Origin of the sequence: Thalassotalea hakodatensis (assembly GCF_030295995.1) — a bacterium.
Lineage (GTDB): Bacteria > Pseudomonadota > Gammaproteobacteria > Enterobacterales > Alteromonadaceae > Thalassotalea_C > Thalassotalea_C hakodatensis.
In genome coordinates, this window is record NZ_AP027365.1 from 3,402,618 (window position 1) to 3,517,960 (window position 115,343).

The window sequence follows — 115,343 nt, forward strand, 5'->3', positions numbered from 1 at the left end:
CCTAATGACGCGCGTATACTTGCGTTAACACCCAATGTTTGATGTAACGGTTGCGCGCAGTGATGGCCTGCACGAATTGCAATGCCATCATTATCAAGTAAGCTGGCAATATCATGGCAATGTACTTTTTTAACTTGAAAACTTACCAAAGTAGGAATTTTCTCCTCGACATCGGTGGCACATCGCTTTATCAGCGGTTGATAAAAGGGTAATTTTTCAAGCTCTGAATGCAAATATCCTGCTAAGTTATCAATATATTGATTAACATCATGCCATGAAATGTCCGCCATGTAATCAATCGCTTCAATTAAGCCAACAATCGCAGCAACATTATGAGATCCCGGTTCAAATTTGAGCGGACCAGCAATAAAACGACTTTGTTGATAACTTACTGACTCAATTACCCCGCCTCCTAATTGATACGGGCGCATGTTATCAAAAAGGTTTCCTTTTGCGTATAAAACGCCACAGCCTGTTGGACCATAAATTTTATGGGCTGAGAATACATAAAAATCACAATCGATTTCACTGACATTGACTGACCCTTTACAAATGGCTTGTGCACCATCAATTAACGTTGGTATACCTTTATTACGAGCAATACGACAAATATTAGATACCGGATTCATCAACCCAAGTACATTAGAGCAATGTGTAATTGCCAATAATTTTGTATCGCTATCAAGCAATGCGGATAAGTTTGCTTGATTGATTGTGCCATCTTTGTTCAAAGGCGCAATTCGCAACTCAACATTGTATTGTTGAGCTAAACGTTGCCAAGGCAGTAAATTAGCATGATGTTCAGCTGCACTGATCACTATATTAGCTTGGTCGCCATCTTGTTTTTCGATAAGCAAAGGTTCAACAAAGCTATATGCCACCATATTAATAGCATCAGTGGTACCATGATTAAACGAGATATTCTCGCCACTTTGTGCTCCAATAAAATGTGCGACTTTCTCGCGAGCTTGTTCGACTCTTTCAGTCACACTGGCACTCAGCTGATATAAGCCTTTATGACTATTTGCATGGGCATAACATTGATAGTGAAACACCGCATCAGCGACATGTTTTGGAGTTAAGCATGTGGCGGCAGAATCTAAATAACAAAGATTAGGGTGTGCGTGTGATAGATAAACTGGAAAGTCGTGCTTCCATGGACTAACAATAGACATGAGTTTTCATTCATTAACGAGCGTAATTTAACGTTACCAACGCTACGCTAAGATAGCAATTCGCTATTTGTAAGTTTTAATGACATGCGTTTCAGTTGTGAAACAACCTTCACACTACACGAAAATGGTTACGATATTATTTGACCAAACGCATAGGTACAACATCAGGCTTGACTTCTTCTTGAGGGTTTTTCTTGACAGTTTTTGAAGCCGTTACTTGTTTCTCTGGTGCAACAAGTATTTCTTTATGAACCGATTCGCCATTTTGGAAGCGGTGATATGAAATTTCATCTAAGCCAATTTTTTGAGCAAATTGATAAAAGCTTTTAAAGTCATGCTTAGAAAACTCATCATCATCTTTATTCAATAAACCATCAATGTACATTTTATTGCCATTAATATTACAATTTGCAATAGCTTGATATGGCTCACCATACTCATCAACTTTCAATGCACGAACGGCTTTGATTTCAAAATACCAATCGCCAACTTGGATATAACGTGAATGTGTTTGTGACATTTTTATTCTCTACTAAAATACGCCCACACATCAATCTAGATGTGTTGCACTATAAACAAACATGGTCAAGCAAAAACATCTTGTTTGATAAACGATTGAACAACTGACCGAAAAAAGAATTGCGATTGGCGAAATGCCATGTCCTTGCACTATCTATGATTATTACATTGTTTTTAGCTTTCGGCTAACACTTTTTTTACAAAGACAATCGCTCGTTTTTACAGCGTTCTATAATCTCACGATCTAACCGCTGTATTTAACCTGAACTCGGGATAAGAAATTAGCCAATCAACTGAAACGGTAAGCTTTTTTATTTATCAAACTGTTATATCACGGAGTTTTTTCTTATTACTGCGCACTTCCATCAACAACTCAGCCCAGTTAAGGCGAAGTAAGTATCGTACATTGTTCCTTTCTCACATTTCAGGTACTCTAAATTTATAAGACATTTACCTTTATTTACCTACTGATGAATCGCGTAAAAAAATCTCTCGCTGCCGGCTTACTTCTACTGTTATTAATCATTTCGATGGCAGCAACATGGCTATACAGCCAAATAGATGGCTCATTACCACAACTTGAAGGTAAAACAACATTATTTGGCTTAGAAAAAAGCGTTATGATAGAGCGCGACAGTAACGGTGTGGCAACCATCACAGCAGATAATAGGCAAGATCTAGCGCTTGCTACCGGCTTTTTACATGCCCAAGAGCGCTTCTTTCAAATGGACACTTTACGAAGAAACGCCGCGGGTGAATTATCAAGTTTATTTGGTGCCACTGCACTTTCCTATGACAAATCAGTTCGGATCCATCGGTTTCGTCAACGTGCAGAAGATATCGTTCAACAGCTTTCACCTTACGAAAAGATAATACTTGATGCCTACACTACAGGTGTAAACGAAGGTTTAAGACGTTTAAAAGCTTACCCATTCGAATATTTATTGTTACAACAGCGACCAGTTGAGTGGCGCCCAGAAGACAGTATTTTAGCGGTCTTTTCTATGTATTTAGATTTACAACATAAAGATGGAAAGCGAGAAAGAACACTAGGATTATTGCAAACGTTGTTAAATGACAAGGTATATCAATTTTTAAACCCCAAAGGCAGTGTTTGGGACGCCGCATTAGATGGCACTTCATATCAACCAGCACCACTACCAGACACACCTTGGCCTAGTGCAACATCTTCAACAACTCCATCAAAGAACACCCATTCTTTAGTATTAACGTTAGTTGATGCTTTTAATACACACAAACACACCGAAGCATTACCTGGCTCTAATAATTGGGCAGTTTCAGGCGCTTTATCTCAAACAGGTAGTGCTATTGTCGCTAACGACATGCATTTAACGTTACGTATTCCTAACACTTGGTATCGTGCCCGGTTTATATATCAAGACAATAATGCTACAACCGATATAACTGGCATTACACTGCCCGGCACCCCTACCATGGTTTCAGGCAGTAACGGTCATATTTCATGGGGTTTCACCAATAGTTATGGCGACTTTAGTGATGTGATCGTATTAGAAACCAATGAGCAAAACACTGAGTACCTCACACCAGAAGGTTTTAAACCTTTTATCAACACCACACAAATGGTAGCAATTAAGCAACAACTTTCAGAAGAAGTACAACTTCAAGAAACTATTTGGGGACCTGTTATTGGTAAAAACCATTTAGGTCAATTACTTGCTTATCGCTGGACAGCACACGACTCGACGGCAGTGAATTTAGGCTTATTGAAATTAGAATCGGCTGCAACGGTAAAACAAGCATTTACCGTTGCAGCAAATACCGGTATTCCAGCACAAAATATGGTTATTGGGGATAAAAACGGTAACATTGGCTGGACAATAATAGGAAAGATCCCTAAACGAAATAAACCCTTTGGTGAAACACCTGTATCGTGGGCGAAGGGTAAGTATCAATGGAATGGATATTTGCCAGCCACAGATTACCCCAGCATTTATAACCCAAAAACACAACGATTATGGACGGCAAATGCCCGTGTTGTTGGCGGAGATATGCTGAAAAAACTAGGCAACGGCGGTTACGCACTAGGTGCACGTGCGAAACAAATTTCACAACGCTTATTTGCAGAAAACTCTTTCGATGAAACAACACTACTGGATATTGCACTTGATGATAACGCTGTATTTTTAGATCGTTGGCATGAATTTATTATCGATCAGGTATTAACCACCGATATCATTGAGCAATACCCTGATTGGCAAGAAGCAAAAACCTTATTACTCGCAGAAACCGAACTATCGGCAAGTGTCGATTCAGTAAGCTATCGTTTGATCAGAAACTTTCGTTTAGCGCTCCGTGATCGCGTATTTAGTCAATTAGCAGCTAACATGGAAAACATTGATAAGTCTTTTGACATTCGTTCCATCCGCCATCAATTAGAAATACCGCTATGGCAATTAGTCACCCAACAACCGAATAACTTCTTATGGTTGCCAGATGAAGAGTGGCAGCAAACTTTTATCTTGGCATTTGAGCTAACCTTTCAAACGCTAACGAAAGATCAAGACCTTACTAGCGCAACGTGGGGGCAACAAAATACAGCTGCGATACAACACCCGTTAGCGAAAGGCTTACCACTGCTCTCGAGTTGGTTATCAATGCCAACAACACCCATGCCGGGTGATAGTTATATGCCAAGAGTACAAAGTGCTCACTTTGGAGCTTCTCAGCGTATGGTAGTATCACCAGGCTATGAAGAGCATGGTATTTTTCATATGCCCACGAGTCAAGCAAGCCATCCTTGGAGCCCTTATTTTGCAGTAGGACATCAAGATTGGCTGGACGGTAAGACATCCCCATTTTTACCTGGAAAAACTAAATATACACTAACCTTGCTAAGTTATTAGGAACCAACATGACTCTTCTCATCAGCTGTTTACTCATTGCCCTATTGTTGCCGTATATTGCTAAATTACCTGTTGCAATTGCGATGCACAAACTTGGAGGCTACAACAACAAGGCCCCAAGAAGCCAACAAGCAAAATTAACCGGGTTTGGTGCTCGCGCATTAGCAGCTCACCAAAATGCCTTCGAGTCTGTCATTATTTTTGCGCCTGCGGTTATTTTAGCGATCGCAACTAACCATACTGGCGAACTCATTCAGCAACTTGCTATAGCCCATATTGTTGCGCGCATCTTTTATCACATTCTCTATTTGGCTAATATTAGTACGTTGCGTAGTATTATTTGGGGTATTAGTTTATTGTGCGCGTTAACCATTGTGTGGCAGTGTTTACCGTAATGCATGCCAAAAGCTGGCTTATATAGCAAAGTACAAACGGTTGATGTCAAATAGGTATAAATAAATTGTTGAAAAACACCGGCGTGCTAGCTAAAGTAAACCGATGAACAATATAACACTCTCTTTTATCTTTATCTTTTTTAGAACCCAGCACTAGGGAGAGTTGTTGTCGTACAGAATTAGCGATAAACCTCCCAAGCGGAGGTTTTTTTATGCCAAGAAGAATCTTTATTATTAGTAACGTTGGAAACACCCCTTATGTCCGTAAGCGAAGAATTAGATCTTAATAAAATCAGAGAACACATAACGCAACTTGATCAAGAATTACTTGCGTTATTTGCAAAACGCCGTTCACTTACGCTAAATGTTGCTAAAAGCAAAGCGCATCAAATTAGACCTGTCCGTGACCAACAACGCGAGCAAGATTTGCTCGTTCGCCTAATTAAGCAAGGTAGAGAATATGGCCTTGATGCCCACTATGTTACCAGCGTTTTTCAAACCATCATTGAAGATTCAGTGTTAAATCAACAGGCTTATTTACAAACACTTGCTAACCCTAACATTGAAATGCCAGCAGTGAGTGTGGCTTTTTTAGGCAACAAAGGTTCGTATAGCTATTTAGCCAGTCACCGTTACTTTTCGAGAAGAGCAGAAAAAATTATCGAACATGGTTGCCAAAGCTTTAGTGAAATTTTACAACAGGTTGAATCAGGACACGCAGACTACGGAATGCTGCCAATCGAAAATACAAGTTCAGGCGGTATCAATCAAGTTTACGACTTATTGCAACACACTAACCTTTCAATTGTTGGTGAAATTACCCAGCCAATTGAACATTGTTTACTTACTGCAGTTAATACCAGCCTTAGCAATATCAAAACGATTTACGCCCACGGCCAACCTTTCGCACAATGTAGTAACTTTCTTGATAAACAAAGTGGCATGCGCATTGAATATTGCGAAAGCACTGCAGAAGCCATGGCAAAAGCAAATGAATTACAAGATCCAACTGTTGCTGTTATAGGCAGTGAAGAAGGTGGTAAACTGTACAATTTGCATGCACTAGAAAAAGCAATCGCTAATCAATCAGAAAACCATAGTCGCTTTATTTTAGTCGCAAGAAAGCCAATAGAAGTTGCGGAGCAAATTCCTGCAAAAACCACTTTTATTCTTGCTACAGGACAAAAACCTGGCGCATTAGTTGAGTGTTTAGTGATCCTCAAAAATGCCGGTATTAACATGTGTAAACTAGAGTCAAGGCCGATTCAAGGTCGCCCTTGGGAAGAAATGTTTTATATTGATGTAGAAGCAAACCTAAAGCAAATTACCATGCAAGAGGCGATAAGATCGTTAACGTCAATCACAAATTTTATCAAAGTACTCGGTTGTTACCCTATCGAACATATTAATCCAACCAGTGTACCTAGCAGTGCGCTAAACACCAGTTCATAGATATTCTCGTAGGTAATGTTACATGTTAGCGTGTGAATTTCACGTTAACATGTCACGTAAAAACGACTATTCAAGCCGCTAAACATATCGCAATAAATACTCAATAGTCTTCATACGTAATAAATTTATGAAGAAATTTCAGAGAAGTGCAAACATTTAGTAAAATTCCCGATATACTAAGAAAAACCATATCACGAAACTAACAGGATGGATTAAGTGAAAGTTATTTCTTCAATTATTGTAGTAATTCTACTTCTTTGCGGCGGAGCATTATGGTTTATTGCTGGTGGCTCACTAAATGAATATGTCAAAACACAAATTGAAACTGTTGGGCATCAGGTAACAGAACAAAATGTGACCGTTAATCAAGTCGACATTCAATTAGCCAAAGGTGCAGGCAGCATTTATGGTTTAAATCTACCTAACCCTAGCCAATACAACTACCCAAATGCATTCACTTTAGACGAAATCACTCTCGATATTAATATTGAAAGTCTGATTGAAGAACCTATTGTTTTAGATGCTATCGTTATTCAAAAACCTGAAGCATTTGTAGAGTTCACCAAGGAAGGAAATGCTAACATCAAAGAGTTAATCGATACTATCGGAAAAAACTTACCTAAATCACAAGCAGAAGAAGCGCCAAGCACGAAAGCTGAGCCCAAAATAGCGATTAAAAAGGTTATTTTAGCAGGCACTGCGTTATCAATGGATTTATCAGCATTAGGTAATAAAGAACATCAAGCAACATTACCAGATATTACCTTAACCAATATTGGTGGTGAACAAGGGTTGCCTGCGAGCCAATTAGGGAGTGTTATTATTAAAGAAGCGTTGTCTGAAATTTGGCGTCACACCAAAAAAGTACAAAAAGAGAAACTCAAAGACAAAGCAAAAGAAAAAATCAAAGAAAAAGCGAAAGAAAAATTATCTGAATTATTTAATTAACAACGTTACTGAGAGATTGCTGCAATGAAACACAGTATTTTAATAATGATAATCATTGTTTCTTTGATAATGGTGAACAATTCCGTTAAGGCTTCAGAGTGGGAATTTAGTGCTCATGTGGGTCAATCTTGGGCGCCCGATTTGAACGGCTTCAACAATAGCGAAACTATTACCATTGATGACGGTATCAATTATGGTTTAGGAATCGCTTGGTTTGATTCACCAACCGGTATGGGGCAAGTACTTTTTAACCACGTTAAACATGACTTCATTAGCGAGTATGATCAAAGCCAGCAATCACTCGACATTTTATATGGTCACTTCAATGGTATTGCGCTTTTTAAGCAAGAAAACTACACAACAACCGTATCTCTTGGTTTAGGTGGCGCAGCATTTGAAACTGAACAAAACAATGAGCTCTATCCTTCAGCAACACTTGCTTTAGGTACTCGCTACGAGTTTTCAGATAATCTATCGTTTTTTACTGAGCTTAGAGGTTATGCAAGCTTAGTTGATGAAGACGATAATATATTTTGCCAAGCTGAAAGCTGCCATGCACAATTTGAAGATAACCTTTGGTTTGAAGCAAATGTCGTCATCGGCATTGCTTTTCGATTTTAAACATTATTTATTTCTATTGGTATAAAAGGACAAACTAAATGACTAAAGTAATTGCTGTAATATGCACTTCAATATTACTAGTTGCTTGTGCCCCTGAAGTGGGCTCTAAAGCATGGTGTGAAGCGATGAAAGAAAAACCCAAAGGAGATTGGACAGCTAACGAAGCTGCCGATTATACCAAGCATTGTTTGTTTAAATCAGACGACGAAGAGTAACAAAAAACACAACGCCTAGGCGTTGTGTTTTTTTATCATCTTATCTATATCATCCACTAATGATTTTCTTGAACGCTCAATAATTCTACCGATTTCTTGGTCATCTACATAAATAACAATCGTTGGTGTAAACTGCACTCCCGCTTTTTTAGCTCGTCCTTTTGCTTCTGTTTTTTGATAATTTAACGCGATCAACTGATACGAAAACGCTTTATTTACGTCCATAATTTTCAATAACTTCGGCACTTCGCGTTCACTATCATGGCACCATGTACCAAAATAAACATCAAAGTGAGTACTATCGGGCCATTCCCGTATTAATGCCGTTTCTTCCTCACTAAGGTGAAATTGGTGGTAACCATTAGAAAATTGCACTTGAGAAGACAGTAACTGTTGGCGTGATATATCGCCCTCTGCCATCTGCTCTGTATCATTTAAGGCACAACCTGCTAACAAACCAATGCTTAAACAACAGCTCAAAAATTGTTTTTTCATGTTATATCAATGTTTTTTTAATTCGTTTGCTTTTAATAACATGGCTTTACTTTCATGTAAAAAGGTTTCTGCATAATCACCAAACCAATCAGAAACCTGATTAAACATGCTGACAAAAGCGGTTTTATCGCCCATTTCTACATCTTCTAATAATTCAAGAAAACGATAAGCAAAACGCTTCATCATGGCAACATTTTCACGGTTTGAAAAAATAATATCCGTATATAAAATAGGATTTTGCGCAAACAATCGCCCTACCATAATCAACTCTAGACGGTAAATAGGTGAACTCATCTCTACCAATTGAGATATTTCAGCGCCTTCAGCCATTAAATGATAGCCATAAGCAATAGTAGAAAAATGTCTCATTACTTGTACCATCGACATGGCATCATCGTGTTGATGGGCACTAACGGCATGAATTTTAGCTCCCCAAACAGTGAACTGTTCTAATAACCATTGATATTTATCTGGTGAACGACCTTCACATGCAATAATAGTTTGTTTAATCAAACCAGAAACATCTGGACCAAACATAGGATGTAAACCAACCACAGGCCCATTATGCACCTTCATCATTTCAAACAATGGCGATGCTTTTACACTGGTAAAATCCGCTAAAATACAATCATCAGGCAGTTGGGATAACTGTCCAATAATGTTGGTGGTTAACCTTATTGGCACTGAAACTATCACTAAACTAGCGTCAGCAAGTATCTCTTTACTTCTAGGCCAATCGTCATGCTCCAGTATTTCCACCGCGTAATGAGAGCGAGTGAACAAATCAACAAATACTGCACCAAGTTGTCCAGCCCCACCAATGACGACTACTTTTCTGCAATCAAGGTTTACACAGCGGTAACCACTGGCATCTTGGCTTCGATAAGAATCTCGCATTAATCGACGAAGAATATCTTCTATAAGCTCAGGACAAACGCCCGCTTGCTCAGCTTGCTCTCGACGTTTCATCAACAGCTGAGTTTCTCGATCAGGCGCATAAATTGGCATGCCTACTTGGCTTTTCAGCGCACCAACCTTACTGGTAATCGTACGACGCTTTGCAAGAAGCTCAACTAATTGGCTATCTACCTCGTCTATTTGGTCTCGTAAAGCCGTAAGCTCAACAGTGATGTCTGGTTTATCCATAACTATACTTTATTGAATTCTCGTTTTTAAAACAGTGGCTAATTGATCAACACTTCGCATAAGCAATGCTTTTGTCGTACTAAAATCAATACATGCATCAGTCACTGAAACACCATATTGTAGTTCCGTTTTTGGTAAATTTGCGCTTTGATTACCTTCATTTAAATGACTTTCAAGCATAATACCAATAATAGATTTATTGCCATTAACAATTTGTTCAACCACATCATCAGCGACAATAGGTTGACGACGATAATCTTTGTTTGAATTACCGTGAGAACAGTCTACAACGATACCTGGTTCTAAGTGATGTTTTGCTAATTGCTGTTCACAAAGCGCTATATCATCTGCTTGATAATTCGGTTTCTTACCACCTCGTAAAATAACATGACCATCAGGGTTACCCGATGTTGTAATTAAGGCAACTTGCCCTTGCTGGTTTATTCCCATGAAACGATGTGCTGATGCAGCAGATTGCATCGCATTAATTGCCACATCTAAACTACCATTTGTACCGTTTTTAAAGCCTATTGGCATTGATAAACCGCTTGCCATTTCGCGATGTGTTTGCGATTCAGTCGTTCTAGCACCAATGGCAGACCAGCTAAAAAGTTCCGCTAAATACTGGGGGCTTATTGGATCTAGTGCTTCAGTTGCCAAAGGTAAACCTAAATCCGTTAGATATAACAATAGTTCACGTGCTTTTCTTAAGCCATTTTCTACATCGAATGAACCATTCATATGTGGATCATTAATCAGGCCTTTCCAACCTACCGTTGTCCTTGGTTTTTCAAAGTAAACACGCATCACAATATATAAGGTATCTTTATATTGATCATGCAGTGTTTTTAGCTGTTGAGCATATTCTTTAGCAGCTTCAACGTCATGGATAGAGCAAGGACCACTGATCACGAGAAAACGATGATCTTTTTTATGAATGATATTAGAAATATCTTGTCGTGCATTAATGATAAATTCTCGGCCCTTTGTTGACAGCGGCAATTCTTCGCGAAGCTGCTCAGGCGTTAATAACACTTCTTCGGCATTGACATGTATATTGTTTAGAGACCCTTGTGGGCTTATCGCATTCGATTTTAGTTCAGACATTTTATGTTCCAGATAATTTTAACAGCGAGTTTTATAAGAATAATACATATGTGCTAAACAGAGTGTTTAGCAATAGAAAGACCAAGAATAATAAAGGCAAATTATATTCAAAATCATTACATGTACAACTGTAAAGTTTTATTTACTCAATTTGTAATGATATTCTTACACGTTATTTTTTATCTGGCAATCTATTTCTCATTTTCAAACTTAATTTTAAGCAAAAAAAAGCGCCCTTAAGACGCTTTAGTTCATACGATACACAATTAACCATGAACAATACGATTATCTATTAGATTATCAACAACAGCTGGATCAGCCAATGTTGAAGTATCGCCTAACGTTCCAATATCATTTTCGGCAATTTTACGTAAGATACGACGCATAATTTTGCCGGAACGGGTTTTAGGTAAACCCGGTGCCCACTGAATATAATCTGGTTTAGCAAAACGACCTAACTCATTAGCAACAAATTCAATAAGCTCTTTGTTAAGTTCAGGAGTTTCAGTAGCACTGGCCATAAGTGTTACATAGGCATATACCCCTTGCCCTTTCACTTCATGTGGATAACCAACAACCGCCGCTTCGGCTACTGCAGGATGAAGTACTAATGCACTTTCAATTTCTGCTGTGCCTAAACGGTGCCCAGAAACATTCAAAACATCATCAACACGACCTGTTATCCAATAAAAGCCATCTTCATCACGTTTGGCACCATCACCGGTAAAATAGTTACCTGGATACTGACTCAAATAGGTATCAATGAAGCGTTCATGATTGCCATAAACACTACGTAATTGCCCCGGCCAGCTGCCCGTCATCACTAATAAGCCTTGGTTTTCACCTTCAAGGGTATTACCGTCTTTATCAAATAGTGCAGGTTTTACACCAAAGAATGGTTTTCCTGCAGCACCTGGTTTCATATCAACCGCGCCAGGTAATGAAGTGATCAATATCCCGCCAGTTTCAGTTTGCCACCAGGTGTCAACAATGGGACAATTAGATTTTCCAACCACTTCATAATACCAATGCCAAGCTTCTGGGTTAATTGGTTCACCTACGGTGCCCAATAGACGCAAATCAGATAAATCATATTTAGTCACATAATCATCACCTACACTCATTAAGGCGCGAATTGCCGTTGGTGCGGTATAAAAAATATTTACCTTGTGTTTTTCACATACTTGCCAAAATCTTCCAGCATCTGGGTAGGTTGGTACACCTTCAAAGACAAGAGTAGTTGCACCATTTGCTAAAGGTCCGTAGAAAATATATGAATGGCCAGTGATCCAGCCAGCATCAGCTGTACACCAATAAATTTCACCATCTTTATAATCAAACACATATTTATGTGTCATTGCTGCGTACAATGAATACCCGCCGCAGGTATGTAATACCCCTTTTGGCGTACCTGTTGAACCCGAAGTGTAAAGAATAAACAGCGGATCTTCGGCATCCATTTCTTCTGGCTCACATACTGCTGCTAGATCAGCTACGGCAGCCTGATACTTAACATCAATTGCATCATTGTAAGCAACATCACCGCCCGTACGTTCAACAACAATGACTGAATGTACGTTAGGGCAATCTGCAATGGCTGCATCGACATTAGCTTTTAATGGAATAACACGGCCACCGCGTAAGCTTTCATCTGCAGTTACCACAACTTTACAATCAGCATCATCAATACGAGCGCGAATAGATTCAGTTGAAAAACCACCAAACACAACAGAGTGAACAGCACCAATGCGTGCACAAGCAAGCATTGCGTAGCCAACTTCAGGGATCATTGGCATATAAATGCACACACGATCACCTTTTTCGACACCGCGTGCTTTTAATAAATTTGCAAAACGACAGACATGATCATGCAATTCTTGATAGGTAACTTTTAAATCTTCTTCGGGGTTATCCCCTTCCCATATAATCGCCACATCATTTGCCTTTGTGGCAAGGTGTCTATCGATACAGTTATAGCTGACATTCAGCTTGCCACCTTCAAACCATGTTATATCGCCCGATTTCAAGTCAACTTTGCTTACCGTATCAAACGGTTTTGACCAATCAAGGAATTGATTAGCTTGCTCTGCCCAAAATTCATCTGGTTGGTCGATTGATTGTTGATACATTCTCTCGTAGGTTTCTGTATCAATATGCGTATGTGCCTTGGCACTGGCAGATACAGGATAACGACTCTTTAGTTCTTGCATGATAAGTCCTTCGTAAATATAACTTGAGATATTCTTGCTTTCTACTAACCGCCTTCGCCATTAGTAACAATTGTATTTTTTATAAGTGGCAACATCATATAGCATGTAAATCGTTTCGCATACTCAACTAAAGTCGAATAGCGCTGAATACACGATAAACAAAATAGGTCGCCCTATGCTTACATTATCACCGTTGAGCACAATTGACAACGCTGTCATTTGTTGTGTGAATGAACCTATTTAAATGAGGTAAAATCGAAGAGTCAAGTTGTAGGGGTTAATGTTTTAAGGAGGAAGCGCTTTATGGCTTTATCATAAAGCGCCTAATTAACAATTACTGACAACTAACTGCTTGATCTGTTTCTTTTATCGAACGGTAATCAATATTGCTAATTGATAGACTATTACTACCAGCGACTAACAGAGCAAAAGGGGAAACAATCTGGCTAAATTTAACCCCTTGTTCTGCAAAACATTCTAAAGGAATAGCTATATTCTTCCATGTATTTAACGGTAAATGATTAAGCGTTTTATCGATCTTGACGTTGCCAGAGCAACTACCTCGCTCGTCGCCAATGCTTTCACAACTTAATTGAACCTTAGCGCTCTTTATCTCTCCGCTATTTCGGCGCATTGATATCACAAGGTAATTACCGGCTTCATGTGCGGCGGTTAAATCTTCTCGAAAACCATTACCGGTTGTCATTGAAAGACCTGCAGATGTAGCGTCGCTACTCGTTAAGGTAAAAGCATCTTCTTGCACGTTACGATCAATAGTACGGTAGGTAACATGAGTCAATGACGCAGTACTAGAGTTAATAACTTTCTGATCATCACCATCTATTAAGTTTAATTGCCATAACTTAGATACTTGTCCATTAAATAAATTAACATAGCTTTGATCAGCGCTGACCTTAGCCGATTGTTCATTTAAGTTATCTGAAAGTAAGCTTTCTTCACCATAGCGTAAGCCAAATCCATAAGGTAGTAGTGGTTCGTTATCCTCATCAAAACGATTAACTAGCTGATCAGCTGATTTCGGCCAAGAGAACGAAAGCTTGCCCTTAAAATCATACTGAACTTGTCCTTTATCGTCGGTGAGCAACACATCAGCAACAGCTTTACCTTCTGAGCCTGGTAACCATACGGCGACAAAAGCATCACTTGCATTAAGCTCTGCATTTACCCACATCGGACGCCCACTAATAAACAAAGAGACGACCGGAATATTTTGTGCTTTTAGCTTTTTCAGTAACGCTAAATCACTTTTTATGCCGCGCTGATAGTCTAAATTTGAACGATCGCCATGTCCTTCTGCATAAGGTTCTTCGCCGAAAACAACAACGGCAACATCCGGCTTTTGACTAAATTCACCTTGCACATTTAGCTCAACGCTTCCACCGGCTTTTGTTACCTGCGATTTAATTCCTTGATAAATCGAACTTCCGCCGGGAAAATCTTCATTGGTGTTGTTTGTTCCTTGCCAAGTGATCGTCCAACCACCTGATTGCTTACCTATGTTATCTGCGCCATCGCCTGCAACTAAAATATGTTGGCTAGGTTTAAGTGGTAAAATATTGCCTTTATTTTTAAGTAGTACCAATGACTCTCTTACTGCTTGCTGAGCAACAAGGCGATGTGACTGCTGACCAATTAATGCTGTTTTACCAGAAAATAAACGATTTTTAGGACTAGGTTTATCAAATAAACCCGCTCTAAATTTTACCCGCAAAATTCTACGTACCGCATCATCAACTCTTGAATGCGCTATCACACCTTCTTTAACTTGTTTAATGGTGTTTTCCAATAACGGCTTCCAAGCATCGGTAGGCACCATATAAATATCTAAGCCAGCATTAACCGCTTGAGGGCAATTATCATTGGTACAGCCTTCAATTTGGCCATGGCCATTCCAATCTCCAACCACAAAACCATCGAAGCCCATTTGCTCTTTTAACACATTGGTGAGTAAGTATTTATGACCATGCAGTTTTTTCCCATGCCAGCTGTTGAATGACGCCATGACTGATTGAGCACCAGCCGTAAGGCCACCAACATAGCCTTGGCCATGAATATCAAACAGCTCTTGTTCAGTGGCAATATTATTACCTTGATCATCACCACCAACCGTACCACCATCACCAATAAAATGCTTAACCGTACTGATCACGCGATCATCACCTAAGAAATCTTTTCCAGCATGACCTTGCAGCCCTTTAACAATGGCATATGCGTATTTTTTAACGATATCAGGATCTTCAGAGTAGCCTTCATAAGTTCTTCCCCATCGATCATCCCTCACCGTTGCTACGGTAGGCGCAAATACCCAATCAATCCCTGTTACCATCACTTCAGTCGCGGTTATTTGTGCAATTTTCTCGATCAATGCAGGGTTATTCGCTGCACCCAAGCCGATATTATGAGGAAATAACGTCGCGCCTATTACGTTGTTGTGCCCATGTACGGCATCAGTACCCCACATTGTTGGAATAGCAATTCCATCAATGCTGTCATCAATCGATGCTTGGTACATTTTTTCTGCTAATACGATCCAATCTTGCGGAGTTGAGTGTTTTTCATTATTGGGAAAAGAGCCACCACCATTTAAATATGAACCAAAGCCATAACGACGCATATCTTCAACACTGATATCTCTTATTTCCGGCTGGATCATTTGCGCGACTTTTTGTTCGAGCGTCATTTTTGACAATAGTGCTTCAACTTTTTTTTCTATAATAGGGTTTTGTTTAACGTCAGAAACAATTTCAGGCCAAACTTCAGCAGCTTTACCTTTATCAACATATTGTTGTTGCTCAGTTTTATACGCTTGTTGGCAAGCACCAAGCAAACTAATGCATGACAGCGCCACACAAGATTTTAATAACACATTCATCATTATTCCTTAACTCCTTCAACTTGAGTAGGCACTGAGCCCTTAACACCATAAAAAGCAATGTAGATATAACAAAGCAATGGTAAGAAGAATGCTAACTGTAAACCTATAGCATCAGCCATCACTCCTTGCAGTAACGGTACAATGGCGCCTCCAACAATAGCGAGACATAACACGCCAGAACCTCGGCTTGCATGCTGTCCTAATCCGCTAATAGCAAGACTAAAAATGGTTGGAAACATAATGGAATTAAACAGCCCAATGGCCAGCACTGACCATTTTGCGATGTCTCCAGAAGAAAAAATAGTTAACAATAAGAGTACAATGGCAGCAACAGCATTAAAGGCAAGTACTTTACCCGCGCTAATGTGTTGCATCACAATGGCACCAACAAAGCGGCCAATCATGGCGCCACCCCAGTAATAGGCAATTAAACGCGAGGCTTCAGCTTCCGTTAAACCAGCAATAGTTGGATCGTTTAAATAACTCACAAGAAAACTGCCAATCGCCACTTCAGCACCGACATAAAGGAAAATAGCAATGGCACCTAGTTTGAGGTGCGAAAATTTAAGGGCATCAGCATAATTTGCAGTGTTTTGTTTAACCGTTCCTAAATTCGGCAAAGTTAATTTTGCAAAAATTCCCGCCAGTAAAAGCAACGCAGCCGCAAGTAATAAGTAAGGCAACTGTACAGCAGAAGATCCAGACTCTGGGGTTATCTCTGCGCCAGAAAAAATAAGGTATGCGCCAAAAAATGGGGCTAATGTCGTGCCTAACGAATTAAACGCTTGGGTCATGGTTAACCGCGACGGTGCGGTTTTAACCGGCCCTAATACGCTAACAAAAGGATTTGCTGATACTTGTAATATAGTGATCCCTGCGGCCAACACAAACAACGCAATTAAAAATAATAAATACACTTCCATTGACGCTGCGGGATAAAATAATAAACAACCACATGCAGCTATACTTAATCCGGTAACAATCCCTTTTTGATAACCAATTCTTGCCACTAAATTTCCCGCAGGAATCGACACAATGAAATAGGCACTAAAAAAGCAAAACTGGATCAGCATAGCTTGAGTGTAAGACAGTTCAAATGCGCCCTTTAAATAAGGAATTAAAATATCATTTAAACAAGTTATAAAACCCCACATAAAAAATAATGTAGTAAGAGAACACAATGCCCAAGTGTTGTTACTCGTATCTTGTGGTGGTAATTGCTCTGTTACAGGCTTTGCTGATACCGAAAACTCAGCCATAAAGCACTCCTTCATCTGTTGTTATCAAAGAATTTTCAAAAATTCACGAGGACTTCTCGTACAATAAAAAAGTTCGGCGGAGGCCCTCCACCGAACAACCACCCCCCTATTGAAAGCTATATCGAACACCGACTACATAACGAGGGCCATACTGACGAGCAAATAAGAACTGCTCTTCATAACGGCCAAAACCTTGTTCCGTTTCGTTATTAATATTAATGCCTTCAAAAAAGACGGTTGTTTGCTCATCGATGTCATAATTGACGCTTAAGTCCCATTGGCCAAAAGCTTTTGCAAACTGTGGAGGGTTATCGGAAGAGCCTTCATTTTGCCCAACACCAATTAAGTACTCGTCTCGCCAAGCATACGTTGCTTTAACAGACAAGCCATGTTTCTCGTAGAAAGCCTGAAAATTTGCCGAATCGCTTAGACCTGTTAACGGGGTTTGCTGGGCTAAACTATTCACGTCAAACTCAACATCACCATCGACAATTGTGCCATTGATGCCCAAGCCAAAGCCGCTTTCACCAAATAAATGCTGGAAAGCAAGTTCAACGCCATCTACCGTTTTCGTATCAGGCGCATTAAAAGGTCGACGAATATCCCAAGAAATTAGCGGATCCTCTGATGAAGGTGTTAAATAACCTTGGTCATTTAATGGCGAACCATTGGCTTGTATTTCAGCAAAAATAGCGTCATTCGTTGCTTGCTCGCCACGCGATTCAATATCAGCTACCGCTTGATTCCAGCGTGGGCCTAAATAAATGTCGTGAAAACCTTCAATGGTTGTTGAGACGATTTGGCTACCAATAAAGTTTTCCACCTCTTTACGGAAGTAACCCACAGAGGCATAACTGGCCTCACCGTAATAATACTCAAGGCTTAGATCAAAGTTAGTTGACTCAAATGGCATTAAATTGGTATTTCCTTCGCCACCATTTCGCGAGCCAATTTTTGGACTGCCAGATAAACTTCTACCGCCGGCTAAATCGCCTAAAGGTGCGCGTGTAATGGTTTTACCCCATGACACACGACCGACTAGTTCGTCAGTCAAATCAACTTTTACATCGATCATAGGTAAGAACACATCATGTTCACCAGTTTGCTCTAAAAAATTTGAATCGCCCGGTAGGTATTGCGTATGCCATTCACTCCCTCCCTTCCACCAGACAGTGGTTGGTACAGGCTGTAACACATGGCTAGTCACTTCGGTTTCTTCATAACGAACGCCAATATTTACTTGTACCGGAAATTCAGCAACATCAAATTCCCATTGAGACTGTAAATAAATACTTTGGGTTTCTTCTTTTACCGAGCCTTGAGTAATCGTACCCATATCATGGTAAGCAGTCGTGGCAAAGTAATCATCGCCACCAAGCACTTCATTGGTTAGGAATGCTTCTGAGCGAGCAACCACTTCGTCAAAATCAAAGGTGTAATAATAGTTAGGCGTTAAATTAGCGCCGCCACTACTAAACGCATCCAGAAAGTTATCCGTGCTATTGCGTACAAACATGCCATCAGGAAACATTTCAGGCCAAGATGGGTTAAACAAGAAGCCTCCAATCAATCCACTCCATGCATTAGAGCCACCCATGGTTTGATCGGTATACGCGCCACCAAATTTCACTTGTACGAGTGGAATATCAAATACGTCATTTTCCCATGTACCATGTAACTGCACTTGTTCAATTTCAGACTTACCTGGCGCATGGATAAATTGGCTAAAGTGTGAATCTATTTCACCTGGCGCGAGTTCTGTTGTACCGTTATTCCAATAGATTTGTGCAAGCGGGATATCACCATTGCGATAATCATAGGTTTTCGTGGTTAACTGATCTGAGCCCAACACTAGGGAGCCAAAACTACCTAACCCTTCATCACCGCCATTATCTATATCGCTAGATGAGTCATGGTAATCAAGCACCAAATTGAGCGTGTCAGTGATTTGCCAATCAAAATTTACCCCAATTGACTCCTCTTCTACATCAGTGGTGCCTCGTGATGCGGTATAAGAGCCATCATTACCGCTAATGTCGGCATAGACAACGGTACCGTTGTCATCAATTTCGTAAGCATTAATATTACCGCCGTAATCATTCCATAACCCCCAGCCGATTGAGTTAGTACCCGTTGTCGCTTCGGTGCGTGTATAATCTAAAGAGACAATCAATACATCGATTGGCATATATTGCACAACGACATGACTGTTGGTTCTATCGCGTTCTACGTTTTCAATACCGTAGTTCATATCGCGCGGAAAGAAGTGATTTCCAATGCGATTTCCTTCATCATCAATCGCACGTGGATCGACCACCTTGTCGTCATCTAAATTTGTTGGTAATGCAACATTTGCTTGCCACCCTTGAATGTTAGCCAGTTGTTTTTGAAAGTCACGTTCATGATGTGTAAAGGAAAATGCGACCCCTAATGTGTCATCTAAAAACGTATTGGAATATAAGGCTGAAAATTCTGGTGTAACATCACTGCCTTCTTCGTTTGAACTATCGTGAATTGCTTTCGCTGAAAGACTATAACGCTCTCCAGGACTTGCCAACGGCTTACGGGTGACAATATTTACCGTTGCACCTAAACCACCACTGGGATTTTCAGCCCGTGCTGTTTTGTAAACTTCAAGTGCTGACACACCGTCTGAGGCAAGGTTTTCTAAACTATAAGAACGAGTATTACCCGTACCCGGCATTTGACGACCATTTAAGGTGATCAAGTTAAAGTCAGGACCAAAACCCCGTACCGTAATTTGACTACCTTCACCATTACTTCGACTAACAGATACCCCCGTTATACGTTGTAATGATTCGGCTAAATTAGTGTCTGGAAATTTACCCATTTCTTCTGCTGAAATAGCGTCCACAACGCCCGACATATCACGTTTAACATTCATTGCACGTGTTAAGCTGCCTTTAATACCTTTAACTTCAATAATTTCTACTTCATTGCTTTTTGAAGCAGCATCTTGCGCGAACACTATTGGACTAGTTGTTGTCGTTAACATAGCGGTTAGTGCAAGTGCGATTGGTGACTTTGTAAAATTTGTAATGTTCATTTTTACCTACTTATTCAATAATTTTTATTGATTTGATTATGCTTAAACAATCAAATCGTTAATGTCCAAGCGTTACGACGTTTTTACAGCTCGTTGCAAGTGCTGCTTATCACTTGTTGTTATCGCTAGATCTAGCGATAACAACATTGTGTGATTAGCGAAAACAACTGGGGTTGCGCTAATAACGTCAAGTAACTCAAAGGTAAATGAAGGCAACAAATCATGTTCATTTGTTGCACGGTAATAAAGCGAATTTGATGTCAATGATATTGTTTGTGTTTGTGCTTGCGGGACACTGCTAGGGTCATAAATCATGACATTATCCAAACGATATACTGCACCTTCACCACTGCCCCATGCAGGGAAAACCATGATCACGTCAATTTGACTAATATCAAGCCCTGCATCGAATAAATCTTGAAGTGAAAACGTATAGGTTTGCCATTGACCAACAACGGGTGCGACACCCTCTTGGCTTGCTGTCAGTTCAAGTTCAACAGCCGTTGTAGTATCTCCTGCTTCTATTTTAAACAGCCACGCCGCGCTACTATCGTTAGGCGCGGACTCTACTTTCATTTCAAATTGCACCACACCGTTTAGCAACAAACTTGACGCATCTAAGTACACATCGTCGTCAGCCATAATGCCCATAACAGTCGGTGTTGAACCAATAACAAATTCTGCCGTTAAGCCATGTTCAGTATCATCATTTTCAACGGTTGGTGTTGTACCGCCACAGCAGTCCCAAATTGACCACTGCTCTAAAGCTTGATCAGCGAAAAGTACATGGCCACTAAAGCCAGATGTCGCATTAGGATCGTACATTTTCACATTATCGACACGATATATCGCGCCTTCACCACTCCCCCAGGCAGGAAAAATCATCAACACATCAATTGCGCTAACATCTAACCCTGCATTGGCTAAGTCCGCCAAGTTAAAAGTATATGTTTGCCATTGACCTGTTGTAGGTACCACACCTTCAACGCTGGTAGATAATTCGACTTCTGCCGCAGTTGATGCGTTATCACTTTCTACTTTGAAAATCCACGCAGCATCAGCTACATTTGGTGCAGAAGTCACTTTCATATCAAATTGAATAACGCCGTTAGATAAAATAGCACTGGCATCAAACGGTTCAGGTTCAACATCAGGTGTCGTTATAAACTCAGCACGCGACGCAAAACCCATTACGGTCGGCGTAGCACCGATAGAAAATTCAGCGACAGCACCATGAGCATCATCTTCATCAATCACGACCAAAGGCGTTGAACCACCGCAGCAATCCCATAACGGCCAACTTGCTTTTGCTTCATCACTAAACACTGTGAATGATGGCGCTGAGATTTCTGCACCGATAGTTAAATTTGAGACACGGTACACCGCTCCTTCGCCACTTCCCCAGGCAGGAAAAATCATAACAACATCAATTGCACTTACATCTAGGCCAGCATCAGCAAGTGTTTTTAACGAAAAGGTATACGTTTGCCATTGTCCTGCAGCAGGTGCTACGCCTTCTTCACTTTCTGAAAGAGAAATTTCAGCAGCAGTACTAGCGCCTTGGCTTTCAACTTTCAACAACCAAGGTGCATCAGCAGTATTTGGTAATGATACGGCTTTCATCATAAAGCTAAGTGTGCCGTTTTCTACAATAGGGCTGGCATCAAAGGGTGATGGTTTACCAGCAGGATCGGTAATAAATTCTTCACGTGAAGTAAAGCCATTTACTGTTGGTGTTGCCCCTACCATAAATTCCATCACATCACCTTGATCAGCATCTTCAACAATCATAGGTGTTGAACCACCACAGCAATCCCATGCGGGCCAATTTACATTCGCAGTGCCATCAAAAATAGTTAAATTTTGCGGTACTCCTGTAGAAGGCGGCGACGGAATTGGCGCCTCACCCTCCTCAAGTGCATCATCTAAACTGTCATAACCACCACGAACCGTTTCACAACCTTTGCCAGTGTCTGGGTTTTGTTGACATTGAAACACACGTACATAATCAATCTCAAAATGTTGACCATCCGCAAACGCTGACGCATCAATACCTAAATTATTGACATTCTCTGGCCAATCACCACCAACAGCTAAGTTGAGTAATAAGTGAAATTCTTGATCAAACGGCGAATTATCCCAATGTGTTGTTAACTCACCACTACCTTGATCAAAAAACTCAGTAAACCAACCCCGATGAGATAAACCAACTGGCTCATCTTTACTATTATACCTTACCGTTGAACGTCGCTGTGTTTGATATAAGTAATCATCAACATACCAACGAATTTCACCTTCTTGCCATTCTATCGCATAGGTATGAAAGTCATCAGCAGGATTTACACCCGCAGGTAATTGATACGCCCTACCGCTAGAGCTATTGTCTGGCCAATCTTTACCATAATGAAGTGTGCCATGCACATTGTTTTCTACTTCACCATCAGCATTAGTTACTTTTAAATTAACCGCTTCCATAATGTCTATTTCACCGGATTTTGGCCAACCACCATAAAATTCATCTGTGGGTAACATCCAAAACGCTGGCCAACTACCTTGCCCGCTCGGTAGCTTTGCTCGAACTTCAAAACGACCGTATTTAAAATCACCTTTATACTTAGTATTTAACCGTGCTGATGTATATGGTAAGTCAGCACTTTCTTCAGCAGGTAAAGCGACGATATGTAAAATACCGTCTTCAATGTAAGAGTTTTCTGGATTGTCGGTATAACATTGCTTCTCGTTATTACCACCACCAACACAGTTAACTTCATGGTTCCACTTTTGACTATCAATGGCACCAGTATCAAATTCATCATTCCAGACCATTTCCCAATCTGAAACGGGTTGTGTCGGTTCAACACTGGTTGAAGTGGTGCTTGTTTCTGCACCACCACCGCAACCTATTAAGGCTGCTGCAGCTGTACTTGCAAGCAATGTTTTTAATGTTCTTATCGTTGTAATCATATTGTCATTTCCACGTTAGACAAAGCAGGCTTTTCATTCGTGTATCTATTTAGCATAGTAAACCGAACGTCTCCCCCACCAATTTAGTGACTTTGTTTTTATTTATCTTGCAGTCACATGACTTTGCTAATTTAGGCTGTTGATTAGTACGCACTAATCAACACTAATAGTGGAATAGGCAAGAAATAGCCACAATAGAAATGCGCTATCATGGGATTAATTTGCGAGTTAATTAGGTTGTTGCGATGAAAGGAGATATTTTTACGACAACATGGGACAGTATTACAACATGTATTGAACAGCGTAATATTAATCAAAAGGAATTAATCGGTTAAGATGAAATACGCTTATCAAAAATGGAAGTATCCTAGTCATTGAAAGCGTAAACACGGCGACCACAGAGAGCTGTAACACTCCCTTAAGGCAAAAATTTCAAACAAGGCTGCAAAGGCAGCCAATGAAGGTGATGTTGTAATTGATAATTTTAGAGCGTGTTGAACTTTGCTGTTTAAGTTTTGTTCAAATTAAACGCCTTCTGATCGCGGCACTTGGATTATTGCATAGTCATTCTATGGTTAATTCAAGTAACAAAGAGCAGGAGGCGTTTAGTTGAACCCTTCCGGCTGTATCTGTTTGGCATTTCTACTGTGTTAACCCTTGACTGGAGTAGAATAACTACACGGCGCAAGTGTTGCCTTGTATAAATACCAAACAAATTGCGGCAAAAGTAAACATGAAAGATCAACACGCTCTAATAAACAAGGCGTTATATAGAATAAAAAACGTCTTATATGACCTAACACCAGTGCTGGTAAAGTAAAGTCATTTCCAACGACAACGACTTGGCGTAAGCATATTAAACAAATAAGAGGAGCAGGTTACCGACCCTTTTTCACTCTTTTCTTATCTTATTTACCTTTTATTTCTTTTTCGAAATTTTTCAGGGCAATGGGCATTATAGCCAGCAAACTCAGCGATAAACTGTGCTGTGGTAACATTCGTTTGCTTAATCACATTGGTAGATGCAACAACATTAAACGGTCTACCGAAACAATAGTTTTTTCTTGACACTTTCAACCCTGAATCAATTTCTTTATATGCCATCTTCGATGAAGTGTCTTGTGTTTTCAATACTTCTACCTGAGCTTGATCAATACTTGCACCATAAGCGGCTTTGAGCTGGGCAGGTTGCTTTTGCCACTCATCAAGACTAACCACATCGAATACGCGATCTTCAAACGATAGATGATAAATCGTATTACCAACAGCTTTAACGACAAATCTCTGTGATTGCATAAGGTTAGATGGGTTCTGATAAGTACATGTTCTTTCCCAACGAGCAAAGGTAGTTGAGTGTCCCCTTGTATTTTTAGGTATATCCAATCGCTGACATTGCCAGTTTTTACCTTTAGTGGCGATCATGTTATCGATGTCACTTTTAGTGCTCATCATCGACACGCCCATAATGTTAGAAAGTTTTGCTAAATCAGGCTGTGAAAGTACATTACCATTTTTATCAACAAGTTCACCTAGCGCGGTGAAAGGCAATGACGTAACTAGAGCGAACAAAATCGTGTTTATTTTCATGATTATCCCTCATCAATATTAAAGTAGTGAGTAACGTAACGTCCCTAAAATTAACTGAGGCTGAATGCCACAGACGGAATTCAATATTTTGCTAGAGAATTCCGTCTTTTTCAAATTTTTCAATTCTACTTATAAAGAGTACTACGACCATAGTGCGAAGTTGACATCAATATAATCAAACTGATGTTATTGCGTTAAAAAATGTATCGCATTTACAATTTCATCTGGGCGCTGAAACACCGCCATATGATCACTATTAGTGAGAGGAATATATTGCCCTAATGATTGTTCACTCAACTGCTGACTCCATTGACTACCTTCACTTTGCTATTTTATTAGGCCATCAATATACTCAGGTTCAGCATTATCAATTTCATTTTGTTCAAAGTCAGTATCAATAACACTAATAGGAACAGCTGTTGACATATTGCTTTGTCTAACCAGCTCAAGACCATCATGGTAATTCATAATCTCTTTAGCGCGCGTTAGCTGCTTATTAATATTCAAACGATTTTGGCTAATTAATTCAAAATATTCTAATTTCTCAAAACTTAATTAGCTCGCGTATATAAAAATAAAAACTTTGTCAAATGTCCTTGACAAAGTTTTTATTTTTATATACGTTTTTTTGTTTTTTATAAATTTAAGGATAAATTATGAAAAAAACATTTCTAGCAATATCAATACTACTTTTTTCTGCTAATACGATCGCTATGGCTCAAACATGTAAATGTTCTAGTGGAAGTATGGTCGTAGAAATAGAAGGTGATATGGTTTACATGTCATGCACTGAAGGTGGTCGACTACATTGTGTTATAGATTAATAGTTTAGCATTTCAGGGAGAGATTGTTTTACTCCCTTATTTTAAGGAGATTCATTAATGTATAAAGGATCGTATACAGCTATATTTATATGTCTTGTAATTTTATTTATTGGTACTTTTTATTATTACAGTCAAAAAGTCAATAATGATGTAACTATTGCTAACGAGAATAATATCAGCACTGACACACCAGCGTTAAAATCAAGTACTCCCCCTGATTTATTGAATCCTTCGAAACATCCTTCACTGAAAGAGAAAAAAGCTACACAAAAAAAAGAAACGCTTGTCAAAAATACTGTAGCAGAAACAGATGCCCACGAGGGTGATAAGTCTTATAAAAAGTTTCTTAATCAGGAAAAGTTCAGGTCAAACATTACAGTGGATTCGGTTTATTTAGATGATTCTGAAGTAGTTCAACAGAAAGCTATATTTAAATCATTAATAAATAATGACTTTTCATTGCTTGTGGAAAAATTGGACTCTATAAAGGAGTCTAAACAAGCATTCGAGCGTGAAATGAAAATTCAGCACTACTTGACTAACTCGCTAGATTTTACTCATTATAATGAAAAGTATTCATGTGCAGGTAAAGTTTGCGCTGTAACCTTTATTTTTGAAAATAAATCAAATAAAAAACAACTTGAATCATTCGGTGATTTTGACTCTAACTTTTCTTTCGGTAACTTTTCAATTAATGAAAGTGGCGAAAATGTATACAAAGGCGTATTTATAAAAACTGACGACCCATCAAAACTCGCAGTTTCTACAAAATAGTCCAAAAGAATGCTTAATTACTGAAACTGAAAAATACAATAATAAAAGGAGCCGGTGACAAGTGAGCGCTAAACTTGCCCGATGCTCCTTAACATCGAGCAGAGTGCGAAGTTGACATCAATATAATCAAACTGCTTTTATTGGATTAAAAAATTTATCGCATTTACAATTTCATCTGGGCGCTGAAACACCGCCATGTGGTCACTATTAGTGAGAGGAATATATTGCCCTAATGATTGTTCACTCAACTGCTGACTCCATTGACTACCTTCACTTTGCCATTTTATTAGGCCATCAATATACTCAGGTTCAGCATTATCAATTTCATTTTGTTCAAAGTCAGTATCAATAACACTAATAGGAACAGCTGTTGATATATTGCTTTGTCTAACCAGCTCAAGATCATCATGGTAATTCATAATTTCTTTCGCTCGTGTTATTTGTTTATTAATCTTTAAACGATTTTGGCTAATTAAATCAAAATATTGCCAATCCATTAGCTCACTGTACTTCGCGGGTATCAATGTCTCAACCGTCAGCCTTTCTTTACTGAGCTTGTCTGCTGAACTCGCCGTCATTTTTCCTGCACTAATATAGTTGAGCAATTCATCACCCAAGCCACGATACCAAGTGACAGGCCAATCCTGATAAAAGCTGATTGAATGTGGCAGTAAAATATCTGGATCTACCCATAACATTCCCATTAGCTCGCTTTGGCTGGTTTTATCCGGCATTTGTTGCCACAAGTGAGCAAGAATATTACTGCTAGAAAAGCTCAACATCACAATGCGCTCTTCATTTAACGCGAGCAACGTTTTATCCAGCGCACCAACAAATGACGAATAAGAAGGTTGTGCTATATCACTACTAAAACCATTACCAAAACGCTCGATAACGTGCACTCGATGTGTTTTAGCAATTAATGGTTGCAATAATGCAAACCACGCACTGTCACTATGATAATTTTTATTAAACCCTGACAGTAAAATAACGGCGGGACCGGTATGTTCTAATCCCATGCTACGTACATGAACTAATTCTTCTTGCTGTGATTGCTCAACACGATATACGCTTGAAAAACTATCTAACTGTTTGTCACTGACTGAATCAAAAAAATCAATCACTTCAATCGAAGTATCAAAATCGCTGAACTGCCATGAATGTTGTCCTGACTGTATAGCGACCAGTTTATTAATATTGGTGTCATTCTGGTATACGTGTTCTTGAATACCCTCTTGCTCAACGATTTCTCTCTCTGTATCAATACCATTCTGCTTAGCAATCAAATCGATTGCTAGTTCACTTCCGATAAGTCCAAAATTACTATGTACTAAACCTTGATATGGCAGCGTTTTGTCAGCCGTTCCATGAACCATCATGTAATTAGTAGAATGTTGAACCTGGCACGATAATGATAATTGCTCTGACATAGGTGAAGCAACAGAAACGAGGCCTTTAAACTGTAGGTTACTGTTACACATTAAATTTTGCGTAAACAAGCCACCTTGAGAATAACCAACGGCATATAATTCTTCGTTAATAATATTAAATTTTTGTTTCACATCAGTGACAACATCTTCGACAAAAGCCAGATCATTAATACCCAAGCGATGTGGTTTATTACAGTCACAACCTTCGTTCCATTCTTCAACTTTTGATTGCGGATATACAACAATATAATCTTTGGAAAATGTTGCCAACTTGGTCATTGCTTGCATACCCTTAGCACTACCACCTGAACCATGAAATGCTAACAGTAATTTATAGGCTTTATTTGGCTCTATCCCCTCATTAGGCGGTGATAAGTAATAATCTCGCCCATTAATCGATGATTTAACGACCCCATTATTATCAGTTGGTGGTAAAGGGTCATTATCATTGTTGGTTCCATTACAGCCAATCATTATTAAGCTAATGAAAATTATACTGAGTGGTAATACAAATTTAGATTGCATTGTTTTTCTCCTCGTTAATGTTGCCCATAGCTAACCATTGAAGAAAAAACAACAACACATAAGTTGCTTATGTTTTTATTACTTTTATGTTATGTTTAAAAATATATCGTTATTTCAAGATGATAGAGAATGAAGGTTAGAATTGCTGACGTTATCTTTGACGCTAAACAACGTACACTTTCACACGTAAATGGCAGCCGAAAATTAGAACCAAAGGTGTTTACTTTACTCACTACGTTATTAGATGCACCTGGTGAGATAGTTACCCGAGATCAATTAATCGCTCTTGTGTGGAATAATCGCGTAGTAGGTGATGGTGCGATCAATCGTACGGTTTCATTATTAAGAAATCATTTTTTAGCGCTCACCACAGAAAGTGTTATTGAAACGGTACCAACTCAGGGTTATCGTCTAGTCGCTCAAACCGAACTAATTGAAAACACAAGGTACCACAGCATTAATAATGCTATCAGCGATGACCGCCAGCCATCTGAAAAAAATCAGATAAACAAAACGTTACTACCATCAACATTAGTGATAACTATTCTTGCTAGTATAATAATCGCGTTATTAAGCTGGTTTTTCTATCCTAAATATCAACAACAAAGCGCTTTGGTTACCACCTTGCTCAACGACCCTTTAATAGGTTTAAAAGGGTGGGAATATGATATTTCTACAACAGCCACCGGTAATAAAATTCTCTTTCATCACCAAGCGGAAGATGACCCTCAACAGGTTTATATATACGATACCAATACTCATAAAAAGCAAGCAATTCTTAACAATGCACGGGCGGCAATAAACGCTAAAGGTGATGCCGTTCTTTTTGCTCAAAAAAATGATCTGACATGCTCATTTAATGTTTTTAATATAGAAAACCAGAAAGTTGAACACCTTTTTAATTGTGATGACGTACCCAGTAAATTGGCATGGAAAGACAGCTCGCACTTTTATTTTAATAAGCGATTAAGTAAATCTCATCCTTATCAAATTTTTAATTACGATGTAGCAACACATAGATTAATGCAGGTTAGTAATCCAAAAAGTAACAACAATCTAAAAGGTGATTTTAATTTTGCTCATAATCCTGATACTCAACAATTGGCAATACTAAGATATTTAAATGAAAATCAAACTGAATTAATTGTGCATCACACTGATTCATCAGAAGAAAAACACACGATCAATAAACGAATAACAAGCTTAGCTTGGTCGCCGCAAACTAACAGCATCATTCTGGCAGATAGATCAACGCTTTATCATTACTTACTCGATACTCAAGAACTTAACGTAATCAAACAGCTCGAAATCGACATAAATTCATTAGCTGTTGCTACTATAGATCAAAATCACTATTTATTACTCAGCAGTAAACAAGTCACTAGCGACATAATGCGCTACAACATTGATGATAACACTCAACACATTTGGCAACAAAGTGCCGGAGTAGAGTTGCTACCAAGAAGCGCAAACGGTAATGAGTTAATATTATCAACACGTTACAAAAACCACCATTTTTGGCAAATAGAAAACAACGAACCAACATTGCTCGATATTGAACTTCCCTTTGAGTTGCAGTTTACTCGCTACGAGTTATCGCCTGATGGCGACAATATTTTATTAACTAATTTAGGCGCTAGCTATGAAATAGACCTTAATAAAAAATCAATAAGCCAATTATTTACCAAGCAACACAATAGCTATGTCAGCAATTATTACGCAAATCAAACAGACAAGATTATTTATAGCAGTAATAAGTCAGGCCAGTGGCAACTATGGCTATTTGATCGTATTAATAAAGAGCATCGGCAAATGACACACAGTGGTGGTTATAGTGGCCGTGTTTTAAATAATACACTCTACTTCAGTAAATATTCTCTCGATGGCTTGTGGTCAAAAAGTATTGATAGCCAAGAAGAACAACTGCTGATCAAAGATTTTAGTTTATTAAATTGGTTAAACTGGCAACTCATTGACGATGATATTTATTTTTATCGTGCAAACTCTGGTATTTGGCAGTACTCAATCACCGATAAACAGGCAACTTTATTAATGGCGCTACCCGATAACTTTATCCACCAATATGCCGTGATCCCTGACGAAAAAGTTATCTTATGGGTGAAACTCAGACCCGTTGAAGGCGACATTTACCAGTACCAACTAACAACTACTCCGACAAACTAAAACTTAACGAGAAAAGCCTAACGTTTACTCATTATCTTCTGCCATAAATGAATTCTATCTATTTTAATGGTGGGTATTGCTTAGTATTACTGCTTAGCCCTCGCGTTAATAATATTATTCACAGCCTCACTAAAGTTGCGACTTACTTTTAATTTCACCTCATCACCCAAGTCTAGTAGGCTTTCATTATTCTTGAGGGTTTGAATACTTTTTACACAGTTAATGTTAACTAACGTGGATTTATGAATGCGTTGAAACATATTGCTGTCTAATTCATTCTCAAGCTTTTTCATGGTAATGCGTACAATAAAATTTTCCTGAGAAGTATGAATACACATGTAATCACCAGCAGCGTCTATCCACCGAATATTCTTTACAGGCACAAACACTTTTTCGTTTTTATCATTTTTAATCACTAACTCTTGTCGATAATGATAAGGCAATTTCTGATTACCAGCTTCAAGCCACTCTTCTAGCTCTGTAATTTGTAAACCTGAACTTTCACCTAGCGCCTTTAATAGTCTAAATTTCTCTAGGTCACGCTGTTGCGGCGTAAGGCGCTCACGGATCCGTTCTACTGTTTTTTTCAGCCTACCTACATTGGCAGGCTTTAAAATGTAATCAATCGCATTTAGTTCAAAAGCATCAAGCGCATACTCACTGTAAGCACTTACAAACACTACAAGTGGCATAATATCGGCTTGTATAAGTTGTACAACTTCTAATCCATTAATGCCTGGAAGCTTCAAGTCAATAAACAGTACGTCAGGTTGGCAACGTTGACACAGCTTTATCGCTTCATCCCCATCGGTTGCCTCACCAATGACGTTGATATCTTCAATCGCTTCTAAACGTAATTTCAACCCTTCTATCGCCAAGGGCTCATCATCAACGATGACTGCAGTAATTTTCTTATTCGTCATTTACAGTTACTTTTTGAAAGGGCATGACAATTTTTACACTCGTCCCTGCAGAGCTTTGTTTAATTGAAATTTGGCTTTCTTCATTAAACATTGTCGCTAATCGCTCTTTTGTATTCGGTAAACCGATACCAAAGCCAGGGGTTGCTTCACGCGTATCACCACAACCTTGATCTTCAACACTGACAATAAGTTTGTCATCTGCTGCTTTTGCATTAATGGTAATTATGCCATGTTTTTTCTGACTTTCTATTCCATACTTTATCGCGTTCTCAACAATCGGTTGCAAAAATAAAGCGGGTACTCTGGCACAGTTTGCACCGTTATCAACATCAAAAATCACGCTTAAGCGCTCACCAAAGCGTACTTTTTCAATCGAAAGATATAATGCCAATAATTCAACCTCTTTTACTAAAGTACTTTCTACTTGCGTTTTTTGATCAAGAGAGTACCGAAAGAAAGTGCAAAGTTTATCTAACATTTCACCTGCGGTATCGTTATCTTTTTTGTATATCAACGTAGAAATAGCATTCATGGTATTAAACATAAAATGCGGGTTTAGCTGATAGCGTAACATTTGTAATTGTGACTCTTTTGCTGAGGTTTGTGCGCGTAACAACATTTCATGCTCTTTTTGTAGCTTATTGTTGTACAGCATAATGAAAAATATTGCCGTCCAAATAAACATCGTAGAAAGTGAAAATAAAAACCAGCCACCAAATTCAAGCATATTCCATTTTTCATACCACACTTGGTGGTATACCACCGTTTTATAAGAAGCGAGTTTTATCACGTTATAAATAATGCCTAGTAACGCTGCCGTGCCAAAACTAATGGTTAGGGTTTTCTTTAAAGGAAGATGTACTGTTCTTTGGATAACAAGCCAGGAGACATAACTCAGTACGAAACCACTGAGAATTTCGATACCTAAGTTTAATATCTGCCCTGATAAATTAAAGTGCGGATCATCAAATTGCGGCCGAATAATAGCGATAAAAACCACAATAGCATAGCCTATCCAACCGCTAAGCTGTAACATCCAAAACTGCTGATTTTGTTTTGAAAACCCTTGAGGTTCAATTTGTAGAGTCGCATCTTGCATGACTGTTTGCATAAGGTACCTAGCGCTACTTTTTACTTAGTGTGTAATTAAAGGCTATCAATAATCAAGTTTTTCATTCACATAATGGCATGACGACGTTATAAGAACACTGTTATTAACATAAGTTATACCAATTCGCTGTACACAGAAGATATTTTTAAACAACTTTATACATTCAGACATATCTTTTAACACTTTTCCTCAGGTAGCTTTTGCAACAGTCAGTAATTTTCGCCAAACTATTGTGGCAGTGTTTATCGGTTTAAAACCTATATACACATGACTTATTCCACAAGGACAATAACAATGAATAACAATATAATCGCTTTTCTTGCAGGTAGTATTATGCTCCCTTTAGCAACATCGCCGTTAGCAGATGATGGTTACCAAATACCTTCAAAGCCAATTGCTTCAATCGTTGATGCTAAGCTAGCGCCTAGTACAAGGTTGTCTCCTGATAAGCAATGGATGGCATTTTTTGAAAGACAACGAATCGCTTCTTTGGATGAGCTAGCCAAACCAGAATTAAAATTGGCCGGTATTAAACTAAACCCTGATAACTTCTCACGCGCTCGCCCTCGCTCAAAGTATCTGTCTATAGCATTTCAGCATTTAAAAACCGATAAAAAAATATCAATAGACAACCTGCCTAAGGGTAGAATTTTATCACCGTCATGGTCACCGAATAGCGAACACCTTGCTTTTTTTATTGAACAAGCGAAAGAAGCAAACTTATTTATTTACTCAATAAATACTGACACCTTACAAAAAGTAGATAACTTAGCGTTAAACTCAGTGATCACCTCGAGACCATACCGTTGGTTACCTGATAGCTCAGCTATTATCGCCAATAAAGCGATCAACATTAATGTTGATGCGCCTCAAGACAGTGCTGCTAGCGCAATCCCTATTGTGTCTCAAACCACAGGAGAAAAAGCGCCAGCCCGGACTTACCAAAATTTATTGGCAACACCGCATGACAAAGCACTGTTTAAATATTATGGGTTAGGGCAGTTAGTCAAAGTCTCACTAAAAGGTGATATGACTAAGGTAGGTAAACCGGCCTTAATTCGAGGGTTTAGAGCATCGCCTGATGCGAAGCATTTACTTGTTGGACATATTCAGCAACCGTTTTCTTATTTAGTACCTTATTCACGCTTCGCGACTTCTTGGCAAGTTATTGACACTAACGGTATGTTAATTAAAGAAATTGTTCGCCAACCGCTTGCTGAAAATATTCCTCAAGGCTTTGATAGTGTTCGCACTGGTAAACGCTCGCTTTCATGGCGTGATGATAAACCAGCAACCTTAGTATGGGCTGAAGCACAAGACAAAGGCTCAATGAAAGCAGATGTTGAATTTCATGACTTCATCTATACTCAAGCAGCACCATTTACTGAAAGCCCTGCTTTATTTGCAAAATTAGATCGCCGATACAGCGGTATTACTTGGGGTAATGATAAAATAGCTATGCTTTCTGATTGGCGTTTCAGTGATCGTAAAGTACGTACATTCATCGTGAACCCAAATAATGCCGATAAAGATCGCATTACCTTTGAAGATCGTTCTTATAATGACGCTTATAATGACCCAGGTAACGTAGTTCAAAAACAAAACGCCTTTGGTAGATACACTTTGTCTATTCAAGATAGCCGTTATTTATTTCTTACTGGTATTGGCGCTTCAGAGCAAGGTAACATTCCTTTTCTAGATAGATACGATATCAATACCCAGAAAAAAGAACGTTTATGGCACAGTGAAGCACCTTATTATGAACGTGTTCGTGGTGTATTGGACGACGCTGGCACAAAGCTGATCACCATCAGAGAATCTAAAACTGAGCAGCCTAACTTCTTTATTCGCGATCTAACGAAACAATCTATTACGCAATTTTCTGATTTTCCGCACCCCTACCCGACTTTTACCAATGTCAAAAAAGAACTCGTTAAATATACCCGCGACGATGGTGTTGAACTTAGTGGTACGTTATACCTTCCACCGGGTTATAAAAAATCTGACGGTACATTACCTGTTTTAATGTGGGCATATCCTCTTGAATATAAAGATAAAAGTGTAGCGTCACAAGTACGAGAATCTCCCTACGAATTTACCTACATTGGTTATTGGGGCCCAATGCCTTATTTAGCAAAAGGTATCGCCATATTTGACGATCCGAAAATGCCGATTGTTGGTATAGAGGGCAAAGAACCAAACGATACGTTCCGTAAGCAGTTGGTTTCAAGTGCAAAAGCTGCAGTTGATGTATTAGTTAAAAAAGGCGTTGCAGACAAAAATAACATTGCCATTGCAGGTCACTCATATGGTGCATTTATGGTCGCTAACTTATTAGCCCACAGCGATTTATTTAAAACAGGCATTGCACGCAGTGGCGCATACAACCGTTCACTCACACCGTTTGGTTTCCAAGGTGAAGAACGTAATTTCTGGGAAGGACAACATGTTTACGCCACGATGTCGCCGTTTTTTCATGCTGAAAAAATTAACGAACCTATGCTCATGATCCACGGAAAAGAAGATCCAAACTCAGGTACTTTCCCGATGCAATCTGAACGTATGTACAATGCGTTAACAGGTTTAGGTAAGGATGCTAGATTAGTGATGTTGCCATATGAAGGACACGGCTACAGAGCACGTGAAAGTATTTTACATGTACTTTGGGAGCAGGAACGCTGGTTAGAAAACTATCTGATCGCCAAGTAGCAACTAAAACCTACGTTGATTTTCTTCAACGTAGGTTTATATTGAAAAAGCATGTAATAACACCATCGACTTTATTAAATTTTAAAATCTCGACTACGATTGACAGTTCATGCTGTTATATAAATTAAGTATGGTTTTCGTTAAAAATCATTGATAAGTAAAAGTTAACTATAAACTAAGAATGCTTTTCATCCAGCTAATTGAAGATGAGGCAATTTTTTGATTAAACTTTCCAACATCTGTGACTTCTCTCCGAGTAAACTTCATTAAATCAGAGCTGTTAATAAACTTTAGCATGGAATGATCTGTGCGTTCAAAAGTCAGCTCTTGCCCTGTCACACCTTCATTTTGGTTGAGGAGTGAAACAATATTTTTAGCCCATTTACCATCAATCGCCTGAATATCATACATTCCGTGTAACATTAATCCATGTGATTTAGATTTTTGCCAAAGAGCAGCAAAGTTAAAGCGGTTGATACTGCGAAAAAAGTTATAATGGCGATTCATAATAAGCTCTTTGTTAATAGCAATCAATTCTGCATCTATAACTCGTTTGGCAACTTTACTCGCGATTACTTCTTGCCAAGAAAGATCTGAGTCTAGCCATTTTGTCAAAAAAGGAGACATTAGTTTAACATTTTTTTTAGCCTGCTCTTTAGTTACCCCCCAATACAAGACTGATTGCTTTTCATAAATATCATGTAAGTATTCTATCCAAGGTTTAAAGACGCCTCCATATCCAATCACTCCTTTCGCTAAACCTTGTTCTGCAATAATGGCGGAATGCAATACGCCTAACGAGTGACCAAACACAAATACATTTTTCGCGCTAACTCCATTCTTTGTCTTTAAGTGCGATAACCCTGCTAAGAAAGCTTTATTTTCAGTAACGAAGTCATATAACTGACAGTCCAGTTGGCCTTCACTATCACCTACCCCAGGTTTTTCCATTTTCATCACAGTAAACCCTGATTGGGCAAATTGACCAAGCAATTGATTTAAGCTCATATCTGGCAACATGCCATAATCAATAGAGCTACATGTATAACCTTGTATAAACAAAACTGCAGCACCATCTTGCCTTGGCTTTTCTGGTAAATATGTGATTGTACGGATAGTTTCATGTTGCCAAGAAAATTCTCCATAATTAACTTGATAGCCTTTGCCTTTCTCCTTTGGTTTTCCTTGAGCCTTTGCCTCTAGTATTAAAGAGGATGTATCACGCGAAATTGAGAGCGTTATTGTATCGCCTTCATAAATTTTCCCAAGCTCAGTAAGCAAATTTGAAAAGTCACTTATAACATTACCATTAATACTTATTAATTTATCACCCACTCTTAGTCCCAACGCATGTGCTGTTCCTTGAGGATGGAGTTGATGAACAACAACTTCTCCAGATTGTGTACTTTCAGGTACAAAGCCTAAAAAGCTTGTTCTTTTCAAGATATTTTCCGCTAGTGTAAATTGGCTAAATACAATAAAGAATAATAACCATAACTTCATATTTAAGTTCCCAATGTAAGTTAATAAGTGGCTTCCTCTTGAGCATATTTTTATTTAAAGTAATATCCGTTACGACTTACCATTACCCTAAATTAGGTTGTTCGCTTTGTGACTGGTGATATAAATTGTTCGCATAATATGACTCTAATTTAAGCAATAACTTCTCTAACCTTAAGTTATCAATCGGCTTTAATAAGTAATCCTCTACTTCCGCGTTATAGCCATCAATTGCAAACTCACTGTGAGCAGACATGATGACCCATTTACACATCACTGCATATTTTAATTCTTTGATCAGTGATATTCCGTTACCACCAATAATATTAACGTCAACAAAACAAACATTAGGTTGGCGATCTAAAAACAGTGATTTAGCGTCATCGTAAACTGCCGCTTGACCGATAACTTGCCAGCCAAACCTGTGTTCGATGACTCGGCGTATTCTCTCTCTTGCATGAGGTTCATCATCAATAATAAAACAAGTTATCATTTACCTCTCCCACTTTAGCTTAACTTATATATTGAACTTTACCTTCAATTAGTGACAATTCGCGGTTTAATGGATAAATGAATCTATATAAGGGTGGCATTTAACATTTTCGGGGATGAAACTGATTAGCGCTAATCAAAAAAAGTTCGTTGCGTATAGCAAGCACTTAAAATAAAGGTCTATGAAAAAGAAAAGGCCTGTGAATACAACACAGACCTTTTAACTCGTTCGTTTAATGTTTATTAAACAATCAATAGCTTTGCTTAAAATTCAGCATTAACGCTAAAACGCACATAGCGTGGTCTTTGGAAGTCAGTTGCTAAACCGTAAGTTGGGTTAGGTTCACCACGATAGCCACCGAATTCATAATCAGTGTAACCATAACGTTCGTTAGATTCATTTAACTGGGTTGCTTTGTCATTATTAGTGACATTAAAAATATCAGCACGGAATGTAACTTTGTTATCATCAAAATACATGTCATAACTTGCTGATAAATCTAAACTCCAGATATTAGGCGTACGACCTTGTGAACCACGAGAAACTAACTGTCCATCTTTAACGAATGACTCATCTTGATACTGTGATGCAAAAGCATCCGTTGGATGAAAGCCAAACGAATTTAATGGGCGGCCTTGAGACCAATTAAAGTTAAAACCAACGTTTAGATCTTCAATGACATTATAAGCACCGGTCATTTTAACCACATGTCGTCTATCGTTGGGTAAATTACCACTTGCACCGTCTACTAAGCCTGGTTGGTCGTAGTTAGTTGTTAAGCCAGAGTCGTCTTGGTCATTATCTGAACGAACAAAACCTTCATTATTACCCCAAGAATGAGACCACGTATAAGTAAAGCTATACATCCACTTATCGTCCCACGCTCGATTTAAAGTAAAATCAACCGCAGCATATTGGCGTTCGGCCTTCGGATAACCGAGCACATCTGAAGGAATCGTAAAAGTTTCTTCGCTATAAAAGCTACCACTGCCATCTGGATCTGTTGTAATCGTTACATCATTTCCTGGATTGGTTAATACATAATATCCAAAACCTGCACAACGAGTACAACCCGGCCCATCAGGATCTTGAGCAAGTAGAAAATCGTTAAACCCTTTATCAATGGCTATATCTTCTAGTGAACTGGCTAAATCGCGATATGTGCCTTTAATACCAAAGCTCCATGAATCGTCAATCACACGTTGATAACCCAATATAAATTCATTTTGATACATAGGATCTAAATCGGCATTGACTGTTTCCGCGGTATTCATCAAATTACCATCACTAAATGTAGTGACAGGCCCACCAGAACCTTCAACTAAGTTAGGCGTAAAGTCAGCATTAATACTTTCTACTTCAAAGTATTGTCGAACATAGAGTTCATCACCAGCTAAACGTACGTTAGTATTGGTAGCAACGGGTAAATAGTACTGTCCATAGTTTGCAAACAGTTTACTGTTGCCATCACCCTCGACATCCCAACTAATACCTACACGCGGTGCCCACTGATTAGTAACATCAACAAACTTAAGGCCTGCTTTGTTATAGTTTTCAAATGACTCATTACGCAAACCTATGGTTGCCACTAAGTCATCATTAATTTGCCACTTATCTTCGATATAAAAGGCAGCTGATTTTGTTTCAAAATCACCGACATTGACGTAAAACTCTCTTCGTACATCTGTACAGTCTAGCTGCCCTTGCGAAAGCAAATCGGTATCACAACCTTCATAACGCCAAGCTACCCCTCCCGCACGTTGAGTGTTTTCTTCAGCTTCCATATTTTCATAGTCAATACCGAAGCGCAGTGTATGATCATCATGAATATACCAATCAAAGTCTAAACGGTAAGCTGTACGTTTGTCTTTTTGTACTGAAGGATTGAATAAACCGTATGAGCCAAATTCACGACCACTATAACGTTCATAAATGGCAGGCTTATCCCCTAATGGGCTATCACCAGCATTTAAGTTTGAATAGCTTGCTTCATTGATTGAATATTGCGCAGTTACGGTAAAATCATCCGATAAAATACCGGTGTATTTTAAACCCCAGGTTTTTCCACCGCGTTCTAAAATATAATCGCCATACCATTCACCGGTAGTATCCGTATCTGGGTTATATAAATTCTTAGTACTTTCTAAGTCAGAACTATTATCCCAGCCAGTAAACTCAACAATATGGTCATCGGTGATATACCAATCTAACTTCAAGGCGTAAAGCGTGTCGTTCGCTTCGCGATCATAAATAGAACCACTAGTGGCATAATCAGAATCTCTTCTTTCTTGATTAATTAAGCCAAAGAAGAAAAGTTTATCTTTAATAATTGCACCACTCGCCCATAAATTAACGTTTGTCGAGCCAATGTTATCCTTCTTATTAACAATATAGTATTCTGAGCCAACAGCCTCAATGTCGTCGGGGTCAGTTCGAAACACGTCCGGTTGAGTTTCCCGTAAACTAGCGGGTTCATAGAAGGCACTAGCTCCAAATTTAAATTCATTGCTACCAGATTTGGTTACCGCATTTACCACACCACCAGTAGAACGGCCAAATTCGGCTGAATATCCGCCCGTTTTTACTTCAAATGATTCATACATTTCAAATGGCAGTTCAGAACCGCCTAAACCATTACGGAAGTTCGTTGTATTAATACCATTAACGTAATACACGTTTTCACCAACAGATGAACCACCAAATGATGCTAAGTTACCAAAATCATCATCACCTGAAATAGTTCCTGGTGCTAATAATGCAACAGAAGTGACATCACGCGCGACAGGCACTTTATTTAAATATTCAATATCTACTATCAGTTGAGATTCACTGGATGCCACATCAATTGCTGATACCGCAGCGCCAGATACAGTGATTTTTTCGATATCACCGCTTTCTAGCGTAAGGTTGACCGTTCTTGAGCCTGCTGCCGCAACGCGTAAATTATCTTGCTGTAACACTATAAAACCATCTTTTTTCGCTTCTAAACTATACGTTCCGGAAGGCAAAAGTGGAAAACGGTAGTTCCCCTGACTATCAGTTGTGACGGTACGTGTAAGGCCTGTTGTTAAGTTTTTAATCGTTACCGTTACGTTCGATAAAACATTACCCGCTTGGTTTAATGATGTACCCCGAATACTGCCTTCATTTGCCATTGCTGGCATTGTCACTCCAAGTGACATCGCAACAGCTAATGCTGTAATAGAGCGATTAAACGACTTTGAAATAATATATTTCATTTAGAACTCCCTTGACTGTTATTCTATTTTTATAAAAGCAGTACAAAACTGCCACACTCAAAGGTAACAACTGTGACTATCCTTAAGTGTAGAAAGGGATAAAAGCGTAAATCGGCGTGATAAAGTTTATTTATGTAACCTTAAATGGCTATCGACATTAAAAGTTCATCATTGTACTTTTTTGATTAACAATAGAAAAATAACGAGGTGTATAGCAATTCTCTATTACGAAACCTTCAATAAAAAAACACCTAACGTTGTTTTTGTCATCAATTATGTGTAATTCATACCAACAGAAGAGATATTATTTTTTTATCACATTATTATGTTAACAGATTAAGTAATTAGGTAGGCCTCATGATTAGTTGTATTGTTGTTGATGATGAAGAAATGGCGCTTGAGCGTTTAACCAGAGAGATTGAAAAACGTCCAGGTTGGCAAGTCCTTAGTCGTTGCAGCGAATATGAGGAAGCAAAACAAGCATTAATAGAGCACGAACCTGATGTTTGTTTTATGGATATCAATATCATTGCTGGTAGCGGTATGGAGCTCGCAAAAGCATTATCTAGTCTTATTGCTACCCAATGGATATTTTCAACCGCTTACTCTGAATACGCAGTGGATGCATTCGATATTAATGCCTTTGGTTACCTTCTTAAACCCTATGAAAATGACAAATTAAAGCGATTAATGCATAAGTTTGAAAATCACCTTAGTAGCGATACAAAACAAGACGTCCATTCAAGTAAATTGGCGATTAAGTCGATTGGAGAAGTAAAAATAGTCGATGTGAACGACATTATATGGATTAAAGGCGCATCTAATTACCTCGAACTCTATTTTGCCGACCGCATGCTATTGCATCGAGAAACATTAACAAGCATTGAAAAAAAGCTCTCGAAAAAAAATTTTTTCCGAGTTCATCGCTCAGCTATCGTCAATATCGATTATATAAGTAAAGTAGACAGCGAGCTTGGTCGGTATTCCAGTTTGATCATGAAGAATGGCGATGAAGTAAAAATTAGTAGTAACTTTAAACATGAATTATTTAAAGCACTAGGAATACACTAATGACTTTAAATAACGTCGAATATTTATATCGTAATTATAGTAAAACTCAGCTGTATTGGATTTTTCAAGCGTGCGGTTGGTTTGTCTATTCAACCACTTTCATTTGGGACAACGTTTTTTTTAATCATGAAGATTTTACCGCTACATTAGATACGGCAATTACTTTTACCTTGTTTGGCTTTACCGGTTTTTTACTTTCTCTGGTACTCAGAGCAATCTATCAAAAGTTAGAACAAAAAAATTTCTTTGCATTTCTAACAATCGCTTTTATTTCATGTAACGTGTTAGCATTACTTTGGACCGTTAGTAAAAAATTATATATTTGGTACTTTTTATATCCAGATGTGTACACGAAGTGGATTAATAATGACATCCCTTTTAGTGCAATTTTTCTCTATTACTCGAGCTCATTACTAGTATTCTTAGTTTGGTCTGCATTTTATAGTGGTGTCAATTTCCATATTAAATCCATTGAACAAAACAAACGGATATTGAAAATCCAAGCAGATCATGACAAAGCAAAATTAGAACTACTTAGGTATCAACTCAATCCTCATTTTTTGTTTAATTCACTTAATGCAGCTTCCAACCTTGCAATGAGAGGGGACGGTGAAAAAACTAGTGATATGTTGGCCAAACTAGCCACGTTTTTACGATTTTCTTTAGATAATTCACCAACCGATCGTGTTACTTTGCAACAAGATCTCAGTGTCATGGAAAAATACTTAGAAATTGAAAGCATAAGGTTTGGCGATCGTTTAAAAGTCGTTTGGCAGGTTGATCCAAACAGCCTGCAAACTCTAGTACCAAACTTTTTAATTCAACCGTTAATAGAAAATGTTATCAAACACGCATTAAACACCTCAAAAAGCCAATCGGTATTAACGATAACAGCACAGCTCAACAACAGTCATTTATACTTATCGGTAAGTGACAATGGCCCATTAACCTCTTTAGATGCTATACACTCTAGTAAAGGCATAGGCCTATCCAACATAAAGCAACGTCTTGAATTATTTTACTGCCATGATTATCAACTCAATATGAACATTAATGAGCCTCATGGTTTAAACGTTGAAATAGTCATCCCTACAGACATAAAAAAACCATAGAAGCTAGTTCCTAACTTCTATGGTCAAGTAATCATCTTCCAGGGAATGGATATGATTTCAGATACCATAACCTATCCTTTGTTGAACGCGTGTCTTTTGTGACGAATGTAACAATCGCTTTTGTGAACGAATCAATATGAGCGTTACCTGTTACAATAAGGTTTCATCAAAAGTTCTCACAGTAATTACTACTAAGCTAACAGCCTATCTGACAGTTACCTAATATTGTTCGAGAATCAAACAATCAAATATCAGCCCTATTAGCCTCATTCTTTCACATTTACATCGCCTATTCTGCCAGAGTTTAACCCTCTGGTTTTTAACGAAGCAACTGTACCGTCTTCATTAAATTGAAATAATATTTGCATATTAGATTGGCCGTCGTCACTTTCGATTAAGAAAAGATTGTTTTCATATGGCCACAGTTTAAGCGGCTTATCCCAATAATTTGAAAACAAAAATAAACTGCCATTTTCTCGATAGATTTTTCGAAAACGCTGTTCATCAACAATATACTTTCCAATGTATTTATCAAGTTCTTCATCCGGTATGAATCGTTGTTTATAAACCAAGTAATCAATACCCAATGCCGTTAACGCATCGATACTCGCCTGGTGAGTTGGATGGTCTTTCAATGCTGATTGATAGTGTGTTACTGCTTGTTTTTTCATACCTTTTTGTAGCATCAAGTCTGCTAACATGACGTGAGTCTGATACCAATGAGGAAAGGCTTCAAGTGATAATTCAAGTGTTGAAATCGCTTCATCAACACGCCCACGTTGTACTAACTCCCGTGCGGTAGTATTGAGATTACGCCAACTTAAACGCCCAATATAATCAGGCATATAGCTTTTGATATCCTGCAGGATAGGCCTGACATATTGGTAGCCCTTCTTTATGATCAAACCCGTAATAGATTCCGGCAACAACGGCTGCTTGTTAGCTTTTACCTGTTCAAAACTATGCTTAATAGCCTGTTGTTCATGCGCAACTACATCTCCCTTACCTAAAAGCGAAAAATCTAAAAACTCCAAGACGTAACGACTCATATCAGCGTAAAAATCAATAATCGCTTTCTTATCGTCAGCTGAGAATTGATCAAACTGCATTCTTAACAGTAGTTGCTCTGAAGAAAAGTAATAATGAGTATTATGATCATAGCGTATCAGCCACTTATCAGCGAAAATGACTTGTTGATAAAAATCGGCAGGGTTTATCGATGGTTGATGCATGTTTTTACTGATCATTAACAGTTTAGCAGTAAGCTCAGACGGCTGGTAATATGAAGTGGTTTGCACATCTTCCAACCATCCTTGAGACATTATTGAGCTATCTAAAGAGACAACCGCATCAACGTCTTTATTTTTGTTAGCAAATATGAGATTTGACAGCCCACCTAAACTATAGCCAATTACCGCGACTTTTTTATTACGCGTAAATCGTTGAGAAAACTCCCACAGATAAGCTAAATCTAACGCTTGTACTTGTGCAGCATTCACTAACTGTTGCTGTAAACGCGTGAATTCACCTTTTGCAGCAACAGAAACAACAATATAACCATGACTTGCCAAGTATTCACACAACAAAGCATTATCATGCACTGATGAATTCATTGGAGGTGCATACAACACCACAGGAAAGTTATCTCCCGCAACTTCTATATTAAAATAACTTCTAGTGAGTTGTTGCCAAAACTTGATATATCCAGCCTTTGCTCTGTCAGGTAATGAGTTCAACAGGCTATTAATGTGTTGCTCTCGTTCACCTTTAGCTTGCCTAGCAAAGTCCACTTCTGAGGAAGTAAAAGCAGTGAAGTCTCGATATTTTAGCGGCTTTTTATCAGCAATACTTTTCCCTGGATACCACATCGCCACTTGCATTGGTCGACCAATGGGAGAAAAAGTTTCTTCGCCAAAATAGTCATATTTGGGTGCAAAAGAGCGACGTTTATCATATTCATGAAACAGCTTAAACCCTACTTTATATTGACCAAGTGGCAACGCCTGGTGAAATGAGGCAATTGAAATTTGGCTATAAAACAAAGCTATTGAAACAATTATTAACGGAAGAAACTTTTTATTATTCTGCATCACGGTGTCTGTGTATTTTTGTTCTCTATGTAATAGTCGCTGCCGATTGAAATAAAGTTCACTTGCAGAGTACTTTTGGTCACTTTATTGGTTGGTCAATGGACTTCCTCTTACAATCAAACTTCGTCTATTTAACTCGGCTACATAATCTTTTGAGTTTTTATACAGCTCATCTTCTCTAACAAAGTTAATATGAGCTTTGTTTCCCCAATAGATAATAAAGTCGGCAGTGTCTTTAAGCTTAGCTTCTCTAAACCCATTAAACGAAGAACCATCTCTGTTTTTTAAAGACGAAAATTGGTTAGCGGGAAGCTGGCCTATTGGTGACGCTTGCAGATCAACTATGGCTGGAAAAGCCCTGTTTTCCGTATACTGTTTTGCAAGTTTTGTTTTAGCAATTGAGCGGATGACATAAACCGACTCTGGGTACTTTTGCATCAACCGTGATGTAACACTGAGTTCCGCAATATCAAAGCCGTACTCACTTTTACGAACAATATTTTTCTTTGTCGTATGCAGGCCACCAGCAAGAAATAACACTTTCTTTCCTTGATCATAACCATATTTTTCAATCATTTTTGCCATATGAGCGGAACGTTCGTAAAATGGTTTCAATTGATTTTTGTTTTGAATTCGGCTCCAATCAACAGGAGTATCTCCTAATACAATGCGGTATTGATGTGACTTTGACTGTTGATTAATGTCTCTGATTTTCTTAAAAAATGCCAGATAAACTGGTGATTCCCAAAGTCTATTCGGTGAGATAATTGTATTTCTCAAAGCCTCGTAAACTGGAGTTATATCATTTGACTCGCCAGATAAATAACGATCAACCTGCTTTTGATATCGTTGGTTACCAAATTCAACGACAATTACTCGTACTGAATTCATCACTATTGGAGATGCTAATGATTTTAATAGGAGCTGATGCAACTCTTGATGCCTATGATTTTCACCAATGGCTACAACCCAGTGCGATTTAAACCCTGACACAATCGACTGAGTTAAAAGCTGTGATGGTTCTTTGGCGTGGGTTCTTTGTACGTTAGAACAGATAAAGATCACACAAATCAAAACGCCTATACAATATCGATTCATATTTTTTCGCCTTGAACTAAATAGCTGTATTGAGAACATTTAAAATAGCTCCTCACGAAGAAAACGGTAGTAAGTTGATAAAGTATTCTCCATGCTAACCTATCACATTAACCGCTTCATTGTGACATGTGGTACTAACGCCTCATTTATAGGTGTGAAAGTCACATACCGCGTGACAATTTCAAGCGTAACATTTCAATGTATGATTTTATGTTTGCAAAAGCTCGTCTGTCTCTATTTATCCATTACTTCAGATTAGTGTAAATATTGCGTTCTTATTTTTTTCGCTTCTTTAGGCTTGTTATTTGCCGTTAATGCCTCAGCATAACTATCCCAACCATTTTTATAGTCAGGATAGACTTGCGTTAAAAAAGAAAACAATGCTTCGGCTTCCGCCAGCCGACCATGGGTCAGATATAAATAACCACTTTGATTCAATTGTACTGCACTTGGCAGATCCCACCGTTGAGCACTTTGTGCTGCACGAAACACTGCTAATGCATTGCTCATCTCTTTAGAGATGACTTGTTGTGTGAATTGTTTAAGTAAATTTTCATAAGGCAACGGCTCATCCATACCTAAAACTGCATTAGCAAGCTGATTATACAAAGCACTAACATAAGCGGGTTTTTCATTAGACAATATAACGACAATGAGCTCATGATTTAGATACGTCGAAACATTCGCAACAAATCCTTCATTAGAGCCACCATGGGTTATCGCTCGTCCATTAGCCCCTTTGTTACTCGGCCAGTTATATGAGTATTTAAATAAACCATGATTGTGCTCTATCATTTGCGCAAAACTTTTCTTTGACACTATTTCGCCCTTGATTAACGCTCGTTGCCACTGGTATAAATCAAAAACCGATGAATACATAGCACCATGGCCAATTGCATAGTTTTGCGGTGCAGACGGCAATATTACTAATTGGTCATTAAGCCGGTTGGTACCTTGCACTAACGACCTTAAATTTTGCCTTGAAATAACACCGGTATCAGATAAGGCTAAAGGCTTTGTAATTTTACTTTCAAGCACCTGAGCAAAGGGTTTCTGAGCCACCGCTTCAATAACAAGTGAAAGAAGTGCAAATCCAGCATTGGAATAACGTTTTGTTTTAGTTTGCGAGACAGATATATGCTTTAGTCGCTTTAACCTTTGTAAACTTGTCAAATCACGCGTTATATCTCGTTCAGCTAACGTTACAAAATCTCTTGGCAATCCACTTCTATGCTCTAGCAACTCTTGTATTGTTACGCTACCAACGGGATAATCTGAAAACTCTTTGATGTAACCACTGATCGGTTGGTTGAAATCAACAAGTCGCTTCTCTTTCAAAAGATACATTAGCGCTGTTGTAAATTGTTTTGCTATAGAGCCAATTTCAAACCTTGCCGACTGAGGTAATTTGGCGGAACTTACAAATGCAACAACTTGCTGATCAATTGCCACTAAGACATTTCCTTGAAACATGTCCTGTTCTATATAAGCATTGGTAATTTTTGTCAGTTTATCGTGCAGTTCACTAGCTTTACTGGGTGAAACACTGCCAATAAGAAACAAAAACAAAAAATAGTATTTCATTAAGCTCATTACTTTCCTTTTGTTATTTTTATATTATTTAGTAACTAAAGTTTCGTGAAAGGTTTAACGATGACTAAACTTAATGATTCATTTCGCAACAGGAATAAACCAGAACTTAGTTTAAACAAAGTTTTTTATACCTTTGAGTTGAGGCTAAATAAAGTGCGCTATATCGATATATCAGTTATTGTTACGACTCTGTAACCCAGTCAACTCAATTCTATTCTTACTACCAATGTTGCCACCCCAAGTTTGCTGCTCCTTTGAAAGAAAGACCAAGCCTATTGAAGTGACTAAAAGCATGCCATCAGGTACTCGATATACGGGCCATTTATTAGCGTTCTGAGCGCTTTTTCTACTATTAACATGGTTATATTTATTTAACCAATTTGAAAGTAACCCAGAATTATCTTCAAAAACGCACTTTGATCCTGTACAGGATATTTCGCCATTCATTTCTTTGCCATTAAACGTCCCTTTCAACTGCTGTTTTTCAAAAGGTTCAACACCTGATTTAAGGTAAGTGTTCGCACGAATAAGCTTAGCTAAAGCAAAGCCATTAGTTTCCATTTGAGAAACCCAGCTAGTGTTTGATAAAAAAGCGAGTGTTAGGTTTTGTTCGGGATATACAACTAAAAAAGAACGCGCTCCGAGTGTAACTCCTGCATGGTGATAGACTGTATGTCCATCAAAATCTTTTCCAACTCGCCATCCAAAACCGACATTATACATCTTATTTTTAGGTGAAACGTCGTGATAGTTTGGCTGAAACATAAGTGACTTTATTTCATCAGAAAAATAGTTACCATTAACAATTCTATCGGCCAACAGTGCTAAGTCTGTTGCTGTTGATGAAAGCCCTCCCCCAAGCGCAGTATACGTTTTATCATCAAAAGGTGTCGATGCAGGTTTTCCGCGTGTTAAAGTAAACAAATTTGAACGGTGCGGATCTCGTTTTGTTATATCTTCAACTATTGGTGTTACCCGACCAGACACTCGATTTATAAAGCCCTCAATACCATCAACTAAAGTAGTTCCGGTTACTTTTTCAAAAACAGCACCTAAAATTGTGTAACCAAAACTCGAATAATGGTACTGACTGCCTGGATCAAACAGCAGATCTCTATTTTTTAATACCGCTAAACTTTCAGTCGCTGAAATATAATGTGTTTCCCAACAACAAGCATCTACCGCCTGGTAATGTGGTATGCCAGAGGTGTGTCTCATCAATTGCTCAATCGTTATTTTATGATATTTTTCAGGCAATTGAGGCAAGAGTGTTTTTAATGAGTCGGATTTTTTTATTAATTGTTGTTGTATTAAATCAGCAAACAAAGACGCTGCAACTAATTTTGAAACGCTTGCCAGTCGAAATCTTGTATTTGAATTTACAGGTCGTGATAACGCCTTATCCCAATACCCCGAATTAACGGAATAAACTACTTCACTATCTTTAATTGCCGCCATAGAAAACCCAGCTACGCCAGATAATGTTCGCAATTGTTCAAGAGACAAACCAACTGTGTGCTCTATCTTGTTGACAAAGCTAAAACTGGAACAAGAAAAACATACCGAAAATACCAAGACAAAAATAACAACAAACTTACTCATATCACTCTCCTATTTTTGTTTTAACGTATGCTAAAAAGGAGAATCTAACGAGTTAATAAACGTTAACTTAGGTAAATTTTAGTTAATTATTCTTGGAAGCGATTTGAACAAGCTCCCCCCAAATGGGGTGATCTGCATTTACTAGCATATCTTTAGTCAGCACTAGCTTTCCTGAGTTAAATAAAGACAATACAGCCTCAATCAGTTGCTCTTGTCCATTGAGTTCTTGAGTAACACGATCTATTTGTATTTGATAGCTTGATAAAATAGTTGCAGTTTTAGGTTCGAGAATGCGCGCATTAACAGTAGTGTTATCTTCCAACGCTAAAAACACTAACAATCCGATCCTGTGAGTTCTTGCTTGTTGAGGGATGCTTAATGCTTGATCAAACTCACTTAATACAATCTGAATATCATATTTTTGCGACTTCACTACCCTATCAGTTAACAATCTCCTAACTTTAACTAAACTATCCTTAGTTGCTTGATTATCAGTATAAAGCCAAAGAGCTAATCGATTATTTTGGCCTGTTTGTGTTTCAAGTTTTTTCTGCCAAATAAATACGCTAATAAAAATAGCGAAACAGGTAAAAAGTAAAATCAATCGTGGTGATAAGATGTTAATACCAACTTTTGGCACATCCATTTGCTCGGTATTGGGGCGATTTTCTAAAGAATCTGGAGCGCTATAATGAGTTATCAGTTTATAACCTTCTCCTCTGATTGATTTTATTTCAAAATCGCAAATTCCCTCTGCTTGTATAACTTTGCGTAACAGAAATACCCTTTGCTTAATAGTATCCGAACTAACACTCCTTGAGCCCCATACAGCTTCAAGTATCTCGTTCACACCAACGACTTGGTTAGCATTATCCCATAGTAATCTTAGCAATTTAAAATTTAATGGCTGCAATTCAACGGAAGTATCCTCGTAATGAATACGATAGGAAACGTGATCAAAACTAACCATAACCAAGATTAACCTTTATTAACTCTAATTAACTGGCGAGTTTACCAACTTTCATTATCGTTGTAATGTTTCAATTGACCTACAGGAATTAACATGAATTTTAGAAAGTTATTAATATCGACGATGATTACATTGGCATCACTGCAATCATTTGCGAACGATTTTAAATTAAATGAGACTTATCAAAAAAGGTACAGTCAACTTCCATTTAGAGAAACACCGTTCGCAGATTTAAAGGGAATTTTTCCTATCTCTGAAAAGCTCGCTACAGGGAGAAAACATTACTTATTAACATACGATAGTTTAGATAGAGTTATTGAAGTTAAATTTTTACAACACGGTAAAACGGTTCCTTTAAACATTAACAAAAATGTTGTTACTCATGCCCCCCATATAAAAATTCAGTTTAAAGAAGGTAAAGAAATAAGAACATTTTTTGATGAACTTGGTAAACCAGCCTTGAGTAACGGCGCCTATAAAGAAGTTTTTGAGTTGAATAACAAAGGTGAACGTACCTCACTATATTTTGAAGATAAAAATGGCAATAGAACCTCAAGTAATTGGAATATTTATGAGTATCAGTGGACTATAGATGCTAAAGGAACAGTTATTGAACAACGATTCAATGAACAGGGATTACCAGCGGAGATAAGACCAGGCTTTCCATTCTATTGCCTTAAACTTCATTATGATCAGAGAGGGTATTTAGCCATGATGGAAAACTATGGCAAAGATTGTAAAACATTAACGCAAAACAACATGAATGCAGCGCAAGATAAACTTACATATAACAAATATGGCTTCATGTATTCTTGGAATGTCTATGACGCAAAAGAAAATAGAGCTAAAGGCAATGGACCGAATGTTGCCACTGGAGTGATGGAACATGACCAGTACGGCAATACAACACGAGAATACTACTTAGATGAGCTTGGCAATCAAATTCACAATGCTTACGGTTGGTTAAATAGTATTGCAACATATGATGATCATGGCAACATGACGTCTCGATTTAACCACGATCACTCAGGCTTTAAAAAAATCATCCAAAACTTAGGGTACTCAGGCTATGTACTAACATATGATGCTCATGGAAGAAACAGGACGTCATTGTCTTATTATGATGACAATAAAAAGCCAGTAAAACATAAAAGAAGAGGTTACCATTCCGTAAAACACTATTACAACGATAACAATAAAGTAATCAAAATAGAATTCCTCGATACACAAGGTAAACTCACCAATAGAGTCGACAATGGTATAGCATATATAGAGTATGATTACTCTGGCTCTTCTGTTAAACGATTAAATTACGACAAAGAGCGAGTAATAATAAAATAGAAGCTCCTGTTTAATTTTTTGAATACCCAATACGCTGACAGATCTCTGTTTTTAGTGTGATTAAAGTAGGTATTTGTCGAGGTAGTTTTTGCTGTTGTTCTACTTTTTAAATCAGAATAATACCAACTCAATTAAATATTTGGTCACTTAGCGAGAAATAAAAGGGTTAGAGGCAAGGCATTGATTGCAAAGAATGGTTATTCAGAAGAGCGTGCTCCTGCGTTCTCTAATAAGCTACATCCTTGTAGCGTCCTTGTTAAAATCAATAACGCAGTCTATAACCCTTTTAAACTCGCCCTTGGGAACTCATTAGCGTCCTGATAACTTCCCTAAATAATCGAACCATAGAGCGACTATGCTTAAATTATTTAGTTTGTTCTAAGCGCGCTAATGAAGTGCTAAGTTGGCTAAATATTTAATAGAATTGGTATAACAATAAAGAACACAAAGTATGTAAAGAAATGGATAATCAAAAAATACAAAAAAACCCGCTTGGTTTACCAAGCGGGTTTTCTTTATTTCAGTCAAGCTGAAGAATGAATTGCTTACGCAATCATTATTTCTTCGCCAACTTCTCTTTGATACGCGCAGAACGACCTGAACGCTCACGTAAGTAGTAAAGTTTAGCTTGACGAACATCACCGCGACGTTTAACTTCGATTGAATCGATTAACGGGCTATGTGTCTGGAATACACGCTCAACACCTACACCGCTAGAGATTTTACGCACGGTGAAGGCAGAATGTAAGCCACGGTTTTTAACAGCAATAACAACACCTTCAAACGCTTGAAGACGCTCTTTATCACCTTCTTTAACTTTTACTTGTACTACAACAGTATCGCCTGGTGCGTATGCTGGTACATCTTGCTTCATTTGCTCTTGTTCAAGAGCTTTAATAATATTGCTCATAATCATACCTTTTCCTAGGATTCACGATCTTCAACAGAGGTTTGCTTAATTTTCTCAAGCAATTTCTTCTGTTCAGCCGTCAGAGCTAGGTCAGTTAAAAGTTCAGGTCGTCTGTGCCAAGTTCTCTCTAAAGACATTAATTGACGCCACTGTCTTATGTGTTCGTGATTACCACTAAGCAATACTTTAGGTACCGACTTACCATCTAATACCTCTGGCCTTGTGTAATGTGGACAATCAAGTAAGCCATCTGAAAACGAATCTTGTTCTGCAGATTGCTGATGTCCTAATACACCCGGCACAAAGCGAGCTATGGCATCGATCATGTTCATCGCGGGTAATTCTCCGCCACTTAATACATAATCTCCAACCGACCATTCTTCATCAACATGTGATTCAATCAGTCGTTCATCTATGCCTTCATAACGTCCTGCAATAAAAATCAGTCGGTCATGTTGTGCTAATTCACTTACACCAGTTTGATCAAGTTTACGTCCTTGTGGTGACAAATAAATAACCTTTGCACGGCTTCCACCACTTGCTGAGACAGAGTTATCTGCTTCAACTTTTGCAGCTTCTATAGCTTCACGCAATGGTTCAACCATCATTAACATCCCTGGACCACCGCCATAAGGTCGGTCATCTACAGTACGGTGTTTATCATGGGTAAAGTCTCTTGGATTCCACGTATGAAATTCAATTAACCCATTACGTATCGCGCGGCCTGTCACCCCATACTCGGTTATTGCTTCAAACATTTCTGGAAAAAGGCTAATGACCCCTATCCATAATTTGCTATCACTCACGAGTTAAAAACCTGGATCCCAGTCAACACAAATTTGTTTATTTTCAATACATACCGACTTAACTACCTGATCTTCAAGATACGGAATTAACCGCTCTTTCTTACCAAAGCCATCATTTCGGTTTGCTTTTACAACCAGTACATCGTTAGAGCCTGTTTCCAATAAATCAGAAACTTCGCCTAAATCATAACCTTTGTCAGTCACAACGGTCATGCCGATTAGGTCACGCCAATAAAACTCCCCATCGGGTAGCTCAGGTAACATGGTCTTATCAACAAATATTTCTGAACTCACTAATGTTTGTGCAACATCGCGATCATCAATATTGTCAATTTTAACCACTAACCCTTTATTGTGCTTTCGCCAATCAGTCACTTCGACTGTTTGTACTTTATTTCCTAATTTTAACGACCAAGGAAAATAGTCGAGGATAGCTTCTTGCTCTTCGGTAAAAGAATGAACTTTCAACCAGCCCTTGACACCATAGACTGCGCCTATCTTGCCAACAACGATTTGTTCATTACTTGTTACTTCAGTCATGTCTATCCACTTATCTTATGCTGCAGCTTGAGCATCTTTTACAAGCTTTGCCACACGATCAGATAAACCAGCGCCTTGACCAACCCAGTGGTTGATACGATCAAGATCTAAGCGCAATTTTTCCGCTTGACCTTGTGCTGAAGGGTTGAAGAAACCAATCTTCTCGATGAAACGACCATCGCGAGAGTTACGGCTATCTGCAACAACTATCTGATAGAATGGACGCTTTTTTGCGCCGCCACGGGCTAAACGAATGGTAACCATATCGTCCTCTATATATTAATGTTAAAACGAATTTCCAGACACTTTCCGCCACAAAATGAGGCAGAAAAGCTCGCGTATTCTACGCTTTTTCAGCTAGAAAGCAAGTTTATAGCTATTTAAAAACAAATGGCTGATTAATCAGAACTACATCTTTTCTTAACAAGTTAAAAATGATGCTCAAATTAATAGATAAATCGCTCTGAAACAGGAATTTACAAGACACTTTGAATAAAGCAAAAAAAGGATTAAAAATAAGAAAAGCAGGCAAAAATTACTATGTAATGTTAAATCACATACAGTAGCACTGTCCAAACACTTTTAAGATACAAATGAGGACGGTGCTCCGTACATTTCTACGGTTAAATACTAAATGATAGTTAAACGTTCGATACTCTCTGCTTCAATGTATCCGACCGTTACAGCAAATGGCCGTTCGCCTTTCGCACCTTTTATTTTACAACCTTTCGCCACAATACAGACGGTATAAGGCTCCACCATACCCTTAATTTTAATTAGCCTTCCTTCTAAGCTAGCAAGATTATCTACTTGGTATTCATCTTTTAATTGCTTTACCAAGGAAGGATTAATAGCAACAGTGAGTCGGGAGTTAGTCCCGTTATTAGACATCAGATGCCAATAGCCTTTTTTCTGACTAACACCACGACTTGTCGAATGAATAGAAAATTCTGTCTCTACCCAAAAAAACAGTTCTTTTTGCTGAGCTTTTTCAACGACATTATCCACAGGCATCGTTTGATAAGCGATATTTTTATTCGCACAGCCAGTGAAAATGAGCAACACAAATAATGATAAAAACAAAATACTTTTACAATACATACTGACACGTCCATTTGTTATTTAGTTCTTTAAGTTTACTCAAAAAAGTAAAAAAAACAAGAGACCGCTAAATGGTTAGTATGTAAAAAGTAGCTCTGCTTTGTCAGATAGGGCCTTAACGGCCAAAACCACCGAAACCGCCCATACCACCGCCGCCACCCGGCGGCATCATACCTTTCATTGAACGCATCATTTTTTGCATGCCACCTTTGCCTGACATTTTTTTCATCATTTTTTGCATTTGGGTAAACTGTTTAAGCAATTTATTCACGTCTTGAATTTGCGTGCCCGAACCTGCTGCTATACGACGTTTTCGAGAACCTTTAATAATCTCAGGACGTTCGCGTTCTTTCGGTGTCATGGAATTTATAATGGCTTCCATTCGCACCGTGACTTTATCGTCCATTTGTCCTTTCATTTGATCGGAAATGTTCCCCATTCCAGGCAACTTATCTACTAAGCCCATCATGCCGCCCATGCTTTTCATTTGTACTAACTGGTCACGGAAGTCTTCTAATGAAAACCCTTTACCTGATTTAACCTTTTTAGCCAATTTTTCGGCTTGTTTACGATCAACTTTTTGCTCTACTTCTTCAATAAGTGATAAAACATCCCCCATACCCAAAATTCGTGAAGCAATACGATCTGGATGAAAGGGCTCTAGGGCTTCAATTTTTTCACCAACACCCATGAACTTGATAGGTTTACCAGTAATATGCCTAATTGATAAGGCAGCACCACCGCGAGCATCACCGTCAGTTTTAGTGAGTATCACACCGGTTAATGCTAATGCATCATTAAATGCTTTGGCGGTGTTCGCAGCATCTTGACCTGTCATTGCATCAACAGTAAACAGAGTTTCAACCGGTGAAATTGCCGCATGTAATGCTTTTATTTCATCCATCATGTCACTGTCAATATGCAATCGACCTGCGGTATCAACAATTAATACATCAAAATAATGTTTTTTGGCATGGTTTATCGCAGCGTTTGCTATGTCAACCGGCTTCTGTTTGATATCACTTGGAAAGAACTCAACCCCTACTTCGCCAGCAAGCGTTTCTAATTGTTTTATTGCAGCAGGTCGATAAACATCAGCGCTGACAACAAGCACCTTTTTCTTTTCTCTTTCTTTCAAATATTTCGACAATTTAGCAACAGAGGTTGTTTTACCCGCACCTTGTAAACCAGCCATTAATACAACAGCAGGCGGTGTAGCTTTTAAATTGAGAGTTTCATTGACTTCACCCATCGCACTTTCAAGTTCTTTTTGAACAATTTTTACGAATACTTGCCCTGGGGTTAAACTTTTAGAAACATCTTGTCCTACTGCGCTCTCTTTCACTTTAGCAATAAAGTCACGTACTACGGGTAAAGCAACATCAGCCTCTAAAAGCGCCATACGTACTTCTCGTAAGGTGTCTTTGATGTTGTCTTCAGTAAGTCTGCCACGACCACTAATGTTCTTAAGGGATTTCGTTAAGCGATCTGATAAATTCTCAAACATGTATTACTCTGACCAATTGCGATAAAGAGAAAACTTACCCACATTATACCTGTGAGGTTAAGAAGCGAAAGTATAAAATGGAGGCAAGGATTTATTTTTCAATATTAACCTGAGATTCTCTAGCGCCTACTAATACCAATTCGCATAAATATTCGGTCATTCAGCGAGAATTAAACGCTTTAGAGGCACGGCGTTGATTGCAGAGAATGGTTATTCAGGAGAACGTGCTCCTACGTTCTCTAATACCAACTCAATTAAGTATTTAGCCACTTAGCGAGAAATAAAAGGGTTAGAGGCAAGGCATTGATTGCAAAGAATGGTTATTCAGGAGAACGTGCTCCTGCGTTCTCTAATAAGCTACATCCTTGTAGCGTCCTTGTTAAAATCAATAACACAGTCTATAACCCTTTTAAACTCGCCCTTGGGAACTCATTAGCGCCCTGATAACTTCCCTAAATAATCGAACCATAGAGCGACTATGCTTAAATTATTTAGCTTGTTCTAAGCGCGCTAATGAAGTGCTAAGTTGGCTAAATATTTAATAGAGTTGGTATAATAAGCTACATCCTTGTAGCGTCCTTTTCAAAATCAACAACACAGGCTATGAAGCGTTTAAACTCGTCCTTTGGGAGCGTGTTAGAGACGCGATAATTGCGCAAAACGTGTTTGATGTAGAACAACTATACCTGCACACGTTTCACTTATTCTCCCACCTCTGACATCGCTCTGAACTGACTTAATCTTTATGCGAATTGGTATAAGGTCTGTTGACGACACAAATAATCGACATAATTGGCTGAATAAAGCAAACGATTTAGCAGGTTAAGATAAGACTTAGATAAACGTAGCATGCTAAGGTTAATTTGATTATGATGGCTTCGTTGACTATTTATAGGCTAAATCAACAATACCGGTTACATCAATAACGTGTACACTTTGCAGCAAAATGCCTAAAGTCAGTTGAACTTTAAGCTATTTTTTGCAACAGTTTATTGCTGATGATTCAGTGTTAGATTAAAAAAATAAAGACTACATTAATTAACTTGTGTTTTATTCATCGTAAGGTTTATTCACTCGTATTCACGTGTTATTTTTAAAGGAATAGATATTTGGATTTTTCATCAATTTTCAGCTTAATCGCTTTTGTTTGCTATATCATGGCATCTATAGCAGTCGTTGTTCGTTTATTTCATCCAAAAGGACCAAACATTGTTAAAGTATTGTTTATTGGTTCTATCGCGATTATTAGTCATACGTTATCTACCGGGCATTTTTTGTTTTCAGAACAAAGTGTAAATTTTGCGCTGCCGAACGTTATTTCATTAGTAACACTGATTATTTGCTTGTCGATCACTGCGCTAGCACTTAAATATAAAGTAAATTTACTTTTACCTGTTGTCTATGTATTCGCTGGCTTATGGCAATTAACCTCATTGTTTATTCCGCATAAAAGCAATATACCTTTAATCACAACAGATTTTGCAGTTGCTAGCCATGTTATTTTAGCGTTAATCGCATACTGTATTTTAATTATTGCGATGTTATTTGCCTTCCAAGTCACCTATATCAATATGAAATTAAAAGATAAAAATTTATTAGCGGTAAACCACTTACCACCGTTAATGCAAGTTGAGGGACAATTATTTGCAATTTTAGCGATTGGCACACTAGGATTAGTAGTAAGTCAGCTTGTCGGCGTTATCTTTTTACAAGACTTTTTGGCAAATAATGCGCATAAAACAGTATTGTCATTGCTTGCGTTACTCCTCTACTGTTTTACTTTGTGGGGTCATTTCAAACAGGGCTGGCGAGGACACCGCGTACTTATGTTAATTATTTCAGCGACGACGCTACTCACTCTCGCGTATTTTGGTAGTCGTTTTGTGAAAGAATTTCTATTATCTTAGTATTTAAGGTATAACTAGCATTCGGCTTGATAAAGCACATGTTTTTGGCAATTTAGGACCCATAATTGGATACCATCTCAACCAGTACGCTCTTTCTCATTTTAGGCTTACTTATTCTTATATCTGCATATTTTTCTGGCTCAGAAACCGGCATGATGTCGTTAAACAGATATAAGCTTAAGCATTTAGAAAAACAGAAACATAAAGGCGCTAAACGCGTAGGTAAGCTATTAAAACGCCCCGATCAACTGATTGGTCTAATTTTAATTGGTAACAACTTAGTCAACATAGCTGCCTCTGCTATAGCCACCATTATAGGGATTCGCTTTTTAGGTGATGTTGCTGGTGTTCTAGCAGCGACTATTATCTTAACACTTGTGGTATTAATTTTTGCAGAAGTTACGCCAAAAACACTTGCCGCTCTTTATCCTGAAAAAGTAGCATTTCCTAGTTCCGTTATCTTATCCTTTTTATTGAAAGTCTTTTACCCAATCGTAGTCGCTGTAAATTGGATCACCAATGGCATTCTTACCTTATTAGGTGTGAGTCGTGAAGAACGAGAATTACATAGCTTAAGTTCAGAAGAACTCCGCACTGTAGTGAATGAATCTGGTGCCTTGTTAGCTGAACGCGATCAAAGCATGTTGGTGAGCATTTTAGATTTAGAAAAAGTAACTGTTGAAGACATTATGATCCCACGCAGTGAACTCGTTGGCATTGACATAAATGAAGATTGGAAAAAAATTCAAAAACAATTAACCCAAGCCACACACACTCGTGTTTTACTATATAGAGATACCATCGACGATGTGGTGGGCTACATTCACATGCGCGATGCATTAAAGCTACTATCAAAAAACCAGTTTACTAAAGCCACTTTACTTAGGGCAGTTAGAGAACTTTACTTTATTCCTGAAGGTACCACATTAAGTGTGCAAATTTTAAAATTTCAACATGCCAAAGAAAGACTTGGATTGGTTGTAGATGAATATGGTGACATTCAAGGATTAGTCACTTTAGAAGATATTCTTGAAGAAATTGTAGGTGATTTTACCACAACTAAAGAACCAGCACCTTCAGAAGAAGTGCATATTCAACCTGATGGTAGTTATTTAGTCGACGGTAGCGCTACGGTACGTGATATAAATAAAGAAATGAATTGGCACTTCCCAACCGATGGCCCTAAAACCTTAAACGGTTTAGTGTTAGAGTATTTAGAAGACATTCCTGAAGCAAAACTCAGTGTAAGAATTTCAGGCTATCCACTTGAGATTGTTGATGTTACCGATAATATGATCAAAACAGTTCGTATTATGCCAGAGTTCTACCAGCAAAAACCTGAGCACAGAAACTAGGGTCTATTGGTTTTTCGAGATTAAATTTTGTTCGAACTAAACCCGAAAAATTAACAGTCTCTAATCATCATCAGTGTGTTACCGATTAGCTTTTTTTAAGCTGAATGAAATAGAATTGTTAACCTAAACGGACTAGTTCATAACGCTACACAGACAACAAACCTCATTGGTTTTAGGTTTTAGGTTTTAGGTTTTAGTTAAGGACTCTTGAATAACTCTACTGAAAGCAAAAAACCGCTTAAACTATTTTTGTTGATGCTCGCACATTTGAATAAATTTAGTCGATATAATTAACCTTCAGTTATATTACTTTCTATCATCTGAAAGAAACCGCTCATAAAGTTAAACACAAAGTTATCCACAGACATTTACGGTAATTAACATTTCCACAATTTCTGTGGAAAACAAATGCAAAGCCATAGGGAATGAGGACTTCGTTTTTGCAATATTTATTTATGAAAAAAATGAAGTTTTTTTAACATTTTTTTTAAAACCATACCCGACGAGCACTTGCAGCAATTTTCAATAAAAATAACGCCTTTGGCAAGAAAAATGCTACAGTCATTACAGTTTTAGGTAAGTGATAAGATTGTTAAATATTTGTACGTTTCTACGAAATACTCGGTATTAAATCTTGTAAATTTTACCTATTTATAACAAGAGAAAACCTTAATATGTTTACGTCCAAAACACTTATTTTTCGATAAATAAAACGGTAGATGGCGAGAAAACAAACCCTTCGTCTAAAAGTTATCCAAAGGGCGGTGAAACGTTGAGCTATGCCATCTTGTTAACCAAACAACCAACGCCATAAACTGCTTTCATTTAGCTCGGCTTCGCATGATTTTAATTGTCCACTGTAACGTCGAGCACGGTTATCAACCTTTCTTGCTACTTTCACTAGCCACTGCTTTTTTACATAAGATTTTCTTTGAAAACCACCCCAGCCTTCATGGTAATTTAAATACTGGTTATAACCATCCCACTTTGACACACGATTAATTTTATTTGTTTTAAAAATAAACCACGCCATAAAGTCAACAGCGTCGTCAAAATCATCACGATCAGCACCTGAGTTACCAGTCTCTCTAATATAGTCTTTCCAAGTCATCGTTTTGGCCTGTGAATAGCCGTAAGCAGTACTTACTCTGCCCCAAGGTATAAAACCGAGTAAATAATCTCTTGGTGGCAAGGCATCATTTCTAAACGAACTTTCTTGATACATCATGCTCATAGGAACATGAATAGGAGTTCCCCATCGATCACGAGCGTCTTTAGCAGCAAAGTACCAATCACGATGCTCTCTAAATATCTCGCACAAATTCTCTGGGTTTTTGGGGGGTGGTGTAGCGCAGCTACTTAATAACAACGTTGAAAGTATAACAAAAATTAAAACAGGTATTTTATTCATAAGGCCACATAACTACGTTTTTCACGCTTTTATAATGCCAGAAAAACATTACATTACCAAAATGAAAAAAAATTTATTTTTCTTTGAACTTTTTTAAAACACACCACTCTTATATTACAAGACTTTCATATTGTGTTTCCCTTGAACATCTTACAAGCGCATTTTTTAATGCGCTTTTTTTTATCTAAATTTTGAACTTTATTATTTTTTTCCACTCCAATCTTTTAAGAAGTGATATTCCCTTAGTGTTTCATGTTTAGTTTGCGCATTTATATTAATGCGCTTTTTTTTGTTTGTTTTTTGAACTTAATCGTTATTTAGTACTCCTACAAAATGAAGGTGTTATTCCCTTATGTTTCATGAACGATTCGCGCGTTAATTTTTTATTAACGCGTTTTTTTATGTTTATTAAAGACTTATACAACTTTTAATCGCATCAATAGATATTTATTAATACTAATTGAATAAAAATTGAACTTTAAAAGAACGAGCATGTCTCATGTTATGAGAGCAAAACACCTCCCTGGACTGCTTTCTTTGTATTTAAGGCGCGTTACCTTAACGCGCTTTTTTTTTGCCCAAAAAAAGGAGCATTGAAGCTCCTTTAAATCTCTGTACCAAAAATTATTGTGCAAAATATTGTGTTAAAAATTCATCGAATGTTAATGTATCACTTTGTTCAATACTTTTTTGTTGAGCAATTGATTTATCAGCTTGTTCATTAAAATAAGCTTCATCATAATATTGATAATCTCGTTTTAACGCATCTTCACGATAACTGATTGCTTGCTGTAGGGTAAACTCCGTTAAACTTTGCTGATTATCTTGCACAATTTTCAGTAATTTAGCCGAAGGCGTTTTTTCAGGATCATTAATCTTATCGAACTCAATCGCTAACGCTTGTTGATACTTAGCAGTATTGTGGGCATCATCAAGTAACGCTGCAACTTGCTGCATTTCAGCAAAAAGTTCCCTCCCCCATGCCTTCAACGATACTTTTTCGCCGCTATTGTCGAGTAACAGCGCAGGATCTCTACCACGCATCACGACATCATCCATGTTGTTATCACAGACTTTTTGCATTTCACAAAGTGGCACAGGGCTTTCTTTAAGCGCACAAAAGGTAAGAAATATATCAAGAAAATAAATTTGCTGTTCACTGATGCCAGTATCGACAAATGGATTTACATCAAGCGCCCGAACTTCCACGTATTCAACCCCACGACGACTTAACGCTTGAGAAGGTTTTTCGCCAGATTGGGCAACTTGTTTTGGCCGCACAGGCGCATACAACTCGTTTTCAATTTGCAATACATTGGCATTTAACTGCTGATAATTGCCATCAACTTTTATGCCTATTTCTGCAAATTTATCTGAGCTTAAACTTATCGCTTCTTGCACGCCTGAAATATAATCATCAATATTGTTGTAACAAATCCTTAATGCCGACTGTTCACTATTGGTATAACCAAGATCACTCATGCGTAAACTGGTTGCATGTTCTAGATAGATGTAACCACTCTCGGATTTTTTAAAGGGCAACGTTGTTTTTTTGCCTTGTAAAAAAGACGGACATATTGCCGGAGAACTTCCGTACAGATAAGGGATCAACCAACAATAGCGTTTATAGTTTCTTAATAAAGCAAAATAACCCGCTGAAATATAATCTTGCTCATTCATTGACGAGCTTTCTGTCGTTTTAAATAATTGCCAAAACGATTTAGGAAATGAAAAATTAAAATGTATGCCTGCAATAACTTGCATCATGCTGCCATACCTGTTTTTTAAGCCTTGTCGATATACGGTTTTCATTTTACCGATGTTAGACTGGCCAAAATACGCTAAGGCGATATTTTCTTCGTCGTCAACAAAGCAAGGCATACTCGTCGGCCAAATAAGCTCACCATTAATATTTGAAAACGTATATTTCTGAATATCTTTTAATTGCGCAATTGTTTGTTCTACAGAGTGACTTACTGGGGTAATAAACTCCAATAAGCTTTCTGCATAGTCGGTGGTGATATTTGGATGAGTAAGGGCGGAGCCTAATGCTTGATAATGACCATGCTGCGAGAGCTTGCCTTCAGCGAGTACCCTTAATCCTTCGCGTTCGATGCCCCGCCCAATGTCTGTTAGCGCAGCTTTATTCCGTTCCTCGCTAAGAACGTTTATTTTCTGTTGAAAAGATAGTGTCAAAATGGGTCCTGTTGCATCGAGCGATTTCTGCATAAAGATGTATGGCTAAAAGATTGCTTTTCAATGCTTATTTAGTAATTGTTAAATAAAATAATCCGTTTGTTATATTCTGCTGTGATAGCTTTTGTAAAAACGTTTATACCAAAGTCGTTATTCAAGCTAGATACCATGACCGCATGTTTACTCATTAAATTCCAATTGGCGGCAAACTTCTGGCAAATATTCCTTCTACTGTTTCTAATAATAGCAACATAAGGTAAAGTTGGTCGCAAAATAATAATCGTTGTAATCTCATGCAAGACAGTCCACTTAGCTTACTTCCCCCCATTGTCGCCATTATTATCGCTATCTGGCGTAAAAATGCCTTATTAGCATTATTCTGCGGTATTGCTTTATGCTTTATCATGATTGAAAACTGGCACCCAATCAATGGCGTAACAAGTACAGCGTACGGTTTAGCTGGCGTGTTTGATTCAATTGGCAACATATATATCATAAGTTTTAGTTTGCTTATTGGTGCACTGGTTACATTAATGAACCAATCAGGTGCCGTTAATGGCTTTATTGATTCTTTAGCAAAAGTGAATTTAGTCAAAAATTCAAAACAAGCTGCATTACTGCCTACCTTTGTTGGCACGAGTATTTTTACTGATACTAATTTAAGTATTTTTACTGCTGGAATGGCAAGCCAAACTTTGTTTGATAAATACAAACTGAGCCGTGCTAGGTTAGCTTACTTAATCGATTCAACTTGTGCCCCTATCAGTATCCTCTTTTTAATAAATGGTTGGGGGGCATATGTTCTTGGTCTACTTGATGGCCACCAACTCAACGATCCTGTTGGTATACTCGTCGGTACGATTAGTTATAACTTTTACGCGATCATTGCCGTATTATTTGCCTATTATACGGCAGCAAGCGGCAGAACTTTCGGACCACTTAAATACGCTAAATCACGCATCATTGATCAACAAACAGTAGAAAAACAGAAAATATCTCCTGCCATCATTATGTGGTTGCCATTGTTATCTTTATTAACCATTACTCTATCTTTGCTTTGGTTTACCGGTAACGGTGATATGCGTCAAGGTTCAGGTTCCTTTTCTGTTTTTTGGGCGATCGTAAGTGCGGTGATTATTTTAATTACCATGATCAAAATCTACGGTGTAATGTCTTGGAAAAATATCGCTAAACATGCCTTACTAGGCATCAAACATATGGCTCCTGCCGTAGCAATTTTGATACTTTCTTTCGCCTTTGGCGATGCAATAAAATCGCTAGGCACGGGTATATATGTCAGCCAATTGCTTAACGTTGAAGTTCCGCTATATTTTATTGCGCCAATTCTATTCCTCGCTGCCGGGTTTATGGCGTTTGCTACAGGTACTTCGTGGGGTACATTTGCTATTTTAGTGCCGATCGCAGTTCCGTTAGCGCAACAAACTGGCTTACCTATCGAGTTTCTTGTCGCGGCAGTTTTAGGCGGTGGTATTTTTGGAGATCACGCCTCACCAATATCAGACACCACCGTTGTTGCTTCTATTGCAAGTGGTTGTGATCACTACGAGCATGTAAAAACACAATTACCTTATGCCCTAACGGCAGGTAGCCTTACTTTGATTATCTATACACTGATAGGCTTAAATTTCTAATGAAGCCATTTACGATTGTCGATGAGCAACAAGACTTTATTATCATTAATAAAGCTGCAAATGTTAGTTTTCATGATGAAGGCAATGAATTAGGCTTACACAGTCTTGTAAAACAGCATGTAAAATTAGAACATCTTTATCCTGTGCATAGGTTAGATAAAATAACTTCAGGTTTACTTATTTTTGCAAAAAACAAATTAACTGCGCAGACGTTCCAACAACTGTTTGAGCGTAAAGAGGTTATTAAATTTTATCTTGCGATTTCCGATAAAAAGCCCAAGAAAAAACAAGGGTTAATCGCTGGTGATATGGAGAAAAGCCGTCGTGGCATGTGGAAATTAACTCGCTCAATGCATAATCCTGCCAAATCACAATTTTTCAGTTATTCACTGACACCTCAGTCGAGATTATTTTTGATAAAACCATTAACAGGAAAAACGCATCAAATTCGGGTAGCACTTTCAAGCATTGGTAGCCCTATTCTAGGAGACACGTATTACGCTAAATCTACAGCCGATAGGGGGTATCTTCATGCTTTTGGTTTATCGTTTACTCTCAATGAGCAACAGTATCGATATCAAGTAGCACCAGATTCAGGTGAGCATTTTTTAACAGATCATTGTTTATCTGCTATCGATGCTATTAGCGATCCTTGGCAACTTCCATGGCCTAAAAAATATTAACGGTGCTATTTTAACTGCTGGGCAAAAAAGCGCTTCGTATTCTTGTACTCTCTCAAAAGGTGCCATTTTCGATATATTTTCTCTGCTTTATTACTTTGTATAAAGTCGATAAAATGTTTATCCCAGAGCGCCTTTAGTTTTTGTCCACGAGCGGTGTTGGCAAAGGCAACATGGATTTGTAAAACACCGACTGGTTTAGTAACAAAATTAATCGCAGAGGCATTTTCAGTCATTTCAGTAAGATATGAACCTTCAGAATCGATCATGTAATCAGTACGGGAATGCCTTAGTTTATTAATTGCCTGTTCACGAGTCCCCACTTCTGACATATCAAATTCAACCTCTGGAAGGTAAGCCTTAAAAGGTTTAGACAAACCAGCAATCATGGTGACACTTTTACCTTTCAAGCTTGAAATACCTTGCCAATTATCAAAATTATTTTCTTTAAATATAGCTATTAATATATCAACATCATGGGGGTATGCCGAATAACTCAATTGATAATTATCATCTTTTAACATACCAATCATCATATCAGCATCGCCGCGCTCAACTAAAGCAACAGCCCGCTTATATGGATACACTTCAATTGCAACTGACAAATTTAATGGTTCAAAAATAGCGCGAACCACATCAAATTGCTGCCCAGAGCCATCAGGCAAAGTAAACGGCGGTAAGTTTTCACCGACTACGTTAACAACAGATAAAGCTGTTTGCTGACTTTGCGCAGAAAAGTGAGCAGTGATACAGATGAATAAAGCTATTTTAAAAACGTTTTTCAAGCAGTCGTCCTTGGTTGTTTGAATTATTCAAAGTACAGAGAAATAGAGTCTAAATGTTAATCACAAGTATATCATAAATAACAAAAGTGAAGATAATTTCAAATGTATTTAAACAATAGTTTCAATTGTTATTAGGGTCTGTTGATCTTTCGAGATTCAATGTTGTTCGAACTAAACGCTTTATAATCAAGGCGTGAGCAATGTCTTGTCTAAATACCCATAAACTGTTGCAAACTAAAGCGAAAGATCAACAGACCCTAATCATAGTCATGAAGAAAGACAGCCAATTTTACTTTGGAAAAAATCTAAAAAAATGCGTGTTTTAAGGGGAATATTCCTACTGTGATAGAGTACTGATAATTGTTGAGCAACAATTGGCACAGGGTAGTTCAACGTTTTAATACCTGTTATTCGTTTACCAATGTAGTCAGGCAGCTTGATGACACCAATCCCCTGTTCACATGCTTTTGCCCGCATTTCAGGACTCGCTAGCATCATGACAGGTTTCGGATTTAATTCAGTCACTTTTCCATGTTCTCGAAGTAACCATGTTTCTGAACCGTCAGCAAGAATAGCATCAATATTATTAAGTTGTGCTATCTCATTCACCGATACAGAATTATCCCGTTCACTGACATAGATGGATTGAGAAAAACTTAATAAACTTTTGCTGATCCAATTTGAGTTTGGTAGGGAGTCTTCATGCAAAACAAACACTAAATCAAATTGATGATCATACGGTGGAGTTATCCCCGTATAATGCTGACATTGAATTTGTAGTTCAGAATATTGCGTTGCAAATGTTGTCATTAATTCACCAATAACTTGGTTGAAAAATTCTAACGGGAGTAATAACTTTAATACGCCTTTTATCTGATGATGACTATCATAAATAAACTGTTCTACATCAGTTAGCGCTGCCACATGCGGTTGGCACTGTTGATATAATAAATGACCAGATTCTGTGAGTGTTATTGTACGAGTAGTTCGAATCAACAATTGGCTACCCAACTGCTGCTCTAATTGAGCCAACCGTCGACTTAATTTTGATTTTGGGATACCAAGTTCAGCAGACGCTTTCGTTAACGAACCAGCTTCAACAATCGCGACAAAAAAACGATAATTATCTAGCTCTAGTGAATTCCGTTTATTTTGCACTTTTATCTCATAAATAGAACAATTAATTCTATTAAAGCCAACTAATAAAACAATATCAAGTGAAATATACTCTTTCCTTCATTTATCGCTATATAAACAGGAAAGAGCATGAGCAGTGTGAAAGAAATCACATCCGAAGATTTTCAACAACAAGTGTTAACATTCAAAGGTAAAGTGCTAGTAGATTTTTATGCCCCATGGTGTGGTCCTTGTAAAATGATTGCACCAGTACTTGAGCAGGTTGCTAATGAAAATTCAGCGTTAAAAATAGTTAAAGTAAATGCTGATGAAGCACCCGAGTTAATGGCGCAATATGGCGTACGAGGTATACCTACTTTACTTTTATTAAATGATGGAGAGCTTGTTGATCGAAAAGTAGGTGCAGCTTCTGTTCAGCAAGTGACTGAATTTGTTTATGGATAAAATAAAAGGCGCATAGCGCCTTTTATTAACGTAGAGAATGTATAAATACGATTGCAATCGCCGTAGGACAAACAAACTTAGTATACCAAGGCCAAATTTTCCAAAAAATTGAGTGCTCAACTTTTTCATTACCTGATTGAATTTCTTTCAGTATGTCATTTCGGTGCCAAATCCAACCGACAAATACACAACAAAGCATCGCGATAATAGGCTGACCGTACTCTGTGGCAAGAGTTGCAACAAAATCTAGCATTACGTTTAATTGGCTAATAATACCAACACTCATTAAGAAAATCAGAATACCAATAAACGTTGTCGCTTTTTTACGTTCAATGTTATGTCGCTCAACAACGTATGATACTGGCCCCTCTAGCATTGAAATGCTCGATGTTAATGCAGCAACTGACATCAGTACAAAAAAAGCAAAACCAACCATTAACCCCATACTTCCCATGGTATCAAAAAGTGCCGGCAACACAGCAAACACCAATCCTGAACCTGATATTAGGCTGCCATCATCAGCAAAAATAGCAACACCTTGTGCTTGTGCAACATACATCGCTGGAATAATTAATAATCCTGCTAAGAACGCAATACTCACATCTATTAACGTTACCTGTGCGCCTAACGAAACTAAATTTTCTTTCTTAGAAATATATGAACCATATATCACCATCACACTGGTACCAAGTGATAACGAGAAAAAGGCTTGCCCCATTGCACTGATCAAAAGCCCTGGATCTAACACACGACTAAAATCAGGGTTTAAATACGCATTGAGTCCTTCACTAGCGCCTTCTAAGGTAAAAACATAGCCTATCAGTAAAACCAGTAAACCGATTAATAATGGCATCAGGCGCTTTGACCATTTCTCTATGCCATCTTCAACGCCGCGCCTAATAACAAAAATGGTTAAAAACATGAAGCAAGCTGTAAACAGAATGTTCCGTGTCAAAGATTGCGAGACCACCCATTCAGCACTGTTTCCTGCACCAATAAAATGAGCGACTGGCTCTATTGCATAAGACATCATCCAGCCGGCAATAATGCCATAAAAGCTTAAAATAAGCGCTGCACAAACCACCCCACCAAAACCAACAATAAAGGCAAACTGTTTGTGACCTTTCGTACGCGACATTTTTTGCAATGAAGTGACTGCATTCGCTTGGCCATAACGGCCAATTAACAATTCCGCCATAAACGCAGGGTAAGCTAAACAAAATGCTAAAATCAGATACACAAAAACAAAAGCTGCGCCGCCGTTACTTGCTGTTTGAGTTGGAAATCCCCAAATATTCCCTAATCCTACTGCTGAGCCAGCAGCAGCCATAATAAAACCAATACGAGAGCTGAACTCTCCTCGAGACGTAGCCATGAAAACCTTTCTTTATTGTTATTTATATATTCATAATTAGGGCGTATTAACTATTGATGATATTAATTTACAACCATTAAATATGCAGTTTGCGTAATAAAACTTGCATACTTAATCTTAAGAACGAAACAGTAGAGTGCATTAAGTTAAACATGCAAACTGATCGTTTATGTTCTTATAATCTAATCTGTACTTTAGTTCACAATTTCTACTTAAAATGTCAGTGACAAAATAAAATCATACAAAGATTGTTTCGGTAAAAAAACACACTAAAAACTAATAAGCCCTAGACTTCGGATTAATTTACTTAATCTCAGCCAATAAAAACAGCTTTTTAAGTTCAATATTAAGGATTATTTATTCAGAATCTCTGAACAGCTGTAAAGTAGACGATACCAAATAGATTATTTTTTCAACAGCGGCAGATAATTAGCGCTTATTTATACTGATTTAAAATAAGCGCTATTAGATAACCCGAGCTCAGGTTAGATAGAAATTTCTGGATTAATCGCGAAAGTTGGTAAATTGAAAAGATTGTTCTAATTCTTGTTCTCTTACTAACTTCATTACAGCTTGTAAGTCATCACGTTTCTTACCGGTAACACGTACCTGCTCACCTTGAATTGCAGCCTGCACTTTTAGCTTACTATCTTTTATCGCTTTAACGATTTTTTTCGCTGTAGGTTGATCAATGCCTTCTTTGAAGCTACAGGTCGCCGAGCATTTTTTCCCTGAAAACTCAGGAGTTCCCACAGACATTGATTGTGGGTCAACGTTACGTTTCGTTAATTGATTACGTAACATATCAACTAATTGTTTAATTTGAAAATCACCTTCTGCAGTTACCACCACATTTGGGCTTTTCCATTCAAAGCTCGCTTCAACGTCTCTAAAATCAAAACGTGTGCTTAACTCTCTTGTAGCATTTTCAGAGGCATTACGTACTTCTTCTATATTAATCTCAGATACAATATCCATTGATGGCATAATATTTTCTCATTTAATCATCGTTAATGGCATCATAACAAAATCTATAATTGCTAAAAACCAATATCCATGGCATTTTTTTATTCACCTCTCATGATATGATGTAATTTTCGCACGACAAATCATAATCATACAAAATGAACAGCCAAAAGCTTTTGCTTATTTTATTTGTTTTTATCTTTATAATCGCTAGTGTAAGCCTACTCGCCAAAGATTTAGAGGCTATTATTAACCGGGGAACTGATATCGACTCTATTGGTCATATGCTAGGATTTTTTCTATTAACTTGGTTTCTAAATAGTGCTTGCCGTTTTCCTTTGATCACATTATCTATCGCATTAATTTGTTATGCTGCACTTACAGAAATTGGGCAATGGTATTTAGGTTTCAGAAACCCTGAGCTAAGTGATTTTATTGCCGACACCGTCGGTATTTTAACCTTTGTCGCATTAAAGTGGATCAAGTTAATGTATTTCCAGCGAGTACGTTGATGAAAATAGTCGTAATAGGACAAGGTGCAATCGGTTTATTATGGTATTCACACTTAGTTATCACTAAGCATTCCCCAGCATTATTATGTTCACAACGTGCAGTTATTACTGACACTAATATGTCACTGACCACCTACGATAATCAGTTATCGGTGATACCACTTAACATCATAAATAAAGAACAACTTCAACTTGCAGATATCGTACTCTTGTGTTTAAAGGCTTATGATATTTTACCTGCATTAAAGCAGTATCAAGCTTACTTAAATGAAAAAGCAACGGTCATTTTATGCCATAACGGCATTATTGCACCAAGCGATATTCATGCTGTACTAGCTAAGCAAACTGTCCTTACCTTGCTTACTACCCATGGCAGCAAAAAAACGGATAACTTTGCTATCACCCATACAGGTAAAGGTCAAAGCCAACTAGGTAAGTTGCAACAGGTAACAAAAGCAGAACATCAAACACCAACAACTATATTGAATCAAGCCTTACCGAGTGTAATTTGGCAGGATAATATTGCTTATCATCAATGGATAAAATTAGCCATCAATTGCGTAATAAACCCCATTACTGCACTCAATAATATTGATAACGGTGAATTACTCAAGCCACAGTACCAAGCGTTAATAAATAAAATTTGTTATGAAATTACGCAAGTCGCTGCGGCGGAAAATATCAAACTAGAATTGCAGCAATTGATCAACAATGTGCTTAAGGTTGCATCAATTACTGCTAACAATTGTTCCTCAATGCGAGCGGATTTTCAACAAAATAAAGCCACTGAAATTGAACATATCAATGGCTATATTGTAGAGTTGGCAAAGCAACATCAACTAGAAGTACCAAATAACTTGTCACTGTATCAACAAGTCAGCCAAGCATACTAATTGATAGTTTTACTTGTTAAGGCCGGTAAACCTTAACGTTTTCAAAGCCAATATCAATCAAGTATAGAGCCTGTAACTTGCTCATTACTCCTTGTTCACAATACAAATAATATTGTTTGGTTTGATCTAAGTCACCAAATTGGGTGGCTAATTTAAAAAACGGTAAATGTTGCACGGTTACATGCTCTATTTCAAGCGGGCGCTCGTCTTCTTCTTCTGGGCTTCGAATATCTAATACAATAGCACCGTCACCTAGCTCAGATACTTCTTCAACGGCATGAATTTCTTGCTCGGTTTGCTCACCTATGTCTTTTATGTCAAAAATTCGAGTTTCTTCAACAACCCGATCAAGAATGGAAAAATCAAAATTTTCTTCTTCCGCTTCTATTTTCGATAGTACCGCTTTAACTGTTGGCTTTTTAGAAATCACACCACAATATTCAGGAATAGTTTTAGCAAAATCTTCGGTGCCAATTGCGCGTGCAATATCGATAATATCTTGTTTATCATAAGCAGCTAACGGACGTAATATTAATGTGTCAGTCACACGATCAATGACATTTAAATTAGTCAAGGTTTGACTAGAAACTTGCCCTAATGCTTCACCGGTAACAAGCGCTTGTATACCACGTTTTTCAGCAATTTTTGCAGCCGCGCGCATCATCATACGCTTTAAAATTACGCCCATTTGACCGTTTTCAATGTTTTCTAAAATTTCGGCAACAACAGGTTCAAAATCAACTGCAAAAAACTTTACTCGATGTGATGCTCCGAATTTATTCCACAGAAAATGGCTTACTTCTTTCACACCTACTTCGTGCGCCGAGCCACCTAGATTAAAAAAGCAGTAATGGGTACGTGCGCCTTTTTTGATCATTTGATAACTTGAAACACCTGAATCAAATCCACCAGACATTAACGAAAGAACATCTTCTTGAGTTGCAATTGGAAACCCGCCCAAGCCTTTATGACGTTCAGTGACAATAAACAAATCTTTATGCTTGATTTCTAACCGAACGGTTACATCAGGTTTTTTCAGTTGTACTTTTGCAGAGTCAACTGCTTGATTAAGCCCGCCGCCAACATATTGCTCAGCTTGTAGTGAAGAAAAATCATGTTCTCCGGTACGTTTTACACGTACACAAAAAGTTTTGTTTTCAATATGTTTGCCGTGTACTTCAAGTGTTTTTTCAAAGATGTCATGTAAATCGGTAAATTCACGTTGTTGCACTTCAATGATCATCGCAACCCCAGGAATACACGTTAATGCGTTCACTAATTTTTCGCGATTTTCTACAGAGTTATTTTTACTATTTACTTCAATACTGTCCCAATTAATTTTTGACGTAACCTGCTCATCTACGCGACGTAAAACGTTTTTTATATTTGATTCTAAAATCTTAGTGAAACGTTTACGTACAGGTCTACTTTTAATCGCAATTTCAGCCTGAAGCTTAATAATAAATCTCATAACAACTTATCCGGAATTTTGGTGGCGCGGATTATACATCAAGCAAGATAAATGTGCGAAAAAAAAGGATCGCTAAGCGATCCTTTTGAATTGGGGTGTTGAGCTAGTACTTTGACTATTGTGACTCACTAGAAATAATCGACACTGGCTCTGTTTCTTTTGCTTTGCCTTGATTAATCGCAATTTCAACCCGGCGATTACGGCGACGATTAAGCGCGTTGTTATTAGGCACTAACGGTTTCGCATCAGCATGCCCTGCGACAATCATTCTTGAAGGATCAAAGCCATCAACGTTAACTAGCTCATGCGCAATGGCTACTGCTCGCTTGCTTGATAAATCCCAATTTGAGCTGAATAACTCAGAACTAATACCGCGATTATCCGTATGACCAGATACCATAATTTCACCTGGCACTGTATTTAATAACTCGCCAATCTCTTGAATAATAGGACGAAACTGAGGCTGTAAAAAAGCAGAACCAGAGGGGAAAGAACCGTTTTCTCTGATACGAATAATAATCTGTTGTCCTAACTGCTCTAACTCAATAGCGCCGTCTTGTATTTGCTGCTCAAGTTGATCTGCAATTTTTTTAACCAGTTCATTTACTTGTTCTTGTGATGCCTGTTCTAACTCATCACTGGCTTTTTGTCGCGCCTGCGCTGACATTTCATCAGCCGTACTTTGTGATTGCCCGCCCCGTTCAGTACCACGCTGTTCTTGGCGACCACCAGCAGAAGTTTCATCACCCGCCTGAAATTCTAACATTTGTTGGGTCATTTCGACTGTTTGTTGTTGGATCACCTCAATAGGCGTGGGCTCAGGTTTACCAGGCCTAAATTCTTGCGCAATAATACTGGTGCCTTTGGGAATATCTTTTACTTCAATTTTATTTTGTACCCCAAAAGCAAATTTCATTGACCCTGCAATTTGCTTAAACTTCAGCACGTCCATTTCAGAAAAAGATAATAATAAAACAAAGAAGCACATCAATAATGACATAAGATCGGCAAAGGTACCCATCCATGGCGGTAGGCCAGGTGGTGGACATTTACACTCAGGAGGATTTGCCATATGCTAGCTCCCTACTCTTCTGTTGTATTAACGGCTCGTTTACTTTCAGCAAGGTAGTTTTTCAACAACCCTTCAATTACGCGCGGATTTTGCCCGTCTTGAATGCCAAGCACAGCGTCTAAAATAAGTTCTTGGTTGAGTTTTTCTTCTGCCATACGTAGCTTTAATTTATTCGCGATAGGTATAGCAATGACATTAGCCAAAAAAGCACCATAAAGAGTAGTTAATAATGCAACCGCCATTGCTGGGCCAATCGCTTTAGGATCATCCATATTTGAAAGCATCGCAACCAGACCAATTAAGGTACCAATCATACCCATTGCTGGTGCAATTTCGGCTAATGCCGACAGCATTCCTATACCGGTTTCATGTCGCTCTGTTGTTAAGTTAATATCTTTTTGCAGTGTACCTCTAACCACATCAGCGTCGTGGCCATCAACCAGCATATCAACACCTTTTTGCATAAAGGCATTGGATATTTCAGCTTCTTCTAAAGCTAAAAAGCCACCTTTTCGAGCAGCATCAGCCATTTCAACCGACTTTTCGATTAACTCATCAGGCTTTTCAATCTTAAACATAAAGGCCTTGCCCATAATCTTGCCAATACCAAAGAATTGGCCAAGGTTATAATTCGCAAGTACAACAAAAGTAGAGCCACAAAATACGATAAGTATGGATTGGGTATCAATAAACATATTGATGTCGCCGCCCAATACCATGGCCATGACCACGAACCCAATGGCACCTAAAATTCCTAGTAGCGTAGCTAAATCCACACAAGCCTCCGAAAAAATGTTGCTAAATTGCTAGCCCGATAATGATAATAACCTAAGGCGTATTAATTCGCGACTGCATTATAATCTATCACGAGAATACTTATATTATCGCCCATATTGTCAATAACTTAACAAATATTTTCACTTTATTTCATTGAAAGTAATTTAGTTGCTCAGTTGAACAAAGCGCACAGCTAAGGTATCTTGCGCGTTACTTATAAAAAGGCGCGGTTTGAGCGAGATCATGGCACGTAAAAAAATTGAGAACTTAAGTTTTGAAGAAGCGTTAAAAGAGCTTGAAACAATTGTCGATCAACTTGAAAAAGGCGAATTGAATCTAGAAGACTCAATGACCTTATTTGAACGCGGCTTAGCATTAAGCCAAGTTAGCCAAGAAAAACTGAAAGACGCTGAACAAAAAGTGCAAATTTTGATGCAACGACAAGAAAAGTCAGCATTAGAAACATTTGAATCAAACGAGCTATAGCCAGTGCAACACTTGTTAGGATTACCCCAATACCAACAACGTATTGATCAATACCTTATAAACGCATTAGACAATATTGCCGTTAATGACCAACAATTACATGATGCCATGCGCTACGGTTTACTCATTGGCGGTAAGCGTATGCGGCCATTTCTTGCTTACATTACAGGTGAGTCTCTTGGCGCATCAATAGAAGATATTGATGGAGTTGCTGCAGCAATTGAGTGCATTCACGCCTATTCATTATTACATGATGACTTACCTGCCATGGATGACGATGATTTACGTCGCGGTAAACCAACATGTCATAAAGCTTTCGATGAGGCTACCGCGATTCTTGCCGGCGATAGTCTACAAACACTTGCGTTTGATATTTTAGTAAACCACCCTTTTTCAGAACAAGTAAAAAGAAAACAATTAACCTTAATGAAATTACTGGTTGATGCGGCTGGCTATCAAGGCATGTGCGGTGGCCAAGCTTTAGATCTTTCAGCAACTGATAGCTGTATTACGTTGGCCGCACTTGAACAACTACATCATTTAAAAACCGGCGCTTTATTGCAAGCTGCCGTGTTAATGGCAGCGGAATGTGCACCTAATGTTACAACCGATGAAAAACAGGCACTAAAAGAATATGCACAGCATGTTGGCTTAGCTTATCAAGTACGCGATGATATTATTGATATTACCTCTAGTGAAGAAGAGCTTGGAAAGCCAACAGGATCTGACCTAGAAGCAAACAAGAGTACCTACCCTTCATTATTGGGTTTACAAGGTGCGCAACAAAAAGCAGACGACTTGTTTCAACAATCACTTCAAGCTTTGCGTAGATTGCCTTACAATACTCAAAATTTGTCAGACTTTGCGACATTTATAATTCAACGAACGAGCTAGGTTCTATTAAAACGAACAACTATGACGATAAATCTAAACGATTACCCGCTACTCTCAAAAATTGATACGCCCGATAATTTGCGTAAGTTATCGCCCGATCAATTACCAAATGCCAGTGATGAGTTACGTCGCTATTTGCTTAACTCTGTCAGCAAAAGTAGTGGTCATTTTGCATCTGGCCTCGGCACAATAGAATTAACGGTTGCTTTGCACTATGTTTACAATACGCCTTTTGATCATTTAATTTGGGATGTAGGCCATCAAGCATATCCTCATAAAATTCTTACTGGCAGGCGTGATCAGCTCCATACTATTCGTCAAAAAGATGGTCTTCACCCTTTTCCTTGGCGTGAAGAAAGTGAATATGATGTGCTTAGTGTTGGTCATTCAAGTACTTCAATTTCAGCCGCACTAGGATTAGCCGTTGCCGCAGAAAAAGAAGGAAAAAATAGAAAAGTTGTGGCTGTCATAGGTGATGGTGCCATGACGGCAGGAATGGCCTTTGAAGCATTAAACCATGCTGGTGATATTCACAAAGATATGTTGGTGATTTTAAACGACAATGAAATGTCGATTTCTGAAAATGTTGGCGCGTTAAATAATCATTTAGCGAAAATGTTATCGGGTAGCTTTTACACGGGATTTAGAGAAGGCAGTAAACGCTTATTAAATAATATTCCCCCCATTAAAGAACTCGCAAGTCGCGCTGAAGAGCACTTAAAAGGTATGGTCGTGCCCAGCACTTTTTTTGAAGAGTTAGGGTTTAATTATATTGGCCCAATTGACGGTCATGACGTTACCGGCTTAGTGAATACTATTAGTAACATGCGCAACCTTAAAGGGCCGCAAATACTACATATTGCCACTAAAAAAGGTAAAGGCTTCCAAGCAGCAGAGCAAGATCCAATAAAGTATCATGCTGTACCAAAATTTAATCCATCTGAAACAGGGTTACCAAAAAGTCCGCCAAGCTTACCTACTTATTCGAAAATTTTTGGCGATTGGCTATGCAGAATGGCAGAAGTGGATGAAAAACTAGCAGCTATAACGCCAGCTATGCGTGAAGGTTCAGGTATGGTTGAGTTTAGCCAGCGTTTTCCTGAAAAGTATTACGATGTTGCCATTGCAGAGCAGCATGCTGTCACGTTTGCTGCTGGGCTTGCCATTGGTGGTAATAACGCGATTGTAGCCATTTATTCCAGTTTTCTTCAACGTGGTTATGATCAATTGATCCACGATATCGCAATACAAAATTTGCCAGTATTATTTGCCATAGATAGAGCTGGTATTGTTGGCGCAGATGGTCCTACACACCAAGGAGCATTTGATCTTAGTTTTATGCGCTGTATTCCTAATTTAATCATCATGACACCATCAGATGAACGTGAATGCCAATTAATGCTAACAACCGGTCATAAAGCCAATCAACCAGCGGCAGTTCGTTACCCTAGAGGTAACGCTATTGGTGTTGAATTACCTGCATTAACCGAAACCATTGAGATAGGTAAAGCGAAACTTATCAGCCAAGGTGATAAAGTCGCTTTTCTTAATTTTGGTACCATGCTGACAGAAGCTAACGTTGCAGCAACACATTTTAATGCAACACTTGTTGATATGCGTTTTGTAAAACCATTAGATGAAACACTGCTCGAAACAATTGCACAACAACATGATGTAATAGTCACGATAGAAGACAACGCCATTTCGGGTGGTGCTGGTTCAGCAGTTAATGAGTACTTACTCAGCAAAAAAGTTCAAGTGAGTATTTTAAATATTGGCTTACCTGATCAGTTTATTAAACACGGTACGCAAAACGAAATTCATCAAGAACTTGGCTTAGACTCAAAAGGAATAATCGCTAAAGTTAATGCTTTTCTCGATTAACAAGTTTAAAACGTTGTGCTCAAATCATCCGATATAACAGTAAAGCACAACGTTTTTTTGTAACCCTTGCTGCACAGTTGCCACTTTTTTCGTTTACTTAATTTTTCAATTTTCTGGACAATAAGTTCTGCGCTACGTTATAAAAACAAAAAATAATAATTAAGGATCACTATGCGCATACTCACTATCATGCTGTTTTTGCTTGGTCAGATATTATCTACGCAAGCAAATACGAATACCCTACCTACCACAGAGACAAAAATTACCACCATTCACCAACAGTTTAAACAAGGAACACTTACTAGCGAGCAATTGGTTAAGCATTATTTAGCACGTATCAAACAACACGATAAACAAGGCGCAGCCCTTAATGCCGTTTCTCAAATTAACCCACACGCCCTTACCCGTGCAAAAGTTTTAGATGAGCAATTTAAACAACATGGATTAACCGGCCCTCTTCACGGTATTCCTGTGTTATTAAAAGATAATATTGATACCACAGACGATATGTCAAATAGCGCAGGGTCATTAGCACTTAAAGAAAATTTTCCAGCCAATAATGCATTTTTAGTCAAGCAATTGCTCAAGGCTGGCGCGATTATTCTTGGTAAAACTAACCTTAGCGAATGGGCAAACTTCCGCTCTACGTCTTCATCTAGTGGCTGGAGCAGTATGTATGGTCAGACTAAAAATGCTCACGATATAACACGTAGTCCATGTGGCTCAAGTTCAGGATCAGGTGTCGCTATTGCCGCAGATTTTGCTGTGTTAGCCGTTGGTACTGAAACCGATGGTTCTGTCACCTGCCCAGCTGCAATTAACGGTATTGTCGGCATCAAACCTACACTTGGTACGGTGAGCCGCAGTGGCATAATTCCTATTGCACATAGCCAAGATACCGCTGGCCCAATGGCACAAACAGTAAGCGATGCCGTTATTATGCTAAGCGCTATGACGGCTATTGATAAACACGACCCTGCACCCGTTGCATCGACTGTCGATTATGTACAGCATCTTAAAAAAGACGGTTTGGCTGGCAAACGAATAGGTGTAGTTAGAAATTTAATGGGGTATCACAATCAATTAGATAGTACCTTCGAACAAGCAATAAAAGATCTTCGTGCCCAAGGCGCAATTATCATCGATGATATTACTTTTGAAACTAAAGATACATGGGGTGGCAATGAATTTGAAGTGTTACTCTATGAGTTTAAGGCAGATCTAAACACATACTTAGCAAATACAGCAGAAGGATTACCCAAATCACTGGAGGCGATCATTGAGTTTAACCAAAAAAATGCTGAAAAAGTGATGCCACATTTTGCTCAAGAAATAATGCAAATGGCCCAATCAAAAGCGGCATTAACTGCACAAGATTATCTCACGGCATTAAAAAGTGCTAAACAAGCGACACAAAAAGATGGCATAGACAAGTTGTTAAACGATCACAAATTAGATCTTTTAGTTGCTCCAACAACAGGTCCTGCTTGGAAAATTGATCATGTAAACGGAGACCATTATCTTGGTGCTGCTTCAAGCGCTCCTGCAATAGCTGGTTATCCACATATTACCGTTCCTATGGGCTTTGTTAAGCATTTACCGGTGGGTATATCGTTCATTGGAGGATTTTTACAAGAAGGTACATTAATAGAAGCAGCATACAGTTACGAACAAGCAACACAACACAGACGAGATCCGGTTCAATTAAAATAAAACCTCATTTTGTTAATCAAATGTTGAATGTAACCAAACGCTCTGATAGCGTATGGTTACATCATTTACGATAGTATATAAAAAATAAGTTGTTGTATTGCTTAATAAACTTTTTCTTACCGGCATCGTATTAACGTTTTTTCATGCTTGTGCGCAAGCCAAAGAAACCATTACATGGCGAATAGTCGATTGGCCACCTTTTTATATTTTACAAGGGCCCGATAAAGGCCAAGGAATTTACGATAGTTTGCTTGATCAAATAATCTTGCAAATGCCATCGTACCACCATAAAAAAGTGGTGATGAATACACAACGCTTGCGCCGAGAATTTACCAAAAAAACCAAAGTATGCTCACCTTCTGCACTGTCTAATACCCCCGCATTACTATCAAACACAAACAGCTTTTTATTACCCCATCAACTTATTTATCATCAAGATGACTTTCCCAGTTTAAAGTATCAACCTTCTGTTTCTTTAGTCTCTATACTCAAAGCTAGTGATACAAGGATAGGTGTCGCCACGCAACGCTACCCAGGGGTCATTAATGATATTCTAGCTGTACATTTATCAGATAACCGTGTTGTTTGGCAAAATAACTATAACAGTCTAATACGTATGTTTTTTCGTCGCCGTTTCGACATGTTAATAGAGTACCCGCCCGTGATAAATTACGCTAAACATATGCTTAGGCTTTCAAGTAATTATTCAACGATCTCATTAGATGAACTCTCATCAAGTAACTATTTACCTGTACACTTTGCATGTTCAGATAATGATTGGGGAAAACAAGTTACTCATCGCATTAACCAGTTGTTATCACAAGAAGCTAAACAACCTAATTATTTAGCACCGCGTTTACGTTGGTACGAAGGGGAAGAAAAAATACGCTTAAAGCAATATTACCACGCACATTATCTTGACGATAAAAAAACGCCTTTTGTTAGCCGCTGAGCAACAAAAGGCGTCCATATAGTACGCGTTAACAATCAGAATCAATAACGCTATTCTTCATTAATATATTCCACAACTTCTAAACCAAAACCTGATAGTGAATGATATTTTACTTGTGAGCTTAATAAGCGCATTTTACCTACACCTAAGTTAGCCAAAATTTGTGAACCAACACCAACATTTCGTGATCCAATATGACGCTGCACTTCTTTTACTTCTTCGCCAGCATCAAGCTTAGCGTATTTTTTTACTTGCGTGATTAGCTCGTCAGGCGACTCGTGCTTACCCAGCAACACTAATACGCCACCTTCTTTACCTATTCGGGCTAATGCATCACCAATCGGCCACTTAGCAACACTTTCACGTTGACTAAACAATAAGTCTCTAAAGGTATTTTCTAAGTGTACACGCACTAAAGTGGGGGTTTCGTGCTCGATTGCACCTTTAGTTAATGCAAAATGCGCTTGGCCGTCAATAGTATCTTTAAAAACAGTAAGTTCGAACTCGCCGAAAGCGGTAGGCAGTTTACATTGTGACACGCGCTCAATCGTTGTTTCGTTAGCATTACGATATTCAATAAGGTCGGCAATTGTTCCCATTTTAATGCCATGGCGTTCAGCAATTACTTCTAAATCAGGGCGGCGGGCCATTGTGCCATCTTCATTAAGGATTTCCACAATCACAGAAGCAGGTTCTAATCCTGCTAACCTTGCCAAATCAACACCAGCTTCTGTATGTCCTGCTCGATTAAGCACTCCGCCATCTTTCGCCATCAAAGGGAAAATATGTCCCGGCTGTACGATAGAGTGCTGATTTGCTTCTTTAGAAACTGCAGCTAATACAGTCTTAGCACGGTCTGCGGCTGAAATTCCCGTTGTAACTCCTTCTGCCGCTTCAATTGAAACCGTAAAATTCGTTGAAAACTGTGCATCATTTTTACTGACCATTAAAGGCAGGTTTAATTTTTTACAGCGTTCGATGGTCATTGGCATACAAATTAAACCACGACCGTGTGTTGCCATAAAATTAATGGCTTCAGGCGTAACAAGTTCCGCTGCCATGATGAAGTCACCTTCATTTTCGCGATCTTCGTCATCCATTAGGATGACCATTTTTCCCTGTTTAATATCGTCAATTAGCTCCTGCGGAGTATGTAAATTCATGACAGCCTCTTAATTTTTAATAAAACCACTTTGACGTAACAACGATTCTGTCACGCCAAGTGTTTGTGTGTTGTTGTCTTGTTTTTTTAACAATAAACGTTCGATGTAACGTGCCATTACATCTACTTCAATATTTACCTGACTACCTATCTGATAGCTTGGCATAATAGTTTGGTTCGACGTGTGTGGAACAATAGTCAATCTAAAGGATGTTGTATCTACTGAGTTGACCGTTAAGCTTACACCATCGATAGTAATTGAACCTTTTTCCGCAATATAGGGTGCTATATCATCAGTCATTTCTAACCAATAATCGATACTGTTTCCAACTCTATTGATTTGTGTGATACAAACAACAGCATCAACATGTCCAGAAACAATATGGCCGCCAAACCGTGTTGTAGGTAACATGGCTTTTTCTAAATTTACCTGTTGGTTCACTTTATAATGAGCAAATCCGGTACGTGAGAGTGTTTCTGTAGAGACATCGGCACTAAAACTTGTGCTATCAAAAGCAATCACAGTTAGACAAATACCATTGGTTGCTATTGAGTCGCCAAGCTTTACATCTGACATATCTAATACGCCTGTCGCGATAACAATTCGAGCACCATGCGACCCTACTTGTATTTGCTTGATCGTGCCGACAGCTTCAATAATTCCAGTAAACATGCTAGTTCTCTACTTTTACCTTGTCATGAGTAAAGTGTGCAACAATCTTTATATCGCCACCTACTCGAGTAACATCTTGAATGTGTAATGATTTTGCTTGTGTTAACCTATCAATATGAGAAAAATTCACCAAACCTTTCCCAGCATGGCCAAGTAACTTGGGCGCTTGATATAGAATTAATTCATCAACTAAGTTTTGTTCAATGAATGCGCCCGCTAATTCCATACCCGACTCGATTAACACGTCATTTAAGCCTTTATCCGCTAATACTTTCAACGCTGCGGTTAAATCAATATAGTGACCACATTGTGATTGCTTAACACAAATATGTTCTACGAAATGTGGCCATTGATGCGTATTTTCAAGTCGAGCCGTTAATATCAACACGGGTGATGTAGTTTCAAAAAGTGCAAGATCTGGGGTTAAGCGGTTTTGCGAGTCGATGACCACGCGAACAGGTTGTCGAACTTCTTGTTCTGCATAATGTTGTTTAATATCGCCCAGTTCTGACCAACGTACGGTCATGCGTGCGTTATCATGCAAGATAGAATCGGCACCACTAATTACCGCACAACTTTGTGCTCTAAGCTGTTGTACATCGCAGCGAGCTTCACGAGAGGTGATCCATTTACTTTCACCCGAAGACATCGCTGTTTTCCCATCTAAACTGGCTGCAAGCTTACAACGAACATAAGGCTTTTGTTGAGTCATCAACGCAATAAAGCCCACGTTAAGTGCTTGAGCATCAGCTTCAAGTAACCCAGAAGCTGTTTCAATGCCTGCTTGCGTTAACATTGATAAACCATTACCAGATACTTGTGGGTTTGGATCAACCATAGCAGCAATTACTTTGACAACACCAGCGTCTATTAACCCCTTAGCACAAGGTGGTGTTTTACCGTAATGTGAGCAAGGCTCTAAAGTAACATACGCTGTTGCGCCTTTTGCCTGTTCTTCGGCCTGCGCCAATGCGTTAACTTCAGCATGTGCAGAACCTGCTTGTTGATGCCAACCTTCACCAACCACCTTGCCATCTTTCACCAACACACAACCTACGCGTGGATTAGGTGAAACGGTATATAACCCTTTTTTAGCAAGTGCTATCGCTCTTGCCATGTAACGGTGATCATCAAGGGTAAAAGTGTTACAGCTCATCTTAGTTATCACCACCTAACCGAGCAATTTCTTCGCCAAATTCGCGAATATCTTCAAAAGAACGGTACACAGATGCAAAGCGAACATAAGCAACCTTATCAAGCTTTTTCAACTGCTCCATAATTAGATTACCCAACATTTCACTTGAAACTTCACGTTCACCCGTTGCGCGAAGTTTGGATTTTAGTCGATTAATTGCTTTTTCAGTTTGTTCGACACTGACAGGACGCTTTTCTAAAGCACGCATTAAACCAGAGCGGAGCTTTTCCTCATGATACGGCTCTCTTGAACCATCTCGCTTGATTATACGAGGCATAACAAGTTCAGCCATTTCAAACGTAGTAAAGCGTTCTAAGCAAGCAATACATTCTCTACGTCGCCTGATTTGGTGGCCATCTGCCACTAGACGAGAATCTATCACTTTAGTTTCAGTCGCCGTACAAAATGGGCAATACATGCCTGTTCCTACTATTTACAAAGATGAGGTTATTTTAAAGGAATTTATGCGTGAAGTAACTGACAAATACTAAAAAGCCCAAAGTTTCCTTTGGGCTTTAATCTACTTAGGCGTACAGAGTTTTATCTGTCCACCGATCTTAAACAGAGGTTAGCTAGGCATAAACCGGCAAACGAGCACAAAGCTCTTTCACTTTTTCCTGTACCGTAGTTATCGTTGCTTCATTATTGATATCATCAAGAATGTCACAGATCCAGCCTGTTAATGCTTTAGTTTCTTCTACACCAAAGCCACGACGAGTAATTGCCGGTGTGCCTAAGCGTAAGCCTGAAGTAACAAAAGGAGAACGTGGATCATTGGGTACCGAGTTTTTATTCACAGTAATGTGTGCACGACCTAACGCCGCATCAGCATCTTTACCGGTGATATCTTTATCAATTAAATCTAATAATAATAAATGGTTTTCAGTACCATTCGAAACAACTTTGTAACCGCGTTCCTGTAACACTGCTACCATCGCTTTAGCGTTATCAAGCACTTGTTGTTGATACACTTTAAATTCAGGCTCTAATGCTTCTTTAAAGGCAACTGCTTTAGCTGCAATAACATGCATTAATGGGCCACCTTGACCACCAGGAAATACGGCTGAATTTAATTTCTTATAAATAGCTTCGTCGCCACAACCAGCAACAATTAAACCACCGCGAGGACCAGCCAATGTTTTATGCGTTGTCGTTGTTACAACGTGAGCATGTGGAACAGGGTTTGGATAAAGGCCTGCAGCCACTAAGCCTGCAACGTGCGCCATATCAACCATAAAGTAAGCACCGATGCTATCAGCGATTTTACGCATACGCGCCCAATCAACCACTCCAGAGAATGCAGAAAAACCTCCGATGATCATTTCCGGCTTATGTTCTTGTGCTAAACGTTCCATTTCGGCGTAGTCAATATCACCGGTTTCAGGGTCTAAACCATATTGAATCGCTTCATAAGATTTACCAGAAAAGTTTACGTGTGCACCATGTGTTAAATGACCACCATGCGCCAAGCTCATACCAAGAACTTTCCCGCCAGGCGTTACAAGTGCTTGAAATACAGCAGCATTTGCTTGAGAGCCAGCGTGCGGTTGCACATTGGCATAATCAGCACCAAATAATGCTTTCGCACGTTCAATAGCAAGTGCTTCAGCTTTATCTACAAATTCACAGCCACCGTAGTAACGTTTACCCGGGTAGCCTTCAGCATATTTATTAGTTAACTGAGAACCTTGTGCCTCAAGTACACGAGGGCTACAGTAGTTTTCAGAAGCAATGAGTTCGATGTGCTCTTCTTGACGAGTCGTTTCGTCAGTCATTGATTGCCATAGTTCAGCATCAAAGTCAGCAATATTCATATCACGAGTAAGCATGTTTTTACCTCAAGTTCTCAGCATCATGGCCTTGCACTATACGAGGCATTTGCTGGAGGGTTGTCTAAATTAATTGCCGCATATTTTGCCTGAATCAGGCGCTAAAGTATACGCAAAAACCCGATGCAGTTATTTCATTTTTTAATGAAATATATCGATTGCTCTTTGTGCTATATGCGGTAAAAGTTTTCTTTTGCGAGATCATATTCGCTATTGAAGTAATATATCGAATAAAAAACCAAAGAACAACATATTAAATTCAGGATTAAAGAATTAAAACCGAATTTAATATGGCCTAACCAACAAAAGCGGTTAATTATTCTTTGTTTTGGCAATCATTGCTTTAAGCTCTTTTTGGCGTTTTAGTCCAAACCAATGAGTAATAGCAAACATAAGAATTATAAGTATATTAATAGTAATTAAACCGTTCGTTGCCGGTTTTTCCGCATTAATTGCCGTTTCATAAACAAAAAAGTTAGCTAATAGCCCAAAGGGTATACAAGACCACTTCGTTAAACGAATATAGCTTAATGAGGACTCAATACCTTTTATCGCATTATTAATCGCATTTTCTGGGCTATCATTGATTTGTTGCCAGGCTGTTTGTCTGATCTTATATTCGTAATAACAGAAAACAACCGAAAGTACGAAGCTGCCCCACATGTAACTCAGAAATGATCTTTCCCAAGAGTCTTCAATCAATGTGCCATACATTGCGCCAAATAAAAGCCCTATGGTTGCAACCACATTTCCCCAGAATAAGCATTTCGCTTTACGTGTTCTTCGTTTTGTTTCTTTAAGTAGCTTTTTAATATCAGCTTTTTCTGTTGGTTGCTGCTGCCAATCTTTCGCCAATTCCTGCCATTGTTCATCAATAAATGAAGTGTCAGTATCGTTATCTTGATTCATGTTGTTATCAGGTTCATTGTTATTTGCAGTCATTATGAGTGTGCTCCGAGTATCTTACTCAATGATGCTTTAGCGCGTTGTAGCCTAACTCCCACTAAATTTGTACTAACAGATAGTACGTCTGCAATCTCTTGGTAACTCATCCCTTCTAAAGCAAGCGTTATTACCTGCTGTTGATCCAATTTTAATTGACGAATAGCCTGCGCTAATTTTTGCTGACGCTGTTGTTGATCTAAAGACTGAAAGGGTGTTGGTTGTTGATGATCTTTTTCTATCTCTTGCGGCATATCACTAAGATCGTGATCAGCCTTTACCGTACGAACGGCTTTAGCAACATGTGTTGCTAATACATTATGTGCAATTCGTGCAACAAAGGTTTTAACGGCCGAGTCATGCCTAAACGAGGGTAATGCTCGCCATATATTTAAAGCAATTTCTTGAAAAAGTTCATCTTGTAAAGCCGGCTTAGCTTCAAAACCCGTGATAATATGACGAAGCAACTTTTCGTGCTCCGTCATCCACTGCGTAAAAGTTTGTTGATGATCCAAAACGTAAGAATTCCCATCTGTTGCTGTTAAAAAGCAATCTTGTTTTAATGCGGGCAATTTTAACGTTTTATTCACAGATCACCAACTACCATTTAACTTAAAGACATAATTACTTTTTCAGACTTCAAGCGTATCGACATTCCTACCACTAATGCAGCAGTCAAGGCGAGTGTTGCAGCAGTGCTAACCAAAAGCGCACTCCAATCCACAGGTAAACCTTTAAACAAATCTTCCATCAGTATAGATTGTGCGGAAATTGGTGCCCATTCAACCCATGCCGGTTTGTTGTCCATCATCATCATCGCTAACGGAACCATAGCAGGAACCATAATAAGCATTGCTACGGTTGATTGCGCTTCTTTAAAAGATTTTGCTTGAAAAGCAAAAAACAACTGTAATGATGATGCTAAGAAACATAAGGGAATCAGTAGCATAAGTAACGCTATAAATGTTGAAACATCTAAGCTGAACGTTGCTCCGATTTTTGCTAAATCAACAAAGCTTACTGATACCGTGGTTAAGCTCAACATTAGGGTCACAGAAATTGTGGCGATTAAACTTGAACAAATCAATTTAGCTAACACTATTTTATATGTTTCAACGGGTTGACATAATAATAGCTCTAGCACATTTCGTTCACGCTCACCGGCACTTGAATCAACAGAAATTGATTGACCAGAGACAAATGCCCCCATCATTAGATATAAACCTAACATTAGGGTAATAATCACCGCATTACTTGTTGGTGCCGAGGTATCTTGCTCTTGTAAATTAATAGGTCGCAATAATTTTACGTCGATACCACGGACTAATAAACGTTTATAACCGATGCTTAATGAATGTTGACGTACTTCATCCTTAATACGACGTATTGGTGCATTCAACGATTTTTCACTATAGTCAGCGCGTAGAATTAAATCTATTGGGTGACCTTCACGCAAGTTGTCAGCGAAGTTATCAGGGATGATCAATTCAACATTATATTCATCCCACTGGCGTTTTTTATCCTCGGGTACTTCTGCAAAAGGAAGAATATTATTATCGGTAAACGATTTCATCAATTTTGGTGCATATTCAGCCCCAGTAATTTTCACATATATTGGCGGATTATCAACCGCCTCATTGATGGCAAACTTTGAAAAAACCATAATAAACACAGGCATAAGTAAACCCATACTTAATGCAACCATTAAAGCACGTTTGTCACGAAATGCTTCTTTTAATTCTTTTATTAATAATGCTTTAAACTGGATCATGCTGCTACCCCTTCGTCTGAGCCGATTAATTTTACAAAGGCTTCTTCTAATAGCGTTTCACCCGCTAAATCACATAACTCTTGAGGCGTACCTTGGGCGGCTAATTTGCCATTCGCAACAATAACCACGCGATCACATAGCGCTGCAACTTCTTGCATCACATGAGATGAAAACAAAATACAATGACCTTTTTCTTTAAACTTATTAAGATAAGTGCGTAGCACACGTGTACTCATTACATCTAGTCCACGGGTGGGCTCATCTAATACAAAGTTCTGCGGCTGATGCACTAGCGCCTGAGCAAGGGTTACTTTCATCCGCTGACCTTGAGAGAATCCCGCCGATTTACGATGTGCCAGTTCTTGCATATCAAGATCTGTTAGAATTTTCTCTATCGCCAGCTTTTTTTGCTCACCGTGCATACCATGTAAACTCGCGAAGTAATCAATTTGTTCATAAGCAGTTAAACGTTCATACAAACCAAATTTATCAGGAAATATGCCAAGCTTTGCTCTAGCTTGTAACGGGTTTTCCGTCACTGTTACTCCATCAATTTTTGCATAACCCTGATCTGCAGCAAGCAAACCATACAATGTACGTAAACAAGTCGTTTTACCTGCGCCATTAGGACCTAAAATACCCGTAATTTCACCATCATTTGCCTGGAATGATAAACCATCTAACGCGGTAACAGACTGCTTTTTAGATTTAAAAGTTTTATGTAGTTCATGTACTTCTATCATAATATTTCCTTACACTCCGCCGTTTAAGCTGGTCATAAATGATTCTGCTGGAATATCTGTAAGACAAGAGTCATCAAGATCATTTGGGTTTTGGGTTGTTAAAAATTCACTGATCATTCCCATAGCGCAAGGTTGAACCCCTGGTGTATGTGAGCTGTTTGGTATGATAATGTGTTTACTGTTTGGCAAAGTTTTATCTGAATATTCAGCATTACTTGGCGGAGTAACAGGATCTAAATCTCCAGAAATAATTAACGTAGGAATATCAGCATTTACAGGTAATGAAAAGTCTGTTGATACTTGATACGTTGGCCACAATGGACACGCAAGCTTTAACCCGTATTGTCCAATATTGCCATTAAAGGTATTCTCGGCATCCGCTTGCCACATCGAGTCAGTAACTCTGGGCACATCTTCATTACAAAGAATATTAAACGTTAAGCCAAGAAACATCCCTTCGCCAATATCACCAGCAGCAGTTAGACCAGCTAGAGGTGCATAATTACCGAGCGATGCCTGATGTATAATCAACGGAACTAATGAACGCATTTCGACAGAATAAAGTTGAGAAAAAATAGTAGACACAAACTTTTGTTCATCAACCTTCATCGACATTGGCGTACCTAATCTTGGATGAGGTAGCGAAACAGTAACTGGCTGTTTAGCAAGCTCTGCTTTCACTTGTTCAAATTCTTGTGCTAGATTTGGATAAGCATTTTGGCAACTTTCTTCAGCGCGACAATTTTCAAGAAGCATATTAAACGAACGCTCTGCACTTTTACCGAATAAACCGATAGGTACTTCGATTGGGCCAACACTGTCTAAAATAACGGAGGTTAAAGAGTCAGGGAACATACGCATATAAACCAGGCCTGCACGAGTACCATAAGAGCCACCGTATATCGCTATTTTTTCGTGGCCTAATGCAGCACGAACAGCTTCAAAGTCTCGAATGGCATTTTCAGAGTTATATTGCGATAAGTCGCCTTCTAGTTGCGTTAAGCATTGTTTTATTTCTTTAACAGAAAAGTCAGAAGGTAAATTGGTATATGGATCAAGCTGCTCTGCATTTTCACATTGAAGCGGGTTTGATTCCCCCGTACCACGTTGATCAACTAAGATTAAATCGCGGGTTTTTCTAACTTCGTTAAAGGCTTTATATAATCCACCAGCTAAACTTACTGCTGCTTGACCGGGGCCCCCTGCCAAAAACATTAAAGGTTCATTTTTCTGACTATTATCAATGGCTGGCAGTACCGCAAAATTAATTGATATGGTTTCACCCGTTTTATGATTATAATTTTCAGGTACTTCAAGTTTGCCACATTGCACTAACTGGGTAATTCCCTCAAGGTGGCAATCATTTAATGATAATTTTTCATCGCTGGCTTTCGATAAGCTAGATACTGTAACTAAGCCCATCACCGCAATACTTTTCCAAGGTACTGTCATTTTGTTATTCCTTCTAAAAACTTAGGCAGTTAGTCTTAGCTATAATTGTTTTATTACAAAAAATGTAAGAAATTTATATTAGCGCGTAAAACATCCTAATAAGAAGAGATTATCCAAGTGAAAAATAAAAGAAATGTAATCAAAGAGACCGATAAAGCACAACAACCAGCCCGCATAGTTGATCAGCTAACACCTCAGCTCAAATCTAAGCTTTTCACCAGTGAAAGCTTGAGTATTTTTCTAGCCGTGTGCGCAATTTTTATTTCTGCAGCTTCATTTTATGCGACATATATTCAAGCTGAAGCAGCAAATAAACAGGTAAAAGCAATGACGATGCCGTTAATACAAATCGATTCTGGGAATTATGATATCAATGCTGAAAAAGCTAAAATATCAATGAATATAAAGAATGCTGGCGTTGGACCAGCGATCATAAAATACGTTACTTACGGCTACAAAAATAAACGTTATATGAATTTAAGCTCTTTATTACAGGACTGTTGTTTACCTAAAAATGTTGAACCTCTCTCCCTTCACCAAAGTGGTTTAATCACTTCTCCTTTACATAATGCCATTATTGCAGGCAATGATACTCTTCATCATATCACTCTTGATCAAACTCCTGACAATTACCCTTTTTGGCAAGCCCTTGATAAGGCGAGAAGCGAACTGAAAATATCCATTTGTTATTGTTCAATGCTCGATGAATGTTTCATCAGTTCCCAGCCAGACCGCTATCAACCTGTGCAACAATGCTCTGCCATAGATCAATAAGAAAAAAAGCCGCACGAAGATTGCGGCTTGGTAAAAGTAAGCATTAAGAAGGCAATAGGGGAGCCCTCTTAATGCTTAAACCTGAGAGATTAACTGTATAACAATTACTTATAAGCTAGTCCACATATAAATATATTGTATACAGTATATCACTGTAAATAACTTAAATGGATTTTACAAGCATTATTCAATATTAATTTAAGTGACTAGGGCCTGTTTATCTTTCGCGTTTATCTTTGCACCAGTTTATTGGTCTTTAGACAAGGCATTGCGATGAATATGTGGTTATTCCACATAAAAAAGCAATAACGACGTATAAATGACAAAAAGCGTTTAGTTCGAACAACATTTAATCTCGAAAGATCAACAGACCCTAACAATATGAAATAAGCACAACTAGTTGTATATTCGATACTCAGCATCTTTTCTCTTATCTGTTAACTGGTTGATGAGTTTAATATCATAGTGTTCGTATTGGGTTTTAATAAATTGTGCACTATTCAAACATTTGTTATTTAAAGAGATGAAAAATTAAAATAAACATTCACATCGGCTCCAATTAGCGATAAAGTCTAGTTAGATGTAATTGAATTTAAGGACACCTGATGGATTTAAATCAGTGGGTAGACGAATTATTTGAAGTCTTTGATGAAGACAAAGATGGTGAGATCAGCAGAAGTGAATTTGTTGAATTAATTGACGTACTTTTACAAGATAAAGGTATTAGAATGTGTGAAAGTATTTTTAAACGGTTTGACACAAATCATGATAATTCAATTTCCAAAGAAGAACTAAAGGAAATGGTCATTGATCTAGCGCTTTGATCTATCTCTCTATTAGGGAGTTTGTATCACTTAACGGTATGATTTACGCGTCACAATGATAACCCCCTACTTTATCATTGTGTCTGTCTTATTCAGTCTTAATCACTAATACATCCATTTTAAGGATGCTAAAAATACTTCCTGCCGTGTTTCCAATTAACTTCCCTGTTAATCCTACTCGACCCACAACACTATAACCACAATTCCTGTATTGGTTGCGTTAATGAACCTCATGAAAAGTCAAAAGCAAGAGTTAGTTTATATATTCATAATTATTTTTCTTTTTGGTAAATATGAAGGTTTAATTAAGCTAAAAAAACACATCAAAAGGAATTTTTATAATTCATTACTACTACCATCTTTAACACTGTTTTTACCTGATAGTTTAGCCTGATAAAGCGCTTTATCTGCCATTGCATATAATGTTTTTGCATGAACCTCAGGTTTAGTTGAAGTACAAACACCGAAGCTAGCTGTGATATTAAGACCTTGATTTTTTTCATCATTAAAAATGAAAGCAGCAACGTTTTGACGAATTCTTTCCGCCACATTCACACCTTGTTCATTATCTGTACGTGGCAAAATACACATAAACTCTTCCCCACCAATCCGAGCTACAATATCCCCTGGGCGAGAACTTTCACGTGCTATCTGCGCAACTTCAATCAATACTTGATCGCCCACTGGGTGGCCATATACATCATTAACGGCTTTGAAATCATCAATATCAAACAGTATGATCGTAAAAGCACCTTTATCAACTTTTGTTTTCGCCAATAAAACTTCTAACGATTCAAAACAAAAGCGTCGATTATAGAGCCCAGTTAATGCATCTACTCTTGTTAATGCTGTTATTCTACGATTGTTCTTGAATTGGTATGTTAAAACAACAGTTACAATAGTCAGTAAGGTGATTAAAAACACAATGAAATAACTTTGCTGCAGCGCTTTTTGCTCCCTATTTTTATTTGCTAAGGTCGATGCCTTTTGCCGCTGTTTAGACAAAGCTTTTTCAACTTCTTGCCGCTCTAGTTCGAGAGACGCTCTAATATTATTGACTCTGCTGGTAGAGTTATTGATTAATACTTGGCTATATGCTTGATAATAAGATGTTATCAGTTGATATGCTTGCTTATAATCTTCGCGAGCAAAGGCCAGATGCCCACGAATTTTCTGATTTTCAAGTTGCCATGCCGTATTTGTTAATTCAGGCATTGTTGCAAAAATAGCTTCGGAAGATTCTATTGATCTTTCGGCGTGTTCAAGCTCTCCCCTTTGAATATGACAACTCGCTTTACGCTTATAAAGTTCCGCATCATAATCATCAAGACCATTTAAATTAAATGCTTGTTCAATATAACTAAGTGCCTGCTGACAATCCCCCTTTTCAGCAAAGCTCATACCTAATCCATAAGCAGAAAAGTAGGAAAGATGTTCGTTAGGCGTATAATTAACTTTCTTTTGGTAACGTTTAAAAAGCGAAATGGCTTGGTCATATTTTTTCCAGTATCTAAACGTCGTAGCCAAGCCATATATCGCTTCAGCGACATGTGCTTGATACCCTAACCGTTCATAAGTATCTAAAGCCTTTTGATAATATTCAATTGATTTTTGATATTGGCTCATATACCCATAAATTGCGCCGTAAGTTTCATTAATTGTCGCAATTAAGAAATGATCTTCCATCGCAAAAGCCTCAACAAAGGCTTCTTGTAAGTCTTTCAATGAAGTGTCGTATAAGTCGGCTAAACTGTAAGTATACGCAAGTTCTTGCTTTGCTCTTATATAAACCTGATTTAACTCAATACCTTTTGCCAAGGTCATTCCACGGTTAAACAAGCTTCTTGCTTGTTTATAGTTCCCTTTTCGCTGCTCGATTAAACCAGAAAAATAATAAAAATATGCGTTAATTGCAGGATTATTTTGCTCAGATAATAGGGGTTTTAATGTCGTTAACGTTTGTTCAAATTTTTCATAAAAATACAGTAAGTTTTCTGACTGTGCTTTACGTATTAACCACCATTGGTAATGCTGTTCTTCAACTTCAGAGGGTTGGTGTTGTAGCAGAGTTTGATAGGCTGACCATGGGTCCCGATATATATCTTCATCCATTAACACGTAATCATTTTTTGTATGACGCTGATCGGCACCAACTTCCATTTTTGCTACAACAACACGTGTAAAAATAACAAGCAATAAACATATTAAAATAGAGCTTGGAATACGAATGCGATATTTATCTTTCAATCAAAACACCTTCTCATGATTGTTAACGCCACCTAATTATACTGTATTAACCTGAGCTCAGGTTATCTATAATCATACTTGAGTATAGTGAATTAATATAGTTACAAATAAACTAAACAAAAAATCAAAAACAGTTGTTTAAATGTGCAATTTATGCGTAAACTTAACCCCACACAGTATGGACTTTAACGTCAATTTCTATAAGGAAGTTTTAATTTTTAGCCAGAAAGTTTAATGATGCAAACTGAAAAATTCGACAACATAATTATACTTGCTCTTATCTCCTTAACCTTTGTTGTGATTGGTTTACATAGTTTTTCATTAAATAAAATATTCACTCTAGATACAAAATCTCCGTATCAAACTTATGCTGTTAGCGACCTTACTTCTGGCGGTAAATCAACCGCAAAACTATACACTAGAGGGGATAAATACTTACTCGACTGTCACATTATAGAATCTGACTACGCTTGGCCGTTTTGCGAAGTTACTTTTTCAGTTGGTGTAAATGCTCAAAATATTCCTGAACAACCTGTTGATTTATCAAGCTACAGTTCGGCACATGTTTATGCAAAATACGTTGGCGAAAATACCGCCAGTTTTCGCTTTCAATTACGTACCTTTAACCCAAACTACTCATCACCAAAGAAAGATAGTACTTGGAAGTATAACGGCATAGAATATTGGCCAAACAACAATCCATACCCAGTAAAAATTCCCTTAAATGCCATGCAAGTAGCTACCTGGTGGCTATATGAGAATGAAATCCCAATTGAATACGCCAGTCCTGAATTTGACCAAGTTCTCGTTGTAGAGGTTTCCACAGGCAATAGTATTTCACCTGGCCATTACCAGATAGAAATCGAAAAAATTGAGTTTACTGGTAAGGTATTTACTAATAAGCAAGTGTTTAGTTTCATTATTGCTATGTGGATTTTCACTGCAATAATTGGCCTCATTATGAATTTATACCGCTCTAAAGCTAAATTAAAAACTGCCGAACGGCGTGCTTTTGAACTAAAACAACTGAATAGATTATTGAACGTGGAATCTCAAGAATTAAAAGATTTAGCTGAAAGAGATCCCTTAACTGGCGCACTAAACCGCAAAGGTATAGAACACATTTTTACCAATGAAATAAAAATTATGTCATTGATGTTTATCGATATCGACCATTTTAAACCACTGAATGATCGGTACGGACACAATATTGGTGACATTATCTTAAAAGATTTTGTAAAACTTATTAGTGAAAACTGTCGAACGTCTGACTTTCTTGCTCGATGGGGCGGCGAAGAATTCCTGTTAATTTGTCCGAACACTAAAGTACTGGAAGCCAATGAATTGGCAGAAGATTTACGACAGCTCATTGCAGAACATAATTTTGTTCAAAACATTAAAATTACCGCAAGCTTTGGCCTAGCCCAAAAAGAAAACGAAACAATAGCAGAGCTTATTGAAAGAGCTGATGTTGCGCTATATACCGCAAAAGCACAGGGTAGAAATAAGGTTATCGTCTCGAATAACGTCGACTTACTGTAGTAGGGTGTAATGATCTTTGCCGTACACTTTTTTGGTGTTAGTCCAAGGCTGAACTTATGTAATACAATTGAAATAAACATTGGGTCACTTAGCGAGAGTTATAAGCGCGCTAATGAAGTTCTACGTTGATCAGATCTTTAATTCAATTGGTATAATAAGGCTATTCCTCATAATTAAATGGGAATGCCGTAGAAAAGTTAGATAGTTGCTGTCCTTTAGATACGTAAAACCATTAACCGCTCAAAAAATACCTTGGTGATAGAAAGCAAAAAGCCGGCTTAGCGCCGACTTTAACTTTACCTATAACGAATTAGTCACGTATGTATCGTTAAGAGTTTTTCACCGCTTCTACTGAAAGCTTTGAAGTAATATCTTCAGAATCTATTGACTTTTTACGACGTATTAAGCGTTTCAAATCTTCAAAAACCACATATAACGTCGGTATTAATATAAGTGTTACTACCGTGGCAAACAGAACACCAAATGATAACGATACAGCCATTGGAATAACAATTTGCGCCTGCATACTTGTTTCAAAGAATACGATCGGAACTAAACCAATAAACGTAGTGATAGATGTCAGCATAATCGCTCTAAAACGTTTTGTACCGGCATGAACCACCGCTTCCTTCAGTGGAATTCCTTGTCTACGTGAATTATTGACATAATCAACCATAACCAAAGAATCATTAACTACTACACCTGCGGCGGCAATGATACCAAATAACGATAATGCGTTAAGGTCCATCCCTAACATCAGGTGACCAAAGGTTGAACCGATTACACCAAACGGTATAACAATCATGATCATAATGGGTTGAGAATAAGACTTTAATGGGATAGCCAATAACGAATACACCACTAACATTGAAATAACAAACCCTTTCAGTTGATCGATAAAGCTATCCATTTCCTCTTGGATACGTCCTGTTAACTCAGAGTTGAGTTGTGGGTATTTACGTTTTAACTGTGGAATAAAGTTTTCTCGAATATCGTTCGCAACTTTAAATGGTTCAACTTGATCAGCGTCAACACTCGCCCACACGTTTATAGTACGATTTCCATTTTCACGTCGTATACTGGTCACCCCTTGCTTAACGGAAATATCTGCTAATTCTGACAACGGTAATTCAGCACCATTTGATGCTTGAATCATCACATCTTCCACTTGTCCCACAGAATTACGCTCTGCTAATGGATAACGCACCATCACTTTAACTTCTTCAGTATCACGCAAAATACGTTGTGCTTCTAAGCCATAGAAACTATAACTTACCTGTGAAGCAATATCTTGCAAGCTTAACCCCATACTGTGAGCAAGTGGTTTTAAGGTAAACTGAACCTCTTTCGCACTCGTTTGACGACTATCATTCACATCGCCTACACCTTTTAATGAATTAAGCTTCGCTTTTAATTCCTCAGCTGCGGCAAGCAATTGTTCATCACTCTGGCTTTCTAAACGGAAGCTAATGTCACCATCTTCACGACCACTGCCAAATAAATTGTCATCAATTGCAAAGGACTTAACGCCCGGCATCGTTGGTATTGCAGCACGCCATAATTCTGCTAGTTCGAAAGTATCCATCGCACGTAACTCAGGCTCTACCAGCTTTACTGTAATTTCACCACGAGTTCGTCCGTTTAATCGAACATTCATATCTGCAATCATCGCGTTACCATGCTCAGATATAATTTTCTTATCAACAGTTGTCAGAATATCTTCTATACGTAATAACGTGTTTAATGTTGCTTTTTCTGAAGAGTCAACATTCATCTCTACAGATATTCGTGGGAAATCGTGCGGAATTTTTGGTTGACCAACAAAACGTACAAACCCACCTGAAAACAACCCTGCACTTAATAAAATTACAGCAAAGAATACCGCTAATACAGCATATCTATACCCTAAAAACTTTTCTAATGATGGACGATATACCGTCTCAATAAAGGTTGATAACTTGGTATCAATCCAACGACGAGCTCTATCTATAGGGTTCTTAGCGTTAAATTTCTTCACTTTCATATTGGCTAAATGCGCCGGTAAAATCAGTTTAGATTCCACTAATGAAAATAATAAACAAAAAATAACGACGAAACCTATAGACTTATTAAACGCTGATGCAGGGCCATCTCCCAATACAAAAGGAACAAATACCGCGATTGTTGTGAGTACACCGAAAGTAGCCGGCATGGCTACACGTCTAACACCGCGAATAACATTTTCCGTGGTGTGGCCTTTTTCTTCCATTTCAGTGTGTGCACTTTCTCCCATAACAATAGCATCATCGACCACGATCCCTAGCACCAATATAAAGGCAAACAAACTGGTGATGTTAATTGTTACATTGACAAACTCCATCGGCATAACAAGGATAGTTCCTAAGAAACATACTGGTAAGCCCATCATTACCCAAAAGGCTAAACGCATTCTTAAAAATAATGCCAACATCAAGAAAACTAAGATAGCGCCACTGAACATGTTTTCTAACATCATGTCTAAACGGCCTTGTAGGTAATACGTTAAATCAACCCAAGGCTCTAGTTTTACTCCTGCAGGTAATTGCTCTTGCTTTTGATCAATGTATTTATGAATAACTTTTGCGACGTTAGTAATACTTTGATTATCAGCCGCGCCAATAAAGAAGGTCGCTGAATTCATGCCATTAAATTTAGAGTATTGAATGCCTTCTTGGAAACCATCATTTATCGTTGCGATATCACCAAGCATTACTTTGGTGCCGTCAGATAACGTTAAAACAGGAATACGCTCAAATTCATGTCCGCGATATGCTTGATTTTCAACACGTAAATTAATGTAACCATTTTCAGCGCGAATTTGTCCTGCTGACATGTTACGCGACTGGCCTCTGACAGCACGTGCAACATCATTGAAACTTAAGCCGTACTCTCTTAATTTGTCCTTACTCACTTCAATGGATATTTCGTACCCTAAACCGCCATAAAATTCAGAAATATTAACGCTGGGTAGTTGTTGGATTTCATCATGAATACTGCGGCCTAACTCTTTTAATTCAGCGCTGGATAAGTCACCATAAAGCGCGATATAAAGTACTTCTTGACGAAACTTTATTCGTTCAACTTTAGGGCGTTCCATACCATCAGGAAAGCTCGGTATCGAATCAATCGCTGACTTTACTTCTTCTAATACCACTTGAGGGTCGTAACTTTCATCAACACGAAAATAGCCGCGCGAAAAGTTACGATTTGAATAGGTGATAACCCGCTCTAGTCCTTGAACTGTTTCTAACGCTTCTTCAATTTTTATTGTGATCCCTTCTTCCACTTCTTGTGGTGCAGCACCAGGATATGGTGCACTAAACTCTATCCAGTTAATTTTAACTTGAGGGAACATTTGTTTGTTAATGGTTAATGTTGTTAATAGCCCACCGATAATGATGAATGCCATTAACAAATTAGCCGCTACGCTATTACGCGTAAACCAAGCAATTAAGCCTTTATTAGTATCATCCATTATCTAATCCTTAACGCTTGCGATTTGCGCGTCTTCGTTAACATCAGTTTCTGGTAAATCAACATCCTCACCCGCTAAAGACAATTTCATTCCTTCAATAGGGTAGTCTAATGCTGAAATTATCATGCGGTCACCGGTTTTTAAGCCGCTTGAAACGATCACGTTTGAGCCGTCTTGACTAACAATTTCAATATTTGCAAACGTTAATGTTGAATCTTGGTTTAGTAGCGCAACACGATCTTTGTTGACTAAATGTCTTGGTACTGATGTTGCCATCGCTAATTCTTTGCCTAATACTTTAGCATTTACATAAGAACCAAAACGAAGCGGAATGACGTCTGATGTCGCTTTTAAGCCATAAGGGTCAACAACTTCAGCAACTAGATAGCTCATTCTACTGGTATCATCAATGACTCCTTCACCTCGTGCGATACTAGCTTGCCAAACTTGTTTTTGGCCCGAAAATTCACCTTCTAAGTTGACTGTTGCCGCTTCACCTTGATTAACTAAAAATTGTAGTTGGTTATCCGCAACTGGCAATCGTATTTCAGCCGTTTCAGTGCCTAACATTTTGCCAATATTACTGCCCGTAGCAACAAACGCTCCTAGGCCTATATGGCGAGATTCAATCATGGCATCAAACGGTGCTTTTAAGTAGGTGCGTTCAAGGTTTCTTTCAGCACGCAAAACACTTGCTTTTGCAGCTTTGACTCGTGCTTTTTCCTGAGCTAATTGTGGTTTACGGAGACTAAGCGCTGTAGGTGAAGCATTTTGAATACGTTTCCATTCTTCTTCAGCCACTTTTCCGCGTGCCACTTCCTCTTGTAATGACGCTGTTGCTGAGGCTAAATTAGCTTGTGCATCGATTAACGCTGCTTGGTAATCACTGGGATCAATACGTGCAAGAATCTGCCCTTTAGTAACAAAGCCTCCGCGAACAAATTTATCAGAAAGTTCAACGATTTGACCGCTAACTTGTGCCACTAATTCAATTTCATATTTTGGTGTTACCACACCGTAGGATTCAACCGTTAAGGTTAAAGGTGCTACAGAGATCTCTTCTACCGCAACAATAGGTGTATTATCAACTTTAGGTTTTTCCTCTGGTGGCTTTTTCATACTTGATAAAGCGAAAAAGATCACTGCCCCAACTAGTAAGATGACAATCGGAAGTATTATTTGTTTTTTTCGAGTCACCGCGATTTCCCCATGAATGATGTTAGACGTAGTTTTTATGTCAATGTCACTATGATAACGAATTACACAAAAGTACGATTATAAAAGTTGTAAATGCTTGTTACAAAGATCGCGCCGTTTCTACTGGTAGATAATCAAAAACACAAATTTAATTATTTATACAAATAAAACAATAAGTTAAAAACAAGAACAGGATTAATTTTTATTCAATAAAAAAGAGCGTTATAAACGCTCTTTTTTCAATGTGGTGAATTTAACTAAATATTAAACTTTTATAAAAATTTTTCGACAATATAACCAATAGAGTATCAACCATTGTATAAGAAGCATGCCACCGAACAAGATCACATCTTGCCAACCGGCAGGAGCAGCTTTAATCAAACCACCAAAAAGGCTTGTGCTCGTGTATTTCCAATTAATTAAACTCGATGCTAGATAAACAATGATCGAATTTGTGCCTATTACCGCAAAGAACTTAGCCCATGTTGTTAAGCCAATCACATCAATGAGTAAATAAAATAAGGTGAGTAATAAAATGCTGTAGCCAGTAGTCACTAACACAAACGAACTTGTCCATAAGGTTTTATTGATTGGAAACACTAAATCCCATAGATAACCTAACGCAATACAACCACACCCAATCACCAATAGTGTTACTACAAGCTTCTTCGGCTGCTGAATATTTTTAATCATAAAGCGACCAACAAACACACCTATCAAGGCATTCACGATAGAGGTAACATTTGACAATAATCCTTCTGGGTCTAATGGTAAATTTCGATACGTAGTTCCCGGTAGTAAATGTTGATCAAACCAAACATTAATTGCACCATCTGCAGTGAAGTTACCACCGCCATAACCGCCTAAAGTGACGAACGCTAAAAGCAACCAATAACCGATAAGAATGCCAACAGCAACAAACCATTGAGTTTTTTCACTGACATACCAAACCAGTAACGCAGCAACAAACCATGAAATGCCAATACGACCTAATACACTTGCAAAGCGAACGTCGTCAATATTTACCGGTAAGCCTCGACCCCAAGCATGGTTGTATATCACTCCAAATAACAATAATAACGCTAACCGTTTGATCCCTTGACGTAGGGTTGCTTTAGCCTTTTCTGGAGGATAAGTTGACAACGGTTTTGCCGCAATGCCTAAACTAACGCCGGATAAAAAGATGAACAATGGAAAAATAAGATCATAAGCAGTGAAGCCGTGCCAAGTTGAGTGCTCCATTTGCTTTGCCCAAAAATGAAAGAAAGACCAACCAGTGATCACAAAAAAGGCTAAAAACAGCTTTTCACCGCCTAAAATCCAAAACATGTCAAAACCACGTAATGCATCTATCGATAATAACCGTTTTTTCTTGGGTGGCTGCACCCCCGCTACTTGTTGAGTCATATTATTCCTATTTTTCGCACCAAAAAAGACAACGCTGTCATTTTAATTAGCCTCATTGTAAAACAGCTACTTAAAAGTTAAAACAAAAACTCAACCTTCATAGACAGTTGTTATTAACAAAAGCATAAAATACTTGTGTAGGGTTCATATCGATTAATAAAGCTAACAATTAATTACACTCTTCTCTTGTTATCATTATGAATACTCTTAACATAGGAAGGGAATTTAAAAGAGGACCATAGTATGTTTGATAAAATCTCTGCTTTTTTAACATCAATACAACAAGATGATGATTCTGCGATTGAAGAAACCATCACAATAGAGCTTGCATGTACGGTATTGCTTTGTGAAGTGATCAGAGCTGATGGTTTAATGAACCATCAAGAACAAACGCAATTATCCAAGTTGGTAAAAGAGAAATTTTCACTTGATGAAACCTCGGCAGACTCTTTAATTAATCAAGCAATTGAATTATGTGAACACGCCAATGACTTCCATCGATTCACATCTATTGTTAATCATCATTATCAACCAGAAGATAAAATAAAAATAATTGCATTACTGTGGCAATTAGCAAACGCCGATGATCATATCGATGCCATTGAAGAGCATACTATTAGACGTATTGCTGATTTATTACATTTACGTCATAGCGAATATATTTCTGCAAAATCTACGGTGATTTCCAAGCCTTAATGTGAGGAGTCAGGTATACTAACGAATGTGTTTTCAATCGTCGCTGCAGGTATTTATGGCTTCACTTGGTCAATTTAATCAATTAACAATTTTAGAAAAGTCGGATAAAGGGTTAGTGCTTGATGGGCAAACCTTCGGACAGCTTTTCTTACCCAACAAACAAGTACCCACTTTACAAGATGAGCAATCTACGGTTGAGGTATTTTTATATCGCGATGCGAGCGAGCAAGTAACGGCAACAACCAGTAAACCTTTTGTTCAAGCTGAACAATTTGCATATTTACGGGTAAAACAAACCAATAAATTAGGCGCATTTTTAGATTGGGGATTACCTAAAGACTTGCTAGTGCCGTTCAATTTACAATATCGAAAAATGGAGCAAGGAAAGTCTTATTTAGTGTACGTTTTTGTTGATGAAACGACAGGTCGATTAGTAGCATCAAGTAAATTAGATAAATTTTTAGATATATGGCCAGCAGACTATCAACAGTGGCAAGAAGTTGACATTGTTATAGGTGGGAAAACTGATTTAGGTTTTAAAGCCATAATCAACCACAAACATTGGGGATTGCTGTATCAAAATGAAATTTTTAAACCTTTGAGAGTCGGTCAAAAGCTAAAAGCATTTATCAAAAACGTGCGTGAAGATGGCCGATTAGATCTCAGCTTGTCGCGTGCTGGCAAAGGCAAAGTGGTCGACTTTAACACGCAGTTATTGAATTATCTTGAGCAACATGATGGCTATTGTCAATTACATGACAAAAGTACGCCTGCAGAAATTTCAAAAACGTTTGGTGTGAGTAAAAAAACCTATAAAGCTGCCGTTGGAAACTTATTAAAGCAAGGAAAAATCACCCTCTCAGAAAGTGGCATTCACCTCGCTTAGCAAGGTAAGCGGCTCTACTTAGAGGCTTACCTTTAACCTTTGATTATGCATAAACATTAAGGTTTGATGCTTACCATACTTAATGTTTGTCTTTGTTAGGCTCTTTTTGAACAATACGCGAGTAATGAAGTCGACGTTTTTCTACATTACTCGCGGTACCTCTTAGGAAAGTTTCTTAAAAACTGCCTCGAATTCCTAACTCAATACCTCGCCCCGGCAAAGGTGCGACATTCTTTAAAAATGATGTATGTACACGCGCCTCTTCATCGGTAAGGTTGTTACCCTTAACAAATAAGACGAAATCATCGCCAATACCATCTAAATAATAATTAACATGGGCATCAACTAACGTGTAACCTTTTGTTTCTTCTTCGTATTGTGAAATATCATCTTGATCAAAATAATGATTAACAGACAATTGGGCACTATAATTTTGCGCCGTATAATCTATGGTTGCACCAATTCGCATTGGCGGTATACGCGGTAAGTTGCCACCTGATTTCAATTTAGCGCGCGTATAGTCTGCATACACATTTGAGCGAAGGTTTGATGTCCATTGATAAATCACCTCAGCCTCAACACCATACATTTCCACATCGCGTTGTTGATACACATAAACAGGCAAACCTTCATCTGAAAATTCTTCGTGATGATCTTCTTCACCTTCATGGTGCTCATCTTCGTGTTCATCATGCTCTTCTTCATGATCACCATGTTCGTGATGTGTTTCAACAAAAAGACCCGTATTGGTTTGATAAAAATAATCATCAACCTGATTATAAAACGCCCCAAGCACGAAGCCTAAATCACCTTCAAATTTACGCCACGTTAAATCTATGTTCGTTGCCGTTTCTAGTTCAATACCCTCTTGTTCGATATGGAAGTGATCATTATGCAATGAGTAAATCGCCCCCTTTTCAAACGTATTAGTCCCTATATGCGGCCCATTTGAAAATAACTCTGCTGCAGAAGGTGCTCGTTGCGAATAGGCTAATGATAAGCCAATGTTATATCCTGGCTGATAATCCCAAACGAAACCTGCTGACAAACTTACTGGCGTAAAATCTTGAGATGTTAATTCGTTTTCATCGTGATGGTGCTCACCATCATGTTCATCTTCGTCATGCGATTCATCATTATGTGCGCTAACTTCTACATGCTCTATACGCACACCAAGCTGTACGAGAAGATCATTAAAATGACGCTCCTCTAACCAAGCTAATGCAACAGAGTTTGTTTCTGATGGCGGTGTAAAAGCTTCCGCACCAATAGCTTCAAAGTCATTGGTTTTATAATGAAGGGTCCAAGCACCTTTCCAGCCAAACATTTCATTATGGAAGATATCAAAGCGAGCCTCTAACATCTCACTGTTAAAAACAGTGCCGATTTCATCGCCCTCAATTTCTTTATGCTGATAGTCTGTATAAGATAATTTGCTCGCAACTTTATTAACAATGCCTTTATTGAAGTTCAATTCACTTAAAAACTGTAAACGTTCTTGGGTTAAATCACCCCAAACATTTTCTTCGTGAGCATCATGATCTTCTTCATGATCATGGTCGTGCTCTTCTTCGTGTTCATTATGCTCTTCTCCATGGCTGTGCCCTGGTATTCCGTACTCACGATTGCTTTTTCCGTATGAAAAGCCAATAAACCCTTCATCAAGAATAAAACTTGTACCAATGGTAAAGCCAGAAGACTTAGAAGCACTATTAGCTAAAATACCTTTTTCTTGCGCATGCTCTTCATGTTCCTCTTCATGATCGTGCTCTTCATCATGTTCATCATGATCTTCGTCGTGCTCCAGCTCTGCATAACCTGGTATTTTGTAATCATCACCATCCCGCCAAAAACCATCAACATGAAACGCCATATTACCGACAGAAGTATTAGCCATTAAACTCAGCTCGTCTTCTGATGCCACTGTGTTGTGTTTTGCTAAATAGCTAAATTCATCGCCGAGGTGTTTTGGTACACGGTTATCGACCACGTTAACAACGCCACCAATGGCACCACTGCCATAAAATAACGTTGCTGGACCACGTAATACTTCAATTTGTTGTGCGGTAGCAGATTCCGTCGACACCACATGATCTGGACCAACGCGAGAGGCATCACCCACATCTAAACCATTTTGTGTGATTAAAACGCGAGGGCCATCTAATCCACGGATAATTGGGCTACTAGAAACTGGGCCAAAATAAGTAGAATGCACACCCACTTCATTTTTTAACGTTTCGCCTAACGTTGATGCTTGTTTTGTACGTAATTCATCACTAGCAATAACATTAACAGGCAATGCAGATTCAATGGTAGAAGAATGTAATGGCGTTGCATGCACATCAACTACTTCCATCACACTGGGTTTTAATGAGAAGTTAATTTTTGTTCGGTTGTCAGATGACAGTGCGATTTTTTGATTCTGATGAGCAAAATTTTTCGCACTAACATGTAATTCAACATCGTTTGACTCTATCCCTGTAAAGCTAAACCTACCAAATTCATCCGTTAGAACCACTTTTTTACTGTTTACAATAGCAACTTTAGCGTATTGAATCGGTTCACCACTTGCATTTTTTACGATGCCTGAGACTTGTTGCGCGGCAAAAACAATAGAGGATGCTGACGATAACGTTAATAACGTCACTACGGGGATAAATTTCATAATATTCCTGTACATTTATGAGTATATGAACGATATGTGCTTACGTCATCATGGCACAAGGCATAAACCTCGGCGTAAGACGATGCTCGTTCAATCAAAAATTTAATTAAAATAAGTGTTGTTTAAAAATAAGTGAGCACTAAGATGTAGGCGGTGCACGTTGCAATGGTTTTACATACGTTGGTAGTGCAGCGAGCATTACGTAGGAATGAATACGAGGCGCCGAAAATAGGCCAATATTCGTATAGACAATTGTTATCGGGCGATATACAGGATCAGCCTTTTGCTGACAAAGCTTGCAATCTAATTGTTCAAAAGCTTGAAGTTCTGTAGAAGTATCATGGCTATGGGTAGCAAAAGACAACAGCATAATAAGTGACAAAAAGGCACTCATTGATACGTGTTTAAATTTTTTAAAAAGGCACATGCTCAACTTCATGGCCGTGATAATATAACATTACAAACCAAGCTGCAATCAAAGTAGAGGCTGAAAAAGCAAATTTCCCAATTATTAATAATTCATACGCAGCAATATAAATTTATGACGGTTTAATACAAAAAAAAGCGCCTTTCAGCGCCTTCTTAAAAAAGTGATTCGGTTATTGCGTGCCGCCTATGGTCATTTCATCTACTTTAAGGGTTGGTTGTCCTACACCAACGGGGACGCTTTGCCCATCTTTGCCGCACACGCCAATTCCGGGGTCTAATTCGAGATCATTCCCTACCATACTGACTTTTTTCATCGCTTCAGGTCCGCTACCAATTAACGTTGCCCCTTTAATTGGCGAAGTGATCACACCATCTTCGATTAAATAGGCTTCTGAACTAGTAAACACAAATTTACCCGAGGTAATATCAACTTGCCCCCCCGCAAAGTGTGGGGCATATATGCCTTTTTTAACGGACTTTATAATATCAGTAGGTGAATGATCTCCTGCAAGCATATAAGTGTTTGTCATCCGCGGCATCGGTAAATGCGCGTAAGATTCACGACGTCCATTCCCTGTAGCTTTTACACCCATTAATGCAGCATTATGCTTATCTTGCATATATCCTTTTAAAACACCCTTTTCGATCAAGGTGTTGTATTGTGCCGGCACACCTTCATCATCAATATTCAAAGAACCTCGGCGATTAGCCAAAGTGCCGTCATCAACAATAGTACAGTGCTCAGAGGTTACTTGTTGACCGATTTTGCCAGAAAATGCAGATGATCCCTTACGGTTGAAGTCACCTTCTAAACCGTGACCAACAGCTTCATGCAATAAAACGCCCGGCCAGCCTGCTCCTAACACAACAGGCAATGTACCAGCTGGGGAGTCAATCGCTACTAAATTAACTAAAGCTTGCCTAACCGCTTCCTGTGCATATTGAAGGTAGCGTGGTTGATCACTCTGAACGTCGAAGAAATAACTGTAATCTGTTCGCGCGCCACCACCAGCACTACCGCGTTCACGTTTACCCTCACTTTCAACAAGTACTGAACAATTTAACCGAACTAGCGGACGAATATCAGTGGCATATGTGCCATCATTTGCGGCAACTAATATTTTTTCATAAACCCCAGATAAGCTGACAATAACCTGCTTTACACGTTCATCTTGTTGTCTAGCATGTGCTTCAACTTCATGTAACAAGGTAATCTTTTGTTCTTGAGTCAAACTACCCAACGGGTCTATATCGCTATAAATTTGCACAACCGGTTGCTTATTAAATACTTTAATTTTTCCAGATTGTTCAGCTTTGACGATGCCTTTGGCGGCATCAGCAGCTTTTATAATCGCTTGAGCTGAAATATCATCGGAGTATGAGAAGCCAGTTTTTTCTCCTGAAACCGCTCTTACGCCTACTCCTCGTTCAATATTATAGGAGCCTTCTTTAACAACGCCATCTTCTAGTAGCCAAGATTCATGGGCGCTTGATTGAAAATATAAATCAGCAAGGTCAATGTTAGTCTGATTAATACCAGATAATATATCGGTTATAAAACCTTGATCTATTTGGCCTTTACCTAATAAATCTTGTTCAACTTCATTCATGATTGATTAACTTCGTTGTAAATTTGTTGTGAGTTTGAACAGGTATTGCTTTTCTTACCTGTGTAATTTTTGAGGTATCTATTTGCGCCATAATATGCCCAATACCTTCAGGAAGCTGTTCAATAATTTCTCCCCATGGATCAATAATTATACTATGTCCATATGTTTCTCTACCATTGTTGTGCGTGCCATATTGGCCTGCCGCAACAATATACACTTGATTTTCTATCGCACGTGCGCGTAACAATGCATGCCAATGTGCTTCGCCAGTTACTTTAGTGAATGCACTCGGTACAGTAATAACTTGTGCACCTTTATTTCGCAATTGTCTAAATAACTCAGGAAAACGAAGATCATAACAAATAGTCAGCCCAACAGTGATACCTGCTATATCTACAGTTACCACCTTATCACCCGCTAAGGTATATTTTGACTCTACATAGTGTCTTTCACTGTCTTGAACTTCAACATCAAATAAATGTAACTTATCGTATTGAGCCACTTCATGACCAGCAGCGTTAAACACACAACAACTATTAGTAAATTTATCTTCCTTTGCTTGATACAAAGGTACACTGCCTGCAATTAAACATACTTCATACTTTTTAGCTAACGCTGCTAAAGCCACTCTTAAGGCATCATCATGACAAGTTTGCGCTGCTAAAGCGAGTTGCTGAGAATCTTTACCACCAAAATATAAACAGCATTCTGGTAACACCACTATATGTTGTTGATTAGTATTAGCTGTTAATGTACTCAGTTGTTGCTCAATAACCGTTAAATTTGTTGCAACATCTGGTGCTGTTGTTAATTGAATCGCAGATATATTAACCATTTGGTCGTTCCATTTGATCTTTTTTGACTGGCTCTATCAGCCCTGTTTCTGGGTTCAGTACACCTTCAATTTTTTGCTCAGGTGTTATCTCTGGTAAATTTTCAACAATTTGAGGAGGAGAATCTTGTCCAACACTTATGTGTTTAGTCTTTTTATTTATCTGTTCAAAGTTTGGCTTAGCAATATCACCCGTTAACGCAAACTGGTACTCAACGGGTACTTGAGAGGTGATCACACCATCTATCGCCACACCAGCTAAAAACGTCACAGGGTTCAACGTTGCAATCCACGCGATAGCAGGAAGACTTGAGGTTACATTAGGCTGATATGACATGCGATAATCTAATTTTTGAGTCGTTAAATCCGTATTACCTTTAACGCTTAAATCACCTGCAGCCCCTTTCATAAAAGTATTCTTAGTATAAACAATACCATCTTTAATATGATAATCACCCTTTATTTCACTATAAAACATGCCATCAGAAAACATATCACGAAAGTCGAACCTTAACTTTCTTACTAACGATTGTAAGCTAAGTATTGAAAAGGCTCTTGCTTGATCAGGAACTTCCTTTAACACTCCTTCGTCAAGTTCGGCTTTAATATCCCCATTAAAATTACTCACGGCAAAATTATGCGGCCCACCTAACCAATTAACGGCAAAAGAAGCTTCCAAACCGCTGTCAGCTACGGTTGATGATAGACCTAAACGCTCAAATTCTCTTTCAATATCGTTGCTATTAAAGCGTCCAATGATATCAGTAATCGAATGTTCGCCTTGTAGTTCCCAACTCGCATCAAATGCCAACTGGTTACCTTTTCTTTTGGCAACAAAATTCTCAATGACCAATTTACCATCACTAATTCGATTTAATAAAAAATCGACTTTTCCAAAAGATAAATTAGCGTATTGACACTCACCACAAGAAAAGCGAATTGGTGGCATGTTTTCGAAAATTTTCTGGTTTAAATGCTCATCTGTGTTATCAATAATATTTTCTTTAGCAAACTGTTCCGTTACATTTGATTCTTCGGTATTGAATAACGCTTTTTCAGGCGCAATTCGAATATAATCAGCATTAATATCGATACCCTGTGCCAGTAGCTCAGGAAATATTCTGACTTCTCCTCGAGCTTCCTTGCTGGTTATCGTGAGTTGCCACCAGCTCGTTTGATCGGCTAAATCAAAAGAAACACCGTTAAGTTCTTCACCATATAAATCTACCTGCGCAATATTCCCGCGAATAATATCGGGTGAAGGTAATAAGGGGCTATTTTGCTCATCATTTTCGGTATTCAATAAGTCTATACTCGTTAATAAGTCGGTAATAAATGGTTGCCATTCGTGAACGCTGGCCGAAGCTAATGCGGTTGTCACGTGGAATCCTGTCTTAGGTAGTGACATAGGTTCATCGCCTAAAATCAAATGTGACTGATTGAAGTTGATTTGTTGATGATTTAGTTTGCCATAAAAGGCCAATTGATCACCGATCATTGCATCAATAGTTGACTCTTCCAAATCACCATTGACAATCACTTTACTCTTAGTGATTTCTTGCTCCCTTTTGTTAAACGGGGTAGGTAAATTGAGGGTTGTTCCTTCTAAAGTTGAATCAACGGTTAAGTGATAGTTAAATTCACCATCATCAAAGTTATTTAACACTAATTGCCCTTGCCACGCTAATAGACCTTCACCATACGGTTTCATCAGTGTAGGTAATTGCGCTAACCATGCGTTTTCTGGCCATAAAGCAGTGATATTTATTTCGGTTTCATAATGTAGAGGGTTCTGAATCCCTGTTACTTCAAACGATAGCGGCATGCCTCGCCAATTTGCTGTTAAACCTTTTGTATTAATTTTTTCATTTTCAAACGTCAACTGCCCATTTAAGCCACTAAATAGCATTTCCGGTGATTTCAGCGCTACGTCATTATCATTAAATCTAATATTACCTTTTGCAACGATCGCATCAACATCATTAAGCGGTAAAGAAAGTGAAAATGTTGCCGCGATATTTTGCTTAACATTCACCTGCTCCAATACTGCGCCAACACTTTCATCGAGAGGGCTCGTTAGCATCAGGTTCGTCACTAAAGCAGGGTCTGCTTGTGCGATATTGGCAGCAACGTTTAACACTTGATCATGTGATAAAGAATCTATTGAAGCCGTAACTCCGGTAACATCCAACCCATTTAACGTACCAGATCTTCCTGTGATCAACATTTTATTATTGGTGAAATTTAAATTTGCCGCAAAATGTTGAATGGCAGGCCAGTTTTCATTGAAGATAAAACTGGCATTTTCAAGCTCAGCGTTTACGTTAAAAATACCTTCATTATGATCAAACGGAAATTTTGCCAATGGCCCATTAAATAATATTTTCGCTTGTGAAACGGTACCTTTTTTAAGCGCACTGTTTAAGTAGCCAACCAAATTCTCACCCATCAATAATGATGGATATAATGAAGGCGCATCAACGACATTAAGCCCAGAAGCATTAGCAACTAACGACATCTCAGTGTCTTTATCTGGCGAAACAGTGATTCCCAGAGCGGCATTCATTTTTATCTTTGACGAATCAAGCACCAGATCAGTAGAAGATATTTTCCATTGTTCTGCCTGTTTCCTTATTACAACATTCCCTAATAGCCGTTCAAAAGTAATTGGCGCTTCAAAATGCTCTGCAAAGTCAACGATTCCTTGTTGACCATCTAGTGCCACTTTCATCGTATCGTTATGGAAAACAACCTCACCAGAAAGCCCAAAAATAGCAGGGATCCCTTCGCTGAATTGTGATTGAAATTGAGAGAAGTTCGCTGTTGCTTTTAATTCGTCTTTTGACTGCTGAAAGACAATTTGCGTTATTTGTCCATTCGGGCTTATCGCTTCAAGTGTTGAACGTATTTCTTTTTGTTCAATAAATAACGGTAATAAATCATTGACGCCACCAATATCTAACTGAGAAATACTGCCGATTAAACCGCCATTATTGCGTTTTACATCAACCACGAATGGCTGCCACTGTTGCTCATCGGTGCGAATTAAAATGTTGTTAGAATACACATGAAGCATTTCAGTTGTTGATAGATTATCAAACACCAATTGCCCTTGTGTAATATTCAAGGTTTTTATCGCATTTTGATGTTGCCAAGCGATTTGATTGTCACCTAACGACACTTGTAATTGATCAGCTTTACCATTTTTAATGTCTAACCATGCATCAAAATTGATCGATGCATGGGTATTTTCATCTTCAATGGCGAAGACTTTGTCTAACCAAGGGGTAATATTGAGTTGGTTCGCTTGTAAATAAAGCTTACCTTGCATGTCACGAAGCTTCTCACCACGAATAGCCATATTAAACTGTAGGGTATTCGAGGTTAGTCCGTCTAACACCACCTTTCCTTTCGCTTTATGCGACAACCCATTATTTGCCCAATACAGTTCATTGATTAAGAACGTTCTTTCACCTTTCTCATCACGGTAGATTATTTGGCTATTTTGTACAGAAAAACGGTTTATTTGCTTCAAAAAAAGCCTTGATGCATTTTTTACTAGTTTAGTATTGCTTGTAGAATTATTGGCAAACGCTTGCTGATCAAAAAGTACTCTGACCCCATTTAATGATAGATCTTTAGTGACAATATTACGCTGCTTTATACTTCGCCAAAAATCGACACTGACATCAAATGCTTCAATATAAATTTCAGCACCTTCAGTTTGCAAAACACTTACATTTTCAGCAATTAAGCTGGGCCCTGAGCTCAACCAGCCCATATTTAAATTACCGATAACAATATGGCTATTATAAGTATTATTAATATAATCTTGTAAATGCTGACGATAATTATGGGCGTAAGGCAAAAATAGACGTAACGAGCTTATCAGCACAGCAAATATGACTAATAAAATAGCCAATATTTTGTATGCTCGGTTTAACCAACGATTGGAAACCTTCGATACTCTCATCATCTAAATTCATTCACCTCTGTAGGTAATTTTTACGATATCCTTGCTTAACGCCAACGTCACTCCTTGTTTTGTTGGTAACACCCCATGTTTAACATGAAGATTTATCACGCATAATCACATCATGACGACATCAAATTGTTCCTGATTATACATGATCTCAGTTTGCACTTTAATTTGCTTGCCGATAAAAACTTCAAGCTCAGCAAGATTATGAAATTCATCGTTCACTAACGACTCGCTAACTGCTGTTGACGCATAAACAATAAACTTATCGGCATCATACGCACGATTAACTCGAACAATTTCACGTAGTATTTCAAAACAGACGGTTTCAACCGTTTTTAAATAGCCACGACCATCGCAAACTGGGCACTCTCCGCATAAAATATGCTCTAAGCTTTCACGGGTTCTTTTGCGAGTCATTTCAACAAGCCCTAAAGCCGAAAAGTCTGAAAGACTATATTTCACATTATCGCGAGCCATCGCTACATCTAAACTATGCAACACACGTCTTTGGTGATCTTCATTATGCATGTCTATAAAGTCGACAATAATGATCCCACCTAAGTTCCGTAATCTTAATTGTCTGGCGATGGCTTGTGTTGCTTCAATGTTAGTATTAAAAATTGTTTCTTCTAAATTTCGATGCCCAACAAAGGCGCCAGTATTGATATCAATGGTGGTCATCGCTTCCGTTTGGTCAATAATTAAATAGCCACCAGATTTCAATTCAATTTTTCGATGTAAGGCGCGCTGAATTTCATTCTCAACATCAAACAAGTCAAAAATCGGACGTTCGCCAGGGTAATATTCCATTACCGGCGTAAGTTCTGGCACAAACTCTTGCGTAAATTCACCCAGTTGATCAAAGGTTAGTTTAGAATCAACTCGAATGCGCTCTAACGAAATCCCGACAAAGTCACGAATAACTCTAAACGCGAGTGGTAAATCTTGATAGATAGCAACTTTAGTTTGTTTGCGTTTTTTACGTTCCATCACTTTTGCCCAAACACGGCATAGGAACTCTGCATCGTGTTGTAATTCTTTTTCACCCGCTCCTTCTGCGGCTGTACGTACAATAAAGCCGTGATCATCTTCACAATAAGGTTGTACTATTTCACGCAGTCGTTTTCGCTCTTCTACATCTTCAATTCGCTGGGAAATACCTGCATGACTAGCATTTGGCATTAAAACCAAATAACGTGCTGCTACTGTAATATCAGTCGTTAATCGAGCCCCTTTTGTTCCCAATGGATCTTTTACAACTTGTACAACGATATGCTGGCCTTCATGCACTAAGCTTCTAATATCAGGCACTTGGTCGCCATTACTTTCTTCGTTAAGGATCAATGAAGAATTAATATCTGAAGCATGTAAAAAGGCAGCTTTATCCAGATTAATATCAACAAAAGCTGCTTGCATGCCTGGTAGCACTCTAATCACTTTGCCAAGATAAATATTACCAACGAGACCACGCTTAGCTTCCCGTTCAACATGCACTTCTTGAAGCACACCATTTTCGATAAGCGCTACACGCGTTTCACTGGGGGTTACATTGATCAGTAATTCACCGGCCATTTAACTTCCTTTATTTGGTAGTCGTGCGATTGAAGGGGGTAAAGATATTAAACTGTGTTAAAAGTTGTTTGGTTTCAGATAACGGTAAGCCAACAACTGAAGAATAACTGCCATTGATTGCCTTAACAAATTGACCGCCTATTCCCTGAATACCATAGCCACCTGCTTTATCTTTAGGTTCCCCACTGCGCCAATAAGCGTTTATTTCGGCATCAGATATCTCATCAAACTCCACATGAGTACAAACTACTGATGTTTTGCTTAACGCTTGCTGAACAACCGCCACGCCTGTGTATACTTGATGAGTATTTCCTGACAGTAACATCAAATATTCCCTGCATTGTTGTAGATTTTCTGGCTTTCCTAAAATACGTTGTTGGTAAACAACACAAGTATCAGAACCAATAACAACCGTTGTATCGGCAAATTGATTAGCAATACATTGTGCTTTTTCTAACGCTAAA

General features: G+C 38.3%; 88 protein-coding genes (2 of these 88 cut by a window edge). 29 read left to right on the plus strand and 59 right to left on the minus strand.

Going from position 1 to position 115,343, the window contains the following annotated elements:
* Window positions 1–1,175: the 5' portion of an aminotransferase class V-fold PLP-dependent enzyme gene (locus QUE72_RS15115; RefSeq protein ID WP_074498504.1), read on the minus strand. It extends 76 nt beyond the left edge of the window; the window shows 1,175 of its 1,251 coding nt (coding positions 1–1,175); its start codon is at window positions 1,173–1,175; its stop codon lies beyond the left edge, outside the window.
* A gap of 136 nt (window positions 1,176–1,311) precedes the next feature.
* A complete protein-coding gene (locus tag QUE72_RS15120) occupies window positions 1,312–1,695 on the minus strand; it encodes a hypothetical protein (RefSeq protein WP_074498503.1) in 384 nt (127 codons plus the stop codon).
* 469 nt (window positions 1,696–2,164) lie between these two features.
* Between QUE72_RS15120 and QUE72_RS15125 the strand changes: the two genes are divergently transcribed.
* From QUE72_RS15125 to QUE72_RS15150, 6 genes are all read left to right on the plus strand, one after another.
* The gene (locus QUE72_RS15125; protein WP_286269899.1) at window positions 2,165–4,579 is read left to right on the plus strand and encodes a penicillin acylase family protein; all 2,415 of its coding nucleotides are present in this window, start codon (window positions 2,165–2,167) and stop codon (window positions 4,577–4,579) included.
* Between the two features lie 8 nt (window positions 4,580–4,587).
* Window positions 4,588–4,974 carry an MAPEG family protein gene (locus QUE72_RS15130; protein ID WP_074498501.1) on the plus strand — a complete coding sequence of 129 codons (387 nt, stop codon included), beginning with the start codon at window positions 4,588–4,590 and terminating at the stop codon, window positions 4,972–4,974.
* Between the two features lie 258 nt (window positions 4,975–5,232).
* A complete protein-coding gene (locus tag QUE72_RS15135; RefSeq protein WP_074498500.1) occupies window positions 5,233–6,426 on the plus strand; it encodes a chorismate mutase in 1,194 nt (397 codons plus the stop codon).
* Between the two features lie 216 nt (window positions 6,427–6,642).
* The gene (locus QUE72_RS15140) at window positions 6,643–7,374 is read left to right on the plus strand and encodes a DUF748 domain-containing protein (RefSeq protein ID WP_286269901.1); all 732 of its coding nucleotides are present in this window, start codon (window positions 6,643–6,645) and stop codon (window positions 7,372–7,374) included.
* Between the two features lie 24 nt (window positions 7,375–7,398).
* The gene (locus QUE72_RS15145) at window positions 7,399–7,995 is read left to right on the plus strand and encodes a hypothetical protein (RefSeq protein ID WP_286269903.1); all 597 of its coding nucleotides are present in this window, start codon (window positions 7,399–7,401) and stop codon (window positions 7,993–7,995) included.
* Between the two features lie 38 nt (window positions 7,996–8,033).
* Complete coding sequence (locus tag QUE72_RS15150) at window positions 8,034–8,210, plus strand: DUF3012 domain-containing protein (RefSeq protein ID WP_074498497.1); 177 nt, start codon at window positions 8,034–8,036, stop codon at window positions 8,208–8,210.
* Between the two features lie 15 nt (window positions 8,211–8,225).
* On the opposite strand, the gene QUE72_RS15155 is transcribed toward QUE72_RS15150, so the two are convergent.
* The 10 genes from QUE72_RS15155 to QUE72_RS15200 all read right to left on the minus strand — a co-directional run bounded on the left by QUE72_RS15155 (window position 8,226) and on the right by QUE72_RS15200 (window position 25,409).
* Entirely contained in the window at window positions 8,226–8,705 is a 480-nt protein-coding gene (locus QUE72_RS15155) for a TlpA family protein disulfide reductase (protein ID WP_286269906.1), read from the minus strand.
* 6 nt (window positions 8,706–8,711) lie between these two features.
* Window positions 8,712–9,851, minus strand: a complete 1,140-nt coding sequence (tyrA, locus tag QUE72_RS15160; protein WP_286269910.1) for a bifunctional chorismate mutase/prephenate dehydrogenase — start codon at window positions 9,849–9,851, stop codon at window positions 8,712–8,714.
* A gap of 9 nt (window positions 9,852–9,860) precedes the next feature.
* Complete coding sequence (locus QUE72_RS15165; RefSeq protein ID WP_286269912.1) at window positions 9,861–10,958, minus strand: 3-deoxy-7-phosphoheptulonate synthase; 1,098 nt, start codon at window positions 10,956–10,958, stop codon at window positions 9,861–9,863.
* 266 nt (window positions 10,959–11,224) lie between these two features.
* Window positions 11,225–13,168 (minus strand): acetate--CoA ligase, encoded by a 1,944-nt coding sequence (acs, locus tag QUE72_RS15170; RefSeq protein WP_286269913.1) that lies wholly within the window; start codon window positions 13,166–13,168, stop codon window positions 11,225–11,227.
* A 334-nt stretch (window positions 13,169–13,502) separates the two neighbouring features.
* Window positions 13,503–16,064 (minus strand): glycoside hydrolase family 3 protein, encoded by a 2,562-nt coding sequence (locus tag QUE72_RS15175; protein ID WP_286269914.1) that lies wholly within the window; start codon window positions 16,062–16,064, stop codon window positions 13,503–13,505.
* The gene (locus tag QUE72_RS15180) at window positions 16,064–17,323 is read right to left on the minus strand and encodes a sugar MFS transporter (RefSeq protein ID WP_407704932.1); all 1,260 of its coding nucleotides are present in this window, start codon (window positions 17,321–17,323) and stop codon (window positions 16,064–16,066) included. Before QUE72_RS15180 ends, QUE72_RS15175 begins: the two co-directional genes overlap by 1 nt.
* Before the next feature lie 106 nt (window positions 17,324–17,429).
* Window positions 17,430–20,390, minus strand: coding sequence for a TonB-dependent receptor (locus tag QUE72_RS15185; protein WP_286269915.1), 2,961 nt, complete (start codon window positions 20,388–20,390; stop codon window positions 17,430–17,432).
* Between the two features lie 72 nt (window positions 20,391–20,462).
* Window positions 20,463–23,354, minus strand: coding sequence for a glycoside hydrolase family 16 protein (locus QUE72_RS15190; RefSeq protein ID WP_286269916.1), 2,892 nt, complete (start codon window positions 23,352–23,354; stop codon window positions 20,463–20,465).
* A 912-nt stretch (window positions 23,355–24,266) separates the two neighbouring features.
* Entirely contained in the window at window positions 24,267–24,941 is a 675-nt protein-coding gene (locus tag QUE72_RS15195) for a hypothetical protein (RefSeq protein WP_286269917.1), read from the minus strand.
* A 327-nt stretch (window positions 24,942–25,268) separates the two neighbouring features.
* Window positions 25,269–25,409, minus strand: a complete 141-nt coding sequence (locus QUE72_RS15200; RefSeq protein ID WP_286269918.1) for a hypothetical protein — start codon at window positions 25,407–25,409, stop codon at window positions 25,269–25,271.
* A 413-nt stretch (window positions 25,410–25,822) separates the two neighbouring features.
* On the opposite strand from QUE72_RS15200, the gene QUE72_RS15205 reads away from it, so the two are divergent.
* On the plus strand, window positions 25,823–26,539 hold the full coding sequence (locus tag QUE72_RS15205) for a hypothetical protein (protein WP_286269919.1): 717 nt from the start codon (window positions 25,823–25,825) through the stop codon (window positions 26,537–26,539).
* Between the two features lie 137 nt (window positions 26,540–26,676).
* Here the strand turns inward: QUE72_RS15205 and QUE72_RS15210 are convergent, their stop codons facing one another.
* Complete coding sequence (locus QUE72_RS15210; protein ID WP_286269921.1) at window positions 26,677–28,494, minus strand: alpha/beta hydrolase; 1,818 nt, start codon at window positions 28,492–28,494, stop codon at window positions 26,677–26,679.
* A gap of 129 nt (window positions 28,495–28,623) precedes the next feature.
* Between QUE72_RS15210 and QUE72_RS15215 the strand changes: the two genes are divergently transcribed.
* Entirely contained in the window at window positions 28,624–30,678 is a 2,055-nt protein-coding gene (locus QUE72_RS15215) for a winged helix-turn-helix domain-containing protein (protein ID WP_286269923.1), read from the plus strand.
* 86 nt (window positions 30,679–30,764) lie between these two features.
* Here QUE72_RS15215 and QUE72_RS15220 read toward each other — a convergent pair whose 3' ends face one another.
* Both QUE72_RS15220 and QUE72_RS15225 read right to left on the minus strand, forming a co-directional pair.
* The gene (locus QUE72_RS15220) at window positions 30,765–31,601 is read right to left on the minus strand and encodes a LytR/AlgR family response regulator transcription factor (protein ID WP_074496958.1); all 837 of its coding nucleotides are present in this window, start codon (window positions 31,599–31,601) and stop codon (window positions 30,765–30,767) included.
* Window positions 31,591–32,712, minus strand: coding sequence for a sensor histidine kinase (locus QUE72_RS15225; RefSeq protein ID WP_286269926.1), 1,122 nt, complete (start codon window positions 32,710–32,712; stop codon window positions 31,591–31,593). Before QUE72_RS15225 ends, QUE72_RS15220 begins: the two co-directional genes overlap by 11 nt.
* A 294-nt stretch (window positions 32,713–33,006) precedes the next feature.
* Here QUE72_RS15225 and QUE72_RS15230 point away from each other — a divergent pair, with 294 nt between their 5' ends.
* Window positions 33,007–35,421 carry an alpha/beta hydrolase family protein gene (locus tag QUE72_RS15230; RefSeq protein ID WP_286269928.1) on the plus strand — a complete coding sequence of 805 codons (2,415 nt, stop codon included), beginning with the start codon at window positions 33,007–33,009 and terminating at the stop codon, window positions 35,419–35,421.
* A gap of 168 nt (window positions 35,422–35,589) precedes the next feature.
* Here QUE72_RS15230 and QUE72_RS15235 read toward each other — a convergent pair whose 3' ends face one another.
* The 3 genes from QUE72_RS15235 to QUE72_RS15245 all read right to left on the minus strand — a co-directional run bounded on the left by QUE72_RS15235 (window position 35,590) and on the right by QUE72_RS15245 (window position 40,653).
* Window positions 35,590–36,924, minus strand: a complete 1,335-nt coding sequence (locus QUE72_RS15235) for a PDZ domain-containing protein (RefSeq protein WP_286269929.1) — start codon at window positions 36,922–36,924, stop codon at window positions 35,590–35,592.
* Between the two features lie 82 nt (window positions 36,925–37,006).
* Complete coding sequence (locus QUE72_RS15240) at window positions 37,007–37,414, minus strand: LytR/AlgR family response regulator transcription factor (RefSeq protein ID WP_286269931.1); 408 nt, start codon at window positions 37,412–37,414, stop codon at window positions 37,007–37,009.
* Between the two features lie 263 nt (window positions 37,415–37,677).
* Window positions 37,678–40,653, minus strand: a complete 2,976-nt coding sequence (locus QUE72_RS15245) for a TonB-dependent receptor (RefSeq protein WP_286269933.1) — start codon at window positions 40,651–40,653, stop codon at window positions 37,678–37,680.
* Window positions 40,654–41,010: 357 nt separating this feature from the next.
* Here QUE72_RS15245 and QUE72_RS15250 point away from each other — a divergent pair, with 357 nt between their 5' ends.
* Window positions 41,011–41,724, plus strand: coding sequence for a LytR/AlgR family response regulator transcription factor (locus QUE72_RS15250; protein WP_286269935.1), 714 nt, complete (start codon window positions 41,011–41,013; stop codon window positions 41,722–41,724).
* On the plus strand, window positions 41,724–42,836 hold the full coding sequence (locus QUE72_RS15255; RefSeq protein ID WP_286269937.1) for a sensor histidine kinase: 1,113 nt from the start codon (window positions 41,724–41,726) through the stop codon (window positions 42,834–42,836). Before QUE72_RS15250 ends, QUE72_RS15255 begins: the two co-directional genes overlap by 1 nt.
* Before the next feature lie 266 nt (window positions 42,837–43,102).
* On the opposite strand, the gene QUE72_RS15260 is transcribed toward QUE72_RS15255, so the two are convergent.
* From QUE72_RS15260 to QUE72_RS15280, 5 genes are all read right to left on the minus strand, one after another.
* Window positions 43,103–44,926 carry a hypothetical protein gene (locus QUE72_RS15260; RefSeq protein WP_286269938.1) on the minus strand — a complete coding sequence of 608 codons (1,824 nt, stop codon included), beginning with the start codon at window positions 44,924–44,926 and terminating at the stop codon, window positions 43,103–43,105.
* An 84-nt stretch (window positions 44,927–45,010) separates the two neighbouring features.
* A complete protein-coding gene (locus QUE72_RS15265; protein ID WP_286269940.1) occupies window positions 45,011–46,063 on the minus strand; it encodes a hypothetical protein in 1,053 nt (350 codons plus the stop codon).
* 216 nt (window positions 46,064–46,279) lie between these two features.
* The gene (locus QUE72_RS15270; protein WP_286269942.1) at window positions 46,280–47,617 is read right to left on the minus strand and encodes a serine hydrolase domain-containing protein; all 1,338 of its coding nucleotides are present in this window, start codon (window positions 47,615–47,617) and stop codon (window positions 46,280–46,282) included.
* 171 nt (window positions 47,618–47,788) lie between these two features.
* Window positions 47,789–49,219 (minus strand): serine hydrolase domain-containing protein, encoded by a 1,431-nt coding sequence (locus tag QUE72_RS15275; RefSeq protein WP_286269944.1) that lies wholly within the window; start codon window positions 49,217–49,219, stop codon window positions 47,789–47,791.
* A gap of 82 nt (window positions 49,220–49,301) precedes the next feature.
* Window positions 49,302–50,189 carry a winged helix-turn-helix domain-containing protein gene (locus QUE72_RS15280; RefSeq protein ID WP_286269945.1) on the minus strand — a complete coding sequence of 296 codons (888 nt, stop codon included), beginning with the start codon at window positions 50,187–50,189 and terminating at the stop codon, window positions 49,302–49,304.
* A 93-nt stretch (window positions 50,190–50,282) separates the two neighbouring features.
* On the opposite strand from QUE72_RS15280, the gene QUE72_RS15285 reads away from it, so the two are divergent.
* Window positions 50,283–51,530, plus strand: coding sequence for a hypothetical protein (locus QUE72_RS15285; protein ID WP_074496991.1), 1,248 nt, complete (start codon window positions 50,283–50,285; stop codon window positions 51,528–51,530).
* A gap of 556 nt (window positions 51,531–52,086) precedes the next feature.
* Here QUE72_RS15285 and rplS read toward each other — a convergent pair.
* From rplS to ffh, 6 genes are all read right to left on the minus strand, one after another.
* On the minus strand, window positions 52,087–52,440 hold the full coding sequence (gene rplS / locus QUE72_RS15290; protein WP_074497012.1) for a 50S ribosomal protein L19: 354 nt from the start codon (window positions 52,438–52,440) through the stop codon (window positions 52,087–52,089).
* A gap of 14 nt (window positions 52,441–52,454) precedes the next feature.
* Window positions 52,455–53,246 (minus strand): tRNA (guanosine(37)-N1)-methyltransferase TrmD, encoded by a 792-nt coding sequence (gene trmD / locus QUE72_RS15295; RefSeq protein WP_074496994.1) that lies wholly within the window; start codon window positions 53,244–53,246, stop codon window positions 52,455–52,457.
* 3 nt (window positions 53,247–53,249) lie between these two features.
* Window positions 53,250–53,786 carry a ribosome maturation factor RimM gene (gene rimM, locus QUE72_RS15300; RefSeq protein ID WP_074496999.1) on the minus strand — a complete coding sequence of 179 codons (537 nt, stop codon included), beginning with the start codon at window positions 53,784–53,786 and terminating at the stop codon, window positions 53,250–53,252.
* A 15-nt stretch (window positions 53,787–53,801) separates the two neighbouring features.
* Window positions 53,802–54,050: a 30S ribosomal protein S16 gene (gene rpsP / locus QUE72_RS15305; RefSeq protein WP_074497002.1), complete on the minus strand. Its 249-nt coding sequence runs from the start codon at window positions 54,048–54,050 to the stop codon at window positions 53,802–53,804.
* A gap of 366 nt (window positions 54,051–54,416) precedes the next feature.
* Window positions 54,417–54,887, minus strand: a complete 471-nt coding sequence (locus tag QUE72_RS15310) for a hypothetical protein (RefSeq protein WP_286269946.1) — start codon at window positions 54,885–54,887, stop codon at window positions 54,417–54,419.
* 115 nt (window positions 54,888–55,002) lie between these two features.
* Window positions 55,003–56,394 carry a signal recognition particle protein gene (gene ffh, locus QUE72_RS15315; protein WP_286269947.1) on the minus strand — a complete coding sequence of 464 codons (1,392 nt, stop codon included), beginning with the start codon at window positions 56,392–56,394 and terminating at the stop codon, window positions 55,003–55,005.
* A 1,109-nt stretch (window positions 56,395–57,503) separates the two neighbouring features.
* Between ffh and QUE72_RS15320 the strand changes: the two genes are divergently transcribed.
* Both QUE72_RS15320 and QUE72_RS15325 read left to right on the plus strand, forming a co-directional pair.
* Window positions 57,504–58,301 carry a cytochrome C assembly family protein gene (locus QUE72_RS15320; protein WP_286269948.1) on the plus strand — a complete coding sequence of 266 codons (798 nt, stop codon included), beginning with the start codon at window positions 57,504–57,506 and terminating at the stop codon, window positions 58,299–58,301.
* Window positions 58,302–58,366: 65 nt separating this feature from the next.
* Entirely contained in the window at window positions 58,367–59,656 is a 1,290-nt protein-coding gene (locus QUE72_RS15325; RefSeq protein ID WP_074500404.1) for an HlyC/CorC family transporter, read from the plus strand.
* 790 nt (window positions 59,657–60,446) lie between these two features.
* Here QUE72_RS15325 and QUE72_RS15330 read toward each other — a convergent pair.
* Both QUE72_RS15330 and gshA read right to left on the minus strand, forming a co-directional pair.
* A complete protein-coding gene (locus tag QUE72_RS15330; protein ID WP_286269954.1) occupies window positions 60,447–61,067 on the minus strand; it encodes a transglycosylase SLT domain-containing protein in 621 nt (206 codons plus the stop codon).
* A gap of 624 nt (window positions 61,068–61,691) precedes the next feature.
* On the minus strand, window positions 61,692–63,296 hold the full coding sequence (gene gshA, locus QUE72_RS15335) for a glutamate--cysteine ligase (protein ID WP_286269955.1): 1,605 nt from the start codon (window positions 63,294–63,296) through the stop codon (window positions 61,692–61,694).
* A gap of 260 nt (window positions 63,297–63,556) precedes the next feature.
* On the opposite strand from gshA, the gene QUE72_RS15340 reads away from it, so the two are divergent.
* Both QUE72_RS15340 and QUE72_RS15345 read left to right on the plus strand, forming a co-directional pair.
* Window positions 63,557–64,915 carry a Na+/H+ antiporter NhaC family protein gene (locus tag QUE72_RS15340; protein ID WP_286269956.1) on the plus strand — a complete coding sequence of 453 codons (1,359 nt, stop codon included), beginning with the start codon at window positions 63,557–63,559 and terminating at the stop codon, window positions 64,913–64,915.
* On the plus strand, window positions 64,915–65,598 hold the full coding sequence (locus QUE72_RS15345; RefSeq protein WP_286269958.1) for a TIGR01621 family pseudouridine synthase: 684 nt from the start codon (window positions 64,915–64,917) through the stop codon (window positions 65,596–65,598). The genes QUE72_RS15340 and QUE72_RS15345 overlap by 1 nt, the downstream gene beginning before the upstream one ends.
* A 5-nt stretch (window positions 65,599–65,603) precedes the next feature.
* Here QUE72_RS15345 and QUE72_RS15350 read toward each other — a convergent pair whose 3' ends face one another.
* On the minus strand, window positions 65,604–66,380 hold the full coding sequence (locus QUE72_RS15350; RefSeq protein WP_286269959.1) for a substrate-binding periplasmic protein: 777 nt from the start codon (window positions 66,378–66,380) through the stop codon (window positions 65,604–65,606).
* A gap of 267 nt (window positions 66,381–66,647) precedes the next feature.
* The gene (locus tag QUE72_RS15355) at window positions 66,648–67,538 is read right to left on the minus strand and encodes a LysR family transcriptional regulator (RefSeq protein ID WP_074500388.1); all 891 of its coding nucleotides are present in this window, start codon (window positions 67,536–67,538) and stop codon (window positions 66,648–66,650) included.
* A 108-nt stretch (window positions 67,539–67,646) separates the two neighbouring features.
* On the opposite strand from QUE72_RS15355, the gene trxA reads away from it, so the two are divergent.
* Window positions 67,647–67,961: a thioredoxin gene (trxA, locus tag QUE72_RS15360; protein WP_286269960.1), complete on the plus strand. Its 315-nt coding sequence runs from the start codon at window positions 67,647–67,649 to the stop codon at window positions 67,959–67,961.
* A 25-nt stretch (window positions 67,962–67,986) separates the two neighbouring features.
* On the opposite strand, the gene QUE72_RS15365 is transcribed toward trxA, so the two are convergent.
* Both QUE72_RS15365 and QUE72_RS15370 read right to left on the minus strand, forming a co-directional pair.
* Window positions 67,987–69,336, minus strand: a complete 1,350-nt coding sequence (locus QUE72_RS15365; RefSeq protein WP_286269961.1) for a sodium-dependent transporter — start codon at window positions 69,334–69,336, stop codon at window positions 67,987–67,989.
* A 504-nt stretch (window positions 69,337–69,840) separates the two neighbouring features.
* On the minus strand, window positions 69,841–70,323 hold the full coding sequence (locus tag QUE72_RS15370; protein WP_286269962.1) for a YajQ family cyclic di-GMP-binding protein: 483 nt from the start codon (window positions 70,321–70,323) through the stop codon (window positions 69,841–69,843).
* 137 nt (window positions 70,324–70,460) lie between these two features.
* Between QUE72_RS15370 and QUE72_RS15375 the strand changes: the two genes are divergently transcribed.
* Together QUE72_RS15375 and QUE72_RS15380 are read left to right on the plus strand one after the other, a co-directional pair.
* Entirely contained in the window at window positions 70,461–70,814 is a 354-nt protein-coding gene (locus QUE72_RS15375; RefSeq protein WP_286269963.1) for a VanZ family protein, read from the plus strand.
* Window positions 70,814–71,707 (plus strand): ketopantoate reductase family protein, encoded by an 894-nt coding sequence (locus tag QUE72_RS15380; RefSeq protein WP_286269964.1) that lies wholly within the window; start codon window positions 70,814–70,816, stop codon window positions 71,705–71,707. The genes QUE72_RS15375 and QUE72_RS15380 overlap by 1 nt, the downstream gene beginning before the upstream one ends.
* A gap of 16 nt (window positions 71,708–71,723) precedes the next feature.
* On the opposite strand, the gene thiI is transcribed toward QUE72_RS15380, so the two are convergent.
* The 3 genes from thiI to pomA form a co-directional block, all read right to left on the minus strand.
* A complete protein-coding gene (thiI, locus tag QUE72_RS15385) occupies window positions 71,724–73,178 on the minus strand; it encodes a tRNA uracil 4-sulfurtransferase ThiI (protein WP_286269965.1) in 1,455 nt (484 codons plus the stop codon).
* A gap of 115 nt (window positions 73,179–73,293) precedes the next feature.
* Window positions 73,294–74,250 (minus strand): flagellar motor protein MotB, encoded by a 957-nt coding sequence (locus QUE72_RS15390; protein ID WP_286269967.1) that lies wholly within the window; start codon window positions 74,248–74,250, stop codon window positions 73,294–73,296.
* An 11-nt stretch (window positions 74,251–74,261) separates the two neighbouring features.
* The gene (gene pomA, locus QUE72_RS15395; RefSeq protein WP_074500368.1) at window positions 74,262–75,026 is read right to left on the minus strand and encodes a flagellar motor protein PomA; all 765 of its coding nucleotides are present in this window, start codon (window positions 75,024–75,026) and stop codon (window positions 74,262–74,264) included.
* Window positions 75,027–75,270: 244 nt separating this feature from the next.
* On the opposite strand from pomA, the gene xseB reads away from it, so the two are divergent.
* The 5 genes from xseB (at window position 75,271) to QUE72_RS15420 (ending at window position 80,956) form a co-directional block, all read left to right on the plus strand.
* Entirely contained in the window at window positions 75,271–75,513 is a 243-nt protein-coding gene (gene xseB, locus QUE72_RS15400; RefSeq protein ID WP_074500365.1) for an exodeoxyribonuclease VII small subunit, read from the plus strand.
* Window positions 75,514–75,516: 3 nt separating this feature from the next.
* A complete protein-coding gene (ispA, locus tag QUE72_RS15405; protein ID WP_407704933.1) occupies window positions 75,517–76,407 on the plus strand; it encodes a (2E,6E)-farnesyl diphosphate synthase in 891 nt (296 codons plus the stop codon).
* A gap of 21 nt (window positions 76,408–76,428) precedes the next feature.
* Window positions 76,429–78,291: a 1-deoxy-D-xylulose-5-phosphate synthase gene (dxs, locus tag QUE72_RS15410; RefSeq protein ID WP_286269968.1), complete on the plus strand. Its 1,863-nt coding sequence runs from the start codon at window positions 76,429–76,431 to the stop codon at window positions 78,289–78,291.
* Between the two features lie 171 nt (window positions 78,292–78,462).
* Window positions 78,463–80,004: an amidase gene (locus QUE72_RS15415; RefSeq protein ID WP_286269970.1), complete on the plus strand. Its 1,542-nt coding sequence runs from the start codon at window positions 78,463–78,465 to the stop codon at window positions 80,002–80,004.
* Between the two features lie 97 nt (window positions 80,005–80,101).
* On the plus strand, window positions 80,102–80,956 hold the full coding sequence (locus tag QUE72_RS15420; protein ID WP_286269971.1) for a hypothetical protein: 855 nt from the start codon (window positions 80,102–80,104) through the stop codon (window positions 80,954–80,956).
* Between the two features lie 50 nt (window positions 80,957–81,006).
* Here QUE72_RS15420 and ribBA read toward each other — a convergent pair whose 3' ends face one another.
* The 10 genes from ribBA to QUE72_RS15470 form a co-directional block, all read right to left on the minus strand.
* The gene (gene ribBA, locus QUE72_RS15425; protein WP_074500355.1) at window positions 81,007–82,119 is read right to left on the minus strand and encodes a bifunctional 3,4-dihydroxy-2-butanone-4-phosphate synthase/GTP cyclohydrolase II; all 1,113 of its coding nucleotides are present in this window, start codon (window positions 82,117–82,119) and stop codon (window positions 81,007–81,009) included.
* Window positions 82,120–82,128: 9 nt separating this feature from the next.
* The gene (locus QUE72_RS15430; RefSeq protein WP_286269974.1) at window positions 82,129–82,791 is read right to left on the minus strand and encodes a riboflavin synthase; all 663 of its coding nucleotides are present in this window, start codon (window positions 82,789–82,791) and stop codon (window positions 82,129–82,131) included.
* 1 nt (window position 82,792) lies between these two features.
* Complete coding sequence (gene ribD, locus QUE72_RS15435; protein WP_074500350.1) at window positions 82,793–83,947, minus strand: bifunctional diaminohydroxyphosphoribosylaminopyrimidine deaminase/5-amino-6-(5-phosphoribosylamino)uracil reductase RibD; 1,155 nt, start codon at window positions 83,945–83,947, stop codon at window positions 82,793–82,795.
* A gap of 1 nt (window position 83,948) precedes the next feature.
* Window positions 83,949–84,404, minus strand: coding sequence for a transcriptional regulator NrdR (nrdR, locus tag QUE72_RS15440; RefSeq protein WP_286269976.1), 456 nt, complete (start codon window positions 84,402–84,404; stop codon window positions 83,949–83,951).
* A gap of 154 nt (window positions 84,405–84,558) precedes the next feature.
* A complete protein-coding gene (glyA, locus tag QUE72_RS15445; protein ID WP_074500345.1) occupies window positions 84,559–85,815 on the minus strand; it encodes a serine hydroxymethyltransferase in 1,257 nt (418 codons plus the stop codon).
* A 312-nt stretch (window positions 85,816–86,127) separates the two neighbouring features.
* On the minus strand, window positions 86,128–86,757 hold the full coding sequence (locus QUE72_RS15450; RefSeq protein WP_074500342.1) for a hypothetical protein: 630 nt from the start codon (window positions 86,755–86,757) through the stop codon (window positions 86,128–86,130).
* Window positions 86,757–87,347, minus strand: a complete 591-nt coding sequence (locus QUE72_RS15455; RefSeq protein ID WP_254849608.1) for an RNA polymerase sigma factor — start codon at window positions 87,345–87,347, stop codon at window positions 86,757–86,759. The genes QUE72_RS15450 and QUE72_RS15455 overlap by 1 nt, the downstream gene beginning before the upstream one ends.
* Before the next feature lie 17 nt (window positions 87,348–87,364).
* Window positions 87,365–88,528, minus strand: a complete 1,164-nt coding sequence (locus QUE72_RS15460) for an ABC transporter permease (protein WP_286269978.1) — start codon at window positions 88,526–88,528, stop codon at window positions 87,365–87,367.
* Window positions 88,525–89,271, minus strand: a complete 747-nt coding sequence (locus tag QUE72_RS15465; protein WP_286269980.1) for an ABC transporter ATP-binding protein — start codon at window positions 89,269–89,271, stop codon at window positions 88,525–88,527. Before QUE72_RS15465 ends, QUE72_RS15460 begins: the two co-directional genes overlap by 4 nt.
* A 9-nt stretch (window positions 89,272–89,280) precedes the next feature.
* Window positions 89,281–90,723, minus strand: coding sequence for an alpha/beta hydrolase (locus QUE72_RS15470; protein ID WP_286269982.1), 1,443 nt, complete (start codon window positions 90,721–90,723; stop codon window positions 89,281–89,283).
* Between the two features lie 117 nt (window positions 90,724–90,840).
* Here QUE72_RS15470 and QUE72_RS15475 point away from each other — a divergent pair, with 117 nt between their 5' ends.
* Entirely contained in the window at window positions 90,841–91,497 is a 657-nt protein-coding gene (locus tag QUE72_RS15475; RefSeq protein WP_074500333.1) for a hypothetical protein, read from the plus strand.
* A gap of 605 nt (window positions 91,498–92,102) precedes the next feature.
* Window positions 92,103–92,321 carry an EF-hand domain-containing protein gene (locus QUE72_RS15480; RefSeq protein WP_074500331.1) on the plus strand — a complete coding sequence of 73 codons (219 nt, stop codon included), beginning with the start codon at window positions 92,103–92,105 and terminating at the stop codon, window positions 92,319–92,321.
* 336 nt (window positions 92,322–92,657) lie between these two features.
* Here QUE72_RS15480 and QUE72_RS15485 read toward each other — a convergent pair whose 3' ends face one another.
* A complete protein-coding gene (locus QUE72_RS15485) occupies window positions 92,658–94,568 on the minus strand; it encodes a tetratricopeptide repeat-containing diguanylate cyclase (protein WP_286269983.1) in 1,911 nt (636 codons plus the stop codon).
* A 234-nt stretch (window positions 94,569–94,802) separates the two neighbouring features.
* Here QUE72_RS15485 and QUE72_RS15490 point away from each other — a divergent pair, with 234 nt between their 5' ends.
* Window positions 94,803–96,110: a GGDEF domain-containing protein gene (locus QUE72_RS15490; protein WP_286269984.1), complete on the plus strand. Its 1,308-nt coding sequence runs from the start codon at window positions 94,803–94,805 to the stop codon at window positions 96,108–96,110.
* A 328-nt stretch (window positions 96,111–96,438) separates the two neighbouring features.
* Here QUE72_RS15490 and QUE72_RS15495 read toward each other — a convergent pair whose 3' ends face one another.
* The 3 genes from QUE72_RS15495 to nagX all read right to left on the minus strand — a co-directional run bounded on the left by QUE72_RS15495 (window position 96,439) and on the right by nagX (window position 102,207).
* Window positions 96,439–99,603 carry an efflux RND transporter permease subunit gene (locus QUE72_RS15495; RefSeq protein ID WP_286269985.1) on the minus strand — a complete coding sequence of 1,055 codons (3,165 nt, stop codon included), beginning with the start codon at window positions 99,601–99,603 and terminating at the stop codon, window positions 96,439–96,441.
* A gap of 3 nt (window positions 99,604–99,606) precedes the next feature.
* A complete protein-coding gene (locus QUE72_RS15500; RefSeq protein WP_074500322.1) occupies window positions 99,607–100,800 on the minus strand; it encodes an efflux RND transporter periplasmic adaptor subunit in 1,194 nt (397 codons plus the stop codon).
* 264 nt (window positions 100,801–101,064) lie between these two features.
* Window positions 101,065–102,207 carry a transmembrane glucosamine N-acetyltransferase NagX gene (nagX, locus tag QUE72_RS15505; RefSeq protein WP_286269987.1) on the minus strand — a complete coding sequence of 381 codons (1,143 nt, stop codon included), beginning with the start codon at window positions 102,205–102,207 and terminating at the stop codon, window positions 101,065–101,067.
* 243 nt (window positions 102,208–102,450) lie between these two features.
* On the opposite strand from nagX, the gene QUE72_RS15510 reads away from it, so the two are divergent.
* A complete protein-coding gene (locus QUE72_RS15510; RefSeq protein WP_286269989.1) occupies window positions 102,451–102,903 on the plus strand; it encodes a tellurite resistance TerB family protein in 453 nt (150 codons plus the stop codon).
* 55 nt (window positions 102,904–102,958) lie between these two features.
* Entirely contained in the window at window positions 102,959–103,789 is an 831-nt protein-coding gene (locus tag QUE72_RS15515; protein WP_074500314.1) for a CvfB family protein, read from the plus strand.
* 175 nt (window positions 103,790–103,964) lie between these two features.
* Here QUE72_RS15515 and QUE72_RS15520 read toward each other — a convergent pair whose 3' ends face one another.
* The 7 genes from QUE72_RS15520 to QUE72_RS15550 all read right to left on the minus strand — a co-directional run.
* Window positions 103,965–106,454, minus strand: a complete 2,490-nt coding sequence (locus QUE72_RS15520) for a TonB-dependent receptor (protein ID WP_286269991.1) — start codon at window positions 106,452–106,454, stop codon at window positions 103,965–103,967.
* 139 nt (window positions 106,455–106,593) lie between these two features.
* Window positions 106,594–106,848: a hypothetical protein gene (locus tag QUE72_RS15525; protein WP_286269992.1), complete on the minus strand. Its 255-nt coding sequence runs from the start codon at window positions 106,846–106,848 to the stop codon at window positions 106,594–106,596.
* 205 nt (window positions 106,849–107,053) lie between these two features.
* The gene (gene tldD / locus QUE72_RS15530; RefSeq protein WP_286269994.1) at window positions 107,054–108,493 is read right to left on the minus strand and encodes a metalloprotease TldD; all 1,440 of its coding nucleotides are present in this window, start codon (window positions 108,491–108,493) and stop codon (window positions 107,054–107,056) included.
* Window positions 108,486–109,328, minus strand: coding sequence for a carbon-nitrogen hydrolase family protein (locus QUE72_RS15535; RefSeq protein ID WP_286269995.1), 843 nt, complete (start codon window positions 109,326–109,328; stop codon window positions 108,486–108,488). The genes tldD and QUE72_RS15535 overlap by 8 nt, the downstream gene beginning before the upstream one ends.
* Complete coding sequence (locus QUE72_RS15540; protein ID WP_286269997.1) at window positions 109,321–113,301, minus strand: YhdP family protein; 3,981 nt, start codon at window positions 113,299–113,301, stop codon at window positions 109,321–109,323. Before QUE72_RS15540 ends, QUE72_RS15535 begins: the two co-directional genes overlap by 8 nt.
* Window positions 113,302–113,415: 114 nt before the next feature.
* A complete protein-coding gene (rng, locus tag QUE72_RS15545; protein ID WP_074500301.1) occupies window positions 113,416–114,879 on the minus strand; it encodes a ribonuclease G in 1,464 nt (487 codons plus the stop codon).
* A 10-nt stretch (window positions 114,880–114,889) separates the two neighbouring features.
* Window positions 114,890–115,343, minus strand: partial view of a Maf family protein gene (locus tag QUE72_RS15550; RefSeq protein WP_074500298.1) — the 3' portion only. 149 nt of this gene lie beyond the right edge of the window; only the last 454 of its 603 coding nucleotides appear in the window; the start codon falls outside the window, past its right edge; it ends in the stop codon at window positions 114,890–114,892.

Excerpts from the sequence above, each read along its gene's own strand:
- QUE72_RS15120 (WP_074498503.1), bottom strand. The coding sequence starts at position 1,695 with ATGTCACAAACACATTCACGTTATATCCAAGTTGGCGATTGGTATTTT.
- QUE72_RS15125 (WP_286269899.1), top strand. The coding sequence starts at position 2,165 with ATGAATCGCGTAAAAAAATCTCTCGCTGCCGGCTTACTTCTACTGTTA.
- QUE72_RS15130 (WP_074498501.1), top strand. The coding sequence starts at position 4,588 with ATGACTCTTCTCATCAGCTGTTTACTCATTGCCCTATTGTTGCCGTAT.
- QUE72_RS15135 (WP_074498500.1), top strand. The coding sequence starts at position 5,233 with ATGTCCGTAAGCGAAGAATTAGATCTTAATAAAATCAGAGAACACATA.
- QUE72_RS15145 (WP_286269903.1), top strand. The coding sequence starts at position 7,399 with ATGAAACACAGTATTTTAATAATGATAATCATTGTTTCTTTGATAATG.
- QUE72_RS15150 (WP_074498497.1), top strand. The coding sequence starts at position 8,034 with ATGACTAAAGTAATTGCTGTAATATGCACTTCAATATTACTAGTTGCT.
- QUE72_RS15155 (WP_286269906.1), bottom strand. The coding sequence starts at position 8,705 with ATGAAAAAACAATTTTTGAGCTGTTGTTTAAGCATTGGTTTGTTAGCA.
- tyrA (WP_286269910.1), bottom strand. The coding sequence starts at position 9,851 with ATGGATAAACCAGACATCACTGTTGAGCTTACGGCTTTACGAGACCAA.
- QUE72_RS15165 (WP_286269912.1), bottom strand. The coding sequence starts at position 10,958 with ATGTCTGAACTAAAATCGAATGCGATAAGCCCACAAGGGTCTCTAAAC.
- acs (WP_286269913.1), bottom strand. The coding sequence starts at position 13,168 with ATGCAAGAACTAAAGAGTCGTTATCCTGTATCTGCCAGTGCCAAGGCA.
- QUE72_RS15175 (WP_286269914.1), bottom strand. The coding sequence starts at position 16,064 with ATGATGAATGTGTTATTAAAATCTTGTGTGGCGCTGTCATGCATTAGT.
- QUE72_RS15180 (WP_407704932.1), bottom strand. The coding sequence starts at position 17,323 with ATGGCTGAGTTTTCGGTATCAGCAAAGCCTGTAACAGAGCAATTACCA.
- QUE72_RS15185 (WP_286269915.1), bottom strand. The coding sequence starts at position 20,390 with ATGAACATTACAAATTTTACAAAGTCACCAATCGCACTTGCACTAACC.
- QUE72_RS15190 (WP_286269916.1), bottom strand. The coding sequence starts at position 23,354 with ATGATTACAACGATAAGAACATTAAAAACATTGCTTGCAAGTACAGCT.
- QUE72_RS15195 (WP_286269917.1), bottom strand. The coding sequence starts at position 24,941 with ATGAAAATAAACACGATTTTGTTCGCTCTAGTTACGTCATTGCCTTTC.
- QUE72_RS15200 (WP_286269918.1), bottom strand. The coding sequence starts at position 25,409 with ATGAATTACCATGATGGTCTTGAGCTGGTTAGACAAAGCAATATGTCA.
- QUE72_RS15205 (WP_286269919.1), top strand. The coding sequence starts at position 25,823 with ATGTATAAAGGATCGTATACAGCTATATTTATATGTCTTGTAATTTTA.
- QUE72_RS15210 (WP_286269921.1), bottom strand. The coding sequence starts at position 28,494 with ATGCAATCTAAATTTGTATTACCACTCAGTATAATTTTCATTAGCTTA.
- QUE72_RS15215 (WP_286269923.1), top strand. The coding sequence starts at position 28,624 with ATGAAGGTTAGAATTGCTGACGTTATCTTTGACGCTAAACAACGTACA.
- QUE72_RS15220 (WP_074496958.1), bottom strand. The coding sequence starts at position 31,601 with ATGACGAATAAGAAAATTACTGCAGTCATCGTTGATGATGAGCCCTTG.
- QUE72_RS15225 (WP_286269926.1), bottom strand. The coding sequence starts at position 32,712 with ATGCAAACAGTCATGCAAGATGCGACTCTACAAATTGAACCTCAAGGG.
- QUE72_RS15230 (WP_286269928.1), top strand. The coding sequence starts at position 33,007 with ATGAATAACAATATAATCGCTTTTCTTGCAGGTAGTATTATGCTCCCT.
- QUE72_RS15235 (WP_286269929.1), bottom strand. The coding sequence starts at position 36,924 with ATGAAGTTATGGTTATTATTCTTTATTGTATTTAGCCAATTTACACTA.
- QUE72_RS15240 (WP_286269931.1), bottom strand. The coding sequence starts at position 37,414 with ATGATAACTTGTTTTATTATTGATGATGAACCTCATGCAAGAGAGAGA.
- QUE72_RS15245 (WP_286269933.1), bottom strand. The coding sequence starts at position 40,653 with ATGAAATATATTATTTCAAAGTCGTTTAATCGCTCTATTACAGCATTA.
- QUE72_RS15250 (WP_286269935.1), top strand. The coding sequence starts at position 41,011 with ATGATTAGTTGTATTGTTGTTGATGATGAAGAAATGGCGCTTGAGCGT.
- QUE72_RS15255 (WP_286269937.1), top strand. The coding sequence starts at position 41,724 with ATGACTTTAAATAACGTCGAATATTTATATCGTAATTATAGTAAAACT.
- QUE72_RS15260 (WP_286269938.1), bottom strand. The coding sequence starts at position 44,926 with ATGCAGAATAATAAAAAGTTTCTTCCGTTAATAATTGTTTCAATAGCT.
- QUE72_RS15265 (WP_286269940.1), bottom strand. The coding sequence starts at position 46,063 with ATGTTCTCAATACAGCTATTTAGTTCAAGGCGAAAAAATATGAATCGA.
- QUE72_RS15270 (WP_286269942.1), bottom strand. The coding sequence starts at position 47,617 with ATGAGCTTAATGAAATACTATTTTTTGTTTTTGTTTCTTATTGGCAGT.
- QUE72_RS15275 (WP_286269944.1), bottom strand. The coding sequence starts at position 49,219 with ATGAGTAAGTTTGTTGTTATTTTTGTCTTGGTATTTTCGGTATGTTTT.
- QUE72_RS15280 (WP_286269945.1), bottom strand. The coding sequence starts at position 50,189 with ATGGTTAGTTTTGATCACGTTTCCTATCGTATTCATTACGAGGATACT.
- QUE72_RS15285 (WP_074496991.1), top strand. The coding sequence starts at position 50,283 with ATGAATTTTAGAAAGTTATTAATATCGACGATGATTACATTGGCATCA.
- rplS (WP_074497012.1), bottom strand. The coding sequence starts at position 52,440 with ATGAGCAATATTATTAAAGCTCTTGAACAAGAGCAAATGAAGCAAGAT.
- rimM (WP_074496999.1), bottom strand. The coding sequence starts at position 53,786 with ATGACTGAAGTAACAAGTAATGAACAAATCGTTGTTGGCAAGATAGGC.
- rpsP (WP_074497002.1), bottom strand. The coding sequence starts at position 54,050 with ATGGTTACCATTCGTTTAGCCCGTGGCGGCGCAAAAAAGCGTCCATTC.
- QUE72_RS15310 (WP_286269946.1), bottom strand. The coding sequence starts at position 54,887 with ATGTATTGTAAAAGTATTTTGTTTTTATCATTATTTGTGTTGCTCATT.
- ffh (WP_286269947.1), bottom strand. The coding sequence starts at position 56,394 with ATGTTTGAGAATTTATCAGATCGCTTAACGAAATCCCTTAAGAACATT.
- QUE72_RS15330 (WP_286269954.1), bottom strand. The coding sequence starts at position 61,067 with ATGAATAAAATACCTGTTTTAATTTTTGTTATACTTTCAACGTTGTTA.
- gshA (WP_286269955.1), bottom strand. The coding sequence starts at position 63,296 with ATGCAGAAATCGCTCGATGCAACAGGACCCATTTTGACACTATCTTTT.
- QUE72_RS15340 (WP_286269956.1), top strand. The coding sequence starts at position 63,557 with ATGCAAGACAGTCCACTTAGCTTACTTCCCCCCATTGTCGCCATTATT.
- QUE72_RS15345 (WP_286269958.1), top strand. The coding sequence starts at position 64,915 with ATGAAGCCATTTACGATTGTCGATGAGCAACAAGACTTTATTATCATT.
- trxA (WP_286269960.1), top strand. The coding sequence starts at position 67,647 with ATGAGCAGTGTGAAAGAAATCACATCCGAAGATTTTCAACAACAAGTG.
- QUE72_RS15365 (WP_286269961.1), bottom strand. The coding sequence starts at position 69,336 with ATGGCTACGTCTCGAGGAGAGTTCAGCTCTCGTATTGGTTTTATTATG.
- QUE72_RS15370 (WP_286269962.1), bottom strand. The coding sequence starts at position 70,323 with ATGCCATCAATGGATATTGTATCTGAGATTAATATAGAAGAAGTACGT.
- QUE72_RS15375 (WP_286269963.1), top strand. The coding sequence starts at position 70,461 with ATGAACAGCCAAAAGCTTTTGCTTATTTTATTTGTTTTTATCTTTATA.
- QUE72_RS15380 (WP_286269964.1), top strand. The coding sequence starts at position 70,814 with ATGAAAATAGTCGTAATAGGACAAGGTGCAATCGGTTTATTATGGTAT.
- thiI (WP_286269965.1), bottom strand. The coding sequence starts at position 73,178 with ATGAGATTTATTATTAAGCTTCAGGCTGAAATTGCGATTAAAAGTAGA.
- QUE72_RS15390 (WP_286269967.1), bottom strand. The coding sequence starts at position 74,250 with ATGGCAAATCCTCCTGAGTGTAAATGTCCACCACCTGGCCTACCGCCA.
- xseB (WP_074500365.1), top strand. The coding sequence starts at position 75,271 with ATGGCACGTAAAAAAATTGAGAACTTAAGTTTTGAAGAAGCGTTAAAA.
- dxs (WP_286269968.1), top strand. The coding sequence starts at position 76,429 with ATGACGATAAATCTAAACGATTACCCGCTACTCTCAAAAATTGATACG.
- QUE72_RS15415 (WP_286269970.1), top strand. The coding sequence starts at position 78,463 with ATGCGCATACTCACTATCATGCTGTTTTTGCTTGGTCAGATATTATCT.
- ribBA (WP_074500355.1), bottom strand. The coding sequence starts at position 82,119 with ATGAATTTACATACTCCGCAGGAGCTAATTGACGATATTAAACAGGGA.
- QUE72_RS15430 (WP_286269974.1), bottom strand. The coding sequence starts at position 82,791 with ATGTTTACTGGAATTATTGAAGCTGTCGGCACGATCAAGCAAATACAA.
- ribD (WP_074500350.1), bottom strand. The coding sequence starts at position 83,947 with ATGAGCTGTAACACTTTTACCCTTGATGATCACCGTTACATGGCAAGA.
- nrdR (WP_286269976.1), bottom strand. The coding sequence starts at position 84,404 with ATGTATTGCCCATTTTGTACGGCGACTGAAACTAAAGTGATAGATTCT.
- glyA (WP_074500345.1), bottom strand. The coding sequence starts at position 85,815 with ATGCTTACTCGTGATATGAATATTGCTGACTTTGATGCTGAACTATGG.
- QUE72_RS15450 (WP_074500342.1), bottom strand. The coding sequence starts at position 86,757 with ATGACTGCAAATAACAATGAACCTGATAACAACATGAATCAAGATAAC.
- QUE72_RS15460 (WP_286269978.1), bottom strand. The coding sequence starts at position 88,528 with ATGATCCAGTTTAAAGCATTATTAATAAAAGAATTAAAAGAAGCATTT.
- QUE72_RS15465 (WP_286269980.1), bottom strand. The coding sequence starts at position 89,271 with ATGATAGAAGTACATGAACTACATAAAACTTTTAAATCTAAAAAGCAG.
- QUE72_RS15470 (WP_286269982.1), bottom strand. The coding sequence starts at position 90,723 with ATGACAGTACCTTGGAAAAGTATTGCGGTGATGGGCTTAGTTACAGTA.
- QUE72_RS15480 (WP_074500331.1), top strand. The coding sequence starts at position 92,103 with ATGGATTTAAATCAGTGGGTAGACGAATTATTTGAAGTCTTTGATGAA.
- QUE72_RS15490 (WP_286269984.1), top strand. The coding sequence starts at position 94,803 with ATGATGCAAACTGAAAAATTCGACAACATAATTATACTTGCTCTTATC.
- QUE72_RS15495 (WP_286269985.1), bottom strand. The coding sequence starts at position 99,603 with ATGGATGATACTAATAAAGGCTTAATTGCTTGGTTTACGCGTAATAGC.
- nagX (WP_286269987.1), bottom strand. The coding sequence starts at position 102,207 with ATGACTCAACAAGTAGCGGGGGTGCAGCCACCCAAGAAAAAACGGTTA.
- QUE72_RS15510 (WP_286269989.1), top strand. The coding sequence starts at position 102,451 with ATGTTTGATAAAATCTCTGCTTTTTTAACATCAATACAACAAGATGAT.
- QUE72_RS15515 (WP_074500314.1), top strand. The coding sequence starts at position 102,959 with ATGGCTTCACTTGGTCAATTTAATCAATTAACAATTTTAGAAAAGTCG.
- QUE72_RS15520 (WP_286269991.1), bottom strand. The coding sequence starts at position 106,454 with ATGAAATTTATCCCCGTAGTGACGTTATTAACGTTATCGTCAGCATCC.
- QUE72_RS15525 (WP_286269992.1), bottom strand. The coding sequence starts at position 106,848 with ATGAGTGCCTTTTTGTCACTTATTATGCTGTTGTCTTTTGCTACCCAT.
- tldD (WP_286269994.1), bottom strand. The coding sequence starts at position 108,493 with ATGAATGAAGTTGAACAAGATTTATTAGGTAAAGGCCAAATAGATCAA.
- QUE72_RS15535 (WP_286269995.1), bottom strand. The coding sequence starts at position 109,328 with ATGGTTAATATATCTGCGATTCAATTAACAACAGCACCAGATGTTGCA.
- QUE72_RS15540 (WP_286269997.1), bottom strand. The coding sequence starts at position 113,301 with ATGATGAGAGTATCGAAGGTTTCCAATCGTTGGTTAAACCGAGCATAC.
- rng (WP_074500301.1), bottom strand. The coding sequence starts at position 114,879 with ATGGCCGGTGAATTACTGATCAATGTAACCCCCAGTGAAACGCGTGTA.